At 42.7% G+C, this 115,343-nt stretch carries 98 protein-coding genes and 1 other RNA gene (2 of these 99 running past the window's edge); 59 read left to right on the forward strand and 40 right to left on the reverse strand.

What is annotated here, in order from left to right:
• Positions 1-947: the 5' end (the start) of an ATP-dependent zinc metalloprotease FtsH gene (ftsH, locus tag HYN49_RS12775; RefSeq protein ID WP_108904476.1), read on the reverse strand. Its footprint begins 973 nt before the window's first position; only the first 947 of its 1,920 coding nucleotides appear in the window; the start codon lies at positions 945-947; its stop codon lies off the left edge, out of view.
• An 18-nt stretch (positions 948-965) separates the two neighbouring features.
• On the reverse strand, positions 966-1,337 hold the full coding sequence (gene rsfS, locus HYN49_RS12780; RefSeq protein ID WP_108904477.1) for a ribosome silencing factor: 372 nt from the start codon (positions 1,335-1,337) through the stop codon (positions 966-968).
• 93 nt (positions 1,338-1,430) lie between these two features.
• Between rsfS and HYN49_RS12785 the strand changes: the two genes are divergently transcribed.
• Positions 1,431-2,150 (forward strand): biotin--[acetyl-CoA-carboxylase] ligase, encoded by a 720-nt coding sequence (locus HYN49_RS12785; protein WP_108904478.1) that lies wholly within the window; start codon positions 1,431-1,433, stop codon positions 2,148-2,150.
• A gap of 153 nt (positions 2,151-2,303) precedes the next feature.
• Here HYN49_RS12785 and HYN49_RS12790 read toward each other — a convergent pair whose 3' ends face one another.
• Entirely contained in the window at positions 2,304-2,696 is a 393-nt protein-coding gene (locus tag HYN49_RS12790; protein ID WP_108904479.1) for an orotate phosphoribosyltransferase, read from the reverse strand.
• Positions 2,697-2,750: 54 nt separating this feature from the next.
• On the reverse strand, positions 2,751-3,398 hold the full coding sequence (gene pyrE / locus HYN49_RS12795; protein ID WP_108904480.1) for an orotate phosphoribosyltransferase: 648 nt from the start codon (positions 3,396-3,398) through the stop codon (positions 2,751-2,753).
• Between the two features lie 7 nt (positions 3,399-3,405).
• On the opposite strand from pyrE, the gene HYN49_RS12800 reads away from it, so the two are divergent.
• Complete coding sequence (locus tag HYN49_RS12800; RefSeq protein WP_108904481.1) at positions 3,406-4,014, forward strand: NUDIX hydrolase; 609 nt, start codon at positions 3,406-3,408, stop codon at positions 4,012-4,014.
• A gap of 61 nt (positions 4,015-4,075) precedes the next feature.
• Here HYN49_RS12800 and coaD read toward each other — a convergent pair whose 3' ends face one another.
• From coaD to HYN49_RS12815, 3 genes are all read right to left on the reverse strand, one after another.
• Complete coding sequence (gene coaD / locus HYN49_RS12805) at positions 4,076-4,549, reverse strand: pantetheine-phosphate adenylyltransferase (protein ID WP_108904482.1); 474 nt, start codon at positions 4,547-4,549, stop codon at positions 4,076-4,078.
• 43 nt (positions 4,550-4,592) lie between these two features.
• The gene (locus tag HYN49_RS12810) at positions 4,593-5,285 is read right to left on the reverse strand and encodes a DUF421 domain-containing protein (protein WP_108904483.1); all 693 of its coding nucleotides are present in this window, start codon (positions 5,283-5,285) and stop codon (positions 4,593-4,595) included.
• A 102-nt stretch (positions 5,286-5,387) separates the two neighbouring features.
• Positions 5,388-6,374 (reverse strand): D-alanine--D-alanine ligase, encoded by a 987-nt coding sequence (locus tag HYN49_RS12815; protein ID WP_108904484.1) that lies wholly within the window; start codon positions 6,372-6,374, stop codon positions 5,388-5,390.
• 94 nt (positions 6,375-6,468) lie between these two features.
• On the opposite strand from HYN49_RS12815, the gene HYN49_RS12820 reads away from it, so the two are divergent.
• The 4 genes from HYN49_RS12820 (at position 6,469) to HYN49_RS12835 (ending at position 9,862) form a co-directional block, all read left to right on the forward strand.
• Positions 6,469-7,071 carry a PASTA domain-containing protein gene (locus tag HYN49_RS12820; RefSeq protein WP_108904485.1) on the forward strand — a complete coding sequence of 201 codons (603 nt, stop codon included), beginning with the start codon at positions 6,469-6,471 and terminating at the stop codon, positions 7,069-7,071.
• Positions 7,071-8,117 carry an RluA family pseudouridine synthase gene (locus HYN49_RS12825; protein WP_108904486.1) on the forward strand — a complete coding sequence of 349 codons (1,047 nt, stop codon included), beginning with the start codon at positions 7,071-7,073 and terminating at the stop codon, positions 8,115-8,117. The genes HYN49_RS12820 and HYN49_RS12825 overlap by 1 nt, the downstream gene beginning before the upstream one ends.
• A 232-nt stretch (positions 8,118-8,349) precedes the next feature.
• A complete protein-coding gene (locus HYN49_RS12830) occupies positions 8,350-8,835 on the forward strand; it encodes a low affinity iron permease family protein (RefSeq protein ID WP_108904487.1) in 486 nt (161 codons plus the stop codon).
• Between the two features lie 52 nt (positions 8,836-8,887).
• The gene (locus tag HYN49_RS12835; protein WP_108904488.1) at positions 8,888-9,862 is read left to right on the forward strand and encodes an SDR family NAD(P)-dependent oxidoreductase; all 975 of its coding nucleotides are present in this window, start codon (positions 8,888-8,890) and stop codon (positions 9,860-9,862) included.
• Here HYN49_RS12835 and HYN49_RS12840 read toward each other — a convergent pair whose 3' ends face one another.
• From HYN49_RS12840 to HYN49_RS12850, 3 genes are all read right to left on the reverse strand, one after another.
• Positions 9,863-10,846, reverse strand: coding sequence for a Gfo/Idh/MocA family protein (locus tag HYN49_RS12840; RefSeq protein ID WP_108904489.1), 984 nt, complete (start codon positions 10,844-10,846; stop codon positions 9,863-9,865).
• Positions 10,847-11,189: 343 nt separating this feature from the next.
• On the reverse strand, positions 11,190-11,375 hold the full coding sequence (locus HYN49_RS12845; protein WP_108904490.1) for an RNA-binding protein: 186 nt from the start codon (positions 11,373-11,375) through the stop codon (positions 11,190-11,192).
• Between the two features lie 96 nt (positions 11,376-11,471).
• Entirely contained in the window at positions 11,472-12,713 is a 1,242-nt protein-coding gene (locus HYN49_RS12850) for a porin (protein ID WP_108904491.1), read from the reverse strand.
• Between the two features lie 328 nt (positions 12,714-13,041).
• On the opposite strand from HYN49_RS12850, the gene prmA reads away from it, so the two are divergent.
• Both prmA and HYN49_RS12865 read left to right on the forward strand, forming a co-directional pair.
• On the forward strand, positions 13,042-13,875 hold the full coding sequence (prmA, locus tag HYN49_RS12860) for a 50S ribosomal protein L11 methyltransferase (RefSeq protein ID WP_108904493.1): 834 nt from the start codon (positions 13,042-13,044) through the stop codon (positions 13,873-13,875).
• Position 13,876: 1 nt separating this feature from the next.
• Positions 13,877-14,152: an ATP-dependent Clp protease adaptor ClpS gene (locus HYN49_RS12865; RefSeq protein ID WP_108904494.1), complete on the forward strand. Its 276-nt coding sequence runs from the start codon at positions 13,877-13,879 to the stop codon at positions 14,150-14,152.
• A 51-nt stretch (positions 14,153-14,203) separates the two neighbouring features.
• On the opposite strand, the gene HYN49_RS12870 is transcribed toward HYN49_RS12865, so the two are convergent.
• Positions 14,204-14,623 carry a lipocalin-like domain-containing protein gene (locus HYN49_RS12870; RefSeq protein WP_219928749.1) on the reverse strand — a complete coding sequence of 140 codons (420 nt, stop codon included), beginning with the start codon at positions 14,621-14,623 and terminating at the stop codon, positions 14,204-14,206.
• A 407-nt stretch (positions 14,624-15,030) separates the two neighbouring features.
• On the opposite strand from HYN49_RS12870, the gene HYN49_RS12875 reads away from it, so the two are divergent.
• From HYN49_RS12875 to HYN49_RS12910, 8 genes are all read left to right on the forward strand, one after another.
• A complete protein-coding gene (locus tag HYN49_RS12875; protein ID WP_146185103.1) occupies positions 15,031-17,871 on the forward strand; it encodes a T9SS type A sorting domain-containing protein in 2,841 nt (946 codons plus the stop codon).
• Between the two features lie 246 nt (positions 17,872-18,117).
• A complete protein-coding gene (locus tag HYN49_RS12880) occupies positions 18,118-20,805 on the forward strand; it encodes a helix-turn-helix and ligand-binding sensor domain-containing protein (RefSeq protein WP_108905077.1) in 2,688 nt (895 codons plus the stop codon).
• A 328-nt stretch (positions 20,806-21,133) separates the two neighbouring features.
• Entirely contained in the window at positions 21,134-24,199 is a 3,066-nt protein-coding gene (locus HYN49_RS12885) for a SusC/RagA family TonB-linked outer membrane protein (RefSeq protein WP_108904497.1), read from the forward strand.
• 10 nt (positions 24,200-24,209) lie between these two features.
• Positions 24,210-25,673 (forward strand): RagB/SusD family nutrient uptake outer membrane protein, encoded by a 1,464-nt coding sequence (locus HYN49_RS12890; protein WP_108905078.1) that lies wholly within the window; start codon positions 24,210-24,212, stop codon positions 25,671-25,673.
• 12 nt (positions 25,674-25,685) lie between these two features.
• Positions 25,686-27,242 carry a PKD domain-containing protein gene (locus HYN49_RS12895; RefSeq protein WP_108904498.1) on the forward strand — a complete coding sequence of 519 codons (1,557 nt, stop codon included), beginning with the start codon at positions 25,686-25,688 and terminating at the stop codon, positions 27,240-27,242.
• Between the two features lie 8 nt (positions 27,243-27,250).
• Positions 27,251-28,879 (forward strand): family 16 glycosylhydrolase, encoded by a 1,629-nt coding sequence (locus tag HYN49_RS12900; protein WP_108905079.1) that lies wholly within the window; start codon positions 27,251-27,253, stop codon positions 28,877-28,879.
• 66 nt (positions 28,880-28,945) lie between these two features.
• Entirely contained in the window at positions 28,946-31,243 is a 2,298-nt protein-coding gene (gene bglX / locus HYN49_RS12905) for a beta-glucosidase BglX (RefSeq protein ID WP_108904499.1), read from the forward strand.
• 5 nt (positions 31,244-31,248) lie between these two features.
• Entirely contained in the window at positions 31,249-32,004 is a 756-nt protein-coding gene (locus HYN49_RS12910) for a glycoside hydrolase family 16 protein (RefSeq protein WP_108904500.1), read from the forward strand.
• A 69-nt stretch (positions 32,005-32,073) separates the two neighbouring features.
• Here HYN49_RS12910 and HYN49_RS12915 read toward each other — a convergent pair whose 3' ends face one another.
• The 3 genes from HYN49_RS12915 to HYN49_RS12925 form a co-directional block, all read right to left on the reverse strand.
• Positions 32,074-32,487: a lipocalin-like domain-containing protein gene (locus HYN49_RS12915; RefSeq protein ID WP_108904501.1), complete on the reverse strand. Its 414-nt coding sequence runs from the start codon at positions 32,485-32,487 to the stop codon at positions 32,074-32,076.
• Positions 32,488-32,572: 85 nt separating this feature from the next.
• On the reverse strand, positions 32,573-32,986 hold the full coding sequence (locus tag HYN49_RS12920) for a DUF6691 family protein (RefSeq protein ID WP_108904502.1): 414 nt from the start codon (positions 32,984-32,986) through the stop codon (positions 32,573-32,575).
• Between the two features lie 3 nt (positions 32,987-32,989).
• Positions 32,990-33,547: a YeeE/YedE family protein gene (locus HYN49_RS12925; protein ID WP_108904503.1), complete on the reverse strand. Its 558-nt coding sequence runs from the start codon at positions 33,545-33,547 to the stop codon at positions 32,990-32,992.
• Between the two features lie 210 nt (positions 33,548-33,757).
• Here HYN49_RS12925 and HYN49_RS12930 point away from each other — a divergent pair, with 210 nt between their 5' ends.
• The 6 genes from HYN49_RS12930 (at position 33,758) to HYN49_RS12955 (ending at position 45,051) form a co-directional block, all read left to right on the forward strand.
• On the forward strand, positions 33,758-34,243 hold the full coding sequence (locus HYN49_RS12930; protein ID WP_108904504.1) for a DUF4199 domain-containing protein: 486 nt from the start codon (positions 33,758-33,760) through the stop codon (positions 34,241-34,243).
• A 6-nt stretch (positions 34,244-34,249) separates the two neighbouring features.
• Positions 34,250-34,711, forward strand: a complete 462-nt coding sequence (locus HYN49_RS12935) for a 2-dehydro-3-deoxyphosphooctonate aldolase (protein WP_108904505.1) — start codon at positions 34,250-34,252, stop codon at positions 34,709-34,711.
• A gap of 137 nt (positions 34,712-34,848) precedes the next feature.
• Positions 34,849-35,667, forward strand: a complete 819-nt coding sequence (gene kdsA / locus HYN49_RS12940; protein WP_108904506.1) for a 3-deoxy-8-phosphooctulonate synthase — start codon at positions 34,849-34,851, stop codon at positions 35,665-35,667.
• A 45-nt stretch (positions 35,668-35,712) separates the two neighbouring features.
• Positions 35,713-36,585 carry a hypothetical protein gene (locus tag HYN49_RS12945; protein WP_245892191.1) on the forward strand — a complete coding sequence of 291 codons (873 nt, stop codon included), beginning with the start codon at positions 35,713-35,715 and terminating at the stop codon, positions 36,583-36,585.
• Between the two features lie 455 nt (positions 36,586-37,040).
• On the forward strand, positions 37,041-40,628 hold the full coding sequence (locus HYN49_RS12950) for a T9SS-dependent choice-of-anchor J family protein (protein WP_181368963.1): 3,588 nt from the start codon (positions 37,041-37,043) through the stop codon (positions 40,626-40,628).
• Between the two features lie 82 nt (positions 40,629-40,710).
• Positions 40,711-45,051, forward strand: a complete 4,341-nt coding sequence (locus tag HYN49_RS12955; protein WP_108904508.1) for a M43 family zinc metalloprotease — start codon at positions 40,711-40,713, stop codon at positions 45,049-45,051.
• Between the two features lie 200 nt (positions 45,052-45,251).
• Here HYN49_RS12955 and HYN49_RS12960 read toward each other — a convergent pair whose 3' ends face one another.
• From HYN49_RS12960 to HYN49_RS13020, 13 genes are all read right to left on the reverse strand, one after another.
• The gene (locus HYN49_RS12960; protein WP_108904509.1) at positions 45,252-46,622 is read right to left on the reverse strand and encodes a M28 family peptidase; all 1,371 of its coding nucleotides are present in this window, start codon (positions 46,620-46,622) and stop codon (positions 45,252-45,254) included.
• 94 nt (positions 46,623-46,716) lie between these two features.
• A complete protein-coding gene (locus tag HYN49_RS12965) occupies positions 46,717-48,387 on the reverse strand; it encodes an MFS transporter (RefSeq protein ID WP_108904510.1) in 1,671 nt (556 codons plus the stop codon).
• Positions 48,388-48,599: 212 nt separating this feature from the next.
• Positions 48,600-50,489 (reverse strand): family 43 glycosylhydrolase, encoded by a 1,890-nt coding sequence (locus HYN49_RS12970; RefSeq protein ID WP_245892193.1) that lies wholly within the window; start codon positions 50,487-50,489, stop codon positions 48,600-48,602.
• 14 nt (positions 50,490-50,503) lie between these two features.
• On the reverse strand, positions 50,504-52,597 hold the full coding sequence (locus tag HYN49_RS12975) for a glycoside hydrolase family 97 protein (RefSeq protein ID WP_108904511.1): 2,094 nt from the start codon (positions 52,595-52,597) through the stop codon (positions 50,504-50,506).
• A 106-nt stretch (positions 52,598-52,703) separates the two neighbouring features.
• On the reverse strand, positions 52,704-54,950 hold the full coding sequence (bglX, locus tag HYN49_RS12980) for a beta-glucosidase BglX (RefSeq protein WP_108904512.1): 2,247 nt from the start codon (positions 54,948-54,950) through the stop codon (positions 52,704-52,706).
• A gap of 43 nt (positions 54,951-54,993) precedes the next feature.
• Complete coding sequence (locus HYN49_RS12985) at positions 54,994-56,391, reverse strand: glucoamylase family protein (protein ID WP_108904513.1); 1,398 nt, start codon at positions 56,389-56,391, stop codon at positions 54,994-54,996.
• 9 nt (positions 56,392-56,400) lie between these two features.
• Positions 56,401-57,798 (reverse strand): glucoamylase family protein, encoded by a 1,398-nt coding sequence (locus HYN49_RS12990; RefSeq protein ID WP_245892194.1) that lies wholly within the window; start codon positions 57,796-57,798, stop codon positions 56,401-56,403.
• A 69-nt stretch (positions 57,799-57,867) separates the two neighbouring features.
• The gene (locus HYN49_RS12995; protein WP_181368964.1) at positions 57,868-58,740 is read right to left on the reverse strand and encodes a LamG domain-containing protein; all 873 of its coding nucleotides are present in this window, start codon (positions 58,738-58,740) and stop codon (positions 57,868-57,870) included.
• 42 nt (positions 58,741-58,782) lie between these two features.
• Positions 58,783-60,261 (reverse strand): RagB/SusD family nutrient uptake outer membrane protein, encoded by a 1,479-nt coding sequence (locus HYN49_RS13000; protein ID WP_108905082.1) that lies wholly within the window; start codon positions 60,259-60,261, stop codon positions 58,783-58,785.
• A 13-nt stretch (positions 60,262-60,274) separates the two neighbouring features.
• Positions 60,275-63,280 (reverse strand): SusC/RagA family TonB-linked outer membrane protein, encoded by a 3,006-nt coding sequence (locus HYN49_RS13005; protein ID WP_108904515.1) that lies wholly within the window; start codon positions 63,278-63,280, stop codon positions 60,275-60,277.
• Positions 63,281-63,517: 237 nt separating this feature from the next.
• A complete protein-coding gene (locus tag HYN49_RS13010) occupies positions 63,518-66,253 on the reverse strand; it encodes a helix-turn-helix and ligand-binding sensor domain-containing protein (RefSeq protein ID WP_108905083.1) in 2,736 nt (911 codons plus the stop codon).
• Positions 66,254-66,360: 107 nt separating this feature from the next.
• Positions 66,361-67,749, reverse strand: a complete 1,389-nt coding sequence (locus HYN49_RS13015; RefSeq protein WP_146185104.1) for a peptide-N-glycosidase F-related protein — start codon at positions 67,747-67,749, stop codon at positions 66,361-66,363.
• A 73-nt stretch (positions 67,750-67,822) separates the two neighbouring features.
• Entirely contained in the window at positions 67,823-69,046 is a 1,224-nt protein-coding gene (locus HYN49_RS13020) for an NAD(P)-dependent oxidoreductase (protein WP_108904517.1), read from the reverse strand.
• Positions 69,047-69,345: 299 nt separating this feature from the next.
• Between HYN49_RS13020 and HYN49_RS13030 the strand changes: the two genes are divergently transcribed.
• The 7 genes from HYN49_RS13030 (at position 69,346) to HYN49_RS13060 (ending at position 78,302) form a co-directional block, all read left to right on the forward strand.
• The gene (locus HYN49_RS13030; protein WP_245892196.1) at positions 69,346-70,527 is read left to right on the forward strand and encodes a serine hydrolase domain-containing protein; all 1,182 of its coding nucleotides are present in this window, start codon (positions 69,346-69,348) and stop codon (positions 70,525-70,527) included.
• A 215-nt stretch (positions 70,528-70,742) separates the two neighbouring features.
• Positions 70,743-71,142: a transfer-messenger RNA gene (gene ssrA / locus HYN49_RS13035) on the forward strand.
• Positions 71,143-71,838: 696 nt separating this feature from the next.
• Positions 71,839-75,486, forward strand: coding sequence for a PAS domain S-box protein (locus tag HYN49_RS13040; protein ID WP_108904520.1), 3,648 nt, complete (start codon positions 71,839-71,841; stop codon positions 75,484-75,486).
• Positions 75,470-75,880: a response regulator gene (locus tag HYN49_RS13045; protein WP_108904521.1), complete on the forward strand. Its 411-nt coding sequence runs from the start codon at positions 75,470-75,472 to the stop codon at positions 75,878-75,880. Before HYN49_RS13040 ends, HYN49_RS13045 begins: the two co-directional genes overlap by 17 nt.
• 93 nt (positions 75,881-75,973) lie before the next feature.
• On the forward strand, positions 75,974-76,729 hold the full coding sequence (locus HYN49_RS13050; RefSeq protein WP_108904522.1) for a LytR/AlgR family response regulator transcription factor: 756 nt from the start codon (positions 75,974-75,976) through the stop codon (positions 76,727-76,729).
• Between the two features lie 42 nt (positions 76,730-76,771).
• Complete coding sequence (locus tag HYN49_RS13055) at positions 76,772-77,176, forward strand: response regulator (protein ID WP_108904523.1); 405 nt, start codon at positions 76,772-76,774, stop codon at positions 77,174-77,176.
• Between the two features lie 262 nt (positions 77,177-77,438).
• A complete protein-coding gene (locus HYN49_RS13060) occupies positions 77,439-78,302 on the forward strand; it encodes a hypothetical protein (protein WP_108904524.1) in 864 nt (287 codons plus the stop codon).
• Positions 78,303-78,509: 207 nt separating this feature from the next.
• Here HYN49_RS13060 and HYN49_RS13065 read toward each other — a convergent pair whose 3' ends face one another.
• Positions 78,510-79,865 carry a PAS domain S-box protein gene (locus tag HYN49_RS13065; RefSeq protein ID WP_108904525.1) on the reverse strand — a complete coding sequence of 452 codons (1,356 nt, stop codon included), beginning with the start codon at positions 79,863-79,865 and terminating at the stop codon, positions 78,510-78,512.
• Positions 79,866-80,416: 551 nt separating this feature from the next.
• Here HYN49_RS13065 and HYN49_RS13070 point away from each other — a divergent pair.
• The 4 genes from HYN49_RS13070 to HYN49_RS13085 all read left to right on the forward strand — a co-directional run bounded on the left by HYN49_RS13070 (position 80,417) and on the right by HYN49_RS13085 (position 82,761).
• The gene (locus HYN49_RS13070) at positions 80,417-80,920 is read left to right on the forward strand and encodes a hypothetical protein (RefSeq protein ID WP_108904526.1); all 504 of its coding nucleotides are present in this window, start codon (positions 80,417-80,419) and stop codon (positions 80,918-80,920) included.
• Between the two features lie 13 nt (positions 80,921-80,933).
• The gene (locus HYN49_RS13075; RefSeq protein WP_108904527.1) at positions 80,934-81,506 is read left to right on the forward strand and encodes a Crp/Fnr family transcriptional regulator; all 573 of its coding nucleotides are present in this window, start codon (positions 80,934-80,936) and stop codon (positions 81,504-81,506) included.
• A 64-nt stretch (positions 81,507-81,570) separates the two neighbouring features.
• Positions 81,571-81,924 carry a DUF4260 domain-containing protein gene (locus tag HYN49_RS13080; protein ID WP_108904528.1) on the forward strand — a complete coding sequence of 118 codons (354 nt, stop codon included), beginning with the start codon at positions 81,571-81,573 and terminating at the stop codon, positions 81,922-81,924.
• A gap of 126 nt (positions 81,925-82,050) precedes the next feature.
• Complete coding sequence (locus HYN49_RS13085) at positions 82,051-82,761, forward strand: SDR family NAD(P)-dependent oxidoreductase (RefSeq protein ID WP_108904529.1); 711 nt, start codon at positions 82,051-82,053, stop codon at positions 82,759-82,761.
• 7 nt (positions 82,762-82,768) lie between these two features.
• Here HYN49_RS13085 and HYN49_RS13090 read toward each other — a convergent pair whose 3' ends face one another.
• The 3 genes from HYN49_RS13090 to HYN49_RS13100 form a co-directional block, all read right to left on the reverse strand.
• Positions 82,769-83,665 (reverse strand): MerR family transcriptional regulator, encoded by an 897-nt coding sequence (locus HYN49_RS13090; RefSeq protein ID WP_108904530.1) that lies wholly within the window; start codon positions 83,663-83,665, stop codon positions 82,769-82,771.
• A 93-nt stretch (positions 83,666-83,758) separates the two neighbouring features.
• Positions 83,759-84,226: an SDR family NAD(P)-dependent oxidoreductase gene (locus HYN49_RS13095; protein WP_219928750.1), complete on the reverse strand. Its 468-nt coding sequence runs from the start codon at positions 84,224-84,226 to the stop codon at positions 83,759-83,761.
• 204 nt (positions 84,227-84,430) lie between these two features.
• Entirely contained in the window at positions 84,431-85,528 is a 1,098-nt protein-coding gene (locus HYN49_RS13100; protein WP_108904531.1) for an FAD-binding domain-containing protein, read from the reverse strand.
• A gap of 116 nt (positions 85,529-85,644) precedes the next feature.
• Between HYN49_RS13100 and HYN49_RS13105 the strand changes: the two genes are divergently transcribed.
• From HYN49_RS13105 to HYN49_RS13125, 5 genes are all read left to right on the forward strand, one after another.
• On the forward strand, positions 85,645-86,214 hold the full coding sequence (locus HYN49_RS13105) for a Crp/Fnr family transcriptional regulator (protein ID WP_108904532.1): 570 nt from the start codon (positions 85,645-85,647) through the stop codon (positions 86,212-86,214).
• Positions 86,215-86,290: 76 nt separating this feature from the next.
• Complete coding sequence (locus HYN49_RS13110; protein ID WP_108904533.1) at positions 86,291-86,644, forward strand: YciI family protein; 354 nt, start codon at positions 86,291-86,293, stop codon at positions 86,642-86,644.
• 10 nt (positions 86,645-86,654) lie between these two features.
• Complete coding sequence (locus tag HYN49_RS13115; protein ID WP_108904534.1) at positions 86,655-87,071, forward strand: hypothetical protein; 417 nt, start codon at positions 86,655-86,657, stop codon at positions 87,069-87,071.
• A gap of 18 nt (positions 87,072-87,089) precedes the next feature.
• Complete coding sequence (locus HYN49_RS13120; protein ID WP_108904535.1) at positions 87,090-87,476, forward strand: VOC family protein; 387 nt, start codon at positions 87,090-87,092, stop codon at positions 87,474-87,476.
• Between the two features lie 247 nt (positions 87,477-87,723).
• A complete protein-coding gene (locus HYN49_RS13125; RefSeq protein WP_108904536.1) occupies positions 87,724-88,341 on the forward strand; it encodes a chromophore lyase CpcT/CpeT in 618 nt (205 codons plus the stop codon).
• Between the two features lie 56 nt (positions 88,342-88,397).
• Here HYN49_RS13125 and HYN49_RS13130 read toward each other — a convergent pair whose 3' ends face one another.
• Together HYN49_RS13130 and folE are read right to left on the reverse strand one after the other, a co-directional pair.
• Positions 88,398-89,822, reverse strand: coding sequence for an SDR family oxidoreductase (locus tag HYN49_RS13130; RefSeq protein ID WP_108904537.1), 1,425 nt, complete (start codon positions 89,820-89,822; stop codon positions 88,398-88,400).
• Positions 89,823-89,828: 6 nt separating this feature from the next.
• Positions 89,829-90,428, reverse strand: coding sequence for a GTP cyclohydrolase I FolE (gene folE, locus HYN49_RS13135; protein ID WP_108904538.1), 600 nt, complete (start codon positions 90,426-90,428; stop codon positions 89,829-89,831).
• Positions 90,429-90,506: 78 nt separating this feature from the next.
• Between folE and HYN49_RS13140 the strand changes: the two genes are divergently transcribed.
• The 15 genes from HYN49_RS13140 (at position 90,507) to HYN49_RS13210 (ending at position 102,519) form a co-directional block, all read left to right on the forward strand.
• Positions 90,507-90,797, forward strand: a complete 291-nt coding sequence (locus HYN49_RS13140; protein WP_108904539.1) for a TIGR03643 family protein — start codon at positions 90,507-90,509, stop codon at positions 90,795-90,797.
• A gap of 60 nt (positions 90,798-90,857) precedes the next feature.
• Positions 90,858-92,063, forward strand: a complete 1,206-nt coding sequence (locus HYN49_RS13145) for a helix-turn-helix domain-containing protein (RefSeq protein WP_108904540.1) — start codon at positions 90,858-90,860, stop codon at positions 92,061-92,063.
• A 92-nt stretch (positions 92,064-92,155) separates the two neighbouring features.
• Positions 92,156-92,695 (forward strand): GIN domain-containing protein, encoded by a 540-nt coding sequence (locus HYN49_RS13150; RefSeq protein WP_146185105.1) that lies wholly within the window; start codon positions 92,156-92,158, stop codon positions 92,693-92,695.
• Between the two features lie 148 nt (positions 92,696-92,843).
• Entirely contained in the window at positions 92,844-93,350 is a 507-nt protein-coding gene (locus tag HYN49_RS13155) for a DoxX family protein (protein WP_108904542.1), read from the forward strand.
• Entirely contained in the window at positions 93,334-93,699 is a 366-nt protein-coding gene (locus HYN49_RS13160; RefSeq protein WP_108904543.1) for a hypothetical protein, read from the forward strand. Before HYN49_RS13155 ends, HYN49_RS13160 begins: the two co-directional genes overlap by 17 nt.
• 109 nt (positions 93,700-93,808) lie before the next feature.
• On the forward strand, positions 93,809-93,973 hold the full coding sequence (locus HYN49_RS13165; protein ID WP_108904544.1) for a DUF2256 domain-containing protein: 165 nt from the start codon (positions 93,809-93,811) through the stop codon (positions 93,971-93,973).
• A complete protein-coding gene (locus HYN49_RS13170) occupies positions 93,957-95,492 on the forward strand; it encodes a cryptochrome/photolyase family protein (protein WP_108904545.1) in 1,536 nt (511 codons plus the stop codon). The genes HYN49_RS13165 and HYN49_RS13170 overlap by 17 nt, the downstream gene beginning before the upstream one ends.
• Before the next feature lie 451 nt (positions 95,493-95,943).
• Positions 95,944-96,297 (forward strand): Arm DNA-binding domain-containing protein, encoded by a 354-nt coding sequence (locus tag HYN49_RS13175; RefSeq protein WP_108904546.1) that lies wholly within the window; start codon positions 95,944-95,946, stop codon positions 96,295-96,297.
• Positions 96,298-96,546: 249 nt separating this feature from the next.
• The gene (locus HYN49_RS13180; RefSeq protein WP_146185106.1) at positions 96,547-96,873 is read left to right on the forward strand and encodes a hypothetical protein; all 327 of its coding nucleotides are present in this window, start codon (positions 96,547-96,549) and stop codon (positions 96,871-96,873) included.
• Positions 96,874-97,096: 223 nt separating this feature from the next.
• The gene (locus HYN49_RS13185) at positions 97,097-97,570 is read left to right on the forward strand and encodes a hypothetical protein (RefSeq protein ID WP_108904548.1); all 474 of its coding nucleotides are present in this window, start codon (positions 97,097-97,099) and stop codon (positions 97,568-97,570) included.
• Positions 97,571-97,738: 168 nt separating this feature from the next.
• On the forward strand, positions 97,739-98,857 hold the full coding sequence (locus HYN49_RS13190) for a vWA domain-containing protein (RefSeq protein ID WP_108904549.1): 1,119 nt from the start codon (positions 97,739-97,741) through the stop codon (positions 98,855-98,857).
• Between the two features lie 110 nt (positions 98,858-98,967).
• Positions 98,968-100,431, forward strand: coding sequence for an AAA family ATPase (locus HYN49_RS13195; RefSeq protein WP_108904550.1), 1,464 nt, complete (start codon positions 98,968-98,970; stop codon positions 100,429-100,431).
• Between the two features lie 50 nt (positions 100,432-100,481).
• The gene (locus HYN49_RS13200) at positions 100,482-101,462 is read left to right on the forward strand and encodes a hypothetical protein (protein WP_108904551.1); all 981 of its coding nucleotides are present in this window, start codon (positions 100,482-100,484) and stop codon (positions 101,460-101,462) included.
• 228 nt (positions 101,463-101,690) lie between these two features.
• Positions 101,691-102,155, forward strand: a complete 465-nt coding sequence (locus tag HYN49_RS13205) for an STM3941 family protein (protein ID WP_108904552.1) — start codon at positions 101,691-101,693, stop codon at positions 102,153-102,155.
• Positions 102,156-102,174: 19 nt separating this feature from the next.
• A complete protein-coding gene (locus HYN49_RS13210) occupies positions 102,175-102,519 on the forward strand; it encodes a hypothetical protein (protein WP_146185107.1) in 345 nt (114 codons plus the stop codon).
• A gap of 60 nt (positions 102,520-102,579) precedes the next feature.
• On the opposite strand, the gene HYN49_RS13215 is transcribed toward HYN49_RS13210, so the two are convergent.
• Positions 102,580-102,954, reverse strand: coding sequence for a winged helix-turn-helix transcriptional regulator (locus tag HYN49_RS13215; protein WP_108904554.1), 375 nt, complete (start codon positions 102,952-102,954; stop codon positions 102,580-102,582).
• A gap of 124 nt (positions 102,955-103,078) precedes the next feature.
• On the opposite strand from HYN49_RS13215, the gene HYN49_RS13220 reads away from it, so the two are divergent.
• Both HYN49_RS13220 and HYN49_RS13225 read left to right on the forward strand, forming a co-directional pair.
• A complete protein-coding gene (locus tag HYN49_RS13220) occupies positions 103,079-103,873 on the forward strand; it encodes an SDR family oxidoreductase (protein WP_108904555.1) in 795 nt (264 codons plus the stop codon).
• Between the two features lie 19 nt (positions 103,874-103,892).
• Entirely contained in the window at positions 103,893-104,216 is a 324-nt protein-coding gene (locus HYN49_RS13225; RefSeq protein WP_108904556.1) for a nuclear transport factor 2 family protein, read from the forward strand.
• A gap of 612 nt (positions 104,217-104,828) precedes the next feature.
• Here HYN49_RS13225 and HYN49_RS13230 read toward each other — a convergent pair.
• Both HYN49_RS13230 and HYN49_RS13235 read right to left on the reverse strand, forming a co-directional pair.
• A complete protein-coding gene (locus HYN49_RS13230; RefSeq protein ID WP_108904557.1) occupies positions 104,829-105,653 on the reverse strand; it encodes an ion transporter in 825 nt (274 codons plus the stop codon).
• 194 nt (positions 105,654-105,847) lie between these two features.
• A complete protein-coding gene (locus tag HYN49_RS13235; protein ID WP_108904558.1) occupies positions 105,848-106,309 on the reverse strand; it encodes a response regulator in 462 nt (153 codons plus the stop codon).
• 525 nt (positions 106,310-106,834) lie between these two features.
• Here HYN49_RS13235 and arr point away from each other — a divergent pair.
• Positions 106,835-107,269, forward strand: a complete 435-nt coding sequence (gene arr / locus HYN49_RS13240; protein ID WP_108904559.1) for an NAD(+)--rifampin ADP-ribosyltransferase — start codon at positions 106,835-106,837, stop codon at positions 107,267-107,269.
• Between the two features lie 25 nt (positions 107,270-107,294).
• Here the strand turns inward: arr and HYN49_RS13245 are convergent, their stop codons facing one another.
• The 3 genes from HYN49_RS13245 to HYN49_RS13255 form a co-directional block, all read right to left on the reverse strand.
• Complete coding sequence (locus tag HYN49_RS13245) at positions 107,295-109,043, reverse strand: choice-of-anchor tandem repeat GloVer-containing protein (RefSeq protein ID WP_108904560.1); 1,749 nt, start codon at positions 109,041-109,043, stop codon at positions 107,295-107,297.
• A gap of 107 nt (positions 109,044-109,150) precedes the next feature.
• Positions 109,151-110,122 (reverse strand): T9SS type A sorting domain-containing protein, encoded by a 972-nt coding sequence (locus HYN49_RS13250; RefSeq protein WP_108904561.1) that lies wholly within the window; start codon positions 110,120-110,122, stop codon positions 109,151-109,153.
• A 283-nt stretch (positions 110,123-110,405) separates the two neighbouring features.
• Positions 110,406-111,059: a response regulator gene (locus tag HYN49_RS13255; RefSeq protein WP_108904562.1), complete on the reverse strand. Its 654-nt coding sequence runs from the start codon at positions 111,057-111,059 to the stop codon at positions 110,406-110,408.
• 557 nt (positions 111,060-111,616) lie between these two features.
• Here HYN49_RS13255 and HYN49_RS13260 point away from each other — a divergent pair.
• The 3 genes from HYN49_RS13260 to HYN49_RS13270 all read left to right on the forward strand — a co-directional run bounded on the left by HYN49_RS13260 (position 111,617) and on the right by HYN49_RS13270 (position 115,024).
• Complete coding sequence (locus HYN49_RS13260; protein ID WP_146185108.1) at positions 111,617-112,207, forward strand: hypothetical protein; 591 nt, start codon at positions 111,617-111,619, stop codon at positions 112,205-112,207.
• Positions 112,208-112,313: 106 nt separating this feature from the next.
• A complete protein-coding gene (locus tag HYN49_RS13265) occupies positions 112,314-114,365 on the forward strand; it encodes a tetratricopeptide repeat-containing sensor histidine kinase (RefSeq protein ID WP_146185109.1) in 2,052 nt (683 codons plus the stop codon).
• Between the two features lie 5 nt (positions 114,366-114,370).
• The gene (locus tag HYN49_RS13270) at positions 114,371-115,024 is read left to right on the forward strand and encodes a response regulator (RefSeq protein WP_108904565.1); all 654 of its coding nucleotides are present in this window, start codon (positions 114,371-114,373) and stop codon (positions 115,022-115,024) included.
• Positions 115,025-115,067: 43 nt separating this feature from the next.
• On the opposite strand, the gene HYN49_RS13275 is transcribed toward HYN49_RS13270, so the two are convergent.
• On the reverse strand, positions 115,068-115,343 hold the 3' portion of the coding sequence (locus HYN49_RS13275; RefSeq protein ID WP_108904566.1) for a response regulator transcription factor. 408 nt of this gene lie beyond the right edge of the window; only the last 276 of its 684 coding nucleotides appear in the window; the start codon falls outside the window, past its right edge; its stop codon occupies positions 115,068-115,070.

The raw sequence follows: 115,343 nt of genomic DNA on the forward strand, positions 1-115,343 counted from the left end.
TGGTTCAATGTGTTTTCCCTCTCGTCGTTTCCGCCTGACATATTATTTTTGCCACGGGCACGACCCACAGCGTCAATTTCGTCAATGAAAATTATCGCTGGTGACTTTTCTTTGGCTTGCTTGAAAAGATCACGAACCCGGGAGGCTCCTACCCCAACGAACATTTCCACAAAATCAGAACCTGACAGCGAGAAGAATGGCACTTTCGCTTCTCCGGCAACGGCTTTGGCCAATAACGTTTTTCCGGTTCCGGGAGGCCCGACCAGCAGGGCACCTTTCGGTATTTTTCCTCCAAGGTTGGTATATTTTTCAGGGTTTTTAAGGAATTCCACGATTTCCTGGATTTCTTCCTTCGCGCCTTCAAGTCCGGCTACATCCTTGAAAGTGATTTTTATATCGTTCTTTTCGTCAAAAAGCTTCGCTTTGGACTTGCCAATATTGAAAATCTGCCCGCCTCCACCGGCACCTGTGCTTGACATCCGGCGCATCATGAAAATCCCGAATACGATCAGCAGGATAATCGGAATGATGGTGATAATGTCTATCCAGTTGGTTTTCGGAGCAAAATTAAATTCCGGCAGTTTTCCCGATGCCTTTGCCTGCTCAAGTTTTTTCTGGAATAATTCGTCATTCCCGATTTCATCCAGGAACAGATGCGGCCCTTTATTTGGGTTCCCGAAAACATCTTTGGCCACCTTCGCAAAATATTTGTCCTTGAGCGCGGTGTCATTCAGGTAAATATCTGCCTGGGTTTTATTCACTACCACTTTAGCAATCAATCCTTTGTCAAGGAATTCATTAAAAGAGGAAGACGTTATTTTAGAAGGGTCTTTTATAGCGTTGTCGCCCGTAACATAAATAAACAAGATTACGGCAATGACAGACAGATAGATCCACATAGGATTGAACCTGACCTTTTTGGGACTTGGGATATTGTCTTTTGACATGGATGATGATTGATTTTTTTAATATTTATTCTGGATGGTAGTGATTTTGGCATCACCCCAAAGGCTTTCAATATTGTAGTATTCCCGGATGGGTTTCTGGAAAACATGCACTACGATATTCACATAATCCATCAGCACCCATTCAGCATTTTCAGCGCCTTCCACGTGCCATGGCTTGTCCTTAAGTTCTTTGGAGACTGTTTTTTGTACAGAATTCACGATCGCGTTTACCTGTGTATTCGAATTTCCATTACAGATGACGAAATAATCAGTGGCTGAATTATCTATTTCCCTCAGGTCAAGAATGTCGATATCATTTCCCTTAACCTCTTCAATTCCTTTTATAATGAGTGCCAGCAGCGCATCGTTATTTACAGTCTTTTTTGCCATTTAATATTTTTATAAGTTTGCAAAGTTACCATTTTTTGTATTTACTTTTGAACCTTAACAGAAGATTAAAATATCACTCCTGAATTGCGTCCGATGCATCTTATCAAACTCAGTGCCATAGATTCGACCAATGATTACCTCAAGCAGCTGAACGCCCAAAATGAAGCGGAAAGTTTTACCGTTGTCACCGCAGAAATACAAACGGCAGGCCGGGGTCAAATGGGTTCCAAATGGCTTACCGAACCTGGTAAAAACCTAATTACAAGTATTTTGATTAAAGATGTCTTGACCAGTCCGGACCAGATATTCTTACTCAATGCCGCCGTTGCGGTGAGTATTACCCAAGCGTTAAAAAAATTTGGCATACCTGGTTTATCCATCAAATGGCCAAACGACATATTGTCAGCCAATAAAAAAATCAGTGGCATATTGATTGAAAACAGCTTTAGGAATGATGGCAGGATTGATTCGGTAATCGGGATTGGGCTCAATGTCAACCAAAGCGATTTTAGTGATTTACCGAGAGCTTCCTCATTACTTAATATTATCGGAACCGAATTAAATAAAGAGCAAATCCTTTTTGCTATCGTTGAAGAAATGAAGCGTAGTACCGTGAATGGTTTGTCAATGGAAATGTGGCATACTTATAACAACTTCATTTTCAGGCTGCATATTCCTACAGCATTTGAAGCGGACGGACAACAGTTCATGGGAATTATCAAAGGCGTTGGAACCGATGGAAAACTCGAGGTAACGCTGGAAGACGATTCGGTAAGACGATTTGGGATAAAGGAAATTGAGATGCTTTATTAGGAAGTCGGGAAAATTAGAAAAGTCCGGAAGTCCGGAAGATGACCTGCAAAACATAAAAAAGCTGCCATGATATTTAGCAGCTTTTTTTCTTTCGTCTTCCGGACTTGCGGACTTTTCTGTCTTTCTGACTTTTCCGTCTTTCTGACCTTCAGACTATAACTTATGCATATTTGCCGCCAACGTCTCAATAAACTTGCTGATCGGGCCTTTCACCATCATCGCCATCATCGCGTTGAATTCGCCTTCGAAGAAAAGCTGCACTTCGGAAGCATTATCTGAAAGCGAATAAATCGCGGCAGTCAGCGTAAACGGCAGTTTATCGCTTGCCGCTCCAAGCACCACTTTGGAAGTCGGGATTTTATCTTTCATCCTGAGTTTTATTTCAGGCATCCCTTTCAGTCCGAAGATAAAGGAATCAGCATCCAAAACCTCAAATTTTGCAATGGTATCAGGCATCAGTGTTTCATAATTACTGACTTGCGACAGTGCTTCAAACAGGTATTGTGCTGATTTTTCTACGGTAACTTTCTGGCTTTCGAGATTCATTTTTTTGGTTTAAGGGTTCAAGGTGCAGGTTGGAGGGTTTAGAATAATGGTCAATTATACTTCTATTCCCCAGGTTGAGGGGCTGATGCGCCATTCGATTAAAGTTTGTTCTTCTTCTTCGGTAATGTATTTTTTGGCTACGGCCAAAGGCAGCAGGCTTTCATAATTGCTTAAAGTATATAAATCAACATTGGCCGTCTTGAAGTTTTTATTGGCGATGGCAAAACCATAGCTGAAAATGGCAGCCATGCCTTTTACATTCGCACCGGCTTCCTTCAATGCCTCGACCGCCATCAGGCTGCTGTTTCCGGTGCTGATCAGGTCTTCGATTACGACGACATTCTGGCCTTTTTGCAAAAACCCTTCGATCTGGTTGAGCCTGCCGTGCTTTTTTGGTTCAGGCCGAACGTAAACGAACGGCAGCGCCAAAGCTTCGGCAACCAGCAATCCAATACCTATAGCGCCAGTAGCGACACCGGCAATGACATCGGGCTTACCGAACTGTTTTTCGATATTTTTAGCAAACTCTTCCTTAAGGTAATTCCGTATCGGAGGAAAAGACAGCGTAATGCGGTTGTCACAGTAAATTGGCGATTTCCATCCTGAAGCCCATGTAAAAGGATTTCCTGGATTCAATTTAATTGCATTTATTTGTAAAAGCAATTCTGCAGTTTTACTGGCTGTATCTTTATTAAAAATCATATTACAAATGTATAAAGTTTTTGTAAACGACAAACCGCTTTTCCTCACAAATGAAATCGTAAAAGAGACGGATTTCCAGTTGTTTTTACTTGAAAGTGCTGATATAAAGAAGGTTATTACCAAAATTTTCCAGAATAAAATTCAAAAGGCTTATTTATACCATCCCGACGAAAAGGAAATCCTGAAAACGCTGAAAACGAAGATGCCCGTACAGAAAGCGGGCGGCGGAATCGTGTATAACAAAAAAAATGAAGTCCTTTTTATTTTCCGGAATGGCAAATGGGATTTACCGAAAGGCGGCATCGAAAAAGGCGAGGAAATCGAGTACACCGCTTTACGCGAAGTAGAGGAAGAAACCGGCGTAAACAAACTCGTGATTACCGATAAACTACAGAAAACCTACCATATTTTCAAGCGCAACGGGCGTTATAAATTGAAAGTCACGCATTGGTTTGAAATGCGCAGCACCTACGAAGGGCCATTATTGCCGCAACTCGAGGAAGGCATTGAAAAAGTTGCCTGGCTGAATCCTGATCAAATCAGCGAGGCTTTAAAGAATTCGTATGAGAATATTAAACTGTTGTTTGAAGAGGAAAAAAGCTTACAGTCGCAGTAAGCAGTAAGAAAGAAGTTGGTTAAGTGTTACCGACTGAGACTGAGACTGAGACTGAGACCGACTACTGAGGCTGACCACCGCGACTCACTTTTACCGAATCCGGCACCAGCATGTCATACTGCCCACCATTCCTGATAACATCGCGCACGATACTCGAACTGATGTAAGAAGTATTGGCAGCCGTCAAAAGGAAAACGGTTTCTATCTTTGACAATCGCCTGTTGGTATGGGCAATGGCTTTCTCGAACTCAAAATCTGCAGGATTCCGGAGTCCGCGAAGGATGTAATGCGCTTTCATCTTTTTGCAGAAATCAATCGTCAACCCTTCATATGTCTCCACCCTTACCGAAGGTTCATTGGCAAAAGCCTCTTCGATGAAACGTTTCCTTTCTTCGAGTGAAAACATGTATTTCTTCTCGGCATTGACACCAATGGCTACGATAATTTCATCAAAAAGCGGAATGCTTCTTTTAATGATGTCAAAATGTCCCAGTGTAATGGGGTCAAAGGATCCGGGAAATATCGCTTTTTTCATCTATTTGAAATTGGTAATCCAAAAGTAGCACAAATAAGTAATATCAGGTAATGCGCAGGTTTTTTATTGCGGGCACCCATTCTGGTTTAGCGCAGACTTTACAATTGGACTTTCCCTGTTGCAATTCTTCCGTGTGCCCGCAGAATGTACAGGCATATATTCCGGGAGCAGGAATAATCTTCACCTTATCCGCAAAATAATGCGGCAGTATCGGCAGGCCGAATTTTACATGGTCATCTTCATAAAAAAACACGCTCACCTCGCCACTGGTTTCCAGATAGGCATGCTTCACCTGCCCCAGGTGTTCTATTGACTTCAGGCGTAATTCTGTAAAAAATTCGTCCTGTGCAAGGCTTTCCTTTTCAAACGAAGTGACCGAAAAGCGGCCTTCACTGATCAGGCATTCTGTTTTACCTTCGATAAATTCCTCGAACTTCCTGTTCTTGCCGGCCAGCCACGTAACCAAACGGTACAAAATGATGATAACGGTAAAGACGGTGATAGCAGGGATAAGCCCTACATCTTCATAAAACATAGGATCGCCTGCAGCAGAGCCCAATGCGATGATGATCACCGTTTCAAAAACGGATAATTGTTTTACGCCACGTTTGCCCGTCATCTTCAATGTGAGCAGCAAAACGATGAACATCGTGGCCGACCTGAAGATGACTTCATACAGGAATTCAGAAGGGAGTTCGTTAAACAGGACGCGTTCCCATTCAAAAATATCTTTCATATTTTTACAATTATTATCGCAAAGTGCGCAAAGTTCAATCGCAAAGGGCGCTACTGCTTTGCTAATCCTGCGAAAGCCTTAGCGTATTTTGCGGTTAAAACATTATTTCTTCCAAAGTGGCTTCCGTTTCAATGCCAATGCAATCTCGTTGTCCAGCAAATCCGAAAATGCGATGCCAGCATGTGCCGCCTGCTGCGGAAAAATGCTTTGCTGCGACAACCCGGGATTCGTATTCATTTCTATAAAATGCGGAATACCATCCATCACGATGAAGTCGGTTCTGGAAAAACCGCTCATTCCAAGTGCTTCATAGGCTTTTGCCGCAGTTTCGCGTACCCGCTTTTCGGTTTCCTGGTCGAGCCTGGCAGGTGTGATTTCCTCCGATTTCCCTTCATATTTGGCCTCGTAATCGAAAAAATCATTTTGCGACACGATTTCTGTGAGGCCTAAAACCGTCGTCCTTCCTTTGTAATTCAGTACGCCAACGGACACTTCGGTTCCTTTGAGGTACGATTCGATCAGTATATCGTGGTCTTCTGCGAAAGCGAATTCGAGCGCCTTGTCAAAATCGGCAACATCGTTTACTTTTGAAACCCCGAGGCTGCTGCCGGATTGGTTTGGCTTTACGAAAAACGGGATGCCCAGTTCGGCCACAATCTTTTCCACAGCGATCTCCTGCCCTTTTGAAAGATAAATTGATTTGGCCCTTGGGATATTGAATTTCGACAGTACCGACAAGGTATCACGTTTGTTGAACGTCAGGGCAGACTGGTAAAAACCGCAACCTGAATAAGGCAAATCCAGCAATTCCCAATAGGCCTGCATGTGGCCGTCTTCGCCCGGTGTACCGTGGATGGTGTTTACGGCAACGTCAAATTTGATGTGCCTGCCGTCTATTTCAACAGAAAAATCGGCTCTGTTGATGGGATATTTTTTATCAGCTGCAAGGGCATACCATCCGTCGCTGAGGATGTGCACTTCAAAAGCTTCATATTTTGATTTGTCCAGATTGCTGAGGATCAGCTTGCCGCTACGCAGCGAAATGACTGATTCATCTGAATATCCGCCCATGACTACGGCTACTTTCATCCGATATTGATTAATTGTTTCAACAAAAATATCATTAATTTTTCAATCCCTATCACTTGCAGTATTTTTATATCTTTGCCGAAACATTCAACAAATGAGCTTACGCAATTACCTTACCAGCAAAGTATTTTTCAGGCAACTGGCCCTGGCATTCCTGATTTTGCTGGTGATTGGCTTCCTGCTTCTACAGTGGATTTCATTTTCGACCAAACACGGACAGGAAATCACGGTGCCTAATCTCGCGAAAATGTCGATTGAGCAGGCTGAGGAAGTGCTTGACAATGCCGACCTGGATTATGAAGTGCTCGATACGGTCGACTTCAATCCGGATTACCCTAAATTCACCATCGTGAAGCAGGATCCGCTGGCAGGCGCGAAGGTAAAGGAAGACCGTAAGATTTATATCAAGATCAATTCGGGCGGATTCAATTCTGTTCGCGTGCCGAATCTGATTGAGCAAACTTTAAGGCAAGCCGTACCAACCTTGCAATCCATCGGGCTGCAGCAGGGCAAAATTACCTACAAGCCTTACCTGGGGAAAGATATGGTATTGGAAATGATGCAGAACGGCAAGGTACTGAAGCCTGGAGATAAGGTATTGAAATCGTCAAAGATCGATCTTGTCGTAGGTGACGGGAAAGTCGGTTTTGATGAAGAAAATGAAACGGAAACCGATACCACCAGCAGTAACAATTAATGAGTACTGATTTCACTCCCGAACTCGATCCTGAAGATGAACTCTTCGAACACCACCGGTTTGTAGTGGCCAAAGGACAGGCATTGCTGCGCATCGACAAATACCTGATGTCACAGATCGCAAACGCCACGCGCAATAAGATACAGCAGGCCGCGACGAATGGTGATATTTATGTGAATGACATTCCTGTAAAATCGAATTACCGTGTAAAACCCCTGGATGTCGTGACGATTATGCTCACGCACCCACCGTTTGAAAACCGTGTCGATCCAGAAAATATTCCGCTTGACATTGTTTATGAAGATGATGTTTTGCTGATCGTGAACAAGCCACCCGGACTTGTGGTACACCCTGGTCACGGGAATTATACCGGGACATTGGTCAACGCACTGGCTTACCATTTTGAAAACTTACCGCTGAACAGCAGCAACCGCCCGGGACTCGTGCATCGTATCGATAAGGATACTTCCGGACTTTTGGTCATCGCCAAAACGGAAGCGGCGCTGAGCCACCTGGCCAAGCAATTTGAGGCCAAGACTTCGGAACGTGAATATGTAGCGCTGGTATGGGGAAATGTAAAAGAAGACGCAGGCACTATTGAAGGCAATCTTGCGCGGCATTTGAAAGACCGAATGCAGATGGCTGTTTTTGCCGATCCTGAAATCGGGAAGCCCGCCATTACGCATTATAAAGTCATTGAGCGCTTCGGGTATGTGACTTTGGTTTCGTGCATCCTGGAGACCGGTAGGACACACCAGATCCGAGCGCATATGAAGTACATTGGGCATACACTGTTTAATGACGAGCGGTACGGTGGACACCAAATCCTCAAAGGGACCACTTTTACGAAGTATAAGCAATTCGTAGAAAACTGTTTCAAAGCCCTGCCAAGACAGGCATTACATGCAAAAACACTCGGTTTTGAACATCCGGTCAGCGGTGAAATGATGCGCTTTGATACCGAAATTCCAAACGACATGCAGGAAGCTATTGACAAGTGGCGGAATTACTCCAAATCGCATACGGTTGAGGAAGATGAGGAATAGACTGTAGGATTTTAAGACTGTAAGACTTTTAAGCCCTCAATCCTGAGAGATCAAATTAAGTGCATAAAGTTAATCCCGTCTTAAATCTTACCGTATTAAAATCCCATCTTATAATCCTACTGTCTTAAATCTTACAATCCTACAACCCAAACCACAAATCTTATAAAGCCAATGGCATCATGTCGATTATTTTTGTAAAGCTACAACAGGCTCATTTACAAAATCAATAGACATGAAAAATGCAACCATCATAAATTATAATAACACTTTCGAAAAATTTGCCTCGAAGGTATCAAGGATCACAGGCAGCACGGTAGCATTTTGCTGCGCATTCCTGGTAATTATTGCGTGGGCAGTTACCGGCCCTTTTTTTAATTTCTCGCAAACCTGGCAACTCATCATCAATACCGGGACTACCATCGTGACATTCCTGATGGTCTTCATCATACAGAAAGCCCAAAATAAAGATTCGCTCGCCATACAGCTCAAACTCAATGAACTGGTCGCTTCGCATAAATATGCCAGCAACCGCCTTGTCGATATTGAAGATATGACAGAAGAGGAAATGCGCGTGATCCAAAAATATTACGTACACCTAAGCAAACTCACCGAGCAGGACGAAAGCCTGCAATGCTCCCACTCTATTGAGGAAGCCGAAGAATTGCAGGACTTTAAGCAAAGCATCAGGGATTCCAGAAAGGAAGGTTTTGAAGTTTGATTGATCATTCCGTTTGCCAAGCCATAATTCTTAATCCATAATTCGTATTCACATGGAAAATAACAACCTGAAAGGAAAAACAGTAGTAATCACCGGAGGCAGTAGTGGTGTAGGACTTGCAGCTGCAGAGGCTTTTGCCATACGCGGCGCAAATATCGTAATTGTAGCCAGAGGCAAACAAGGTGTGATGGATGCTGTAGCAGCCTGCCGGGCGTTAGGGGCCGTTACCGTCGGTGTATGTGCAGATGTTTCCGTCGCTACTGATGTCGCCCGCGTTGCGGAAGAAGCTTTGACAATGAATAACCGGATCGACGTATGGATAAATAATGCCGGTGTAATGGCCAGCGGAAAGTTTGAAGAAATCCCGATGGACATCCATGAACAGGTTGTGAAGACCAATTTATTTGGTTACCTGCACGGCGCCTATGAGGCCATTAAAATCTTCAAGCGGCAGGATGCGGGCATCTTAATCAATAACGTTTCCATAGGCGGATTTATGCCTGCACCTTACAGTGCGGTGTATTCGGCTACGAAGCATGGGATCCGGGGCATGATGGCTTGCCTGCAGGGCGAAATTTCCAACCACCGACACATCCATGTATGCAATCTGTACCCGCAACTGCAGAATTCCACGGGCAACCTGCATTCGGCAAAATATTCCGGTTTTACAATAGATATTCCTCCCATTGCATCCGACCCCCGCAATACAGCCAAAAAGATGGTTGGCCTGGCGCTGCACCCGAAAAAAGACCAATTCCCCGATTTTACTTCGTTGGCTATTACAAACCTGTACCGCCTGTTCCCTAAACTCATTATCAACACGGCCTCAGCGGCATTACGCCTGAAAATGAGGTACAACCAGAATAATGAAGACGAACCGGGGAATGTATTGGTTCCTTCCCGTGACCCTCACAGGATTTATGGGAAACCCAAAATGCCATCCGCCAATAAAACAATGGGATTGGCTTTACTGGCCGGTTTGGGTATAGGATTGGCATTGACGGTAATCGGCAGGAGGACCGACTGATTATTTTCTTTCACTTACACTGCCTGATATCTGGTCCATAATCCAATTCACATGCGCAGCCATCCTGCCAGACGACGGATAATCCCTGATGCCAAACAAGTGGTCCCGCATTGCGGCGACATGAAACAGCTGTATGTTCTCAGGAGGGGCAATATGATATGATTGCGCTGCGCCTTCCTTTTCCATTACTATGGGCAAATGGTTCTCAAACATCGAGAAAGTGATTTTTGCATGGCTGCCATACAGCTCCACAATATCTTCGCGAAGGCTGCTTCCGAAATTCCAGTTGGCAGATCCCACTACTTTTGAATCGTGCAGCCAGCTGGCCGACAAAGCATCTTTGGCACTGTAAAGCCCCTGTTGGTTTATCCCGATGCCCTGCACTGCTTTCACTTGCCCGAAAAGAAACACGAATAAATCGAATCCGTGGCTTGCCAGGTCATCAAAATACCCGCCGGGTGCCACTTTCGCGTCGGTACGCCAATTGTATTTTCCGGACAAATCAGCCTGGTTCTGGACGCGGCTGAGTTGCCATCGCACGGACCGCATCTCCCCTATCTCCGCCAGCAATTCCTTTACCTTCAGGAATTTTTCGAGTGTACGCCTGTAATACGCTATAAAAAGCAGCAGGCCTTTGGCTTCAAATGCTTCACAGATGGTAACACATTCAATGTAATTTCGCGCCATCGGTTTTTCGATGCAGCAAATCTTTCCGGCAGCGGCTACTTTGAGTGCATAAAAAGCATGTGTATCGGGTGGAGTAGCGATGTATACCGCATCGACCTCCGGATCGGCAATCAGTAAATCGGCATCAGTATAAAACCGGGCGACCCCATGCCGTTTGGCATAATCTTCAGCCAATGCGGCATCGCGGCGCATGACGGCTACAAGCTCAAAGCCATCGGTTTTCTGGTATGCGGGACCGCTTTTAAGTTCGGTGACATTGCCGCAGCCAATAATGCCCCACCGGATTGTCTTGCCCATGTGATTTTCGTTTGGGAACTAAGATATGAAAATGATACCGTATGGGAAATAAAATGGATGCGGGAAACTATACAGGAGATATATTCAAAAAACACCTTACACAAAATAAAAAACCCGAAGCAAGCCCCGGATTTAGTCAGCGATTTTGATAGTAGTGATGATGATTGAAACTTTGACGCGTCAAAAGTAAACACTAAAAAGAATGGTGTCAATACCCACTAGGGGGTATTTTTTGCGTGTTTATTATCTCGTCGTTACCAAAAAAACATATAGCTTCACTTTATTGATGCATTTACTCATCCCTAAAAATACACCCGGTAATAACGTTACCTCATTTCCTACATTACTGTCTCACCACAATTACATTCTTTGCCAATGTTTTAAACCTTTCCCCGTTTTCCTGTACAACAGTAAGTGTCAGGTGTCCGGTTTTACTGATGTTTAAATCCCGGGCGGTACCGGATTTCCCTTTATGGGTTCCACCGACGACGTTGCAGCGGTCACCGTCTTGCAGTTCATTTTTATCCATACGGGATTGCTTTATGTTAATGCTTCACAAAAGTTGCGATAGCGTCCGGGAGTATTTCACAGTCTGTAAAACTGCTGCTGTGACTGAGATTGAAAATCAAATCCCCACTTCGATCTGGAATCGTACATACCAATTGTCAGCGGAAGTACCGTTGGCAAAATCCAGCTTCTCATATGTAAATTCCGATTGCAGCTTCAGCGCATGTTCCCAGATGTATTTGTTGATCCCGAAACTGAACTGATCTGTGTCTGGCGAATAGGCACTGATTTCGTCGGCGACTTTCTGCGTCGAGTAACGGCCTATAACTTCATATTTCGATGGAAAAACATAACTCAGCTGGTAATCCATCCCATAACCGGTAAACACAGCCTTGCTAAGCGTAGCATCGACCGGGTTTATGGTAACAGGATCGTCTGCGGTACGGTTCATATAGGTCATCATCGCGGCCCAACCATTGTATTTTGCAATCGCATCCAGCAACACCGAAGACATGTCGCGGGCCTCATACAGGAGATCTCCCGTCTGTCCTAAAGTCTTGCGTGCTTTCTGGTTCAGGTTGTAAGCCCCCGATACCATTAGTTTGGGTTTCGGCTCCCGTAAAATATCTCCTTCGAAATAATGCCCGTCTTTTTTGAAAGTCCCTAAAGGCAGCAATTCAATCTTCCCGGTATAGGATAAGCCGTTGTTGTCCTTGATGGCTGGCACGTTCGGGTTATTGGTAGCCCAGTTCCTGCCTTCACCCATGGTAATGGCTCCCTTGAAGTTATATGAGAATTTTTCCTTCGACTCGTTCAGGTTCGCAAAATGGAACCCGAAATCACGGTCTACCGCAAATTTGAAATTGTTAATGGACCGGTCTGTCAATTGTATCGCTCCGGAAGAATTCACGGTTTGCCGCGTCCCGGGAAGTTTCGTAACCCCAAACCCGAACTGCCAGTGGGTATTTGGCCTGTAATATAAAATCGCATCGCGGATGACATTCAGGTTTTCACCCGGCTTTTCAGAACCTACATCGCCTGCACCGAATGAAATCTGCAGCACATACAGGAATTTCGGGTTGCCTACGAAGCCGTCGAAACGCATCCTGAGGCGGCGTACCTGCCCTTCATAAAACGGGTCCTGCCCTTCATTGTCAAAATAGGTTACGCGGTTCTGTATCCTGAATCGGATGTTGAACTGGAAAATACTGTCGGGAGAGGTAATCCCGAGTCCTTTTCCGTAATTATAATACGGCAGTGAGGAGAGTTTCAGGTCGTTGTCCTTTTTATTGCGGATGATTTCCTGCGCATTCGAAGCTATGGAAAACAGCAGAATAAAAGTTAAGGTAATTTTCTTCATTGGTGGTGTTGTTTGTTGGTGGCAAAAATAGGAAAAAAGGTGCAGGAAGCAAGGTAATGGTTCAGGCTACAGGCTACAGCGCAAAAGTTCAGCACCGATATTGGTTAATCCAATCTCAAATTCAAAATTGAAGTTTTTCCAGCCGGTGCGGGCATACCGCGTGAGGGATGGGAGCGGCAGCCCGGAGCCTGCAAGGCGAGGACTAGAGCGGACAGCCCGACCCGAGGCACGAGGGGCACGCCCAAAATTATTTAAGCGCATCAATAATCCCTGACCCTTGTGCCCCGAACCCTGAAGCTTTTTATTACCTTTGCAAAAAAAATACCGCATGTCAAATATATATCTGGGATATCATTTTACGATTGAGCCGAAAGAATCCGGAGCTGAAATACTTGTTGCAGAACTGGGTGAAAAACCGTTTGAAAGTTTCGTTGAAACGGATTTCGGGGTGACGGCTTATGTACAGAAAAGCCTTTGGACAGCAGATATCCTTGATGATATTTATATCCTGGATTCGCCGGAATTTACGGTATCCTATAAGATTGAGGAAATCGAGCAGGTAAACTGGAACGAGGAATGGGAAAAGAATTTCGAGCCGATTGATGTAGATGGAAAATGCCACGTACGCGCGCCTTTCCACCCGAAAACCGACGCTGAATTTGACATTGTGATTGAACCTAAAATGAGTTTTGGAACCGGGCACCACGAAACCACGCACATGATGATACAGCACTTGCTCGAAATGGATGTAAAAGGGATGAAGACGCTTGATATGGGCTGCGGCACGGCAATACTTGCCATCCTGGCAGAGATGAAAGGTGCACAACCCATTGATGCGATCGATATAGACAACTGGTGTTACCTGAATTCTATCGAAAATGCAGAGAGGAACCATTGCACACACATCTCTGTGTATGAGGGCGATGCGGCTTTACTTACGGGAAAAAATTATGATTTGATCATTGCAAACATCAACCGGAACATTTTACTGAACGACATGCAGGCTTATGTGGATTGCCTGAACAAGGGCGGCCAATTGCTGCTAAGCGGGTTTTATGAAGAAGATATTCCTGCCATAGATGCATGCTGTACTGAAAAAGGGCTAACTTATGTGAAGAAATTCCAGCGCAACAACTGGGTTTCATTAAAATATTCCAATTGATATGGAAACGATTGAAAAGGTTTTAGAGCAAACCCTGACCGATGAGGCCGTAGGCAATAATAACGAAATCGTACTGTATAACGACGACGTGAATACTTTCGATCACGTTATCGAAACACTGATCCGGGTGTGCAGGCATACAGGCGAACAGGCGGAACAATGTGCGATATTAGTACACTATAAAGGCAAATGCACCGTGAAGACCGGCTCTTTTGAGGAATTGAAACCACAATGTACGCAATTGCTCGAAGCAGGCCTGAGTGCAGAAATCGTTTAAGCTGAACCATAAAGCATAAAAAAAAGCCCTTCATGTGAAGGGCTTATTTGTTTAACTCGCTTTGTTAAAGTAATACGTCACGGTAACCGGAGCGCCTCCTACTGTGGATGAGGCCGTAATCCTCAATTCGGAATTGCTTAATTTGGCAACCTGATATGTACCTTCGAATTCCCCACCCGTAATATTAAGTGCGTTGTTTGCCTGGGTCCAGGTTCCCTGTTCACCGGCATCCTCTGTACAGATGCTCTGCGCATTTTTGAAAAACACGATGTTTTTCAACGTCCCGCCTGTTACGAATTCAACGTAATCTTTATCACAGCCTACTTCATTGTCAGTATACGGCTGGGTGTCGGTGGCGCCTGCAACTGTTGAAACTGTCTTGCTGAGATTCCACTTGCCAACAATCGTTGGTGCTGGTCCTGAATCACTGTCGCTGCTGCAGCTGAAAGCCACGGACGCAATTATTGCCATGGCTAAGAATTTAAACTTTTTCATATTTGTAAATTTGTGTTACGTGGCTAATTTACACAATCAGTGTAAAGCAGTTGTTAAAATTGTAATAAAAATCTTTAGATTGTCTTATAAGATTCCAACCTCATTTCTCTAAAAGAATAAAGAGTTTTCATTTGTTTTAAAGTTACGCCATAAATACTAACGCATTAAGCAAAAAGTACCCTAACATTACCACAACATCAGTTCGAAGCGACGTCATTTTATACTTTATGAAAAATCGTTGCTTTTATAGAAAAACCTTGCTGTTTAAGGCATTTTATACTACAACGATATCGTAATAGGATGTATAGTTTTTATATAGCCTGCTTTTGAAGCACTACAACGTATTCGTAGTTACATTTGATTTAAACAAAAATCAACCATTTATGAAAAAAATTACAATATCACTTTGCCTGATGTTATATTCATTAGGCTATTCACAACAACCTGCTGCACCGGCAGATTCTCCTACATTACCACAATCGGATGTAATTTCGATGTTCAGCAACGCCTATTCGAACGTGCCGGTAGACACCTGGCAAACTTCCTGGTCAGCCGCAACGGTAGAAGATGTGCAGATTGCCGGAAATGATGTGAAAAAGTACACTGGACTGAGTTTCGTCGGGATTGAAACCGTCGCGAACCAGCTTGACATCACTTCAATGACCTATTTCAATATTGATGTTTGGTCTCCTGACTTTCCGCTGTTTAAGGTTAAACTTGTTGACTTCGGCGCGGACGCAGCTTTCGGTGGCGGTGACGACAGGGAACACGAAATTACGTTCAATGCGCCTGCACAAAGCCAGTGGGTTCATTTACACATTCCATTATCCGAATTTGAAAACCTGACGACAAGGCAGCACATTGCCCAACTGATCCTGGTTGGCGGCAGTGCGACAGTATTTGTCGATAATGTCTACTTCAGCAACGAGGTTACAATACCGGTCGTTACAGATCCTGTAACAGCTGCCCCGGACCCTACAACCCCTGCATCAGATGTGATGTCGTTGTTCAGTAATGTATATACTAATGTCGCTGTCGATACCTGGCGTACTTCATGGTCCGATGCTACATTGGCAGATGTTCAGGTGGCTGGAAACGATGTAAAGAAATACACCGGCCTCAACTTCGTCGGAATCGAAACTGTGGCACAACAGCTTGATATCACCGGCATGACGCATTTCAATGTAGACGTTTGGTCTCCAAACTTTACCGTTTTCAAAGTAAAACTGGTTGATTTTGGTGCGGATGCAGCTTTTGGCGGCGGTGACGATACTGAGCATGAGATTACCTTCAACAGTCCGGCGTTAAGTCAGTGGGTTACCTTACACATTCCTTTAACCGATTTCACGAACCTGATGGGAAGACAGCACATCGCCCAGCTGATCTTTGTCGGCGGCGGTGGAAAAGTATATGTTGACAATGTCTATTTCAGCAATGAAACCACCGTTCCTCCGGTAACGGATCCTTTAACTGCAGCACCAAACCCTGTTTTGCCCCAGACTGATGTAATGTCCTTATTCAGCAACGTTTACACCAACGTGCCTGTAGATACCTGGCATACAAGCTGGTCATCCGCAGCATTGGAAGACGTACAGGTTGCTGGAAATGACACTAAAAAATACACGTCACTTGTATTCGTAGGCGTTGAAACTGTCGCCCAGGAACTCGATATTACAGGCATGAGCCACTTCAATGTTGATGTGTGGTCGCCTGATTTTACAGTGTTTAAAGTGAAGCTGGTCGATTTCGGAAATGATGGTGCTTTCGGTGGCGGCGATGATACGGAGCATGAAATCACTTTTGACAATCCTTCACAGGGACAATGGGTGACACTGCACATTCCTTTAAGCGATTTCGCAAACCTGATGGGAAGGCAACACATCGCCCAGCTGATTTTTGCAAGTTCAAATGCCAAAGTATATGTAGACAATGTATATTTCAGCGATGAAGTTGTCACGCCTCCTGTGACTGATCCGCTGACTGCAGCTCCGGATCCTGTATTGCCACAAACCGATGTCATGTCACTGTTCAGCAATGTTTACACGGATGTGCCTGTTGACACCTGGCAAACTTCATGGTCGGCCGCGACTTTGGAAGATGTACAGATTGCTGGCAACGACACCAAGAAATATACCGGCTTAAGCTTTGTAGGGGTTGAAACTGTTGCAAACCAATTGAATATTACAGACATGACGGTTTTCAATGTTGATGTATGGTCCCCTGATTTTACGGTATTTAAAGTGAAACTGGTTGATTTCGGTGCGGATGCAGCATTCGGTGGCGGCGACGACAAGGAGCATGAAATCACCTTTAACGCACCGGCGCAAGGCCAATGGGTTTCACTACATATTCCGTTGACAGAATTCGAAAACCTGACGACCAGAGAACATATCGCACAGCTGATTTTTGCAAGCAGCGGCGCTAAAGTGTATGTAGACAATGTTTATTTCAGCAACGAACCCATTATCGTGATTCCAACCGATCCGATGGTAGCAGCTCCGGATCCGACCTTGCCTGAAGCACAGGTAATGTCAATGTTCAGCAACGCCTACACCAACGTAGCGGTAGATACCTGGCGCACGAGCTGGTCTGATGCAACATTAGCTGATGTACAGGTGGATGGCAATGACACCAAGAAATACACAGGACTGAACTTCGTTGGGGTTGAAACTGTAGCGCAGCAACTTGACATCACGGGAATGACACATTTCAACGTGGATGTATGGTCGCCTAATTTCTCGGTATTCAAAGTGAAGCTTGTCGATTTTGGTGCAGATGCTGCTTTCGGAGGCGGTGATGATACAGAACATGAAATCACGTTCAACGGACTTACATTAAGCGACTGGAACACCATCCAGATTCCGCTAAGCGATTTCACAAACCTGATGGGCAGGCAGCACATTGCACAACTGATCTTTGCAAGCAATGGTGCCAAAGTATATGTCGATAATGTGTATTTCAGCACAGATCAATTGGGCGTAGGTGAAAATGAGTCTGTAAAAATGACCATGTATCCTAATCCTGCAACGACTTCGGTACAATTGTCAGCACAGCAAAATATCGACAATGTAGTTATATTCAATGCTATCGGTCAAAAGGTCATCAGCCTTACCCCTGCTGCGATGAACATTTCAGTTGATGTAAGCCGACTGCATGCCGGAATTTATTTCGTAAATGCAACCAGCCAAGGAAAGACGGCATCACAAAAACTCATCATCAAATAAAAAATGACTTTAATATTAAAAAGCACGAACCTGGTTTCGTGCTTTTTTTTTACAACTGACTTCCATCTGCTGCAAAAGATTCTTTATTTTTATCGGCCTTAGCTAACTAACTATAAAATACAAATACGGTTGCTTAAAAAAATACTCCCCTTACTCCTTCTTGCCACAGCAATCCTGAACGCACAGGACCTGCCGCCTATTCTCAAATACAGCCCGTCGCTATATGAAGCGGGCAACCAGAACTGGATGATGGGCCAGGACAAAAATCACTACATCTATTCGGCCAATACTGAAGGCCTGATCGAATTTAACGGCACGGACTGGAAGTTATACCCCACCCCGAACGAAACCATTATGCGCTCGGTGAAAGTCATCGGTGATAAGGTTTATACAGGCTGTTACATGGAATTCGGGTTTTGGAAAAGGCAGAAGGATGGGAGGCTGAAGTACAGCTCCCTAAGTAAGGGAATCAAAAGCAAAATTTTGCCTGATGAGCAGTTCTGGAATATCCTGCAATACGACCAATGGATCATCTTCCAATCGCTGAACCGCATTTACATTTACGATTCCAAAAGCGGCAAATTTAATATCATCCATCCGAAAAGCCTGATCAATAAAGCATTCAAGACCGGCAATGCCATTTATTACCAGACTGTCGGCGAAGGGCTTTTCGAGATTGAGAATGGCAAAAGCATATTGGTTTCAAACAATCCTTTATTAATCACAAATAAAATTGTCGGACTGATTGCAGAAAATGACGGACTCATCATCCAGACGCAATTCAACGGATTCTACCGTTACAACAATGGTGCCATCACAAAATGGGTTACTGAAGCTGATGAAGCCCTTGCCCAAAGCAGCGTGTATTACACCCAACTCCTTTCCGATGGCGGCTTTGCGCTTGGCTGCGTATCGAATGGTGTTTTTATTTTATCCAAAGAAGGAAAAATCAGGTACCATCTTACACAAAGTAAAGGCCTTAGCAATAACACGGCTTTATCTTTGTTTGAAGACACCGACAAAAACCTCTGGATAGGGCTCGACAATGGCATCAATTGCGTCAACCTGCAGTCGCCGGTAAAGAGTTTTACTGACGATACCGGAATCCTGGGGACCGTATATGCTTCCATCCTGCATCATGACATGTTATATGTAGGCACCAACCAGGGATTGTTCTGCAGGGATTATTATTCGGCAGCACCGTTCCAGTTTGTTCCCGGCACAAAAGGCCAGGTTTGGTCGCTATTTGAGTACGGCGGCACACTGTTCTGTGGGCACGATACCGGTACATACATCCTCAATGGAAGCAATGCGCAGCACATTTTCAGTGGATCGGGGACGTGGAAATTTGAAACCGTTTCAAACAGGCCCGATTTGTTGCTCCAGGGGAATTACTATGGTATTTCAGTACTGCAGCGAACGGGCAGCGGCTGGTCATTCCGCAACAGGATTACCGGATTTGATTATTCTGCAAAATATTTTGAACTGGGCAGCAACCATGACATTTACATCAGCCACGAATACAAAGGCGTTTTCAGGATTACTGTCGATGATAATTTTGAAAGAGGTAGTGGATTGAAGGCTTACACTACGCCGCTGAAAGGAAAAAATGCAGGGCTTACAAAATTCAATGGCAATATTTATTACGCATATAAAGAAGGGGTATTCCGTTTGAATCCAAAAACCACTGCTTTTGAAAAAGACAAATTCTTAAGCAGTATTTTCGAAAAGGACGATTATACGTCCGGAAACCTGGTCGTGGACAATTCAAACAAGCTGTGGCTTTTCACTAAAAATTACATCAATTATTTTTCACCGGGGAAACTCAGCGCAGGTTTGAAACAGAATGTCATCCCGATCCCGGCATCGCTGACCAATTCAATGCTCGGTTATGAAAACATCAGCCGCATCAGTCCGTCGAATTACCTCATTGGCACCACCGACGGTTATTATACGCTCAACATAGATGATTTCGGCGTAAGCAATTATAACATCCTCATTACCGCCGTTACGACGAACGCGATGAACGCCGCTTCGCATTATGCTTCAATCCCGGATGCCGGCGAATTCAAATACAGCAACAACAACATTACTTTTACGTACACCATTCCCGAGTACAATAAATACATCAACGCCGAATACCAATACCTGCTTGATGGGATGCAGGATTCGTGGAGCCCTTTGTCTTCCAAATCCACAATCAGTTTCAAGAACCTGCCTGCAGGGAGTTATACGTTTAAGGTTCGTGCCAAAATCGGAAGCCTGTATTCTGAAAATATCGCTGCCTATCAGTTTACGATACTAAAACCCTGGTATGCCACGAACCTTGCAGTACTCATTTATATTATCTTATTACTGGTACTCGCGCATTTCATCAACAAATCCTATAAGAATTATTACCAAAAGCAAAAAGAAAAACTCATCGAGGAAAACAACCTTTTGCTGGAAATCAAGGAATTAGAAAACGAGCAGCAGCTGATGAAGATACGCAACGAGCAGCTTACCATGGATGTCGACAGTAAAAACCGGGAACTCGCCGCATCCACGATGAGTTTGATCCAGAAAAACGAATTGCTCACGCTGATCAAGGACGATTTAAAGAAAACCACCGATGACCCTAACAACAGGAATATCAAGTCGGTGATTACGACCATCAATAAAAATATCAACGAGGAAGATACCTGGAATGCCTTTAAGGAAGCCTTCAACAATGCGGATAAAGATTTCCTTAAAAAGATAAAAGCTGCGCATCCTTCATTAACACCGAATGACCTGAGGCTTTGCGCTTATTTAAGGCTAAACCTTTCCTCGAAGGAGATTGCTCCGCTACTGAACATTTCGGTACGCAGCGTTGAAATCAAGCGTTACCGACTACGTAAGAAAATGGACTTGTCGCACGAACAGGGATTGGTCGAATATATTTTAGCGATTTAATCTTATTCCAAACAGTACAGATAGGTACTTCAGCCACAAAACCCTGAATCATTTATCAGCGGTATTTTTTCAAACTCTACACAATCCAATTACTGTTAAAATTTCCTATACATCACCACAACAATAACGGTATAGCTGGCGTACTTATTGGTTTCAGAAGGAGCCATTACGTTGGAAACAATTTCTTAAAATCCTGTTAACACTGGTTCTTTTTGCCATTCTTCAAAAAAAACCGTTCTATTTTTTCATTGTATGTTTTTTGTTGTGGCTTATTTTAGTGAATTATCAATACACCCGACTAATTTTAGTCCAAACAAAAAATAGAAACATGAAGTCAACTTATGCATTAATGTATTTGCTGTTGTTCTCGGTTTTCGGCTTCGCTCAGAGCGTCGATATCGGGGGAACGGTAAAAGATGAAAAATCCGGCGTTCCGATGCCCGGAGTCAGCGTACAGGTAAAGAACAATTCTAAAGGTACTATGACAGACCTTGACGGAAATTACAGCCTGAACGACATTCCATCGGGAAGTATTATTGTCTTTTCTTATGTGGGATACCAAAATGTATCTTACACCATAACCGCAGACAATAAAAATCTTGACATTTCATTACCAGAGGACAGCAAATCCCTTGATGAAGTGATAGTGATTGGTTACGGAACCCAGCGTAAAAAGGAAGTTACCGGCGCAGTATCTGTAGTAAGCGCGAAGACACTAGAAACGCTAAAACCAATCGATGCAACACAAGCATTACAAGGTACCGCTTCCGGAGTAGTGGTAAATGGGACGGGCGGCTCGCCTGGTTCAAGCTATGCCATCAGAATCAGGGGTATCGCAACGAATGGCACAAATGGGCCACGCATTATTGTAGATGGTTACGATATAGGTACTGACATGAACCTGCTTAATCCAAACGACATCGAAACCATTACTGTACTGAAAGATGTCCAGGCTGCAGTATATGGCGTAATTGGTGCGAACGGGATTATCCTGGTCACAACCAAAAAAGGCAAAAAGAACACCGCTGCAAAATTCTCCTACAACGGTTATACCGGCTTTCAGGAAACCTCACGGAAACTTCCATTATTGAATGCTACAGAGTATGCATTACTGCTTAACGAAAGGTATGCGAACGGCGGCCAGCCACTGCCCTTTCCTGATGCATCCGGGTTAGGCAAGGGTACCGATTGGCAGAAAGAGATATTTGCTACCTCCGCGCCAATCATCAGCCACGATTTTTCAGTTAACGGAGGTTCTGAAAAAATCACTTATGCGGTAAGCGCTTCCGATTTGACACAGGAAGGTATCATCGGTGGAGAAAAATCGCACTATAAAAGAAACAGTGCGAGGATAGCACTTACAGCGGAATTAACAAGCAAACTGAAATTAGAGAGTAATTTTATTTATACGTACCTTGACAGGGATACTTTCAATGATTTCGGATTGGGATCTGTACTATTTAATGCCATCAATACACCATCCACACAGGCAATAAGAGATGCGAATGGCGATTTTACCCTCGTCCCGAATTCCCCTGGACTGGGAATCGAAATCATCAACCCAATGGCGCAGCTTGCCAATACTTATAATGATTATGATGGCAGGAAACTACAAGGGACTTTTGGCCTTGATTATACGATTTCCAAAGATCTTGTATTTACAGCAAGGATGGGCGCCAACAATTACAATAGCAAAGGAAAAACGTTTGCCAAGCAGGTCAATTATGGAGGAAAGGTGTTTGACATTACCCGCAGTAGTGTATCGCAAAACAGGACTAATGACAACAGCTATACTTTTGATGCGTACTTAACTTACAAAAGGTCTTTCGCAGAAAAGCATAATATCACAGGCACATTCGGTACCACAATTTATAAAGAATGGGGCAATGGCTTGTTTGCCACAGGTTATGACGTACCACAAAACTCCTGGCAGTTTGCTGATATTTCCCTTGCATTAGGCACCAGCGGCGGACGCGATGTAGGTTCTTATGAGTATAAGGACAAAAGATTGTCATACTTCGGAAGGGTGCAGTATGATTATATGGGAAAATACCTGGTATCTGCCATGGGAAGGCGTGATTCTTCCACACGTTTCGGACCTAATAACAGCGTAGCTTTTTTCCCGTCGATGACTGCAGGTTGGGTGATTTCAAAAGAATCATTCTTTGGTGAAAGCAAAATCATCGATTTCCTGAAGCTTAGGGGAAGTTTTGGTATTACCGGTAATGACCAGATCCGTCCGTATGGATATGTAGGCCAGCTGAATGGCGAGGCTACTTATGTTTTTGATGGTGTTCTGGTTAACGGAACTGCAATCGGTGCTTTATCAAATCCTGACATGAAGTGGGAAGAAGCTAAAAAACTGGACATCGGCTTTGATATGAATTTGTTGAATAATGATCTTGAAATCAATGCCGATTATTATCTGAACAGGACAGACAATCTATTGATACAAGATCTACCTGTGTCGGGAACTGCAGGCGCAGGAGGCCCTGGAGGTGCTTCTCCAACCATCAATGCCGGATCGGTTAGGAATGCTGGCGTGGAATTTATGCTTAATTATAACCATAAAGTGAGTGATAATTTTAAATTCGGCGCAAGCTATACACTCACCACCGTAAAAAATGAAGTGCTTAAAGTAAATAAGACCACGACCACATTCCTTCAGGGGGGTAGTTTTGGCGTGGGCCAGTCCTTGCTGCCATCCAGGATGGAAGAAGGAAAACCGCTTGGATATTTCTATGGTTACCAGACCGACGGCATATTTCAAAACCAAGCTGAAGTCAATGCACATCCCTCGCAGGCCGCACTTGGTGCCGAAGCACAGCCTGGAGACATCCGGTTTAAGGATTTGAACGGCGATGGGGTGATTAACCCGGAAGATCGTACCAACTTGGGCGATCCGATTCCTGACCTGATTATGGGTTTCAACCTCAACTTTACTTTTAAAGGGTTTGATTTCGCTGCCTACGCCTATGCATCATTAGGAAACGATATGGTAAGGAATTATGAAAGGACCCTCAGCGATGCAAACAGGCTCGATTATGTGCTCGACAGATGGACAGGTGAAGGCACAAGCAACAATGTCCCGCGCGTCACTACCGAAGCTACAGGCAACAATGTATTTTCTAATTATTTTGTAGAAGATGCCTCCTTCCTGAGGATTCAGAATGCACAGCTGGGATATACCATCAAACCGGAATTTACTGAAAAGGCGGGCATCACGAAATTGCGCCTTTATGTTGGTGTAAACAATATCTACACTTTCACAAAATACAAAGGTTTTGATCCGGGAGCAGTGAATCCTGATGGAAACCCGATTGGTAATGGTATCGATAACGGATTTTACCCACTTCCGAGAACGTATATGTTCGGTGTCAATCTTAATTTTTAATTTTAAAGAAATGAAAAAGCATATTATAATATTTACTTTAGCGGCCTTTGCATTCTTGAGTTGCGGAGACGACTATACCGTAGACAAACCACCCTACTCTATCGACTCAGAAAACTATTTTAATTCTGAAGATGATTACAACAGGGCGCTTATCGGTGCCTACGATCTGCTACAATCCACTTACCTCAATGCCATGCTTGGCGAAATCGCCTCGGACAACACGGCTTCAGGCGGGGAAAGCGCTACCGATGTCATCGGATTCCAGCAAATTGATGACATGACGCACACACCCGTAAACGCAAACCTCAAAAACCTTTGGGACTGGATGTTTGCCGGGGTAAACCGTTGCAATTACATCATCGAATTTAAGGATAAGACGGATTTTCCTAACAAAAACCAGGTGCTGGGCGAGACCTATTTCCTGCGCGCGTATTACAATTTCGAACTGGTAAAGTGGTTCGGGCCGATTCCGTTGAAAGATGCCAGGTTTACCACTACCGATATTACTTCGATCAAAAGGTCGGAAGTAAAAGACGTATACGCTTCGATCGAGTCTGACCTGCTTTTCGCTATCGACAACCTGAATCCTGTGGCTGCCCAAAAGGGAAGGGCTACGAAAGGTGCCGCACAGGCGCTTTTAGGCAAGGCTTACCTGTACCAGGATAAATTCACCGAAGCGGCTAATGTACTCGAGGCTTTGGTCGGTACCAATACTTATTCGTTGGTTACCGATTATAATTCCATCTTTGAAAATGCAGGAGAAAATGGACCTGAATCTGTTTTCGAAGTACAATATACTGACCTTGAAGGTGCCGGATTTGGCTGCCTGCAATGCAGCGAAGGAAATGTGGCAGTGGGTTTCAGCGGTATCCGTAATTATACCGGCCCGCTTTTTGATTCCGGGTTTAGTTTCAATGTACCAAGGCAGGAAGCCGTGAATGCTTTTGAAATCGGTGACAACCGTAAAAATGTGGCGATACTCGATATCGTGGCGTGGGCTGCTGCCAATAATGCCACTTATGGGACTGGTTATAAGCACACCGGATTTTTCAATCGCAAATATTTACCTAGAAAAGGTGACGCCAATATCGGGGACCAAAACCTGACCAACCCGAACAATTACCGTGCGATCCGTTACGCAGATGTATTGCTGATGGCCGCCGAAGCGTTCAACCGCAGCGGGCTCGATGATGCAAAGGCTCAGGAATACCTCAATAAGGTAAGAAGGCGTGCGTTTGGCGATACGAATCACGACATTACTGCTGTCGGACCGGCTTTGACTGACCTGATCTGGGCGGAAAGAAGGACCGAACTTATGGGCGAAGGACACCGTTTCTTTGACCTTGTAAGGACGAAAAAAGCTGCTTCTGAAATTGAAGGATTTACCATAAATAAAAACGAAGTATTTCCAATTCCAATTGAAGAAATGCAATTCTCAAATGGAAACTGGCAACAAAATCCAGGTTACAATTAATACCTTAAGACTATGAAAAATTTTAAATATCTTATCGGCTTATTTTTAGCAACGATAACCTTAAGTTGCTCTGGCGACAATGATTCCGGAACCGGCTTCCTGGATGACGTTACGGCCCCGACAAACATTTCTGCCTTATTCACCATTTCCCATGATAACAGCGGAAAAGTGACCATCCGCCCTAATGGTGAAGGGGTTTCGGCTTATGAAATTTATTTCGGTGATGGTACTGCAGAGCCTGACACTGTCGCTCCGGGGCAGGATACTCAGCATATCTTTGCTGAAGGGCATTACACTGTAAAAATCGTCGCAATGACCGTAAACGGCAAAACCACAGAATACACCCAGGAACTCGACGTGACGTTCGTAGCTCCTGAAAACCTGCAGATGACCGCAACAGCTACCGTAGGCAATGCCTATCAGTTGAATGTGGGTGCTTCCGCAGCTTTCGAGACGTATTTTGAAGTGCGTTTTGGCGATGACCCGAATGAGGTGCCTGTACAGTTTAATGAAGGCCAGACGATTTCACATACCTATGCAGCTGTCGGCACTTACACTATTACGGTGACGGCTTTCAGCGGCGGTGCAGCCACGTCGCAGGTCACGCAGGATGTTACGGTATTTGACCCGCTTTTATTGCCTGTTAACTTCGAATCACCAACATTGAATTATGCTTTCGGTGACTTTGGCGGCGCAGTTTCTGCGGTAGTCGACAACCCATCGATTTCAGGAATCAATACCAGTGCACGCGTCGGAAGACTCACAAAAAATCCAGGTGCTGAAGTTTGGGCAGGAGTCACTTTGCCTCTAGACCAGCCGATTGATTTTACATCGATGACGAAAATCTCGATCAAGACCTACTCCCCTGCTCCGGGCAAAATCGTAAAACTGAAACTGGAAAACCTGAGCAATGCCAATATCAACATTGAAAAGGATATGACTACGACCGTGGCCAATGGCTGGGAAACATTAACCTATGATTTTGCAGGTGTCAACAGTGCCAACAATTACCAAAGGCTGGTTATTTTCTACGATTTCGGCAACAATGGCACCGGAAGCACTTTCTATTTTGATGACATTATGCAAACAACGGGCGCAGCGCAGATCGTACTTCCGCTGACATTCCAGAATTTGGCTTTGACCTACACCTTCACCGGTTTTGGCGGTGCGAATACTACGGTTGAAAACAACCCGAGCGCCACAGGCATCAATACCAGTACCAGGGTAGCGAAACTGGTGAAGAACAATGGTTCCGAAGTATGGGCCGGTTCGTTCATCAACCTGCAACAACCGATTGATTTCTCAAGCCTGCACAAGATTAAGATGAAAGTCTGGTCTCCGCAATCGGGAATCATCGTAAAACTGAAGCTCGAGAATTTTGCCAACGCAAATATCAATACCGAACTCGATGCCACGACCACCACATCAAACGGCTGGGAGGAACTCACTTATGATTTCACCGGAATCAACAATGCCAACGCTTATCAAAGGGTCGTTGTATTCTTCGGATTCGGCGCTGCCGGCACCGGTGCAAGCTATTATTTTGACGACATACAACTTTCAAATTAAATATGAAAATGAAAAACTTATTCAGAAAAACAGCAGTCCTCCTCGCAGCCATCTGTGCTTTTACAGCCTGTGAGGATGACCATAGCTTTGGCGACATCAATACGCCTTCAAACCTGCAGGTTAATACTGAAATTGTAGGACAATCAGCCGACAATCCTAATGGCGACGGCAGTGGCTTCGTCAATTTTACCGCTACCGCAGAAAACGCCATCAGCTACAAATACATTTTCAGCGATGGCACTGCGCAGAATTCCCCAAGCGGGATCTTCCAGAAAAGGTTCACCATAAACGGAGTAAATACTTATTCCGTAACGGTTTTGGCCAGCGGAAAAGGCGGCGTAACCACGAGCACTACACTCGAAATCACAGTAAAAAGTGACTTTAAAGATGATGAAGCGGTACAATTCCTGACCGGCGGAAGTTCGAAAAAATGGTATTGGGCAGCTTCTGAAGTCGGGCACCTTGGCGTAGGCCCAAATAATGACGACATCACTAAAAATTATTATGGGGATTACTATCAGGCGCAGCCATTCGAGAAAGCCGGATCACCGGACAGCGCTTGTCTATACGACAATGAATTGACGTTCTCACTCGACAACGGCATCCTGAAATATGAACTTGACAATGGGGGACGGACTTTCTTCAATGCGGCCTTCCTGAGCGTTGGCGGCGGTGCGGGCAGCTCCGACTTATGCCTTGATTATAACGCAGGCGGAGTGAAAACCGTCAGCTTATCACCTTCCAATTCCCTGGTGGCAGCGAATCTTAAAAGGGGTACACAAATGACCTTCTCTGATGGTGGTTTCATGGGCTATTACATACAGCAAAGCACTTACGAGATTATGTCGATCACTGAAAACCGTATGGTGGTCCGGGCGGTAATGGGCGGCAATGAGGCACTGGCATGGTACCACACTTTTTCTACGCAGCCTCCTACACAACCGGGTGACGACAATTTCGACAACCTCGTTTTTGAAGATAATTTTGATGTAAACGGCGCACCGGATGCTTCCAAATGGTCATACGACCTCGGTGCCGGCGGATGGGGAAATAATGAAGTACAGTCCTATACGAACAGTGCAGACAATGTGATTGTTGCTGACGGTAACCTGAAAATCACTGCGAAAAAAGAGGGTTCCAATTACACTTCCGCAAGGTTGAAATCAGAAAACAAATTTGAGTTCAAATATGGGAAAATCGAGTTCCGTGCCAAATTGCCAATCGGCGGCGGGACCTGGCCTGCACTGTGGGCATTGGGCCAAAATTATGCAACGAACTCCTGGCCTGCCTGCGGCGAAATCGATGTGATGGAACATGTGGGCAACAACCAGAACGTGATTCACGGAACTTTGCATTATCCCGGAGCTTCCGGTGGAAATGCAAATACCAACAGTACGAATGTTCCGAATGTTTCCACAGAATTCCACGTGTATTCGGTGATCTGGAGCGCGACTTCAATCAAGTTTTATGTCGACGGGAATGTGTACCATTCCTATGCCAATGTCGCAGGTTCGCCTTTCAACGCTGATTTCTTCCTGATTATGAACGTGGCGATGGGCGGAAATTTCGGTGGCACGATTGATCCCGCATTTACGCAATCCACTATGGAAGTCGATTACGTAAGGGTTTACCAATAATATTTTAAATTTTAGCAGAAGGCCGGTACATGCCGGCCTTCATTTTGCTTACCAACAAACTACAAAATGAGAAGAAGGATTTTATTTCTTTCGCTGGCAATTGCCTTAGCCCTGATATGGAGTTGCAGTACAAAAAAAACGGGCATGCAGCACCAGGCCTCTGCCAAAACGGACATTGACCGTAAAGCGGATTCGGTTTTAAGACTGATGACTTTGGAAGAAAAAATCGGGCAGATGAACCAATACAACGGCTTTTGGGAAGTCACAGGGCCTGCACCAAAAGACGGTGCTGCCGCCATCAAATACGAACATCTTAAAAAAGGCTGGGTGGGTTCGATGCTGAATGTTTTAGGCACAAAAGACGTTCGCGCACTGCAGAAAATTGCCGTAGAGGAAACACGCCTGCATATCCCTGTGATTTTTGGTTATGATGTGATCCATGGTTACCAGACCTTAAGTCCAATACCGTTAGCCGAATCCGCAAGCTGGGATTTGGAAGCCATCCAGAAATCGGCTGCCATTGCCGCTGAGGAAGCCGCTTCAGTAGGTGTAAACTGGACTTTCGCGCCGATGGTCGACATTACCCGCGATGCACGCTGGGGCCGCGTCATGGAAGGTGCCGGCGAAGATCCGTACCTGGGAAGCAAAATCGCCTATGCCAGGGTAAAAGGCTTCCAGGGGAATGATTTTAAAAACGCCAAAACCATTGTAGCCTGTACCAAACATTTTGCAGCCTATGGTTTTGCTGAAGCCGGCCGCGATTACAATACGGTCGATATGGGAAATGAGACGCTCTACAACGTAGTTTTCCCACCCTTTAAGGCCACTGTCGATGCTGGCGTATACACTTTCATGAATTCTTTTAACGAAATCAACGGAATCCCTTCCACGGGAAGCGCATTTTTGCAACGGGATGTCCTTAAAGGCGATTGGGGGTTTAATGGTTTTGTGGTGTCAGACTGGGGTTCCATGGGCGAAATGATTGCGCATGGCCAGGCCAAAGACGGTAAGGAAGCCGCTGAAATTGCTGCCAACGGCGGTTCAGATATGGATATGGAATCTTCCGTTTATGTAGAACATCTTGCTGCATTGGTTCGCGAAGGAAAGGTAAAGGAAAGTTACATTGACGATTCGGCCAGGAGGATCTTAAAAGTAAAATTCGAATTGGGATTATTTGATGATCCTTATAAATATTGCAACGAGGCCAACGAAAAAGCTACAGTCGGGAAAAAGGAATTCCACGATGGTGTTTTGGATATGGCAAAAAAATCAATTGTCCTGCTCAAGAACCAAAACGATTTGCTTCCGCTAAAGAAATCCGGCCAAAAAATCGCGCTGATAGGCGCTTTGGCAAATGATAAAAGCAGTCCTTTGGGAAGCTGGCGCGCTGCTGCAAAAGACGGTTCGGCAGTATCTGTACTGGAAGGCATGCAAAAATATACCGGCAACCAGCTTGTGTTTGAAAAGGGGGTAGATGTAGCTGTAGGAACACCCGTTTTTGGATCTGAAACCAAAATTAACGTGACAGATAAAAGCGGATTGGATAAAGCGGTGGCTGCAGCAAAAGATGCTGATGTTGTCGTGATGGTCCTAGGCGAAATCGGTTTCCAGACCGGGGAAGGCCGCAGCCGTGTGGATTTGGAGCTTCCCGGAATGCAGCAGGAATTGCTGGAAGCGGTTTACAAAGCCAACAAAAATATCGTATTGGTTGTCAACAGCGGCCGTCCATTAATCTTAAATTGGGCGGATGCCAATGTGCCCGCGATTGTGGAAGCCTGGCAATTGGGCACCGAAAGCGGCAACGCCATCGCACAGGTTTTGTACGGCGATTACAATCCGAGTGGCAAACTCCCGATGTCATTCCCCAGAAATGTCGGGCAATTGCCCATCTACTACAACCATAAAAACACAGGAAGGCCAAATGGCGGTGGGGAAAGCGTATTCTGGTCGCATTACGGCGATGAGAAAAATACGCCTTTATATCCGTTCGGATATGGCCTGAGCTATTCCAGATTTGAATATTCGAATATCCGTTTAAGCAGTAATACTTTTTCCGGAAATGAGGAAATCAAGGTTTCTGTCGATGTAAAAAATACCGGAAAAGCAGACGGAAAGGAAGTCGTACAAATGTACCTTCGCGATCTTTTTGGCAGCGCTACAAGGCCGGTAAGGGAATTGAAAGGGTTTGAAATGGTGCCGTTGAAGTCTGGCGAAACCAAAACCATTACTTTCAAAATTGACAAAAAACACATCCAATACTATACACCGAAACAGCGTTGGGAAGCAGAGCCGGGTGATTTCAAAGTGTTCATCGGTGGCAATTCGGACGCCCCGCTTAGCGCGGATTTTAAATATGTAAATTAGCCTTTATGAAAAAATTACTAATCCTGTTGCTGGCCGTAAATTGTGGATTTGCACAGCAAAGCAAACGAAAATTAGTCTGGCAGGAAAATTTCAACGGCAAAGCCTTAAATGAAAAAGACTGGAATTTTGAACTTGGCGACGGTTGCCCAAACTGCGGATGGGGCAATAACGAAAGGCAATTGTATACAAAAGAAAACCACAAAATCATTGACGGCAAGCTTGTGATTATGGCCAAAAAGGAAGGAGATAAATATTCCTCTACGCGTATTACGACGCAAGGCAAGCGGCAGTTTAAGTATGGCCGTATTGAAGCCCGTGCTAAAATCCCTGTCGGGCAGGGAATCTGGCCTGCGTTCTGGATGCTCGGCGAAAATATAAGTACAGTGGGCTGGCCACAATGCGGTGAGATTGACATCCTCGAATACATTGGTCGTGAACCGGATATGGTATACACCACTTTACATACCAAGGACACGCACGGCGATCATGCCAGTTCCAAAAAGACAAAAATTGAAACGGTTGAGGAAGGATTCCATGTATATGCAACCGAATGGGATGCCGATAAAATTACGTTTTACGTAGATGACCAATTGGTCTACACCTACCAGCCTGAAAATAAAACGGACGGAAACTGGCCTTTTAACCAGCCGTTTTACATCATCATCAACTGCGCCATAGGAGGTAATTTCGGTGGGCCTGCGGTAGATGACACTATTTTTCCACAGGAATATATCATCGACTATGTAAAAGTGTATCAATAAAGTTAAAGTTAGTTCCAATGAAAAAGGCGCCGTAAAACAGCGCCTTTTTTTAATACTAACCGATTGGTCTTAGTTTTTGGTAAACACAGTTACGTTAGTGAAAGTCTGACCCTCAAAAGTTTCAGTGTTGTAAACTTTCAATGAAGATCCTGACAACTGCTTCACTTCATAAGTTGTAGCCTCACCATCCATAGTTACAACAACAGTGTTACCGCTTTTAGTGTAAGTTCCGTTTGTAACTGTTGCAGCACAAGCATCATCGTAGAACGTATCAGTAATTGTTCCGTCAGCTTTGAACTCTACATTGTCTTTAGTACAACCAGTAGCGTGTGTGTAATCGCTTAAAACTTCCTGGCCCTGAGCAGCCAAACCTTCTTTAGAAAAATTCCATTTTCCTACGATAGAAGCCTCATCGTCGTCGCTGCTGCAACCTACAAAAGCCATACTCAATACCAATACTGCAATCTTTAAAACGTTTTTCATTTTTTTAAAATTTTGATTAATTTGTTTTATGTGGGGCAATAATAGTAATTTTTTTTAATCCATTAAGTTTTTTTTAACTATAATTTTAATGTGGCAATTTGTCTTTCATGATGCCGTAGAGGAAAGTTCCTGATAATGCGCCGATTAAGATTACAATCACAGGAAAAAATCCAGCACCAATCAGGATGAAAATCGGGCCCGGGCAGGAACCCACCAGCGCCCATCCCAGGCCGAACAGCACTCCGCCGATCCAATACCGGGCCGAACCCTTCTCTTTATCCTGTATAACAATGGGTTCCCCTTTGATATCTTTGGCATTTTTCCTTTTGATCCATTGCACTCCAATGAGTCCGGTTGCCACAGCCACCCCGATGATCCCGTACATGTGGAACGACTGGAATTGAAACATTTCGTAAATGCGGTACCATGAAACCGCTTCTGATTTTGTGAGCACTATCCCGAAAACAAATCCGGTGATGATATATTTTAAAGCCTTCATACGTTAGAAGATTAAAGGGTACAACAGCCAGGTCATGATCAGTCCGCCAACAAAAAAACCAATCACGGCTTTCAAAGAAGGCAACTGAAGGTTGCTCAGCCCCTGAATCGCGTGACCGGACGTACAGCCACCGGCATATCTTGAGCCAAACCCGATAAGCAAACCGCCAATCAGGAGTATCGCAAGCATTTGCGGAGATTGAAAGGCTTCATTCCCGAACATATTGTCAGGGGCCAGTTTGCCGTTCGGGGCTTCAAAACCCAGTGTATGCAATTGTTCGATGGTTTTTGGATTGATGGCTACATTCGATGGATCGGACATATAATGTACCGCTACGAATCCGCCGATCATCGCACCGAATACAACAGCCAGGTTCCAGCGCTGTGATTTCCAGTCGAAATTAAAAAAGTCGACGTATTTACCGGCGCCTGCAATGGTGCAAAGCGAACGCAGGTTAGAGGACATACCGAAAGTCTTCCCGAAGAAAATCAGCACCAACATGACCATCCCGATAAGGAAACCCGAAATATACCAGGGCCAGGTTTGGTTAATTAGTTCCATTTTAATGAATTTTGGCAAATGTAGGGAAAAGTTTTCAGTCGCAGTCACCGTCGGCAGTCCCCGCGAACGGGAAACGGCACGGCTTTAGCCCGGATGGAAGCGGCATCCTTTTTCTTTTTTCTTTAAAAAGAAAAAGATATAGCAGACAGCCGGAACAGCTCCTGAAAATTAAAATTATTCTGCTTATTTTTGAAACCGAAATTACATTACATGAAAAAATTTGCAATCGAAATCAAGTGGGCCATCAGGTATATTTTTATTTATATCGCCTGGATTTTCCTTGAAAAATATACCGGGGCGTATGATACCAATATTGAGAATTACATTTGGTATTCTCTGGGGTTCTATGTGCTTGCCTTCCTGATCTATTTAATGGCCGTAAGGGAGAAAAAAACCGATTATTTCGCGAACAGCATGGATTGGAAGCAGGGCAGCATTTCCGGGATTTACATGACATTGTTCATTGCGATCTTGATGCCATTTGCACAAATAGTGATCCAGAAATCGATTGCCCCGGAATTTTTCCCGAACATGATCAAACGCGCCATGGCTTCAAAAAATGCCAATCCACAGGCGATTAAAGATTATTTCAGTTTCCCGGATTACATAACCCAGACGATTTTCCTGACACTTTCCGTCGGGATGATATACGCCACCGCGGCTTCACGCGTTGTTAGGAATAAACACCAAAAATAGAAAGCCATGAGAATAAGCAACGGAATAATATTGGCTTTGGCCACAGCAACAGTGATTTCCTGCGTCAGTACCAAAAGCACCATCAGGAATATTGACAATAATGCGCCAGACATGGTGCTGCTGAAAGACAATACTTTTGAAATTAAGGAATACAGCAATGATCCGAAATATGGTTATGATAAGGACTACCCTATAAACGTATTTTATCTCGACATCAAAAACGACACCATCAATGCGGAGCGCTACCTTAATGCGCTTGCCGGACCGAACGGCGAAAAGCTGCGCTTCAGAAAACTTGAGGATTGCTGCCCCTACCCTACCAAGCGCAACGAAATTGGCGGCGTAGGGATGCTGCAGGTCTATGAAGCCGACTGGGACGGGCCGCACAAACCGGCAAAACTTTATATCAATATTTATGATAAAGGTGAAGTGAAAGTGCCTGTGGGGTTGACATTGAGGAGAAAGTAGCAGCTTTGCGTCTGAGTTGCTGAGTTGCTGAGAGGCTAAGAAACTCAGCAGCTCAGTACCTCAGTAACTTGTTTTCCCAATGTTCATCAAAAATTCATAATTCATCATTATCTTTGCACCTCAAAAAAGCAACACAGATGGATTTAAACAATATCCCTAAAATCAAACATTTAGACAGTGGTAATTTCTTTCTTTTAGCGGGCCCATGCGCTATCGAAGGAGAAGAAATGGCGATGCGCATTGCCGAGCGCCTTATTACCATTACAGATAATCTACAGATTCCTTACGTTTTCAAAGGTTCTTTCAAAAAGGCAAATCGTTCCCGGATTGACAGTTTCTGCGGTATTGGGGATGAAAAGGCATTGAAGATATTGCGTAAGGTATCGGAAACTTTTGATGTCCCGACAGTAACCGACATCCATACGAATGAAGATGCTGCCATGGCTGCAGAATATGTGGATGTATTGCAGATTCCTGCGTTCCTGGTACGCCAGACGGATCTTGTTGTGGCTGCGGCAAACACCGGAAAAACAGTAAACCTCAAGAAAGGGCAATTTATGAGTCCGGAGAGCATGAAGCATGCGGTACAGAAGGTCTTGGACTGCCATAATGAAAACGTAATGGTGACCGACCGCGGAACGATGTTCGGGTACCAGGACATGATTGTCGATTACCGTGGTATCCCGACGATGCAGCAATATGCGACGACCGTACTGGACGTAACACATTCCTTACAACAGCCAAACCAGACGGCGGGTGTGACCGGCGGACGCCCCGACATGATTGAAACCGTGGCCAAAGCGGGAATCGCCGTAGGCGTTGACGGGATTTTTATCGAAACGCATTTTGACCCGGCAAATGCCAAAAGCGATGGGGCAAACATGCTCCACCTGGATTATTTCGAGCCACTGATGCAGAAGCTTGTGGCCATCCGCAAAACCGTGAATTCATTTTAATTCTTATTATTTCCCACTACAATGCTTAAAAATGTTTTTGCCTTTATGGCAGCGATGATGGTTTCCCAATACACTTTTGCGCAGGAAAACAGTCTCCCAAAAAAAGGTATTCCTGATAAGGTTGACAGTCGTTTTTCCAATGATAAATATACGGCCCACAACAAAGGGAAATTTTTCGTTTCCTGGGGTGGCAACCGTGAGAGCTTCAGCCGTTCCGATGTGAGGTTTTGGGGCGATGGTTATGATTTTACCGTGTATGACATGGAAGCGCACGACAAACCTAAGGGCTATCACCTTGATTATTTAAACCCGGGACGCATGACGATTCCGCAGACCAATTTCAGGATGGGGTATTTCATTAATGACCATTACAGCATTTCGATCGGTTGGGATCACATGAAATATGTGATGACACAAAACCAGATGGCGAATGTGACCGGCCATATCAATTTACCTGCTTCGGAGGAAGGGTCGGTATTTAATGGGACTTATGATAATACTGATACAGAAATGAGCGAAGACTTCCTGCAATATGAGCATACGGACGGGCTCAATTATGTTAATACCGAATTTTCCCGTACCGATGACATTTCATCGTTGCTGACCATCGCGAATACGGATAAGATCCAGGTTAATGTAACCGAAGGTGTCGGTGCGGGATTCCTTTTCCCGAAGACCAATACAAAGTTACTGGGCCGCGACAGGCATGATGATTTTCATATCTCAGGGTATGGCGTATCATTAAAGACTGGATTGAATATCACGTTCTTCAAGCATTTTTACATCCAGGGTGAGATTAAGGGCGGTTATATCGACATGCAGGACATCCGTACGACCAAAAGTGACAGCGACCATGCTTCGCAGCATTTCTTTTTCCTGCAGCGCATTATTGCGGTCGGTGGGATTTTCAGGGTGTAAGTGAAATTACCGTTTGCAGTTGCAGTCTTCAGTCAGACAATCACATATAAAACCAGCTGGTATTTCGGGCTGGTTTTTTTATGCCCTGGCCTGGCGTCTTTAGGAGAAATTACCTGAAATGGACCTGGGACCGCACCAGCGATCGAAGCAGGGTGCCGCGCACCGCGTAGAGCGCGGCCCGCAGGGGGCGCCAAAAAAATTAGTCAAAACCGCTTTTGTTACAAAAATTATACTCTGCATATTTTTTTGTGATTTATACATATCACAGCGTATTTGTTAAGCAAAATGGCAAGAATACATCTTATCTTAGCAAAACATTAACAACATCTAACAATTTATTTATGAAAAAAATTACGCTATTGCTCTTTCTGCTTCTGAGTGCAGTGACGGGGTTTTCGCAGTGTATACGCACTTACAAGTACCCTTCCCAGACTGTAATTTCGAATAATCTGGGAATGCCCCAGACTATATCGGATTCGAATTGGACAGTTGATGATTATGCACAAGTTTCCAACATTGCTGTTGGAAGCGATTATGTTTTTACCTGCTCGATTGGCGCTACTGAAAATTACATTACGGTGACGGACCTGTCGGACAATATTATCGCTTCGGGCGAATCACCATTGACGGTCAATGCTATTGCTGCTGACGAGGTGAAGCTCCATTATTCTGACGATGCTGCGTGTGCGGGAAGTCAGGGAGGGCACACCACAACGCTGCAAATCATCCTGACCTGCCCGGTTCCATTGAATGTGATGGTGACCAATATTTTGATGACCAGTGCCGATTTCATCTGGGAAGCCGGTGGCGCAGAAACTGCATGGGAAGTCCTGGTGCTGCCTGAAGGTTCGCCAAGCCCGGGGCCTTCAACTTCCGGAACACCCGTAACGACGATGTCTTACACTGCAACGGCATTGACACAGGCTACGGATTATGTGTTTTATGTGCGGGCGAACTGCGGTTCTGAATTCAGCCCGTGGACCCTGGCAACCGATTTCACCACCGCGTGTAATGGAATCAGTGCGTTTAATGAAAGTTTTGACGGCGTTTCGACTCCTGATTTGCCAACGTGCTGGAATACCATTATCAGAGGGGCTGAGTTGTCGGAATATGCGCAGATCGGTACTGAAAATTTTGAGCCGGTCCATTCGGGCCCAAATGCAGTCCGATTGGACAATTCAGATTCTTCAGGTGATTATGACCTGATTCTGGTTTCGCCCAACCTATCAAACCTTGGCGCCGGGACACACCGTATAAAATTTTATGCCAGTGGATTTGCCAACCTCCAGGTAGGAACCCTTGATAATTTCTCGGATTCGGCAGTATTTACACCGCTTGAAGAAGTTTCGATAACCGAGGATGCAACACAATACACGGTTGACTTTTCAGGTTATACAGGTACTGATACCTATATTGGCTTCAGGATGAATTCGACTGATATTTACACCAGTATTTTTATTGATGACATCCTTTGGGAACAAAACCCAACCTGCCCGGATGTTACCGAAATTACAATACCTGCAATTGGCACCGCAACAGCTACCGTAAGCTGGGTTGCCGGCGGTAGTGAAACGGCATGGCAGATTGCTGTAGGCCCTACATCGGTTAGTGACCCGAATACGCTTACACCACTGGCTTCCGCAGATGTGAGCAAGGACATCACAGGATTAACAGACAATACGGATTACAAAGTATGGGTACGCTCTATGTGTGCCGGTGGTACCGATGCCGGTGCATGGATCGGGCCTGTTACCTTTACGACAGCCTGTTTGCCGATTGCCAATTTCTATGAAAATTTTGACAGCGTAAACACGCCTGAATTGCCGGGATGCTGGACAGCCATCCTGAGAGGGCCGACGATTTCGGATTATGCAACCATCAATACGGTAGATTTTGATCCGATCCATTCTGCTCCGAATTCGGTGGAAATGTACAATTCAAGTTCTGAAACTGCAGGAGCTGATGACATCATATTGGTATCTCCAAACCTTTCTACTCTCGGAAGCGGTACACACCGTATGAAATTTTACGCCAAAAATCCCGGAAGCCTGCAGGTAGGTACTATGGATATGAATTCCAATGACGGCATGTTCAGCATCATGGAAGAGATAACCACTACGTCGCAGACGGCACAATACACTGTTGATTTCAGCTCCTATAGCGGCAGTGATACTTATGTAGCCATCCGTTTGAACAATTCAGATATGTATACTTCGATCGAGCTTGACGATATCAAATGGGAAGTCAATCCAAGTTGTCCTGACGTAACTGATGTAACTGTCCCTGCTACTACCATTGATGGCGCTACCGTAAACTGGATTGCCAACGGTGGGGAAGCGTCGTGGAATATTGCCGTAGGTCCTGCATCAACTACCGATCCGGACACGCTGACTTTCGTAACCTCAACTTCAGAAACCAAAGACATCACAGGTTTGACAGACAATACTGATTACAAAGTATGGGTAAGGTCGGTATGCGCCGGTAATGACAATGGCGCCTGGATCGGGCCGGTTTCATTTACGACCGCTTGTATTGCTACGGCCAATTTCTCTGAAAACTTTGATTCAACCAATACAGGCGACCTTCCGGGCTGCTGGACAGCGATCCTGAGAGGGCCGTCGATTTCAGAATATGCCAATGTTGGCGTAGTGGATTGGACAGAAGTACATTCAAATCCGAATTCGGTACAACTTAACAACGACAATTCGGACACTACCGGTGACAATGACGTGATATTGGTTTCTCCTAACCTTTCAACGCTTTCATTGGGTACATACCGTTTGAAATTCTATGCGAAATATACCGGGAATTTACAGATCGGTACGATGGATTCCAATACGGATTCCGGTGTTTTCAACCTTGTTGAAGAGATTAGCACTGTGGATGCTGTTACGGAATATAAAATTGATTTTTCTACCTACACAGGGTCTGACACCTATGTCGCCATACGTTTGAATTCAGGGCCTTACACGTCAATCTTCCTGGACAACATCGTTTGGGAAATTTCCCCGACCTGTCCTGATGTTACTGAAGTCATGGTAAATGGAGTAACCACATCCACAGCAGACGTATCCTGGGTATCTAACGGAACGGAATCACAGTGGCAGACTGCTTACACATTAGCTACTGTAAACGATCCTACGACCGCCACACCTGCTTCTTCCTCAAACCAATATGCTACCATTTCAGGACTTACACCTGCTACGCAATACAATGTGTGGGTACGTTCGGTTTGTGCCGGCGGTACAGATTTAGGGGCCTGGATCGGGCCTGTACAATTCAGCACACTTTGTGAGCCTGTCGGATTGCCTTTCGTTGAAGATTTTGAAAGCGCTACAGCACCAGGGCTGCCTATTTGCGGAAACGTTGTAAACTTAGGCGCAGGTAATGAATGGTATGTAGGAGACGGTGAAAATCAGGCTGTGGATGCAGGTTTTACCTCCAAAACACTGACATACATGTATGATTTCGATAACGGTGCCAATACATGGTATTTTACCGGCGGCATGATGTTGCAGGCAGGAGTTGATTATAATATTTCTTACAGATACGGTGACAATGATGTTGATACTTTCACTGAAGACCTAAAAGTGATGGCAGGAACATCGCCTTCAGCAGATGACATGTCTATTGATATTGCGAACTACAGTGCTATCAATTCCGGTGCTGCGATTCAGGAACTCATCACTTTCACTGTGCCTGCAGATGGCGTTTATTATTTTGGATTCAATGCGTATTCATCTGCCAATCAATACTTTATTTATGTAGATGATATCCATGTTGATATTGCATTGTCAACCCCTGGCATCGAAAATGACAAATTCAGCTATTATCCAAACCCTGTCAAAAACGTGTTGACATTAACCAATACGAAAAACATCACTTCCGTAGAAGTGTACAACATGATCGGGCAAAGACTGATTGTCAAGAACGACAACAGTACGACTTCGAAAGTGGACATGTCTGCCTTGCCAAACGGCAGCTATGTAGTCAAAATGACTGCAGACGGCATGACCAAAACCGTGAAGGTACTCAAACAATAAGTTTTAGATTTTAGATTGAAGAAGCCCCCGGTTTTAGGACTGGGGGCTTTTTTTACCCAGAAACCAATTAAAACATTTAAATATGAAGAAATATCTTCTTTTATTACTGTTGCTCACAGCATCGTTTATGTATGCACAGAGAGAAAAACAACCCTATTGCATCACTGATGTAATTATGGAAAAATCCATTAAGGAACATCCTGAAATAAAAGAAAGGATTGCTGCAATGAACCGCAAAGTTGCTGAATCAGACAAAAGAGCCTTAATGCGTTCCGGTTCTGAAATGATAACAATACCGGTAGTAGTTTACATTTTGCATGCCGGCGTTAATAATCCTGAAAATATTTCTGATCCCCAAGTGCAAAGTCAAATGTCTGCACTGAATATGTACTTTAATCCATATGGCATTCAATTCTGCCTGGCTACCCGCGGTAATAATACGGCCAGCATCCCGCTGAAAAATACCTCAACAGATGTACAGAACACCCCAGGAATTATTCATGTGCTGGCACCCACACTGATTGATCATGACTATACCCCGGCAAATGCGAAAGCACTTATGAACACTGCACATCCATCAATATCCGAAGACAAATATCTGCGGATCTGGGTCGTCAGAAATATTACCGTGGAAGGCGTGCAGGGGACGGTAGGCGGTTATTCGATGTTCCCAGGTAATGAATTCCAGGGTGCTGTGATGGATTATAACTTTTTTGGGAATATCAGTACCTGTTCCGGATGCGATTTGAGAGCCAATTACGACCAGGGCAAAATCCTTGTCCATGAGGTTGGACATTACCTGGGGCTTCAGCATACTTTCTTCGAAAGCTGCTCCGGAATGAATGCGACAACCTGCAGCTATGAAGGCGATTTTGTATGCGACACACCACCGGTACAGTCCCCCAACTGGGGATGTGTTGTGGGTACTAATTCCTGTAATGAGTCGCCCGATTTACCCGATAATATCCACAATTATATGGATTATGGCAACAGTGCGTGCCTGTATGAATTTACGCCCGGGCAGGTCACCCGTATGAAATCCATACTCGTAAATTACAGGTCAACCCTATTTTCCAATGACAACCTGATTGCCACAGGTACCTGTGGTTTTGAAGGATTAATATCGGCAACCTTTACAGCTGATAAATATGCCATCTGCCATAACAATGCCATACAGTTTAGCGGAATTTATCAGGACGATGTTTCGTATTCATGGGACTTTGGCGATGGCAATACCGGTTCAGGGCAGAATATCTCACATACCTATACGACTGGTTCGACCACACCCTATACCGTTACACTAACAGTAACCGATAATACAAAAACCGACACCTTTAGCGATATAGTATGGGTAACGCAATGTGCTCAATTACAAAAGCCAGATGCTTATTGGTATCTTGGCTATAGCCATGGATTAAATTTCGCATCAGGTGTTCCTTCATACGATACTGGCTTTCCCGTAAATCATCCGGAAGTTTACAATGCAAGCTCACAATCCAGCACAACAGGCAGCCTCTTGTTTTATTGTAATGAAAATACTGTATGGGACAGCAATCATGCATTGGTTTCAAATGGACTTTTCCCGAATGCCTATTATTCCACTACGAATTTAATTATCCCTAAGCCAGGTAATTCTTCAAAATATTACATTTTTACACTTGGTGGAAACACAAGTACAGGAGAATTGGATGGATTGAGGAGAAATACAATTAATGCTAACGGAAGCAATATCTCCGCCGGTACGCTCAGGGAAGCCATAACCATCCCTATAGGACAGTCATATGATATCGCAACAGATGGAGCCATTAGAGGGGCGATAGGCCTTACAGCAATTGAAAAATGCGACGGATATTGGATATTGGCATTGCTTAAGAAATCAAATAGTTATTATATCACTGTTTATTCCTTAAGCAACGCAGCTACGAATGACATGACCTACATAGGTGCAGAAGCGCTTCCTGTAGGTAACTCCTATCCGGGGGAATTGAAGTTTTCACCAAACGGCAACAAACTATTGTATTTTTCATCAGGAGCGACCAATAGTTTATATAAAATGTTTCTCTATGATTTTGACAAAAACAGCGGTGCATTGTCCAATCGTTTCGAAATCATAGCCGAGCAACCGTCAGTTTCGGTAGGCCCTGTTTCAGGCGTTTCGTTCAGCACTGATTCCAAATTACTATATATAATTAACAATTCGGCAGATAGTATTGTGCAATATAATCTCAATGATATGGGTATGAATACTTCCAGACGTACTGTAGGGAAATTTTCACCTCTAATTGATGCTAAGGACATGCAGCTTGGTCCGGATGGCAAGATATATGTATCACGGACTAGTACACAGGAGCTTTATACGATCCACCGCCCTAATGCTTTAGCAACATCCGATAATACGAATGCCTGCTATTTTTCCTATCATGGGCCTAATACTACTCCTGTTGGCTCCAACTCCAACCGGCACCTACCAAACCCTCTTGATGCCAGGGCTGCGTCTGTTTATGATCCTACAGAAAAAATAAGCGTATATGCCACGCCTGGTGATTGTAACCGTTACAAATTTTTCCCGAATATTTGCGCTACCGGCTTCAAATGGGAGTTCAAAAATGTAACAACAAACCAGGTGGTATACAGCCCTATTGTAAATACACCGACTTACAGTTTCAGTATAACTGGAAATTATGTTATTACCTTAAAGGACAGTAATGATCAGCCTATCGCAAGTACCAACCTGGCTATAAGCGCCCTGTCTCAGCCAATAGTGTTGGGAAGTACCACGACCTGCACAGCTGACCCAAACAGCATGACCAATAATTCCATACATCTTCAGCCCGGCGAAACGGCAGCGTGGAGCATCACTTCCGGGGCAGGTACATTTCAAAGTTCTCCAAACAATGCAGAGGTTTCCATACATTGGACTACGTTGCCTGCAACTTTATCAGTAACGATAACAAACTCCAATGGCTGCACTGCAACCAATACAAAAAATATCACATCGTCCTGTGTGACTGTTGGAGCGAACAACACAGTATATGCCACTGCGTTGCAAACTGATGGAAAAATAGTTTTTGGCGGTGATTTTACGGCCTATAGCGGAACCACTACAAACAGGCTTGGAAGGCTTAAATCAGACATGACTTATGACTCCGCTTTCAATTCAGGAAGCGGCCCTAATAATAGTGTAAAGACACTCGCAATGCAAGCTGACGGAAAAATTGTTATCGGTGGAAATTTTACATCTTACAACGGAATTTCAAAAAATGGGGTTGCCCGTATTAATCCCAACGGCTCTCTTGAAACAGCCTTTACTGCCAATCTAAACAGTGGCGGATATATAAATGCCATAGCCATTCAGACTGATGGGAAGATTATTATTGGAGGTAAATTCACCAGTTGTAATGGTACGGCAAGAATTAATATTGTAAGACTAAATACAAACGGTACCGTCGATACTAGTTTTTCTTCGGGTTTTAATAACATCTCGGGGCAAGAGGTAAATTGCATTGCAATCCAGCCTAACGGCCGAATTGTAGTTGGTGGATCATTTGTTGGTTATAGTGGAAACAATAATGTTAAAAGAATTGTTAGGTTGACTACAAATGGTGCATTGGATAGTTCATTCGTACTCACTGATTTGTTCTTTACAGGTTCGGGCTCTCCGGACCCTTCACCGGTTGTAAATGCATTGAAAGTACTTTCAAATGGAAAAATAATGTTGACAGGAACTTTCACAACGTACAATCAGAGGAACTGCTTTTTAAGAATAATGTCCGATGGAACAATTGATCCGCAATGGGGTGAAGGTATTCCTATAATCAGTTCATCATTTGGTACAGGTATCAAATGTTTTGGAATACAGAATGATAAAGCTATTATTGGAGGGGGATTTCAGAAAATTACTAGCATTTATCATAGAAGAAGGATTGCTCGCCTTGACGTTACAACTGAACCGGTACTGGATACATCATTTAATCCAGGCGAAGGATTCGGTCCAATGGATGAGTCACTTGCATCCGTAATTTATTCGATCACACTACAACCCGACGGAAAAATCATCTGTGCAGGAAAATTCACGGATTATAATGGCATTGTAGTCAATAATATTACCCGCATCGATAATGTAAACAGCGGATCGATAAACAGGCCTGCTCCCCAAGAGCCTGAAACTGAAATCGACTTCACCAACATTGACAAAGATTCTTTTGATTATTATCCAAATCCTGTTGAAAATGTCCTAACATTAACCAATACGAAAAACATCACTTCCGTAGAAGTGTACAACATGATCGGGCAAAGATTGATCGTCAAGAATGACAACAGTACGACTTCGAAAGTGGACATGTCTGCCTTGCCAAACGGCAGCTATGTAGTCAAAATGACTGCTGACGGCATGACCAAAACCGTAAAGGTACTCAAACAATAAGTTTTAGATTTTAGATTGAAGAAGCCCCCGGTTTTAGGACTGGGGGCTTTTTTTATTTTACAATTTCTAAATATTTTTTGGGCGTGTCCCTGCGGGTCGGGCTGTCCGCTATAGTCCTCGCCTTGCAGGCTCCGGGCTGCCGCTTCCATCCCTCACGCGGTCACCCGTAACATTCAACTTCCGGGTTCCAAATCAGGAATCTAATCAATCCCGTACTGGTCCATCAGATACATTAAAGAAGCCATGGCGGCCGCACCCAATTCCAATTCGCGTTTATTCACCGCCTCAAAAGTATCATTAGCCGCATGGTGATAATCAAAATAACGCTGGGTATCTGGCTTCAGGCCCACTTTTACAATCCTGTCTGACTTCAGTGGCTCGACATCCGAACCGCTATGGCCCTTCATGAACAAATGCAATTGGTAAGGCTCGAATAATGGCTTCCATCCCTGGATTTTTGCCAGGCTGGTATCATCGGCATCAATGGTAAATCCGCGTGGCGTAAACCCACCCGAATCGCTCTCCAGGGCAAAAATGTGGTTCTCCTTATTCGCCTGCGCCTGCTCGTTGTATTTGTTGCCACCTCTTACGCCATTCTCCTCGTTCATGAACAATACCGCACGGATCGTATTCTTGGGTTTATAATTCAAAATCTTAAACAACCGCAGCACTTCCATACTCTGCACTACGCCTGCACCATCGTCCTGTGCGCCGGTACCCAGATCCCAGGAATCAAGATGCCCGCCCACGACCATGATTTTTTCCGGATGCTCAGTGCCCTTGATCTCCCCGATGACATTGTATGACAATACATCCTCATATTTTTTGCAGGATTGCTTCAGGAAGAATTTCAAATGGGGATTCACTTTAAGCGATTTGCTCAATAGTTCCGCGCCCTTGGTACTGATCGCAGCGCCGGGGATGTACTGCGTTTTAGGAATGTCGCCGTAGCGTGTGGCACCCGTATGGGGGAAATCATCAAGCCTCAGGCTCAGCGAGCGCACGATTACACCAATGGCACCATATTTTGACGCTTCCCTCGGACCGGAACCGCGTTGGTCCCCGGCACCCCGATACGCTTCCATGGGTTCAATCAGTGCGTTTTCCATCGGGCGGTTGAAGAACACGATTTTTCCCTTGATCTTTTCTGTGCCCAGTGTTTCAAGTTCTTTGATGCTGTGCACTTCAATAACTTCTGCCAGGATGCCTTTTTCCGGCGTGGCTACAGACATGCCCAGCGCACAAACCGGCACGCTGATCTTTTTTTTACTGATTTCGATGTAAGCCGTTTCCTTTGCACCGCGTTCCCAATGCGGCACCATCACTTCCTGCAGGTAGACACGGTCCAGTCCGAGTTTCTGCAATTCTGATTGGGTATAGTCAACAGCCTTCTGCGCGTTGGCCGAACCCGTCAGCCTTCCTCCTATTGTATTGGTCAGGTGATCGAGCCAGGAATAGCATTCGGAATTCGTCAGGGCCTGTTGGTAAATATCTTTAAGTTGTTGCTCATCGGTACTCTGGCAAAAACCGAAACAGCTGTATAAGCCAAGCAAAATAAATCGTTTTTTCATAAATCAAATTTTGAAATAAAAGTAAGTATTTCCCAAATAAAAAAGCCGGTAAAGCATGAACTTACCGGCTTTCAAAGTTTAAAAACTAAAATTATTAATGTCCGCCTTCAGCCTCAATAGCTTCGACATCGATGTTTTGTTTTTTCAGAATACCCTTAACCACAAATCCGTAAAACGCGAGATATGCAAAACAAATTACGGGAATAAAGTAAGATTCATGGATGCCGATGATATCGGCGATCTTACCCTGCAATGGAGGAATAATTCCACCTCCAAGAATCATCATCACTAAAAATGCTGAACCCTGCGATGTGTACTTACCCAATCCAGTAATTGCCAAGGCGAAAATTGCAGGCCACATAATACTACAGAATAAACCTCCGCTCATGAAAGCATAAATAGCAATATCGCCAGTTGTCACTAGTCCGATTACCATCGCTATCATTCCCATTAATCCAAAAATCATTAATGTTCTTGCCGGTTTATCTTGTCCTAAGAAAAAACCTAAAATCTGAAAAGCAACAACGCCCGCATAGGCATACAGCGGCGTGATGTCCTGCCCAGAAACCTTATTTACAAATAATACTACGCCAAAAGCTATGTATGGCACTACAATCAAAAGAATTTTTCGTAGCGAATTTGATGGATTAAATACCGAGATTGCACCTGCCCAGCGGCCAATCATGAGACTTCCCCAATACATTGAAATGTATGGCGCCAACGCAGATCCGGTAATATTTCCGAAAACATCTGTTTTTAACAATTCCCCCAAATTACTCTGAATCGTAACTTCAACGCCTACATAAGTGAAAATGCCGAGCATTCCTAAAACCAATTGTGGATATTTCATAGCGCCCCAGCCCTCAGGGTTTCGTTTAGCAGCCATATTGGCAAACAATAATCCAAAAACAATAACCAGAAGTGACACAACTGTAAGTCCAAGTCCTAAGAAATCCTGCTCTTTTTGTTCTCCCATAAATCTCGCGATATAGTCTGGATCTTCATATCTTGAAAATATGTATGCAAAAATAGCTACCAGAATTACAGTGATGGCAATCAATGTACGTGACGCTTTAGTTGCGGGCTCAAAAGTATCATCGCTTTTTCCGGCAGGAAGTTTTTTAGAAAAAAAGAACAACAATGCCGCCAATAAAAACAGGCCTCCTACACATACGTACAGGATTTCCATTTTATCAAGCGAATCGGCTTTTTTCGCAAAATCTTCGAGATTAGCACCTGCAATAACCCCGAATAAAGCTATTGAAACTACAATTGGACCAATCGTTGTACCAAACGAATTTATACCTCCGGCCAAATTCAGCCTGTTTGAAGCCGTATGTGCAGAGCCTAATGATGCCGCGAAAGGTTGTGCTGAAGTTTGCTGAAGTGAAAATCCTAATGCTACAACAAACAACGCTCCTAAAATCAATGCGTAATTTCCTTGTGTGACTGCAAAAATCATAAAAGCTGCCCCGAATGTACTGAGTAATAACCCATTAATAATTCCTTTTTTAAATCCCCAGGAATTTAAAATATCTCTTTTCAACGTACTGCTGACCAGAAAAAGAAATAATGCCCCAATATAATAGGCACCATAAAATGCAAAATCGATTAATTGGCTTTGAAACTGGTCAAGCCCAAACTTGATTTTGCAAAAGGGAATAAAAACACCATTGGAAGCCCCAATGAATCCCCAAAAGAAAAATACCGTAATCAGCGTATAAAGTGCTGAATTATTGGATTTTGTTTGCTCTGAAGTTGTCATGTAAAATTTGGTTTTGGTTAAATATGAAAATCGGATTAATAGATTTATTGTGAATTTTTAGAAAAGTAAACAATAAAATTTACGATATATTGAAAATTCAAAGCTTAAATATCATTTATATAATATTAACCCACAACACAACCAACAGTAAGTTATTAACGAAATCGATTTCAGGACGCAAAATTTATGATTATTACATCGTTTGCGTAAACTTATGGTGCCAACTTTACTTCGGTTTGTGGCCCGATGCCGTTGTTATTGAAAGCCTCAATTTTGAAATAATACGCTTCGGAACGGTCTGCCCCGCTGAAATAATATTCGGTTTTGTTGTATACCATAATAGACCCGTACATCTTATCAGGAGACTTCCCAAAATAGATCACATAACCGTCCGCCGATGGTTCCTGCTGCCATTTCATCCAGATGCTGCGGCGCTCGCCTTTCTTTTTGGCTTCGGCGCGGAGCGGCACAAAATTCTGTACTGCACCCGGCGCTTTTCCATTTCCTTTCCCAAACACACGGAATCCTGAAACGGCAAATTTTCCTGTCGGCATACCAAGATTTTCCAACTTCAGGTAACGGCCGGTGCCCGGTGTTGAAAGCTCGATATAATCATGTGGTACGTCCTTGGTATTTTTGCTTTTGTCAACCAAAACTTTCCAGTTCTTATTGTCATCCGAAACATAAACAATGTACTGATGCCCTTTTGTAGTTTCAGGCTTACCCATAATATCCACGTCCTGATCTGCGTAATTGATCTGGATGGCATTGATGGTGCTTTTTTCTCCTAAATCAGAAATGATGTATTCTCCTTTTTTATCTGATTTTGCCGACCAATACGTTTTTAAATCCTCGTCTACGGCAAGGTTAGGCTGGAAACCGCCCAGCGTAGAGGAAACTTGTACCGGCTTATTGTAATTGAGCAGCATCCATCCGGAAAAACTCCCGGAAAGATGGTTTTTCTTTTCAGTTGGAAGAAACGTCGGATAATCACCATATGCGGTATTCGAATATAAAATGCCGTCTTTGTCAAAACCTGCAGGCCAGATGCCGATCCTTCGTTCAAAATTGTTTTTGGTGCAGATGGCAATGGTAGACACATGCCAGTAATCGTTATTCACATCCTGGTATGTACCGCCATGTCCTGCGCCGCGTGCAAATCCGCCCGGTTTATATGAAAACGGATTGAAAGACTGGTATTCAAACGGGCCTAAAGGGCCATCGCCTACATAAACCCCGTCTCCGTAACCGCTGAATTCCGTGCCCGGACCGCCATATTGCAGGTAATATTTACCATTGTGTTTGTTCATATACGCCCCTTCCATAAACGGTTGCAGGAACACATTGTCGTTATATTCCCCGAATCGTTCCCAGCCATGCTCGTCGTCATTGAGTGAAATCAGGTCAGACACTTCGCCTTCAGGCTGGAAAGTTTTCCGGTTCAGTTTTACGCCATGTAAAGGATACACGTTGCTTGATCCGTAATATTCATACACCTCGTCTTTTTCCTTGTCCCAAAAAATATAGGGATCCCATGCGGCTGCCTGTGATTTGTGTACCAATTCCTTCCAGTCGTCCACAGATGGATTGGTGCTCATCCAGATCGGAAATTCCTTTCCCTGCGTAGAGCCAACGACAATCAGCGTGTCGTTTACAAATGATACTGATGGCGCGCACAATTCATCATACACTTTGTGCTCAGGACGCAGGAATCTGCGCGGAATAAATTTCCAGTCGAGCATGTCCTTACTGTGCCAGTAACCCCATTGATTCGTGGAGAACAGGTAATATTCGCCTTTGAAGAAAGTGATGACCGGATCTGCGGTGGCGCGGTGTTTTCCCTGTGTCACGAAGTTCGGGATCGGGCAATAACCGTAATCGATGTTGATGGGATTGCAGTACGTTTTCTGCTGCGCCCATGATGCCTCAGATGTTATCATCAGGAGGACAATCGCCATAGCCCTGATAGCAATAGAAGGAAACGGCAAAGGGTTTCCCGATTTTTTCTTAGTAAAAAAGAGCGACCGCAGGAGCTCCTTTTTTACTTTAGAAAAAACGGAAAGCCGGCCGGAGCCTGTAATGGATAGCAGGATAAAGCTCATAATAAATTTGATTCTTATTTTACCGGTTCAAAACTGATGGCTGTGCCGCCGCCCGGAGCCAATGCAAGGGCGATTTTTGACTTTGACGTCACTTCGGCGGTGCGGATTTTATAGGATTTCGGGTTTTTCTTCCAGTCGGCATCTTTGCCGTCTTCGTAAATCGTCGCTTTGAATTTCTGTCCTTTTGGAAGGAAATCCAATACGATTTCGGATTTGCGGGCATTTTCATCCGTGATGGCACCGAGGAACCATCTACCCGATTTTTTGTCTTTACGTACAACGGTTATATAATCGCCCGGTTCTGCTTCAAGGTATTTCGAAGTTTCCCAATCCATCGCAACGTCTTTAATGAATTGGAATGCATCAGGATATTTCTCATAATTTTCAGGCAGGTCGGCGGCCATTTGCAACGGCGAATACATCGTGACGTAAAGCGCGAGTTGTTTCGCTAAAGTGGTGTGGACCTGTTCTGTTTTTTTAGGATCGTAAACATTCATCTTGATTTCGAAAATCCCCGGCGTATAATCCATCGGGCCGCCTAAAAGTCGGGTGAACGGCAACAACGTTTCATGCATCGGTGGGTTCCCCGTGCTCCAGGCGTTGAATTCGTTTCCGCGTGCGGCTTCGGCAGCGATGTAATTCGGGTAAGTACGGCTGTAACCCGTTGGCCGTGAAGATTCATGCGAATTGATCATGAGTTTGTAATCTGCGGCACGGCGTGCGACAAAATTGAAATGGTTGACCATCGTTTGCCCGTCATGGAACTCGCCCCGTGGGATGATCCTTCCCACATATCCTGATTTTACCGCCGGATACCCGAATTTCTTCATGTTGTCGAAAGCGCGGTCCAGTCTTCTTTCATAATTGGCCACAGAGCCTGAAGTTTCATGGTGCATGATCATTTTCACGCCTTTGGATTTGGCATAATCGGTCACTTCCTTGATATTAAAATCCGGATAAGGTGTCACAAAATCAAACACTTCCTCTTTCCAGTTGCCGAACCAGTCTTCCCAGCCCACGTTCCAGCCTTCAACGAGCACGCCGTCAAATCCGTTTTTGGCAGCAAAATCAATATATCGCTTAGTATTTTCGGTCGTAGCGCCGTGTTTTCCGGTTGGAATCAAATCCTGTGACGCGGCGTTTTGTGCATTTTGCGAACCGGCAAAATCCCAGGTGGACTTCCCGACGTGCATTTCCCACCATATCCCGACGTATTTCATGGGTTTGATCCATGAAGTATCATCGATTTTTGATGGGTCATTCAGGTTCAGGATCATTTTGGAAGACACGATATCCCGGGCATCATCGCTTATCATGATGGTTCGCCACGGAGAAACACAGGGTGTTTGCAGGTATGCTTTGTCGCCGATGGCATTTGGAACCAATTGTGAGTTTAATTTAAACGTTTTGGTGTCGACATTCAGATGCATCACCGGATAATTGACAACTGCCGCTTCGAAGATATTGAGGTACAATTTATCCTGTGACTTCATCATCAATGGCGATTGCACTACGTACCTTCCGCCGATGGTTTTCAAGGCAATTCCGTTATTCAGGTTCAGTTTATCGTTGTCAATTTCAGATAATTTTGTTTCATTGTACACATATTCCTGGCTGTCGTAATCCCCTGGAATCCAGAAAACCTTGTGGTCACCGGTAAGGTTGAACTGCGTAATTTCATCGGAAATGATGAAATAGTTTAAATCTTTCTGCTGCGGAAAATCATAACGGAATGCAACGCCTTCATTAAAAATCCGGAAGATGATGCTGAGTTTGCGGCCTGAAGTTTGCGACAGCGCCACTGTCATTTGGTTGTAATGGTTTACGATAGACGATTCTTCCCCTAAAACAGGTTTCCAGGATTCGTTAAAAGCGTCATTCTTAACGCTTTCAATAGTAAAACCAGACGCAAGGTCATTTCCTTCTTTTAATTTTACGCCTAATAAACTATGCAATACGACAGGCTTATTTTTATAATTGACAGTATATTCGGGTTTACCGTCAGCCAGTTTGAAATCCAGCGAGATATTTCCGGATGGTGATGTAACGTGCTGCGCAAACAGCGTTCCGGTGATAAGGACCAGAATTAAAGGGAAGATTTTTTTCATAAGTTTTTTCGTTTGACGATAAAAGTAAAGAATTAAATTCCTTTGTTTAAAAAAACCCTCCCGCTTTTCTGCCGAAGGGCTTTCAAAACAAAAACATGAAACTCAATTATTTAACTAACTCAAATTTTCCATTTAAAGAGGCATCAGAATTGCCACCGACGAAAACCTCGAAATCTCCGGCTTCGGCAGTATTTTGCATATTGATATTATAAAATTTCAGGTCATCGGAAGAAATCTCGAAAGTGACCGTTTTCATTTCTCCTTTTTTAAGGCTGATTTTTTCAAAGCCTTTCAATTCGCGTACCGGGCGTGTAACGGAGCCTACTACGTCTTTTACATAAAGTTGTACTACTTCGTCACCATCATAATTCCCTGTGTTTTTTACATCGACTGAGATTTTTACTTTTTGTCCGAAACCGATTTTTTCTGACGATAATTTCATGTTGCTGTAATCGAATTTAGTATAGCTTAAACCATAACCAAAAGCATATAATGGACTGTTGTCAACATCAGTATATCTTGATTTGTATTTCTGCTCAGGATCTGACAGTCCGAGGTAAGGACGGCCTGTGTTTTTATGGTTGTAGTAAATCGGCACCTGGCCGACGTTTCTTGGGAAAGAGATGGGCAATTTCCCGTTTGGATTGTTATCTCCGAATAATGTCTGTGCAATCGCATCACCGCCGCGCGTGCCGGACCACCAGGTTTCGAGGATGGCATCCATGTTTTCATCTTCCCAGGAAAGCGTTAACGGACGCCCGTTCATCAATACCAGAACTACCGGTTTTCCTAGTTTTTTCAACTCGGCCAGAAACTCTTTTTGCAATCCGGGAAGGTCGATGTTGGTTTGTGAGCCTGCTTCACCCGTTTGGTTTTCGCGCTCACCCATCACGGCTACAATGACATCGGCGTTTTTGGCGTTATTTAATGCAGCCTGCATCATATCACGTTTCGTTCCGGTGATCTCCACGCCGTTGTCAAAAGTCACTTTGCCACTGTTTCCTAAAACATTCATGACACCTTCTTTTACGCTGACGGCGCGTCCGTCCCTTTCACCAAGCGCCGCCCAGGAACCGATGATGTTGAATTCATCTGAAACCAAAGGCCCCACGAACGCAATTTTCTGGTCTTTCTTCAGTGGCAGCACATTGTTTTTATTTTTCAGCAACACCAATGATTTTTTGGCGACATCTAAAGCCGCATCGAGAAATTCAGGCTTATAGGTGTTTTCCTTCTCCCTTTTCTCGTCGAAATAACGGTATGGATCTTCGAACAAACCCAAATCATATTTTACGTCTAAAACGCGTTTACATGCATCATTAATCACTTCGATGGATACTTTTCCTTCATCATAGGATTTTTTGAGTGTGTTCATAAAAGTAGCGCCCACCATATCCATGTCCATCCCGGCATTCAATGCCAATTGAGCGGCATCCTGGTCATCTTTGGCAAAACCGTGCGCAATCATTTCATTGACACCGGTGTAATCGGAAACGACCATGCCATCAAACTTCCATTCGCCTTTCAGGACATCGCGGAGCAGGTGTTTGTTCGCCGTCGAGGGTACTCCCGAAATTTCATTAAACGAAGCCATAAACGTCTTCACCCCTGCGTCAACTGCTGCCTGAAACGGCGGAAGGTACGTATCGCGAAGCACGCGTTCAGACATGTCAGTTGTGTTGTAATCGCGTCCGGCCTCTGCAGCGCCGTAAGCGGCGAAATGTTTGGCACAGGCCAAAATCGTGTTGTTTTTAGAAAGGTCATCACCCTGAAAACCGCGTACATTCGCTACAGCCAGTTTGCTTCCCAAAAACACATCTTCACCAGATCCTTCAGAAACACGGCCCCAGCGCGGATCGCGTGCGATATCGACCATCGGTGCAAAAGTCCATTGGATTCCACCTGCAGAAGCTTCAATGGCCGCAATACGGGCCGCTTTTTCAACTGCTGACGGGTCGAAAGAAGAGGCCATCCCGAGGTTGATAGGGAAAATGGTTTTGTAACCGTGGATTACATCGTGTCCGAAAAGCAATGGGATTTTGAGCCTTGAATTTTCAACCGCAATTTTCTGGATCATGCGGTTGTTGGCTGCTCCGGTGGCATTCAGTACAGATCCGACTTTTCCCTGCTGTATCCTTGTGATATAATTATCGCCAGATTTTGGGCCGGTCACGGTGCCGTCAGAAGTGAACTGCACCAATTGATATATTTTTTCATCGACGGTCATTTTTGACATCAGGTCGGCGACAAATTCCGCTTTCGGCTTAATCTTCTGCGTCTTATCCTCTTTCTTTTTTTGTCCGTAACCCGATGCCAGCGTGAGCATGGATAATAGTAATAATCCTTTTTTCATTTTGTCTGTTTATGTTTTTGCCTTACGGCTGAATTGGTTCTTATTAAAAATCGTATTTTCCGGAATGGAAACCCAGACGGAGCAATCCCTGTTTCACTTCAGGGGCATTCATAAATAATTTCCATAATAATCCGGAACGGTAATTTTCGATCATGGCCACCATAGGTCCCTGGTCGATGGCTAAATATTGTTTTGCTGAGGCTTTGGCTTCACAGCTATGGGCATCGTAAAATCCTGCAACACCCCACAATTCAGCATTGTAGTTTTCGTAAAAATTGCGCATTGCCGCGAGCGATTCCTGCGGAGTATAAACAATCGAACTGATGGCGGCTGTGGGAGAAACCACTCCGAAATCATTATTGGGCATATGGGCATTGTAGCCAATGCGTTTTTTCGAATCATAACCGATCGTACCTTCTTCATTAACCGAGTAGGAAGCCGTCAATCCCCAGTAATCCTTGCCGTAGCATTTGAAGTTCTTCGGGTTTTTAACACAATATTCGTAGTCAATTTTTACCTGGTTTACATTCAAATCCCAATAATTGGCGTACTTGTCAGACAAATCGTGAGGGTCGAGGCCAACATAAGTATAGTGCGTCCAGAATAATGGCCCTCCGAACTCGGCCGCACCATTATGCTTCAGGATCAGCGGCAGGCCATATTTTTTATCTTGCGAAACGATATTGCCTCCCCTTGCCCAGCAGTTGTGGTAAACCGATGGATTTATGGGATGTGTCGGGGACGCAGCAGCCAGCACATACGTTACCAGCGTTTCGTTGTAACCCTCAAGAGGGAAATTCATCTGCCATGCATAATCGGGAGACCAGTGCCAATACAGTTTTTGCCCGTTATTGGTGTACCAATTGTAATCCACACCTTTCCAAAGAACGTCATATTTTTGCGCCAGCTTTTTTTCTTCGGCAGTACCATTTTTGAAATATTCCCTGACGCAGAGGATGCCTTCGCAGAGAAATGATGTTTCAACAAGGTCGCCACCGTTGTCCTTCTTCCCAAACGGAATCACTTTTCCCGTATTCCCGTTGAGCCAATGCGGCCAGGCACCGTGAAACCTGTCTGCGGAAGCGAGGAAATCAGCAATTTTGTCAAGTCTTTCGAGTGCCTGCCCTTTTTCAATATATTTTTGATTAAGCGCTGCGATGATTGACATCAACCCAAATCCTGACCCGCCGACGGCAATGATATGTGCATCGTTTTCAGGGTAATTCCCGTCCGGGAAAAACCTTTCGCGCGCCATGCCGGAATTGGGTTCTGCATAATCCCAGAAATACCTGAACGTTTGTTTTTCTACCAGATCAACCAGTTGTTCATCTGTAAGTTTTTGAACCGATTCGTTTTTTGATTGTGCCGGCGCTCTCTTTTCATCAGACTTACATCCGATGGTGAAAACGAGCAGGCAGATTGAAATGATGATTTTCCTCATGAACAAAATTTAAAATCCGTATTTGCCTGAATGGAACCCAAGGCTGATTAATCCTTGTTTGATTTCCGGTGCATTCATGAATAAATTCCATAGAAGCCCTGACCTGTAATTCTCAATCATTACCGCCTGTGGCCCCTGATCGATGGCGAGATACCTTCTGGCATTCCAATTGTATTGTATGCTGTGTGCATCATAAAATCCGGCTACACCCCACGACTGGGTTTTATAATTTTCATATAGATTGTGCATTACTTTCAATGACTCCTGGGGCAGGTAGACTAGGGAACTTACTGCTGCCGTTGGAGAAATTACGCCTTTGTCGTTACTAGGCATGTGTGCGTCATATCCTACACTGCCATCATTATTGCGGGAATAGGATGCAGTCAATCCCCAATAATTCGGGCCATAACCCGCATGTCCATTAGGATTGTCGACACAATACAGGTACTGCGACCGATTGTGGTTGTAATTGACATCCCAATAATTTGCATATGCATCATTCAATTGGTTCGGATCTAAACCGAGGTAAGAATAATGCGACCAGAATAATGGCCCGCCCGTAGCTTCTGCACCGTTATGCTTAAAAATAAGTGGTAATCCGTAATAGGCTGCCCCCGATAAAATCCCGCCACCTCTCGCCCATCCATTGTGATACGGTGAGGCCGTTATCGGATGCGTGGGTGAAGCAGCTGCCATCACATAGGTAATAAGGCATTCGTTGTACCCTTCGAGCGGGAAATTCATTTCCCATTGATATTCCGGTGACCAGTGCCAATACAATACATCCTGGTTGTTCCTGTACCAATCCCAATCGACACCCTTCCAAAGCGCGTCATATTTTTGGGACAAAGCCAGTTCATCGGCAGTTCCATTTTTGAAATATTCCCTGATGGCAATCATTCCTACGGTGAGGAAAGACGTTTCCACCAAATCACCACCGTTGTCTTTTGTCCCGAAAGGAATAACATGTCCGTTCGTCCCGTTGATCCAATGCGGCCAGGCTCCGTGAAACCTGTCTGCGGAAACGAGGAAATCCGCTATTTTATTCAACCGTGCAATTCCTTCTGCCCTGCTCACATAACCACGCTCAATTCCTGCGACGAGTGCCATCAATCCGAAGCCTGAGCCTCCGGTCGTTACGATATTCTGATCATTTGACGGATCATCAATATGGTAACGCTCGCGGGCCATTCCCGAATTGGTTTGTGCAAAATCCCAGAAATATTTGAAGGTCTGTTTTTCAACCAGGTCCAGCAGCGCTTCATCCGAAAGTGGCGTTTCGGGAACGGTTGGATTTTCAGGATTGGTAGGATTTTCAGGCCCTGAGGTAGATTTAGTGGGCTCCGAACTGCTGCAATCCATGAATAAAATAAGTGACAAAAATGGTATGATCTGGAAAAGTTTCATTCGCTTTTTAAAATAATGCCTGCCAAGTCAGAAAACTGTGACAGGCATTATGTATTAGGTTTTATTAAGTTATTTTTTTCCTGCGAAAAGATCCTGGACTTCGGTTTGGCTCAACGGAATGTTGTACAACCTGAATTGGTCTAAGCCGCCTTTCCAGTTTGAATACAGCCAATTTGGATCCTGGTCGGGTGGATTTTGCTTTTGAGGGCCATTCCCAATCCTGAAGCCTGTAATCTTGGAATCGTCAAGATTGATTGGTCCGTGTGTTCCCCAGGTCTTGGTGCCTCTATTCACACCGTCTATGTACATTGTGAATCCTGAAGTCGTTGCATCGTAAACGAAAGCAAAATGGTGCCACTGGTTGTCTAAAACGCCTTCAATAGAGTTCTCGTTTTCCCAGGTCATCCAGGTGTCGGCCATGTTTTTATCTATCATAACGAACTTGATTGCCGCTGCAGAGGCAGAAGCGCCGTATTGATCAAAAAGCAACATCATAGTACCACCTGACCAGTGTTGGTTTGAAGATGGAATACTGAAAATGTGTTCAGCTCCGGGATTGGCACCATTTTTAGTTTGCCCGTTGTGTTTTTCCCAGAAGGCTACGGTAAAACTTTCGGCAGTCGTTGCCCAGTCGTTTGGTTTGGGATAGCTGATCATTTTGTCGGTATCGCCTTGTGCTGCTTTTCCGCTGACGCCGTCAATTTGTGTGAAATTGTTTTCTGTCGGGAATTTGGCACGGGTCTCATCTACGGCCCTCATCAGCGGGTTTTCGCTTTCACGATCGAAAGTGACGAAGAACTTCAATGGGCCTCCGGCGGGATTTTCATCCTCAGGATATTCACCCATAGCAGGATGATCCATATTTTGCTGGCAGCCCGCCATAGACAAGACAGCAATGAGTGCGAGTCCTGTCTTTCCAAGGTTAAATTTAATTTTTTTCATATTCATATAATTTAATGTAAGTGATTGTTACTTACGGCATTATTAGTAATTAGGATTCTGCGCTATTATACCCTGGGATTCATCAATTACAGTTTGCGGAACAGGGTAAAATTTGTTCTTATCCTGGTAACCCAAACCGCCTAAAACCGACACGGCATCTCCCCAACGGACAAGGTCATAGAAACGCTCCCCTTCCATTGCCAGTTCTACACGTCTTTCGTGTTTGATAGCAGCTCTGACAGTTCCCTGATCTCCTGAAACCACATCGGGTAATACCCCTGCGTTATTTCCACGTGCTCTCGCACGGACCCGGTTAAGGTAGTCTGTTGCAACAGCCGTTTGTCCGCTTTCATTTGCCGCTTCAGCAGCCATGAGCAATACATCTGCAAAACGAATGATGCGGATATTTGACCAATGGTTCTTGTTTTCACCGAAATTCTCCCTTTCAGATTTCAATGTATAGGCTTTTTTATTCCAATATTGCTGTGCCAATGGTGGAACACCCGGAAGTACATTTCCATCGCCGTCATCCTGCCCTGAGTAAAGGATTGTAGCCGCTTTGCGTGGATCGCCTGGTTCAAAAGCATCAACAAGTGCCTGTGTAGGCACATTGAAACCCCATCCTAAATCCCAAGTACTGCTGCCGCGTACTCCTTGAGATTCCCAGTAATTGCTGGAGTAATTTTGTCCGGCAATCCTTGTAAACTGTACTTCAAAAATAGATTCTGCTGAATTATCGGCTTTTTGAAGAAACAATTCATCGAAATCCGGATAGAGGTCGTAACCGTAGGTCATTACAGTTTCAAATTGCGTTAGTGCCTGACTCCAGTTTTGCTGATACAGGTACAATTTCCCCAAAAGTGCCGTTGCAAAACCTTTTGTAGCACGACCTGGGTAAGCAGGCCATGAAACTGGTAAATGCTCAATGGAATATTGAAGGTCGGCAACAATCTGTGCATCAATGTCAGTGATAGATGACTTGACTTTATAAGAGTCAGATGGATTTACAACCCTGTTAAGCACGAGCGGAACCTCGCCGTAATCCCTCCTGAGTTCAAAATAGCATAGAGCCCTGAATACGCTAGCTTCAGCCTTGTTAGTCAATGTGCCTTCAGTAACGTCGCCTGATTCCTCAATATCTGCAATCAAATCATTGCAATCGAAGATTAGATTAAAATGACCTCCCCAATTGCTTGCGGCAAAACCTTCTACAGCAGAATATTGGTAAGCGTCAAAAATTGTTCCAAAGGCAGCGGCATCATCTGACGTGCTTCCTTTTGCAGCATCATCAGAGCGGATGCTCTGGAACCAATATCGGGTCCAATCCGCAATTCCGGCCTGTGTCCTGAATTTGGCATAAAGACCAAATGCCTGTGCATCGAATCCGCCAACGGTGACCTCACCCGGGACAGCCTGCCCTTCGGGTTTTTTATCTAAAAATTCGTCATCATTACACGACCCAAGAATCATGGTTCCTGCAATCGCAACGATAAATAATCTTTTAATGCTTTTATTTTTCATAATCATTTTTTTTTTAGAAAGTTACACTAAGCCCAAGTGAATAAATTGCGGGAACCGGATAACCGCCCGTGTCTACACCGAATCTTGTAGGACTACCCGGAGCTTCAGGCGAAAATCCTGAATTGTTAGCCCATGTAAAAGGATTTTGCGCATTGAGGTACAGTCTAAGATTTTGGATAGATATACTTTCGAGAAATTTCGTATCAAAAGAATATCCCAATTGGATGTTCCTTAATCTCATATAACTTCCGTCTTCAATCATGTAAGAGGAATTGTTGTTGACATTATATCCTGTAGCAGTATTAAGCCTAGGCTCCCAGTTGGATGTACCAGGGCCATTCCAGGCATTAAGCCTGTCAGACCTGAAGTTAAAAGGCGCAAATGTTGATCCGTTACCCCAGTCTCTCCAAATCTCATTTCCGTAAACTCCCTGGAAATCTGCAGAAAAACTGAAATTCTTGTAGTTTAAATTGAAAGAGAATCCATAAGTGAAATCAGGTGTTGGGTTGCCAATAATACCGCGGTCATCACCATCAATCACGCCGTCGTTGTTCCTATCCTTAAATTTAAGGTCACCCACATCATAACTTCCAAGGGCACTTGGAGGTGAAGCGAGGATATCAGCATAAGACTGGTACACGCCTTCGACTTCATAACCATAAAATGCACCGATTGGAGCACCTGCTTTTACAATTGATGAGCCGTTTTGGAAAATGGATCCGGAATCATAAGTTGAAATCACTTCGTTTTCAAAAGTTGTAATGTTTCCTGACACGGAATATTCAAAATCACCAACCTTATCTTTCCACGTTCCCATCAATTCAATTCCTTTGTTGCTTATTTCCCCCGCATTTACATATTTACGAGACGCTTGATTACCGCCGAAGAATACGAAATCCAACAAATCACTGGTCTTTTTGTCATAATAATTTGCTTCAAGGGACAAACGGTTTTTCAGCGTGGCCAATTCAAAACCAAATTCATAAGAAGTAACCACCTCCCAATTGAGTTCATCATTTGGAATGAATGCGCTTGTTAATCCTATTGCAGGATCATCACCGAATACCGCAGCTCCGGCCGTTCCTGCCACAAATCCCGGATATGCCGGATAAGGGATGCTGCTTACCTGATTTCCAAGTTGTCCTGCTGATCCTTTTATTTTTAGATAATTGAACGCCGAATTATCCATAAAAGATTCCTTTGAAATTTCCCATGCAGCTCCTACGGACCAGGCATTGAATTTCTTTGTAAGCTCTGAAGAAGCATCATTCCTGTAAGTAGCGTTCAATAGGTATTTCCCATCGTAATTATATAATACCCTTGCCAGATAAGACACTGTCGAGCGGCTGTCCTCGCTTGAATTGGAAACCCTCGATGCGATATCACCAAAAGGGGAAACATTAATATACCAGAAACGTGGGTCGTTCGGAATCTGGAAGCCATTCTTAACGTCGGCTAACACTGTACCGTCCATCGAACTGTATCTTGTTTCTGAACGTGTATAACCAAAAACCGAGGCAAATTCGTGCTTTCCAAAACTTTTGTCGTAAGTCAGCAACAGTTCCTGTTGCACATATTGAGCGTCACTTTTGAATTGATTGACTTTAGTTACTGTATTTCCTGAATATGGTGTCAGCTGGTTTGAATCAGCATCAAATACGTCAAAAACCGGCGTATATCCGCGACCTCTTGAAAAACCAAGATCGGCAAGGTAATTTCCTCTGATCTTCAGGTTGTCAATCAGCTTAAACTCAGCAAAAGCATTCCCTACGAAACGGGTATCACGATTAATCTGTGTCCCATTATTTACAACGTCAACACTTGCAAGTGGGTTACCAATCTGCGGACCGCCAATCTCCGAAGGCAACTGATTGTACACACCTTCCGCTACGTTAAAAGGTGTAACTATAGGTGTTGCATTTAATGCTGAGTTAAAGTCATGAAGTTGCGGCAATCTGGCATCATAACCATTCATACCAACACCTACTTTAAAACGATCGCTTACCTTTAACTCATCATTGATACTGAATGTAAATTTTTTAAACTCTTCGTTTTTAATCAATCCATCTTCCTGCGTATAACCTGCTCCAACGTATATCCTGTTTTTGTCTGTACCATTGGATACCGAAATGTTATACATTGTAATCATTGGGTTATTGGCTGAAATTTCATCCACCCAATTGGTATCACCCATGTAAAGGGCATAATCATAGGGTGTAAGCCCTTGATTGGCCCGTTGCTGATTGTAAAGTGTCCTGAACTGATCGCCATTCGTCATACTTGGCGCATCTTTAATATCTTTCACACCTGTTGAAGTGTTGAAATTTACGACCGTTTTACCTTCTTTCGCTTTTTTAGTGCTAATGATAATTACCCCATTTGCACCTCTTACCCCAAATACTGCCAACGATGAAGGATCTTTTAAAACTTCAATCGAATCGATGTCGTTAGGATTGACGAAACTCATATTATCGTTCCAGATTCCATCAATTACATAAAGTGGTTTTGTTTTAAACTTACTCACAGTACCACGAATCCTGATGTCGGGCTCCTGTCCCGGCTGTCCGGCATTGGTAATCTGTAAACCTGCTACTTTTCCCTGCAATGACGCCACGGGATTGGTATTCGGTTTGTCTGCCACATCGCTGCCTTTCACCTTTACAATTGATCCGGTAAGGTCCCGCTTGCTTGCAGTACCATAACCAATGACCACCACTTCAGAAAGGTCCGTGGTTGCAGGTTTCAGGGACACGGTCATTCCTGCTGAAGCAACAACTGTCTGTGACTGATAACCCATAAACGAAAATTGAAGCTGGTCACCCGGATTTGCTGCGACCGAGAAATTACCGTCCATGTCGGTAATGGTACCGGTTGTTGATGATACTAATGTAACACTCACACCCGGCATAGGCATCCCCATCTCATCTAACACTTTACCTGAAATGTTCTGGGCAGATGCCCAGGACGGTAAGCATAGTAGAGAAACGAATGCCATGAGGCTAAAAATAGAATTTCTCATGTATTAATTTGTTAAAGTTAGTAACGCCAAATTAAGCAATTACATCGTTTGAGTAAGTTAATGCGTGTTACTACACGACTACATCAAATTTTTAGAATACTTTAACAAATGAGTGTTTATAAGCGTTTTTATGGATAAAGAAAACGTTTTCGCGAATTAGATGATGTAGTGATGATGTAGTATAATAATGTAGAAGAAGTAGTGTACTGCAGCTTTATACTGTACCATAATCGCTTCTTAAATGGCAAGCATGAATTTATTAAGATTTTCCTCCTGATTTAAATTCAGCTTTTTACGAAGCCTGTACCTATGAAGCTCCACCCCGCGAAATGAGATGTTCATCATCGGTGCAATTTCTTTCGAAGAGAGATTCATTTTAAGATAAATGCACAACCGGATGTCTTTTGAAGTTAAGCTTGGGAATTTTTTTGTCAGGTTAATGATAAACTCATTATGGATCTGGTTCAGGTTGGTTTCAAAGGTTTCCCACTCGTGTTTGTTGACCGAATTGATTTTTACCACTTTCCTGATTTCATTCTTCAACTTAGAAATATCATCTTCTGATTCCAGTAAATGCTGGATGTTCTCAATCATTTCGCTCTGCTTTGCAATCGAAAGCGATTTACCCGCAACCTCGCTGGATTTCGTTTGGATCTCGAGTTCAAGGATATGCTTTTCATACTCCTGCACGTTGAGCTCGTTTTCGGCTTTGAGTTCTAACTCCAGTATTTTCTGCTCATGTTTGAGTTCTTCTTCCTTAAGCTGTAACTTCTGCATATAGCGAAATTTATTCCAGCGGTAATACAAAAAGAAACTACCCGATATGATCAATATGTAAATCAATATCATCCACCACGAAAAATACCACGGATTGTCCACATCAAACCTAAAATCTTTTACCTTAATGTAATCTTTCCCGTTGAAGAAATAAAAAGTGACCAATTGGTTGCCACTGTGCAAATTATTCAACACCAGATTCCCCTTTATGACCCGCTGAAAATCGCCTGAACCATTCAGCTTGTAAAACAAATCCTGCCTGTTATAGCCATAATTCCCGGGAATGACGTTGATCTCGACCGATTGATTGTATTTGATGTCAGTATTATCGTTGATAAGATTACCCTGATAGAACGCTTCAATACGCACCACATCTGCGCGGTGCTCCGATTGGCCAAGTTCGTATGATATGAATCCGTCGTCAAGGTTCAGCAGTATTTTGTTGCCTGTCTTGTATGCTTTAGAGCTTTCAAAAATGAGCTTCCCTTCATAATATTTTTCAGGAATCAATTCCCATACAAATTCATTATTCACCTGAGAAATCACATACAGCAGACCCGCATTTACGACAATGAAATTCTCATCATCAATCGGGATGATGTCCGAAATGTTCCGAAAAGACTTATTGAAGATATTGTCCCTAACCAACTTTTCAGAGATGGCATTGAACGTATACCAAACTTTATTGATAAGGAACAAAATCTCGTTCTTATAAGTAAAAATCTTGACCCCAAAATCATTCGTAAGCCCGTTTTGCTGCGAAATATTTCCAATCTCAATGGTATTGAAATTGTCGTCATACCTGATCCTGTAAAGGCTCCTGTAATTGTCGGCAGCCCAAAGTTCATTGGGTTTATTCTGCGCAACATTCCTGATAGGTTTGGTCAATTTTGACAGGAATTTTGATTTTGAGAAATCATTGGCATCCGTATAGTAAGCAATTCCTGCATAATTCGGCTGAAAATATACATGATCATAGTCGCTTTTATAAAAACTCCATCCACCATTGACATTATTTACCTTTTTAAGGTTCTTTCCGTCAAATATAAATGTACCGTCATTGTGTCCGATAATGTATCGGTTGTCGATTTTATAAATATCCCAAACCTGCCCCTGTGAGTTTGGTATGGACTGTAATTTTTTATCCCTGTAAATAAAAACGCTGTGGTTGGTGACAAAGAGATACCCGTCATCAATTGTCGAAATTCCATAAACAGAACCCAGAATCCCGAGATTGTCGGAAAATACATTAATCGCCGAGTTGATCTCGACATGCGCAATACCATTGTCAAGTCCAAGCCATATGTCATTTTCCTTATCCACTAAAATGGAAAGCACCGCATTATTCCTCAGCGTATTTTCGCGGTTGAAATTTTTATAGGAGTTGTCTTTTAAATCGACAATATATAAGCCCTGAAGCCCGGTACCCACGGCAAGTGTACTGTCGTTTACGAATTTGGCCGTTACGATCACTTGTTGCTTCAGCTTGTCGTTCAGCGGATTGTCCCAAGGCACCAATCGCTCATTTTCAGTGACATACACGCCATTTGTTTTCGTAAAGACGTAAATCCGCCCGTTGGATTTTTCGATGTGGTGGATGACATTATTGTCTACTTGGGACCAATGTGCCTTTTTGGTGAAATGCGTACCATCCATCACGTAAATCCCTTGTCGCACAGAAGCTACATAAATCTGATTATCAACAATGTAACAATATGAAATCTGAAAAGGAAATCTGATTTTCCGGATTCCGGCCTGGTCATAAATAAAAATTTCATTGAACGACTGGAAATAAATCCGTCCATTCAGCTTGAAGATTTTCCATATTTCCTCATTATCGGAACCGCTGAACAAATCTTTGCCTGTAAGTGAAAAATATTTCATTTTCCCCTGAATCCTTTTCCAATAACCAAACTCCTTATAAGAACCTGTATATATTTTATCCCCATCTATAAAAACCGAACGGATCACCGTTTTGTTAGGAAGCGTATATTTTTCCCATTTCACGCCGTTATAGCGCAGGAAATAATGGTTGTTCGCAAAATATATCGCGTTATCATTCCCCTGGGCTACGTTCCAGTTCTGGTTGTCTCCCCCATATTCGGTCTTGGTAAAATTTTCGACAAACGGAAGCAGTTCCTGAGCATGGGCTGCAGCAAAAACGAAGGAAAAGGCAATAATTAAAATCCGCTTCACGAACAATATGATTTTTTCAAATATAAATACATTTCCGATAGCAAACCTTACTTAACAACAAATTCCGGCTGGATAAGGGCCGGAATTGTTAGATAATATATTAAGGATTATTCTTTTATCAACCGCTTGACGGCAACCTTATCGTCAGCAAAACGGATCTGGACAATATATACGCCTGACTGCAGTGAAGACAGGTCAATTTGTCCTCCTGAATTTCCTTTAAGGATTTCCTGCCCAAGGACATTACATAGTTTGACATCCTTTACCTGGGCATCTGATTGGATCGTTACATAATCGTTTGCAGGATTCGGATAGAGGGTAAAACTCGCTTCATTGATATCCGATGTTGACAAAGGTGTTGTCATATTTCCCTGAAGGTACACTGAAACCGGTATGTATCCCTGCTGGCCGACGAATTGCGCCGACGGAACAGTAATCTTGAAAGAATGTGCACCGGCTGCTAAATTTCCAAGCGGTATCCTCCTGATCGGAATGACGTCCCCAGGGCACCAGTTGCTGAAAGACTGCCATTCGGCCGGTGTTAGGGGCGTGGGACCGTAAATTCCGTTAGACTGGGTATTGTACATCCTGAAAGGCTCGCATGTGGGGCTACCCGGTTGGTAAATTAAAACCAGATTGTTATCCCGGTAAATAAAATGGTTCCTCCTGTTGTATTCTTCGCCACCTGAATTTGAGCCATGGTTAGAAGTAATCAGATAAAAACTGGCGTTATTGACTGCAGCCGGAAGATTAAAGTTAATGGTCCTTACCGTTTGCCCTATTACATCCGTCGCACCTGCGGCATAATTGTTGAGATCTTTCTTAAAATTCAGCGGCAATAAATAATTGTATCCGCTTTCTCCAATAGCATCGGTATCAGATACAAATTCCAATGTCCCGAAAAACACATCATTGCGGCCGGAACAGCCCGCAATCTCATTTTGTGCCGCATAAGGCACACCGAAGATTTCCAATTCCACCCAGATATCATATACTGCAGTAATGGATGGATCATTAAAAATCTTATATATGTTGGATACGTTAAAAGTATATGGCACCTCATTAGGCGTAGCATTTTTATTCATAAATGGGGTAATGAAACGCCCTAATTCAATGCGTTGCACATCGTTAGGATTATAAGTAGCCGCTCCTTTTGGCACAAAAGCCAGGTTGACATTACCAATACGGTCGTAATTATCACAGGACGCCTTTACAGTCACATTCATCGTAACTGATGGGCCAAATGAAGCCAGTTCATCTTCTGTAAGCATTTTAGCATATAAATCATTCCTGTGACGGATGACACCAGGAGGTGGCGTTGGTGCTGAAACTGTTGCGGCATAACCGTCGAAGAAAAGGATTTCGTCGAATACGGTCAGGTTGTAAATGGTAAGTGCCTTTTTAGCTGGAAAATGATGTACGGGTGTAGTCGATGCCTTGCTGTCAAAAGTATTCAGGAAAAGGCAGGCCATTAAAAAAAGTAATGTTCTTTTCATCGTTTAGTGTATTTGGATTAGTAGCGCCTAAAGATACTAATTAAATCCAATTTCACTAAAATGAAAATCCCGGCTAAACCGGGATTTTTTCTAACTCATAACCATTTACATAATCCTGCAAATGTTTGAACCGTTCTGTAAGTTTTCCGTTTTCAGTGATTTTCGCACGCTGGAGTATGCCGTCCTTGTCACCGTTGAAAAAGGCAGGCACTACGTGTTCCATAAACATTTCACCGAATCCTTCACTCGCATCCTTCGGCAATTCGCATGGAAGGTTGTCTACCGCCATTACTACAATGGCTGCCGGATGGAAAATATCCACTTCCTCGTGCTTTGACGGAAGGTAACCATAAAGCGGATCGGCAATAGTCGAAGCCTTAATCGTTGATGCAATCGGGCCATCCACATCGCAGGAAATATCGGCAATGACTTTAATTTTATTATCATGTGCCATCAGCATGCTGCGCGTAAGTATTACCGGCGCGTCATTGGCATAAAAATGTCCTGCAATGAAAATATCGGAAACTTTTGTAAATCTTTCAAAATCAGACACATAAGCTTCCGGATTGCTGTAGAAATCTCCTTTACTTGCAGTACTCCCGTCAGCGCGCCTGTTGTAATCCAACACATCGATTTGCGTATAAACAGGCCCGGCGAAATTTTTGGTCAGGTAATCCTCTATGGAAACCTGCTTGATTTTCATTGCATCAAGGATTTCCTTTGCCCCGCTGCCTACTTTCCCATGGCCCGTAAGCACAATCTTGATAGGTGGCAACACCAAACGCTTCAGCCTTTGCACGAGGTCTTCCTTATGCGCCAATGTTTCGGCTTTAGGCAAGCTGAACAGTTCAAATTTAATCCCAAAAGCGCGCATGCCGTTATAAGCCCCTACAATCCCTGCATAACGCCCAAAACCGATAAGCCTCTTGAAATGCTTGTCGACAATAGTCTCGTGGTCGTATAAATCGATTTTTTTTTCTAGAATGGCCTGAAGCAGTTTGCGGTTGTGCGGCTGTTTTTTGATCGTGTGTGAAAAAAAGAAGTACTTTTTACCGGGAATCAACGCATCAACAGGCACTTCCTTTACACCGAAAAGCACATCACAATCACTCATGTCTGTGCTGATTTCCAGGCCAAGGTCTGCATATTGCTGGTCTTTAAAGATTCTGATATCAGAACTTTCGACTTTGATTTCAGCTTCCGGATGTTGGGTTTTAAGGCGTACTAATTCCTCAGGGGTAAAGACTACCCTTCTGTCAGGCGGGTTTTTTCTTTCTTTTATAATTCCGAATTTCATAGCGCAATTTTAAAAATCAAATCATTATGTTTGATTTTTTATTAATTTATTTTAGAATATTCTGGCAATTAACAAAACGATTATTCTTGCAGAATATTTTCACTCTCTTTCAATATTTTGTTACAAATATAACATTTAAAACGGGAGGCAAAATCATTTTGAAAAAAAAATTATCCTGCAATTTTTTGACATTTAAGGGGTTAAATTTAACTGCCGGAAATTATACTAAGTATTGCTTAAAATTCGCTGCAGAAATGCCTCATTCTTTTATATTTGCTATCATAACATATACGTAAAAAATGAATTGGTTGCGCGCTTCTGTCTTATTTTCAATGCTGGGTTTTAGCCTGTTTTTCTGCTCCTGCAGGGAAAAGGATCCTGCCGCAAACCTGGCCGATTCGTACCGGAAAGACAATCCTTTTGACACGCAGATGCCAAAAATAAGCGCTGCCTATAAAGAAGCGAAAAGGCAGAAAGTAGAAGCATTCTTTAATAAAACCTGGGGCAACCGCATGAACGGCAGTTTCCTGGTGGCCAAGAACGGGCAGATCATTTATGAAAATTACCAGGGGTATTCAAGCATCGAAAAAAAGCTTGATATCACGGCGACAACCCCGATACACATTGCTTCAATGACAAAAGTGCTGACTGCAGCGCTCGTCCTTCGGTTGATTGACGCAGGAAAGCTTGACCTTGGACAGGATGTCAGTACCATACTTACCCCGTTCCCTTATCCTGATATCACCATTCAGGATTTGCTCGACCACCGCAGCGGATTGCCTAATTATGCTTATTTCTGTGATGAGAAAGGCGTTTGGGACCATTCCAAAACACTGACAAACCAGGATGTACTGAATTTGATGAACGAACACCACTTCCCGCAGCAATTCCCGAGCGGGCGACGCTTTGCGTATTGCAATACGAATTATGCCATGCTCGCCCTGGTTATTGAGAAAATTACCGGGATGACCTATCCTGAAGCGATGAAAAAAATGTTGTTTGAACCGTTGAAAATGAGCAATACGTTCGTTTTTGATATGAAAGACAAAGACAATGTGAGCCAGACTTACAAAGGCAATATGCGCCTGCGGTTTGACCATCTTGACGGCACCTATGGCGATAAAAATGTGTATTCTACCCCGCGTGACCTGCTGAAATTTGACATGGCTACGTATTCCCCGAATTTCCTGAGCGCAGGCCTTGTGGAAAAAGTGTATAAAGGTTATAGTTACGAACACAAAGGCACCCGCAATTACGGCCTCGGGATCAGGATGTATGAATGGCCGACAGGACAGAAAATGTATTATCATAATGGCTGGTGGCATGGCAATACCTCATCTTACATTAAGCTGAAGAAGGATACAGTGACCATCATCGCAATTTCGAACAAATACAGCAAATCGACTTACCAGGCCTGGAAACTGGCTCCGGCATTTGGGGATTACCCGGTGAAGGTGGACAAGGCGGACGGCGAGGAATAGTAATCAGTTGGAAGCAGAAACGTGATGCGTGGTAACTGCCGCGTGAGGGATGGAAGAGGCAGCCCGGAGCCTGGAAGGCGAGGACTACAGCGGACAGCCCGACCCGCAGGGGCACGCCCAAAAACAGTAAACGATCGGCAGTCGTCAGATTCGATATAAATTCGTAATTCGTAATTCTTAATTCATAATTATCAACTATATTTGCGCTCCTTATTGGGGTCGACTGGTTTTGACAGCAGGTCGAATTGAACGATAAGCATGCCGAGAATGGGGACAATTTCTCGTTAATCCAAAAGTCCCAACACTTTTACACGGCGAAAATAACTACGCTTTAGCTGCTTAATCCGAATTATAGTACGATGAGCCACGTCTCTGCAAGGCAGGGAAGCTGGATTCTCCTTGAAAGCCCTGGTCTGTGGCGTTCTTTAAAGGGGAACCGTAAAAATAGACCTAGGGATGTTGAAGCTTCGGCGCCATCCTGACAACTAAGAAGCTAAGCATCAGTCGGCTGTTCCTGGCCACAGCTGATGACGAAAATCCAATCAGGAAATAAGCATGTAGAAAGTCCTTTGGTTGCCTGTTTGGACCCGGGTTCGATTCCCGGCGACTCCACCTGACGGGACAAGATGATATTTTTATCGTTTTGTCCCGTTTTTATTTGTTGTAACTTATTGTTATTCAATAAAATAAGAAGGAGTAAATCGTTGATTCTCGGAGTTCGACATTTGTTTTCTGAAAATTCAATTTTTTCGGGGAATATCGAACTCAGCAACCTTTGTTTTCTGATAACATCAGCATTTTGGTAGGTTGAGCGAATATTGCTTAATAAATCAATCCCGTTAGCTATCATCTTTTTTAATTCGGAATTATTAGTCACATTGACTTTTATCGACTTATTCAAATCGTCAAGTTCATTTTGATATTGCATTTTCTTTTTACCATACTCTTCGGCAGAAATCACGTCGTCAACCAATAAATCCTGAAGTTTGTCTAAACGATGGAAAGTAGCTGAATTTTAGATTTTATAGCCTTAACATCAATTTGTAAAATTCAATAGACTTCAAAACTTTCCCAGAAATTCAATTACATAAAGTACCGATAGCCATTTTACTTTTACGAAAATCAGGCAGCGCTCGTGCCTTTGCATTTATTTATACGATAAAATGTAGCCTAATACGTCATAATTTTTCGCATTAATCGTGTAATATCGTTATTCTGCCTATTTAAATTATATAATACACTAAATAAAATGTTAAAGAGTGTCGATTTGTTACCTTTGTCAATTTAAAATAATCGCTCTATATTATTTACATGCCAAATAATGTCATTTTTTTACCTGAAGGCTTACAAATCATCAATTTCAATTGGCAATATATATACCTAAATGACATTGCATTAGCCCATGCCGGAAAAGTCCGGAAAGAACTTATTGGGGTCACGATGATGTGCGCTTTCCCAGGAATAGAGACCTTGCCTTTTTTTTCAATGCTGAAAGAAAGTATGGCAACACGAGAAGCGATACGATTTGAAAATCAATTTGTTTATGAAAATGGTGTTTCATGTTGGTTCGACCTTCGGGTACAACCTTGTGATGAAGGCATCAGTATCTACTCTTTAGATATAACTGAAAGAAAAGAACAGGAAAACAAACTGAAAAAAGCCAATGAGTTGTACGCATTGCTTACACATATCAGTCAGAAAATAGTAACTGTTAAGGATGAAGATGAACTTTTCAGGGATTGCTGCAGCCTTGCATTGCGATTTGGCGATTTTAAAATGGCATGGATTGGCCTGTTCGATACCGACCTGAAGGTCCTGACAATGGTAGATCAAAGTGGCATCCCGGAGGAAGAACTGGCACTATTTCATGAAGCACTTAAAAAACCAAACGACCAACTTGCCTACATTGTGAAGTCAGGAAAATATTATATTTCAACCGATATTCAAAACGACACAGAGCTTCAGCCATGGCGACTATACGCCCGGAAACACTCCATCACCTCCTGTATTTTACTTCCGATAAGGAAGTCAGGGCAAATCATAGGGCTTTTCAGCCTTTACTCGGCAGAATCGCATTTGTCAGATGATGAAATCACATTACTTGAACAAATTACGACTGACATATCACAGGCGCTGGATATATTTGAACAGGTAAAAAAACAGCAGGAGACACAAAAATTATTATTGCAACACGAGCAGCAATTCAGGTATACACTGGACCACATGATCGAGGGAGCGCAAATTCATGATTTTGACTGGCGCTACACGTATGTCAATGATGCATTGGTTAAATACACTACTTATCAGAAAGAGGAATTGATAGGTTATACAATAATGGACAAATTTCCGGGCATAGAGCAGACACCGGTGTTTGCCACGTTGGAACGCTGTATGAGGGAACGTATTTCTGAGAAAATGGAAACCGAATTTATTTTTCCCGATGGTTCGACAGGCAATTTCGAATTAAGTATCCAACCCGTTCCGGAGGGCCTCTTTATCCTATCATGGGATACAGGGAAACAATTAAAGGCAAAAGAAAAACTTACAAAGGCCAACAGGCTGTATGCATTTACCAGCGCGATTAACCAGAATATCGTACAAATCAATAACGAGCAGGAACTGTTGGACAATATCTGTAGAAGCGCATACAATATTGGTGGATTTAAACTTGCCTGGATCAAACTGCTCGATGGTCAGTACATTAAAAGGGTAAGCACGGCCGGCACCGAGGAGGGTATGGCTTTTGCTGCCAGGTTCAGCCATCAGCACGTAGACGATCCGGTTCTTGCAGGTACTACCACTGAGATTGTCCTCCGTTCGGGGAAGTATACCATCATCAATGATGTCATGAACAATGATGAAATGGCATTCTGGAAACCTTACATGCGCGAATGCGGAGTGCAATCATCCATTGCGCTTCCAATTAAGAAGTTCGGTGTAACTGTTGGGGTATTTGGATTGCAATCGGGCGTTATAGATTTTTTTGATAAAGAAGAAACCGCCTTATTACTGGAAGTAGCCGATGACATATCTTTTGCGCTTGAAAATTTTGAAAAAGCCAGACTCCATAAGGCCACTGAGGAACTTCTTGAGAAAAATGAAAGACTATTCCGGGCCCTTATAGAAAAAAGTGTCGACATCAAAACGCTGACAACCTCCGACGGTCAGATTATTTATGGTAGTCCGTCGCTGACCAAAATTATGGGCTACGGCATCGGAGAGTTACTTCACACCTCATTGTTAGACCTTATACATCCGGACGATCTTCGGGCATTTACAGATCGCAGGAACCGAATCATTGGCACTGCGGGTGCAACTTTTAATTTTCAACACCGCAAAAAGCATAAGGATGGGCGTTGGCTTTGGTTTGAAGGAAGTGTCACCAATATGCTAAACGAACCGGGAATTGGGGCAATGGTATCTAATTTCAGGGATATAACAGATAAAAAGTTATTGGAGCAGCAGCAGGAGTTCGACCGAAACAACCTGAACGCCCTGATTAACAACACGAATGACTTATTGTGGAGCATTGACAGGGATTATAAGTTGATCACTTCTAACCTGCCATTCGATGAGTTCGTTAAGAAGCTTTCAGGCAAAGCAGTCAAAAAAGGAATTGATGTGCTTAAAAACAGCGGCAACCGGAAGCAGTCGTTGAGATTTCGTAAATTTTATGAACGTGCCTTTTCCGGAGAACAGTTTACCACTCTTGAGCACAATACCCACCCGGAAGAGTTCTGGTCCGAAATTTCTTTCTGTCCCATCCGAAAAGGAAATGAGATTATTGGTGCCGCCTGCCATTCCAGAAATATCACTGAACGGATCAAAGCCGAGCATTTATTACGCCAAAGCGATATATTCAACCGCGGTATATTGGATTCTTTAAGTGCCCATATCGCTGTCGTCAATGCGTCCGGCCAAATCATTACTGTGAACGATTCCTGGAGACGCTTTGCCATAGAAAATAGTGATTCCGGATTGAAAAGCACCAGTGAGGGAAAAAACTATTTTGAGACATTCCGCAATGCATCAGAAAATGGTGATATGGATGCAGCCAACGTGCTTAAGCAGATTAAGGAAGTGATAAAGGGAACGCTAACAGACTTTTACTATGAATACCCATGCCACTCCGAAACTGAAGAACGATGGTTTTCAATGCTTGTCCGTAAGTTTGAGAGCGATGAAACGCTCATCGTGATCTCACATCAGGATATCACAAACCGTAAACTTATTGAAAGCCAATTGCTCCTCAATAATGAATCGCTTCAAAAGACCAACAACGAGCTGGATCGATTCGTATACAGTGTATCGCATGACCTACGCTCGCCACTGACGTCCGTATTGGGACTTACCGGCCTGATTGAGGCAGAAAGTAAGGAAGAAGATACGTTGCTGCATATCGGCATGATCAAAAACAGTATTACAAGGCTGGATAATTTCATCCGGAATATCCTTAGCTATTCCAGGAACAACCGCACTGAAGTACGAAGCGAAGAGATTCGCGTCAGTGAAACGGTCAATGAAATCGTAACCATGCTTTCAGGAGCAAAGGAGGCGGACGGCATACGGCTCGAAATTGATATTGTTGAGGACTTTACGTTTTATTCCGACAGCCAGCGTTTTACTACCATCCTGGAGAACCTGATTTCCAATGCCATCAAATACCATAAAAAAGAAATCCCGGATAGGTTTATAAAAATATCCGGCACTGTTGACGAACAAACCCTTCAACTGCAAATTGAGGACAACGGCATCGGTATTGCGAAAATACATCATGCCAAAATATTTGACATGTTCTTCCGTCTGGCCAACACCGGCAATGGTTCCGGAATCGGATTGTATATAGTAAGGGAAAGCATAGAGAAAATGAACGGTAGCATTGCAATTGATTCCGCGGAAGGCAGGGGTACCAAATTTACAATAACATTAAAAAATCTAAGTCATGAAATCCACTCCTGATGTTCCGTGTAAAAGTGTTATGGTTGTCGATGACAGCGATATCGACCGTTATATTGCAAAAAAAATCCTCGCGCAGCACGATCCGTTTTGCCCTGAGGTAATGTCTTATGAAAATCCGCTGGAGGCCCTAAGTTATCTTGGTTTGAATCAGGAGAATATTGAAGCACTGCCAAAATTCATTTTCCTTGATATCTATATGCCGGAAATGTCCGGTTTCGAATTCATGGAAGCGTACAGCCATTTTTCAGGCACGCTGAAAAATCATTGTTCGGTGTACATCGTGTCATCGACGATCGATCCGCATGATTTGGTACGTGCTAAAAAAGATGCGAATGTCGTGGAATTGCACGTAAAGCCTATAAACAGCCAATTCCTGTCAAAGCTTGCCGGATAAAAGATTATACCGATAATAGCATTACTTTATTATCTTATATAATATCAGAAAAAATACTTTGCCTTTAATCGATTGACTAATAAAAAACATCGAATGAATTTAATGCCTATCAACTCGATTATTGTAAGTAAAGATTCGGAAAGTATTGCCATGCTCAGGAATTTTGAAAAAGAAAATGCGATAATCCTGCAGATTACGGGTGTGGCAGACGGTGCTGATGAAGGCGTTGCGCTTACGTACCTGAAAAGACCGGATCTGATATTCCTGGACGGGAAAGTCGATACAACCCTTTTTTTTAATCAATTAGGCAGGAAAGAATTTAATATCCCGAAAGTCATCGTAATTTCGACGGATTACTATGATGCCGTAAAAGCATTTACATATAATGCCGTTGATTTTATACTGAAACCCGCCGGGTTCAATGTGATAATGATGGCGATGTACAAAGTAATCAAGCGCATCGAAATGGAACGCTCCTTACAAAACCAGAATGTTGAAAAAGTTTCCCGAAGCAGTGACAGCGCCAAAGGATTTGTAGCAGTATCATCACTTGACAAAATTGAATTGCTTCAGATGTCGGATATCCTGTTCTGCAAGTCTGACGGAAGATATACTGTGTTTCATCTTTCAGACGGCAGGAAAGTCACATCGAGCCGCAATCTTGGAGAGTATAGTAAAATCCTTGATGATAATTTCTTCTTCAGGGTACACAATTCTTACATCGTGAATCTTTTACATGTGAAGCAGATTGTAAAGAAAGATGGCTATTTTTGCGAATTTGCAGCTGGTTTAACCGTTCCGGTTGCGACACGAAGACAGGAAGAATTCCAGAAATTCATGAAACTATAGCAATCCTCCCATCAACTGACATGAACTACAAAAGCGTATAAAATGAAAACACCGTTTAAGCAAATTATGATTATTGATGATAATCCAGTGGATTTGTACATTGGATCGCGTATGATCATAAACAACCTGTTCGCCGAAAAAGTAAATGAATGCTCTTCTGCATCAGAAGCATTGCAGTTCCTGCAAAACAATCAGGATGATCCGGAAAAGCTGCCACAGGTGATTTTCGTCGACATATACATGCCGGAGATGTCGGGTTTTGATTTTATGGATCAATATGCAATGCTGCCTCCATCGCTTAAAAACCATTGCAGGGTGTACATACTTTCCTCTTCAATTGATGACACCGATATTGTCCGTTCGCAGGTCGATCCCAATACCGGTGTATTCCTGGTAAAGCCCATTACCAAGGAATTCCTGGACAGGATTGCTGACGGGACTTACTAAGTTTCATCCGTTCTCCCGGCATGCGATTTACTTCTGTCCCTTTTTATTTATCCGGTCAATTTTACAATGAAATGAACACAGACCAGTTCATTTTTAATCTCAGCCCGACCACCTAAAAGTACTTATACCTTATTTCACGCAGTTATACTCCGTAACGCGCGAATATTACTTTTACCCTTCTTTATTGTGAATTAAGGCAGACATTTACCCTAACCAATACAACGAATTGGTGCAGATAATTCTCACTTTAACGCTCCATATCATGAAAAAAATTACAAAAAAAGGTAACGGCCTGCTGTGTGTTGCATTTGTACTGTCCGCTTTTCTGTCTTCTTCAATAGCCACAGCGGCACAATCGGGAATAAAAGTATCGAACTCGGTTCACACTGCGAACCGATATGCACCAACACTGACAACAGATTCATTGAACAGCGTAAACGTAACGGATACTACTGAGGTTGAAAAACATCGCATCTGGCTTACACTTGAGGCGGACAATTTGGTAACTACCATTTTGGTAGGTTACGTTCCCGGTGCGACTTTAGGGGTAGATGCCGGTTACGATTGCGTAAATTTCTGGAACCCTGACAGCGCATTTTATTCCTTGATTTACGGAGATGCATACCTCATCCAGGGCCGTCCTCTGCCATTCACAACTGATGACGTAGTGCCGTTGGGCTTCAAAGCGTTGCAGGCAGGGAATCTTATCATTTCTGTTATTGATGCGGATGGCATATTTTCCGAAGGCCAGGAAATACTCTTAAGAGACAAACTTAACGGTACGACGAGCAGCATTAACAATACCCCTTACAATTTCACCAGCGATAGCGGGACTTTTAATGACCGTTTTGAAATCGTATACACCAATGCCAATCTGGCAATCAGCACATTTGGTATTGCCAAAGATGTAAGAGTCTATGCTAAAGAAGGCAAAGTATTTGTACAAAGTCCTGAGAACATCGATACAGTCAGGATATTCGATCTTCAGGGAAGATTGCTTTCAGAACGCAGTGATGTAAATGGTCCTTATTATCAAACAGAAGAGTTAGAGGCTGGCAGACAACTTTTGATTGTTCAGGTTGCAGACAAACAAGGTCATACTATCGTAAAGAAAATCATGAATTGATTACCCATTTTATCCGATTGCCATCTGAATTTGGTGGGTAGTAATGCGAGTTGCAGCAGATGGAAGTTGCACGTCATTGCTACCCGATGGCGCGGGTTGTAAAACTTAATTTAAAAAAACTGCATGCCGTGCTCCGGTAGAGTTTGTACGATTGTTCCGATTACAATGTGCGTTGATTCAATGTCAGGGCAGTACACAGCGAGCCGTTCATCCCATTCCTTCAGGCCGGCAGCCGTAAGCAGATTCCACACCGTCAGTCATCCCCTCCGTTTCCAAGGCTTTGGCGCTTATTTTTCTGATAACGGCATCAAGTTGTTGGGAGGCATCACTGATCAGTCTTAAAATTTTTTTATTTTCAGGGTCTGTAATATCTTCAAAATTGAATAATGCCGTTAATCCCATAATACTGGAAAGTGGCGCCCTGACCTCATGCGATTGCGACCATGCTATTTCCCTGAATTTCGCATTCTGCCTTTCAATCCTTTTAAGGTAAAGGTGTTGCGTGGTGATATCTCTCGAAAAGCAGCTGATTCCTATGATTTCATCATTAATATCGCATATAGGGTTAAAGCTGATTTCTTCAAATATTTCCTTCCCGTCGTAAAGATCTTCAACGACTATTTTATACGCTTCCCCTTCGAAGGCCCTTTTAAAATAGTCCTGCCACCTTAAAAAGCGCTCCTGATTGAAATCCGCTTCGTTTACAGTACCATCCGTTTTACCGGTAATCCATGCCAGGCGCTTCCAGAAAGCATCGTTGGCACTGATGATATTATTCTGGCGGTCGACAGACCAAATAATATCGGTGGTGTTATTGATAATAGCACGCAGGCTGCGCTCGTCATTCGCAATTTTTTGCTGGATTTTCTTCTGCTCTGTGATGTCCACAAAATAAACCGCGATGCCGTCCTTGGTAGGATAAACGTTCATAGATCCCCAAACGCCAAGAGGGGCATACAATTCTTCAAAATGTACACTGATTCTATGTGTCATGGCTCTTTCATACTCTTCGTAGAATTTCCCTTCCCGGGAATGGGGAAAAGAATCCCACAGGTCTTTACCGATTACTTCTTCGCGCCTGCGGCCAAGTACCTTTTCTGCAGTTTTGTTGAAATAGGTAATTTCCCAATTTCTGTTGAGCGCATAAAAACCGTCCGTGATACTTTCGAGGATATCGTGAATCTCGGCACTCTTTTCGGCAACTGCCATCTCGGTGCGTACTTTCTGGTCAATGTCGACTGCCAGGACTGATTTTGCATTCCTGCCGTTGAACTTCGTGCTGTGCGCATAGATATGCACATAAAATATATCGCCGTTTTTTCGGCAATGCTGCCACATACCAAAATCAAAGTAACTGTCAGGGACATTGACATTGGCTTTTATAAAAAATTCGATTGTATGTGATGGCCGTATCTGTGTTACTTTCAGAGAAAGGAACTCTTCCCTGCTATAGCCATATTGATGAAGGGTCGCATCATTAACCGCTAAAAAGTCATAGGTGCGGTCGTCATAGATATACATTGGCGCCGGACTTTCATTAAAGAGCCGTCCGTAATTTTTCATTTTCTGTCAGTTAAGGAATGGGGCGATTCGCTGTCTACAAAATTATCGTTTTTCGAAGTAGCAATGGCCTTTTTAAGGATTTTATTCTCACGGTATTTTCGCTGTTGTAATACATGGCAAAAAAATATCAGAACACCCAACTGCCGTGAACATGCATTTATCCGGCAATAAACAGACCATATTGGGATGACCAGCAAATTGTGACTGCAGCATTTATACAAAAGCCAAGGCCAGCAACTTTAAATCCTCCACCGGAAAGTTCGGTAATTGTATATTAGACTCCACAATTCTTACTTAATGTAAAAAAAAGCCCATAACCCTTAGTATTTATGGGCTTTTTATGCTTTTTGTCTCATAAAAATACCTAGTATCTTCTTTTATCCATGATATATTCAACTAAAGACGTCCTAATGAAGAATATTGCCCGGGATTTCGGTTATATTAAATAACGATTGATAATGTAACATTAATTTAATGTTCGGATAATATGAAACCGGTAACTAAACTGATGAATCGTAAACTAATCATCAGAACAATTAAAAATTAGTATTATGGAAAATTTATGGAAAAACAATAAGGACGGTAGTTTCACTTTAATCCGAAACGGCAACGAGGCCGGGGTCTATAATGATTCTAATTCCGGAAAATCCTGTACGGCAATAATCACGCTCAAAAACAGTCAATATAAAATAAACAGGAAAGGATTCTGGAAAACGGATATCTTACTGTGTGATGAGGCTGGTAAAGAAGTACTTTGGGTAAAGTCTTTAAACTGGTATGGCCGATCGTATACATTAACGTTTGACAATGAAACTTTCACACTTAAAATAGGAAACAATCCACTGTCAGAATGGTCCCTTTATAAAAATGATATACTGCAGCTGACTTATAGCTTAAAAAGCTTGAATGGAAAATCAGGTTTGGAAATCCGGGAAGATTTCGATAATCCGGTTTGGTTTCACTATCTTTTATGGTACCTTATTAAACCGGTTATTGTTGAAAATACGGGATCGGACGATGAGCTGATGTTATTATTGGTAGCGGCGGCTTCTTAAGCAACTCTTACAGATGACTCTTGAACAAAGTATAAAGACGTATTTTGGTGTAATTCATGCTGAAGAACTTACACAGATCAGCGTATTATTTCAACCGGAAAAGGTAAAAAAAGGAGATTATCTGCTACATACAGGCAAAGTATGTGACAGACTGTGTTTTATCCAATCAGGTATGTTGCGAATTTTCGTAAGCAACGAAGATAAAGAAGTAACGCAATGGATTTCTACTCCGGGATATTTTGTTACTGATCTGTCAAGCCTTCTGTTTAAGCAACCCGCACGTTGGACAATACAAGCGCTTACAGATTGCACTTTATATACTATAGACAGGGTTGACTATGATCGAATCGGAGATATCATTCCCAAATGGCACCAACTTGAAAAATTATTTATTGCAAAATGCTTTACAATACTGGAGGATCGCATTTTCATTCATCTTTCTATGTCGGCTGAAGAGCGATACGATTTCTTTTTTTCGAATAATAAAGACCTCTTTAATCAGGTGCCGTTACAGTACCTTGCGTCAATGTTGGGAATGACTCCGGAAACATTAAGCCGCATCCGAAGGAAAAGACTCAAGTCTTGATTTATATCAAGTGCCCATAAAATTCGTCGCCATACATTTGAATTATAATTTTAATTCAAATGAAATGAAGAATTTATTGAAATCAGAGGAGCTTGGGCTATTTGGACTTTGTATTTTTTTGTTCAGCAGATTGCCTTTATCATGGTGGTGGTTTGTCGGATTATTATTTCTGCCTGATATAGGAATGTTGGGCTACCTTATTTCTCGAAAGGTTGGTGCATTTACATATAATTTTTTCCATCATCGCCTGTTAGCATCAGTTATTGCAGTAATAGCGATTGCAAATGGTAATATATACTGGCAGCTTACCGCAATAGTACTTTTTGCACACATTTCGTTTGACAGGATATGGGGGTATGGATTAAAATATAATGATAGCTTCAATAACACGCATCTGGGCAATATTGGCAAGTCATAAACATACGGATTTCAATTTCAATCAGATATTAATTTGTAATTCATAATGTCCGGTATGAAATTTAATAAATGTTCAACCCTGGAACAAAAACCGCTTTGCTAATTTTATGTAAATAAATTTAGAAAGATGAAAATTGCATTAATTACAGGTGTTACAAGAAGAGAAGGCTTAGGCTTCGAGACAGCAATGCAAATGGTGGATTTAGGCTACAATGTTATTATATCGGGACGCGATTTCACAAAAGTCCGTGTACTGGCCGGAGAATTAAACGCCAGCGGAATGGAATTGGATGTGACATCCGAAGAAAGCATTAAAGATGCCGCAAGTTATGTCCGGGAGAATTACGGAAAATTGGATGCATTAATCAACAACGCAGGTGGCTACTACGATGCCGGGGCTCAACCACTTGAAATTAATATCGAATTTGCAAAATCGGCTTTTGAAACAAATCTTTTTGGCGCACTGCGTGTGATCAAGGCATTTATGCCACTGCACGAGGAAAGTGGATCAGCAAGAATTGTGAATGTTTCCAGCGGTGCCGGTTCATTTTCAGATCCGATTTTCGGGTTGTCAAACAATCAAAGTATTGCGCCGGTTTACAGTATGACCAAATTAGCTTTAAATGGACTTACGGTAAAAATTGCAGGACAAATAAATCATTCCAAAATAAAAATAAACTCGGTCTGCCCCGGATTTGTTGCTACTTATCCAGGAACGGCAGAATGGGGTGCAAGACCTGTAAATGAAGGGGCTTCGGGGATAGTTTGGGCTGCAACATTGCCGGACGATGGGCCTACGGGAGGCTTTTTCAGGGATGGTAAGGTTTTACAATGGTAAATTAACTTTAAATTTCATGCAACGCGTCCTTTAAAGTATTAAAAAACTTAATCTGCGGATAAAACGGAGGCTCTTCATCGTGTACCATCGCCCCGACTACCCACAATTCACTTTGAGGGGTGAGTATATTGCTGTGAACTTCTGACACAAACTTCTTAAATGCATGTTTTGAAGGTGCTACGGTCGCGTAGGCTACATAAATAATTTCTTTAAATGCACTTTTAAAGCTTTCCAGGCTATTTATCGGAACACTCTCTCCCAAATAGATTGTCTTAAATCCCTGTGCAACGAGCTCATAATTAAGGTACAGTAACCCAAGTTCGTGAATTTCACCAACCGGAAGAAATAGAATATATACCTTATCACTTTTTGGCGCATTAGATAATAATGCATTCGTATTGTTCAATATTTTAAGCCTGATCAGATAACTGATGAAGTGCTCATGGGCAGGAGTGATTGTGCGTGTTTGCCATAAGACACCAATATCTTCTAAGAGCGGTATGAAATATTCGAAGAAAACCTGCCGGAATGACCGATGACTCAAAAGATGCTCATAAGTTTCCATGAACAAATGCTGATCAAACGTCATCATTGCCAATTTGAGACGATGGGATATGTGATTGCGATCATACTTTTCTGAATAGGACTGCCAAACCAACGAATCCATCTCATCGATACTCATCTTCGAAATCCGGGAAGGCTTAAAGCCATATTTCATAAGCAATACAACATTTAACAATTTTTGCAGGTTGGCAATGTCGTAAGCCCTTACATTTAAATCGCTTCGGATGGGTTCCAACAGGTTGTAGCGCCGTTCCCAAACCCTTATGGTGTGCGCTTTTATGCCGGAAAGGTTTTCCAAATCTCCTATTGCAAATACTGTTTTAATATTATTTCCATGCATATGTAATAAATATCAAATTGATAAGTAATGACCGATTTAAATATATAAACAAATACTAATTATGATTCCACACGTTCAGGAATTCCTGAGCATTTATTTTATTATGGTTCCTAAGCCTCCATTAAGCCCTATCACCTGCCCGGTCATCCATTTTGATTCTGCAAGTAAGAAAAGGGCCAAATCAGCAATGCCATCGGCAATGCCAATACGTTTCAAGGGATGACGCTCTGCGTTTGAAACCCTTTTGGCTTCGCTGTTGAGCAATGGTTCGGCAAGTGACGTATCTGTCAGTGACGGTGCAATGCAGTTTACCCTGATTTTTGGTGACAACTCCGCAGCCAGGGCGAGTGTTAACCCTTCAACCGCACCTTTCGACATCGACACACCTGTATGAAAAGGCATCCCCTTCCCTGCTGCTACAGAACTGAACAGCACAATCGCCGGATCATTGCCTTGTTGCAAATTACTCTTATAGGCTTTGATAACATTGAAAGCACCAATTGCATTGAGCCTAAGGGTCTTAACGTGCTGATTGGTTTTAAGATAATTGACCCGGGACAATATACCAATCCATCAATCGGCCCATTTATTTCAGGAAATGGATTATCGGACATGAAATCGTATTGGTAATGGGATATATTGCCATCCATTTGCCCGTTAAATCCGGTTCGGCTTAAGACAATTACTTCATTTCCCGCTGCAGCCAGCTTTTTGACAATCTCGAGGCCGACTCCTTTAGTACCGCCCGCTATTATATATTTTCTATTAGCCATATTGCGTAATTTTTTTTTCGCATTCGTTATAATATTTCGAAAAAGAGCTGTAAAAACCTGTAATTTCAGGGACAATCCAGTCACGGGAGTCAAACCGGACATTCCAGTGACGAAAAAGCGGATGTTCTTTAGCCACAAAATCGACATAAGGATATTTTTTGACCAAATCATTGAGCTCACCGCGATACAATTGAATGCCTTTTATACCTACAGCAATCGACAGTATAAATCTGACTAAATTCTCCCCTATCGGAAATTTTTTAAAATGACCTGGTTCCAGAACAAGTATCCTGTCAGCTTCAAAGTCTTCATGCCACAACGGATCCATGTTATAAAGTGTGTAAAGCAATACTGTGTTGTTTGTGATGACCGGGTCCATCGTTTCAGGAAAAATCGTTTCCAATTCAGGGATACAGATTTCGTGCAGCTTTTCCGGGATTTGAATCGTTTTTAATTCCTCATAAGGCATGTCAATAATAGTATCATGTTGAATTACATTGGTAAATAGGTTTATATTTTCCTGATTTGCATAATAGGCCTTACCCGTAATATTACCTGATACCCATTGCCAACTTCCAAAATTGCTGGCCACATCAGCGTCGAGTAGATGATAATAAAGCCATTGTCCGGGAATGCTAAAATGACATTGCCCGACAGAACAACACAAAGAAGCTACGTAAAGCCGCATGTGATTGTGCATACGACCTGTAAGGTAGAGATTGGAAATCGCTTCATCAACCGCTTCAATACCTGTCTTCCCATGCAATATGGCAAGCGGGATACCTTTTCGGGTAAATCCCTGGCAATCAATTTTAATTGCTTTTGTATGCAGTTCCTGATTATGTTGTTGTAAGCGTTGGAAGTAATCCCTCCATAGCAACTCCTGTATTAATTTTCTGCAGGATTGATAATCGTATCTTTCAAGCAACTGTTCGAAAACATATCTGGTTGATATAACGCCTCTCGAGATGTACGGTGACAATCCTGTTACAACCCCGTTTGTATAATTTCTGGTTTGAGAATAAAGTTCCGGATTGATGGCTTCAATCAGTTCAATAACCTTCCGCAAACCTGAATTGCCACTTGCCATACTTACATATCTTGTGTAAATTTACTAAATTGTCTAACCATTTTACAAAATGATTAGACAAAATTTAAAACTTGTTATACATTTGGCAAATATTTTTATAACTAATTTGCAGTTATATGATAGATACTTTACGTCAGCACATCATTAGCCGTTTGGGCAACGATATCGAAAACCTCGAAACGGTTTTGGAAACATTCAGGCATATTAAGGCTAAAAGGAATGAAGAGCTGCTAAGGCAGGGAGATGTATGCAGTGATGTTTATTTTGTGGCTTCCGGCTGCCTTCAGGTTTATACTTATGATAATGAAGGTAATGAAACAACCCGTGACATCATTATGGAAGATAACTGGTGTTCAGAATTATTAAGCTTTGGAAGTGGCAATCCCGCTACAGAAAATATAAGGGCAGTGGAGCATTCCGATTTATTTGCCATAGACAGACCGCATTTTCAGGCAATGATGCAAACCGTTCCTCAGTTCGATAAAGTCTATAAACAAATTCTTGAAGCGTCATATGCAAATTCAGTGTATCGCATCAACACATTTGTTGCACTCACATCACTCGAAAGGATAAAATGGCTTATGGAATACCGACCAATGCTAATGTCAAGGCTTTCCGGAAAGCTCATCGCATCTTATCTTGGGATTAATAAGGATGTTTTCAGCCGCTTGAAATCCAAATTATAATCATAGACTTTTGTCATCGTCCACAGAAATTTTATTGATGAATTTTGTTTAATCATTCACATTAAAATTTTTAAAAATGACCGAGTATTTATTATTATTTCGCAATGCCAGTGCTGAAAATGGCTATCTGGCAACAACCCAAAACATGGCGGAAGACATGCCCAGGTGGCAATCTTGGATTGGCAATATCGCCATGCAGGGTAAATTGGTACATACCGCTCCCATACAATATGAGGCTTCCGTAGTGAGCAACAATGGCATACATACCGGGCCTCATAAAGAAAATGACAACGTCCTGGTCTCCGGTTTTCTGATCTGCAAATCAGAGAATATGGAAGAGGTTCAGGAATGGAGTAAAACATGCCCTATTCTCAAATACCCGGAAAGTTCTGTTGAAATCCGCCCACTTATTCCATTTCCAACCAATTAAAATTACGGTTATGGACAAAATCTTAAACTCGGGAAGATATATCTTTCCATTATCTTTCCTATTGTATGTGGGTTTACATCTTGGAAAACCCGAAGCAGGTGCCGCATTTGTACCTGATTATATTCCGTTCCCTTACTTTTGGAATTACTTCACTTTAGTTTGCATACTGCTTTTTATCGTAAGCGCCGTAATTGGCAAATATGACAAACTTGCTTATGTTTTGATGGCATTGTATGTTATGCTGATGGCCTTTATTGTTCATCTTCCAAGAACCCTCGGTCATGAACTGGGAACAGCAAATATGATGGCCGGTTTGGAAAGGGAAAAAGAACTTGAAATGGTGAATTTTTTCAGGAACATCATGGTAACCGGCGCACTGCTGGCATTTGCAAAATACGTAGCCAAAGACAACAGGATAATTAACTAAACTTTAAAAAATTAATAAATGGAAAAATTAAGCGAAACAACGAATGCATTGAACTGGTTTGAAATCCCGGTTACAGATGTGCAAAGGGCAAAAAGCTTTTATGAAAAGTTATTTGAAATAAACATGCAACCCATTGAAATGATGGATATGGAAATGGTATTATTTCCCTCGAAGAACCCAAAATCTGGTGGCGCACTTGTTAAAAGTCCAAATCACAAACCGAGCACAGAAGGGTCAATTATTTATCTTAATGGAAACCCTGACCTGCAAATAGTGCTTGATCGTATAGAAACTGCCGGTGGAAAAGTAGCGATGCCCAAAACTAACATTAACCCAGACACGGGAAATATGGCGTTCTTTATTGATACAGAGGGCAATATGATTGGTTTGCACTCTGTGAAATAATATTATGACTTTCTTTTGATTATTTAGAATTAAGTCTATACTTTTATACTGTAATGAAAAACAATGGCCATAATATGATGATAACTGCCTGCCACACGATGTGTTGCATAGGAGATTCATTATATGAAATGGCAAAAAGATAAACTTTTTTTCTACATCGAAAATGTAAGCCTTTCATATTTGAAAGGCTTTTTTTGTTAGTACGCATTCAACAATTCATTATAATAACCACATAAATTAAATCAAAATGAAAAAAACCGTCCTCCTATTCGTCTTCTTTGCGTCACTTACTGCGAACGCACAAACTGGAAATTTTAAAAATAAAGCGTGGCTTGATGAACTGGTATCGATCATGCAGGGAACCTATTCTTCTGAAAAGCAAGCCGCTGTTGACACGAGTTACTTCAATATCTCATTGCGTATGGTCCCGATATGGAAAGATAAAGGTCATTATTTGTATGTGGAACAGGCGTTGAGCAAGCGACAGGATAAACCTTATCGCGTTAGAATATATAAAATTACGCAGCGTGGAGAAAATGAATTTGTAAGTGAAATTTACACTTTAAAAAATGAAAAAGACTGGATTGGAAAGTGGAATGACCCTGCAGCATTTCAAAAACTTACCGAAACTGAAATTGAATTAAAACCCGGGTGTGAAGTAATCTTAAAACGTATTGAGAAAAATAAATTTTCAGGCCAGACCGGAGACAAGACTTGCCCAAGTGAACTTCGCGGCGCCAGTTATGCCACTTCAAAAGTTACTGTATTACCAAATCAGATCATTTCATGGGATCAGGGATTTGACAAAGACGGCAAGCAGGTCTGGGGTGCTGAAAAAGCGGGGTATATTTTCGACAAGATATAATTGCCTAATACCCTATTCATAGCCAAATCGGTTACAAAAACTGATTTGGCTATTTTTTAAACATCTGCAATTTTTTTGATCATTCCTCCAAAAATAAAAAAATGAAAAGGCAGCATGCTGTACCAATATAGCCGCCCCCACAAACCCCGTGGCCTGAATGTCGCGACCTGATGCAGGACGTTATTTTCATCTATCGAAAACTCCAGCCACGCTTCACCCGGAAGCTTCATCTCAGCAAATAGCAATAGCCTTTTTCCTTTGCGGTCTGCTAAAAGTACCCTCCAGAAATCGAGTGAATCGCCTGCATGGATTTGCGTGGGGTGTGTCCGCCCGCGACGCAGTCCTACGCCACCGAAAGCTTTATCAAGATGACCGCGAACCTGCCACATCCAGTTACCGTAATACCATCCCTTCTCACCTCCTATGGAGAAGATATTATCCAGGGTCTTCTCAACATCAGCAACAGTAATTGATTTTTTATCTTTTACGCAGCCGAACACCGGCACCTGGATATATCCTTTTAAATCGTTATGTTTCCCGCTGCTGGACAGGCTGTCTTTCCAACTGGATATAACAAGGTTTTGCTCAATTTTGATAAAAGCAAGTTTAATCGCATCCACATAGGAAATTGGATGTATCCCCAGGATATGCTGCAAACGCTTGTCTTTCGCTACCACCTCCATTTTCATACTTTCAACCAGATTTGAAGCCAGTTTATATGACGTTGAAGTGACAAAATAAAGCCAGTATGAAGAAAGCTTTGGTGTCATTACAGGAACAGTGACGATCCAGAGCCTGATTTTCCGGGTTTTGGCGTAAAGCAAAAGCATTTCCCGATAGGTTAATATATTTGGACCAGCGACATCGAAAGAATCGTTATAGCATTCTTTATTAAGAAGTACGCCAATAAGATATTGCATTACATCACGGATAGCAATAGGCTGTGTTCTGGTCAATACCCATTTGGGCGTGATCATTACCGGAAGCTTCTCACAAAGGTCCCGGATGATTTCAAATGAAGAACTGCCGGAACCCACTATGATGCCGGCGCGCAACACCGTAAGCTTAAAATCTCCCTCATATAAAATGGCTTCAACATTACTGCGGGACTGCAGGTGTTTTGATAATACGGAGTCGTTTATAATCCCGCTAAGGAATACAACCTGGGTAATACCAATAACAGCGGCGTAGGCATTAAAATTCCTGGCTGAACGTGCTTCAAGATCATCAAAATTATCCATCGAAGCACTCATGGAATGTATCAGGTAATAGGCTGCATCAAATTTTGCGGGCAGGGTCTCAAAATCGGGTTCGTCGAGGAAATCATTTTCCCAAATACTGATTTTTGACAGCGTCACTTCATCAAGGCCCAGCCTGTCGGCATTACGGACACAACAAACAACTTCATGTCCGAGTTGCAGCAATTCCGGCAAAAGCCTTTTTCCTACATAACCATTGGCACCTGTGAGCAAAATCCGCATAACCTTCTAGTTCAATTTATTCGAAATTAAGCTAATGAATTCCTTCCGGGTCCTATCTTCCTCGAAAGCTCCATTGAAAGATGAAGTGGTCGTTACACTGTTTTGTTTCTGTATGCCCCGCATCTGCATGCACATGTGCTGGCATTCCATAACTACAGCGACACCATGAGGTTCCAGTGCAGTCTGGATACATTCTTTTATTTGATCCGTGAGCCGTTCCTGCACCTGAAACCTTCTCGCAAATGCTTCCACTATTCTTGGAATTTTGCTTAAGCCTACGATTTTGCCATTAGGAATGTAAGCAACGTGAACTTTACCGAAAAAAGGCAGCAGGTGATGCTCGCACATGGAGTACACCTCAATATTCTTAACAACCACCATTTGTTTATGATCTTCTTCGAAAAGGGCCGCCTTTAATATTTCCAGTGGATTTACATCATAACCCTGCGTGAGAAACTGGTAGGCTTTAGCTGCCCGTTCGGGTGTTTTTTGAAGCCCTTCCCTATTGATGTCTTCCCCTAAAATTTCAAGTACACTTTTTACATTTCCTGCTAATTCCTCCGTCGCTTTTTCATCGTATTGATCAACTTTTTTGTAACCGCTCATTTTTAAATTATTATTTTTGTTGAAGGTAAAACAAAATTATTAGAACAATTGTTAATTTTACAACTTACATTATAATTAATGAATACAATCGAAGCCAATTTTTCGGAAATACAAATTGACCGTATCATTGAAATGGCGTGGGAAGACCGAACACCTTTTGACGCCATAAAATATCAATTTGGTCTTAATGAAGCCGAAGTCAAAAAATTGATGAAGTCAAAATTGAAACTCAAAAGTTACATACTGTGGAGGCAACGGGTAGAAAACTGTTGCACAAAGCACACTTTGAAAAGACCTAACGGAATCGACAGATTTAAAAGCAGTGCACAAAGAAGCATATCACAAAACAAGATTTCTAAAAGACGGTAATTAGTGCGGATTCTCATTTCCGCCTATTGATTATATTTGATTGACTAAAAAAAAATACTCATGCTGTTTCAGTTTGGATTCTACAGTTCGCTACTATTAATCACATTTTCACAGGGAATACTATACAGTATTTTGCTTTTGCGAAAAGGTTCCAAATCAGGCGACAAATCCAACTATTGGTTAAGTGTATTCATCTTGGTTTGCAGTCTTTATATTGCGCCCTGGATGCTCGGATTTGCAGGCTGGTATGACAATCAGCCGTACCGCGATATACTTTTTTATGTGCCCTTTCAGCAATTGTATTTATTTGGTCCTTTAATTTATTTTTATACGCAAAGCCTGCTGAATCCAAATTTCCGGCTTACAAAAATGGCTTCATTGCATTTTCTGCCGGCTGTCATTTTTCTTTTATGGAATTTATGGATTTGGGTGTATGACTATTTTATTGTCAATTGTAATTATTTCTATGCTGACGGCACTGACAAGGATTTTGATGCCTGGTACCAGTATTCAGGGTTTGGCTCTATGGTATTGTACCTCGTGCTGAGCATCAGGTATTACAATATCTACAGGGTTTTAATTTTTCAGGTAACCAGTTTCGCCGAAAGCATACTTTTTGATTGGATAAAAAAATATCTTATCTCATTCCTGATATTGACATTGTTGCCCATCGCCTTTGATGTGCTGGCCTATTTTTTACCGGAAATAAGAACGTATGCAGGAAGTTGGTGGTACTTCCTTGCCTTCTCAGTGGTGATGTATTATATAGCGATAACAGCCTATGCCAATCCGGTCATTTCAAAAATACATTTCAGGCTGTCTCCATTTGATTCCGGACCGGTCGTATTGCTATCTGAAAGCAATGTCCGTGAATCGGAAAATATTATTGAAATTGAAGCGGATATAATTAAAAAGGAAATCACTCCTGACTTGAAAGAATGGATATTGAAGATGGAATTTCTGCTGAAAGAAGAGGAATTGTACAAGAATCCTGAGCTGACTTTATCAGATGTAGCCAAAAGGCTCTCTATAAATATTTCAATCACATCAAAAGTGGTTAATCAGGGATTCGGACTTAACTTCAATGACCTGATCAACCAATACCGGACCGAGGCTGTCGTGAAATGTCTTGAACAGGGCTTACATAAAAATACCACACTTCTCGGTATCGCATTCGATTGCGGCTTCAACTCAAAAGCCACTTTTAACAGGGCGTTTAAAAAACATACCGGAAAGTCTCCGAAGGATTATATTGCCGACTTATAAACTGAGAAATTTGTCTCAAATCATGATATGGGGCGATTGACAATTGTTGATGCTGCAATTTTGCATCATTAATAACGCTTATTCACATGATCATGAAAACAAAAATTACCGCAGCACTATGGAGTGTGTTGCTCTCCGTTGCAAGCTTTGCGCAGATTAACGGTTCAGGGAAAATCATTTCTAAAAATTATGATTTCAGGGACTTTGACAAAATCAACTTTAACGACCTGAATGGCAAAATCGATATTGAAGTTGGCAAGACTTGGTCTATACAAGTTGATATAGATGACAATCTCGAAAACCTGTTGGATGTGAGCAAAGACGAAAAAGAACATTTGCTCAAAATCAGTTTTTCAGGAAATCGCAACAACCAGCTTTACATTGAAAACACAAACATTAAAATCAAAATTACTATGCCTGAAGCTTCTGTCATTCGACAGGATGGTAATGCTGACATCAACATTCGCAATATTAAAGGTCGTTATTTTCGTATTGAAAATGTTTCCAATGGAAATGCAATTATATCGGGACAGGTAGACAAACTGGACGTGGTGCATACCGGAAATGGGAATATTGATGCTAAAAAACTGACGTCCAAAACAGCAATTGTAAACTCTGCCGGGAAATGGTGACGTTTCAGTTTGTGTGAGTGATCAAATAAGCGCGACAGGCTCAGGAAATGGAGATATTGTCAATATTGGAACTGCCGCTTTTCCAAAAAACGGGTATCGATCAGGGAACGGCAAATTCATTCACAGTAACACTAAAGGATAAATTAAAATGATCAGAATTTTATTCATACGGTTGACTAAACCCTTGCCGTTGCCTTATCTATGGCAACATATCTTATTGGCTATTCCCAGAATTGCCTGTGGCTATATGCTAACGTCAGACTTCGGCGCAGCCAAATTCGGAATGCCATGGTCCCCTGCTGAAAATAATCTCGGTTTATTTGAAACGGCATTTTGGTTTCCCAATGATGTTGCCGCGTTCGGAGGTATTTTTGCCACTTTCCCTGTGTTCTTTGCGTGGATGGGCGCGTTTAGTGAAGCTGTTGGAGGCCTTTTGTTGATTTTCGGCTTCCAAACCCGAATAGTGTCATTTTTGCTGATCTGCACGATGTACGTCGCAACATTTGTACAACATGGCGGCGAGGATCTCTGGAACAAGCTTCCCGGAATGGGATTCTTATGGGTAGTGCTGTTCACTGCCATCTTAGGTTCAGGAAAGATCGGCATCGATTATTTATTAACCTCCAAAACAATTGCAAATGAAAATCCTATTTAAAGTTACAATTGCTATAGTGTTTACAATTTTTATGTGCAGCTGCGTACAAAAAACTTACGATAAAACCGTACTGTATTGCCTTGATACAAGAGCAATCGATGATGTTCGCACCGTTGGTATAAGGGGCAATGACAAACCACTGAACTGGGAAAGTGATTTTCCGATGAAACTGGATACAAAAGACAACTTATACAAAGCTTATGTCACCACCAAAACGGGTTATCTGAATACTGAAATTAAATTTACGGTCAATGGTGAATTCGAATTAAAGGATGCCTCTAACAGAAAAGTCAGCCTCCATGAAAATGATACCGTGAAATATGTTGCGGTGTTCAACCAGCCAAAGTAAAGTATGCAATGCGTAGTTGCCGTAAACAAAACCAGCTGTTATTAATTTAGTAATTGTTGAAGGTCTGAATCATTTCTAATCGCCTAATTTTATACAAACGAAAGCACTTATGAAAGCGGTGAAAAAATCGGAACTTCCTTCAAAAATCTGCCTATGCTGCCAACGTCCGTTCTCATGGCGTAAGAAATGGGAAAAAGTCTGGGACGAAGTAAAGTATTGCAGTGACAGGTGCCGTAAATTAAAAAACACAAAAGAAGATGCCTCAAAAGCTTAGGCTGATACTCGGAGATCAATTGAATTATGAGCATTCCTGGTTCAGGTCTTTGGACGATTGCACAACCTACCTGATGATGGAAATTCGTTCTGAAACGGATTATACCACACATCATATTCAAAAAATTACAGCGTTTTTTTTCGCAATGAGAAACTTTGCAGATTGGTTGAAAACTGCCGGGCATAATGTGATTTACATTAAACTCGGTGATGCCGGAAATCAACAGACTTTTGAAGCCAATATCCTGAAAGTTATTGCAGAAAAAGAGATTTGCCACTTTGAATACCAGCTTCCTGACGAATATCGGATTGACATAGCGCTCAGAAATTTTTGCAAGTCCCTGGCCATAACTTCTGATTCCGCCGATACGGAACACTTTTATACTACCCGTGAAGAACTTGCTGACTTTTTCAAGGGGAAAACCCAATATGTAATGGAAACGTTCTACCGTGCGATGCGCAAAAAAAATAATATCCTGGTATTTGATAGTCAGCCTGTGGGTGGACAATGGAATTTCGACAGCGATAACAGGAAAAAGTTGCCTAAAGGCCATACTCCGCCAAAACCGTTGGTTTTTGATAAAGATGTTTCGGGTATAGTATCTGAAATACAGAAAAATGACATCTCCACGATGGGAACGGTAGACGCACATCATTTCATCTGGCCGACGACCAGGACGGAATCGCTTCAACTATTAAACTATTTTACAGAAAATTGTTTACCGCTGTTCGGGTCATTTCAGGACGCTATGGCTCCCGGAGAATGGTCGATTTACCATTCAAGGCTTTCTTTTTCAATGAATACGAAGATGATTTCTCCTTCTGAAGTTGTTGATGCCGCCATAACCGAATGGCAAAAACGACCTGATGAGATTGAACTCCACCAGTTAGAAGGTTTTGTAAGGCAGATACTGGGCTGGCGGGAGTACATGCGTGGCATCTACTGGATGAAAATGCCTGAATTTTCGCAACTGAATTACTTTAGCCATAGCAATAACTTACCGGAATGGTTCTGGACCGGCAAAACAAAAATGCATTGCCTTCGTGAAGCGATTACACAATCCCTCACTTATTCTTATGCCCACCATATACAACGCCTGATGATTACCGGGAATTTCGCACTACTTGCAGGGGTTGATCCGGATCAGGTTGACGACTGGTATCTGGGTATTTATATCGACGCCATAGAATGGGTTGAAATTACAAACACCAGAGGCATGAGCCAGTTTGCCGATGGTGGCATTATCGGGACGAAGCCCTATGTCAGTTCGGCGACATACATCGATAAAATGAGCCATTATTGTGGTACCTGTTTTTATGACAAGTCTAAAAGAACCGGCCCCGGCGCCTGTCCTTTCAACAGCCTGTATTGGAATTTTTATGACACCAATAAGGAAAAGCTTTCTAAAAACACAAGGGTAAGTATGGTTTATAAAATTTGGGATAAGATGAAACCACAGGAAAAAGTTGCTTTGATTGAGCAGGCCCAATACTATTTGAAAAATGTAAACTTATTATAAATGTTTCAAACATGGTTACGATTTTAACAAATGTAACTGCGTTGTTCCGCTTCATTTTAAACCAAGACTTAGTTATTGCCGTATTTTGATTTCCGGTACATTCATAAGAAAAAATAGAGGACTTTTTTAAGGCCTGCTTTATACTAATAATAACTCCAAATCGGCCACCCGAAAGTTCGATAATTGTATATTAAACTCCACAACCTTTACATCAAAGTAAAGTAAATGCCCGTAAATCTATGGATTTACGGGCATTTTTCATTTACAGCATATCGAAACGGACTAATAAATAACAATGTATTCGGGGTCAAATTCGGGGTCATTAAAATACCTCAAAAAATGACCCCGAATTCCTCGCGAGAGCTTGTACAGCAACGGGTTCAGAAAATGAACATCTTGTGGTTTTCTAAATCAGAATTTAAATTTAGTAACCACCAAAAGTCACCACACTATGGCAAACAAGATTTCAATTCTCTTTTACGTAAAGAGTGCAAAAGCATCTAAAAACGGCACAGTTCCAATTTACCTCAGAGTTACGATCGATGGAACGCGGATGGATTTTTCAACCGGAACGAACACCGAACCAGCAAAATGGTCATCCCAATCTGGCAGAATGAAAGGCAATTCAGTCGAAGCCTGTTCAATTAATACTCACCTTGAATCAATGAAAATCAAAGTGTACAGTATTGAAAGTGTTTTGCTTAAAACCGATAGAACAGTAACTCCTGAAATCTTCAAGAATAAATTTTTGGGAATTGAAGAACAGAAACGCACAATTATGCGAAAAGATACGGGAAAATTGTAAGACCTTCGTTCTAGATTTTCCTTGATCAAAAGCTGTCGATAACTGCGGTTTTACACACACGAACGCAGCGACTGCAGTAGGAATTGCTGCTCACTTTGTAAAATAAGCCGCCTTTTTCCATAACTTCGTTTCGTCCAGCCGAGAATACTCAGTTCCAAAAGCCGCAACTGACGTGACCCGAGCAAAGCGAACAGGCGCAGCAAGCCGCCGGACGTTGTGCGAAAGCTTTGAAGTACTAACAACACAAATATGGGCCATAAAAAAGTATGTTTAGATTGCCGTATTAGCTTAAATCGAGAATTTGATTCTGGATCAGATTTGAAATATCCATGCTCGGAATGTGGGAAGCCAATGTTACTTTTTCCACATAGATTCAAGCCGCCTAAAAAAGAAAATATCCAAGAATGGGAAGTAGTAAAATATCTAATTGAAAATGGCTTTAAATATCAGCATATCTATAAAAATGTAGAACTGAAAAATGGAGTAATGTGTTTTTCAGGATACGCAGATTATCCAACTAATATCAGAGACGCAAAAGAATTTGTGGAAAAATATATAGGACAAGCTCAAAAATAATTTAATTAAGCCTTCGCAAAACAGCGGTTTCACGCACACGAGCGCAGCGACTGCCGTAGAAATTGCTGCTTCTCTTGTAAAATGAACCGCCTTTTTCCATAATTTCGTCCTGTCCAGCCGAGAGTACTCAGTTCCAAATGCCCAGCTGAAACAAACCGAGCGCAGCGAACAGGCGCCGCAAGCCGCCGGACGTTATGTGATATTGCTGACCAACCTGAAAAAAATGACATTCAAACAAACAGATGTCCAAAAATTTGATTCGTCTGGGAACTTTATTTTAGCAGAAGAATACGTCCTTTCATATTTATATTCTGATGGCTGGACTGAACGTTTGCTAAGTATCGGCATTTTTATTGACATATATTATGCAAGCAAAATCGATTTGAACTATTATTTGAAATCAGAAAGATGTGAATCAGTAATTGAATCTGAAATTCCGCAAAAAATAAAAGATTTGATTATAAAATTAAGAGCTCAAGATATAGTTTTGAAGCAAAATTATGCAGATACTTTTATGGAAGATTCTAAAAGAGAACATTTTGTTATAAATCAAAATGGCAAATCACATAATTGTAGCATTGGAATTTTGACTAAGAAAATTGTAGCAGAAAACGAGTCGGAAAAATTACTTTTTCTATTACAAAAAGAATTAGAGAAATGGAGAGAAGAAATTTATTGCATTTGCAACATCAAATAACAGCGTTTTCACAGACCCAAGCGCAGATGCAAGATGAAGCAAGCAGCCCATTATCTGCCAGCAGCCGCTAATCCATTTATTTTTAGAATGAAATTATTCTCTTATTTACGAAAGAATTAACATTCGTTCGGTAAAGGTTCTTAAGTTTATAAGATAATTTTATTGGCTATGGAACAGCATACTAAAAAAGGATTTTTCTTCAAGCCGTTTGAAGCGCCACTGCTGTCGCCTTTCGACAAACTGTTTGGCATTTTTAAAGAGCTTATCCCCCATACTTCCGGTGATTTCGATGAGGCAATCGATTGGCTGCGGCAATTGGACGAGGAGTATAAACTTACTGACGCCGCATATACCATTGATGATTTTATTGAAGATTTAAAGAAAAAAGGATACATCCGCGAAGTGCTTAAAGACGATGGCACTTCAGGTACCGGTATTACTGCGAAGACGGAACGGGCGATCCGGCAACAGGCACTGGACCAGATTTTTGGCAACCTCAATAAATCCGGCAGGGGGAATCACAGCACGAAGTATTCCAGCAGCGGCGATGAACTGACCGGGGAGTTCAGGGCCTATGCCTTCGGGGATGCCTTAGACAGCATATCGGTAACCGAGAGCCTGCGCAACGCACAAATCAATAATGGCATGGATCAGTTTCAGCTCACTGAAAACGACCTGGTGGTCGAAGATGCGCAGTACAAAGCCCAGATGAGTACGATCCTGATGATCGACATCAGCCACAGTATGATCCTGTATGGCGAAGACCGGATTACCCCCGCCAAAAAAGTGGCCATGGCTTTGGCTGAGCTGATTACCACGCGCTACCCAAAAGACACCCTTGATATCCTGGTCTTTGGCAATGATGCGTGGCCGATTGCAATCAAAGATCTGCCGTACCTTAGAGTCGGGCCTTACCATACCAATACCGTAGCAGGTTTGCAATTGGCGATGGATATGCTGCGCAGGAAACGCAACACCAATAAGCAGATTTTTATGATTACTGATGGCAAACCCAGTTGTGTGCGCGAAAAAGACGGCACCTATTACATGAACAGCAATGGCCTCGACGAATACATCACAGAGCAATGCTACAATCAGGCGGCACAAGCCCGGAAGTTGCACATCCCGATTACCACTTTTATGATTGCCAGCGACCCGTACCTGCAGCAGTTTGTCAATAAGTTTACTGAAGCGAACCAGGGGAAGGCGTTCTACACCGGACTCAAAGGGCTCGGGGAAATGATCTTTGAGGATTATGAAACGAACCGGAAGAAGAAGATTAACTGATTATTGGAATATCACAATATCAAAAGAAAAATAAATATAAAAACTTAGCGAACCTTGCGTAAAAACTTAGCGCCCTTTGCGGTTCAATAAAAAAACCAGCGGTTAAAAAAATGAAAACAGAAAACGCCACCACACTCGGATCATTAAAACAATCAGGCTATACCTCCAAAAGCATCAAAGACGAACTGCGCGATAACCTTCGCCTCAGGATAAAATCAGGGCAGCCCGTATTTGAAGGCGTGTATGGTTTTGAAAATACGGTTATCCCTGAACTCGAGCGAGCCATCTTATCACGCCATAACATCAACTTATTGGGGCTAAGGGGTCAGGCGAAAACGAGACTGGCCCGTAAAATGATTGGATTGCTTGACGAATACATTCCCATAGTTGAAGGCTCTGAAATTAATGACGATCCTCTTGAACCCATTTCGCGCTTTGCCAAAGACCTCATCGCCGAAAAGGGTGATGCCACCCCCATTGCCTGGGTGCACCGCACTGACCGATTTTTTGAAAAACTGGCGACACCTGATGTCACGGTAGCCGATCTTATTGGGGACGTTGACCCCATTAAAGCTTCTAACCTGAAATTATCCTATGCTGATGACCGGGTGATTCATTTCGGTATGATTCCAAGAGCGAACCGTTGCATCTTTGTAATCAATGAATTGCCCGATCTGCAGGCGCGTATCCAGGTCGCGCTGTTTAATATCCTGCAGGAAGGCGATGTGCAGATCCGTGGATTTAAAATCAGGATGCCATTGGACATGCAATTTGTTTTCACTGCAAATCCTGAAGATTATACGAACCGCGGGAGCATTGTTACCCCTTTGAAAGACCGTATCGGTTCCCAAATCCTGACACATTATCCTGAAACGCTGGCGGTCGCCCGCAGCATTACGCAGCAGGAAGCCAGGCTCGATGCACAACAGGAAGGAGCCGTTTTGGTACCTGCCCTGGCTAAAGACTTATTGGAACAAATCAGTTTTGAAGCACGCGACAGCGAATATATTGATGCTAAAAGCGGCGTCAGTGCGCGTATGAGCATCACCGCCTATCAAAACCTGGTCAGTACCGCAGAACGCCGCGCGTTGCTGGCAGGAACCGACACCACAACGGTACGCCTGTCTGACTTTATGGGTATCATCCCGTCGATTACCGGAAAAGTGGAACTCGTGTACGAAGGCGAACAGGAAGGCGCTGCTGTAGTGGCGCAGCATCTGATAAGCGATGCTATCCATACGCTGTTCCCTGGTTATTTCCCTAAAATTGAAAAGCTCGAACGCGATGCCACTGCGAGTCCGTATGCTCCATTGCTGGAATGGTTTTTTACAGAAACGGGGTTCGAGCTACTCGACGATGCAACCGATGAAACCTACAAACAACAATTGGATGCCTTAGCGCCATTAGAAGCATTAGTTCAGAAATACCACCCAGACTGCCTGCCCGAAGAAAAGTATTTCTTCAAGGAATTTCTGCTCTGGGGGTTGGTGGAATATGATAAATTGAGCAAAGACAGGATTGCAGTGGGGTATCAGTTCAAGGATTTGTACAGTAATTATATTAATAAGCTATAAAACAATTTATAAGAAGCGGAAATGACCTTTCACACATAAATTCAGAATCAATGAGAAAGATACTATTGGTTATTTTTTATCTGACTATTAACTTCGCACAATCTCAAAATAAATTTGAATCATTCGTTATCAATGAAAAATTGGGTATCGTTGAAATTAGCACATTGTCTGAATATATAGCACCAACTTTCGACTCTTATAAAAAAATCAATATTAATAGTGACTTCATAACAATCAGACAAAATGACTCGTTAAGGATATTCGACAAGAAAAATGGAAATTGGAAAAAGTCAATTTATCTTAACTCCGATCTTTTAACCGCATACATAGACCAAAGAACGTATATACATATTATTGAAAATAATAAAAGTGTTTTATTAGATTCAGTTTTCAAGCCAGCAATTCATTTCCCAAAAGCATATTCACAAATTCAATATATAGAACGGAGCTTTTTCTATGCTCAAAATAATAATACTCTGGATATTTATAAACTCACCAAAAAAACATCCGTTTTAAAACATACTATAGACGCGAAATTTTATTCAACGGAAAAAAAACATAATGATGATGGCTCAACTACTGATTATATTATGTTTTATGGCGGTGATGCAACGTATCAATTTGATTTAGATTTTACTTTGATTAAAAAATTTGAGAAGAAAATAACTGAAGAATATGAGCTTAATTACTTACTAGACCCTTCCAATAAAATTTCGGTGTCGCCAGATGGTCCAAAAACTAAAGAAAAACATGTTGAATTTCTGGAAGAAAAAACTACAGACAAGATTATATATACTGTAATCGATAGTAGTTTTAAAATTGCCATGAATTTAGATTTTGTATTAAAGAAATTCGGGGAAAACGAATTTATTGTTTACAAGGTTTTTAGCACGGTCGATAAAGATGGCCGGAAGATAACGTCAATGGGAGCCAAAGACAGTTACAGATTTAAAATTCAGTTCAAAGAATTAAAAGCTTTGCTGCCAATTAAATACCAAAATGAAATTGGATTGGAAGTGCTACAAAAATAAAGAATTAAAATGCACTTCCTGCACCAGCGGTTTCACGCATAGGAGCGCCGAAGGAATTGCTGCTTTCGGTGTAAAATAAACCTCATTTTTTTATAACTTCGTTTTAGCTGCGCTCCGTTCGGCCTTCGGCTTCGGGTGTCCAGCCAGGTCCCGAAATTCCGGGGCAGTTGCAAATGCCACAACGTGTGAGCCTGGTGCAGCAAACTGCCGGACTTTATGTACCATATTATGAAAAACGAACGTCTGACATTACGACCAAAACTTGGAAAAACGATTCTATTGCTAATTGCAAGCCTGGCTTTTAGTATAGGCGGTTTTTTCATGATAAATGAAAAGTCAGGTTTAGGATGGTTTGGAATTGTATTTTTTGGGCTATGTTCCTTAGTATTTATTATACAAATGGTTCCAGGTTCAACAGAATTAACTTTGTCAGGCGAGGGTTTTGAAATGACAAGTTTGTTCCGTAAAAATTTGATAAAATGGAAAGATGTAAAGACATTCGAGGTTGGTAATATACTCCGAAATAAGACTGTTATGTTTGATTATGTTGATCAACATAATGAGTACAATACAGGTAAATCCGTAGCGAAAAGATTATCTGGGAGTCATGCCGCGCTTCCGACAACTTATGGACTTAAGGCCGATGAATTATTAGACATTATGAATACGTGGAAAAATAAATACGGTGCATAACAGCATTCTCTCCGAAAATATGAAAAAAGAAAAATTAAAAAAACTGCCTCATTTCATTTCAGGTGGTATGATATTGTTACACAGTGTAGAGCGGTTTGAAATGAACCATAATTCATACCTGATATTTCTTTTTGCAGGAATCGTATTCATGAGTGTTGCAGTGCTGCATAAAAAGATTTCCAAAAAATTTCCTTTGGTCGACATTACATTTTACGCACTGGAAGGTATTTTGTCATTTGTTATCGCCTTCGAGTATTGGGAGGCAGGAAAGACGGGTTTACCCATTCCCTACATCATTGCTGGACTCTTCCAAATGTTTGCGATTTATAAATTTGCTTTAAGGGCAAAAAAAAGTGTCATTTAAAAAATTCAAACTACAGCAAACGGCGTTTCAATAACCCCAAATAATGGTCAGACGAGCGCGTCAGTCAGGAACTGCCTCCCCACCCTGCCTCTTTAAAATAACCTCCCGTAAACGTTGCTCATACGAATCGCCCCAATTGCCAATAGCTGCAATAACAGGGATAAGTGTCTTCCCAAAATCCGTTAGGCTATATTCTACTTTAGGTGGCACAACCGCATAAATAACCTTGCTAATCAGTTCGTGGTCTTCCAGCTCCTTCAATTGAATGGTCAATACCCTTCTTGATGCATCCGGGATCTTACGCTGCAATTCGCTCGGGCGTTTATGCCCCTGCTCGATAAACCATAACAGGCGGATTTTCCATTTGCCATAAAGCACTTCACCAACCAGGTCAAGGCCGCAATTCAGGTTTAAGGGGATTTTTCTTTCATACATACTACAAAGTTAAATCAATGTTGCAATTCGCGCAATAGGGGAAAAATTTCTCCCTATGCAATTCGATATTCCCTTATTGCCAGGAATTTATATACTTCACAACTTTGTACAAAAATAATACACAATGGAACAAACATTTAATTTCAACAATGAGTTATCGGGCAAAATCGCCCTGGTAACAGGAGGTACAAAAGGAGCCGGAAGGGCAATTGCAGAAAGGCTGCTTCAGGCAGGCGCAACAGTGGTAATTACCGCACGCAACGCACCCGGGCATGAAAACAGCAACATGCATTTTATTCCCGCCGATCTCAGTAAGCCCGAAGGCACGCAAAATGTAATCAGTGAAGTGTTATCCACTTACGGCAGGCTTGACATCCTGGTAAACAACCTGGGTTCGTCAACAACGCCAGCTGGCGGCTGTAAAGCATTATCTGATGATGATTGGGAATCCACCCTACAGGCCAACCTGCTCGCTCCGGTTCGGCTTGATCGAGGATTTTTACCGCAGATGATAGACCGTAAAGACGGAGTCATCATCCACATCGCGTCCATTCAGGGCAAGCTCCCGCTGTACGATTCTACGCTGCCTTATGCCGCCGCCAAAGCAGCACTGAGAAATTACAGCAAAAGCTTATCGAATGAAGTGACTCCTAAAGGAGTCCGCGTCCTGACGGTGTCCCCGGGATGGATCAATACCACCGCATCAACAGAATGGCTGGCAGAGATTGCACGAAATGCCAACAGTACCATCGAGGAAGCAAAAAAAGGGGTCATGGATGCCTTGGGCGGAATACCGTACGGCAGGCCTGCCCAACCTGAAGAAGTAGCGGAATTAGTGGGATTCCTCGTCTCGCCAAGAGCCAATTACCTCTCCGGGACCGAGTATGTAATCGATGGCGGCACCGTACCAACAATCTAATAACCTTTAAAATAATATTATGGATTTACCGCAAGTAATAGCCGACCTGGTCAACGCACAGAACAGCTTCGACAGTGTCGCTTATGCCAATTGTTTCTCTGAAACCGCAGTCGTGTCCGATGAAGGCAAAACACATAGCGGACGCCGCGAAATCGAAAGATGGATCGCTGAGGCAAACGAAAGATACAAATCAGTGATGAAACCCCTCGAATATACCGGGAATGGTAGTTTAGCTATTCTATCCGCCGAGGTTTCCGGTACATTTCCGGGAAGCCCCCTGGTCCTAAAATTCCATTTTGAGATCGTAGACGGGAAAATCAAATCTTTAAGTGTGACAGACTAAAATCTAAAAAGAGCGCCTGAAAATCAGGCGCTCTTTCTTTAAATATGAATTATTAATTAAAGGATATGGAAAGAATAATCTCAGCATTATAAATTAATAGTGATCAAGTAAAAATAATGCGCTGCGAAAAATGTAGCTTACACAATCCTGCAATTTGATTATATAATTTTAAAAACCATTGGTAATAAATTGGCAGTAAAACAGTATACTTCAAATTACATAAAACATCCCCGTTATGCTATAAAGTAAAGTATTGTGACAATCCGAAATTTGTAAAAAAGTTTGACGATGAAAACAATTATACTTACTAAGGTTCTGCCCGCTGCGTTCAATGGCGTGCATTACATTTCCACACTTGTCAGGGTGTATTACAGCTAATAGTTAAGCGCAAAAACCGGCAATGAACAAATCATTATTGATGTGTCCGTCACAAATTAATTGGCCAGGGTATTTCCGGCACACATTTTATAGAATTTGTTTTGCTTTGTTTAGTGGCACGAAAGTGCCGTTTTTTTTGCATTACATAATTTAAAAATGAGAATGTATCACGGAAATATCACATGGCTCGTTTTATATGTATCGCCTATCCTGAATAGGTAAATCATAAATCGGCTAGCGCTCCAGCCCATGCCCACAATGATAACAAAACAGTGCATCATCCCTATGATGATCCGCGCTGCAATTGGGGCACACTTGTGTGTTAGTGTCAGCTTCCCCTTTCTTTGACATGAATTCGGCTGTTACCAGCCCTGTAGGTACAGCAATAATGCCGTATCCAAGGATCATAATGACCATTGAAACAAACTGTCCAAAAGGAGTTTGTGGCGTGATGTCGCCAAAGCCAACGGTAGTAAGCGTCACAATGGTCCAATATACCGCTACCGGAATGCTTGTAAAGCCACTTTCAGCCCCTTCAATAATGTACATTACCGTACCAAGGATAATGCACAATACAACCACACTGAAAAGGAAGACGATGATCTTCATCCTCGATTTCTTCAATGCATCTGTCAACTGGTTTGAAGCGCCCACAAACTGTCCCAACTTTAGTATCCGGAAAATACGAAGCAGCCTTACCGCGCGTATTGAAACAAGGAAATGCAGGCCGGGAAATATCAGGTCGATGTACGCAGGAAGTGTGGCAAGCAAGTCCAGGATGCCCTGTACGCTTAGGATGTATTTCAAAGGCCTTTTTACTGCAATAATCCTGCCCAGGTATTCCAAAGTGAAGAATATGGTAATTACCCATTCGGTGATTTCAAGTGCAGTACCATAACGCGCCTGTATGGATACCACGCTTTCGAGCATTACCGCAGCGATGCTTATCAGGATCAGGAAAATCAGGATCAGGTCAAAGAGCTTGCCGGCAAAAGTATCGGCTTCATAAATGATTTCGTGGAACCGCTTACGGGCGTTATTTGTAATATTTTCTTCCAAGGCCTAGGGTGTTTGGTCATTAAATTTACGAAAAAAACCAAGATAGCGCGTATTTATAATCCGTGCCTAATATTAAACCTACCCATGATGGCTTTTCCACGAACGCTGTAATAATCAATAAGGATTTAAATTGGGCAATGAGGCTCCATAGGGAAATAAACAATGTAACTGTTTTAATCTCTATGCAATGGGATTTACGATGTAGGCCGGTGCGATCTGGATTTTCCGTGACTGTCTATGAAAAAATTCTCTCGTGTGCCTAAAAAGTTTAACCAGTCAATATGAATGACATGATTTATAATTTCCCGCATATCTCCGTAGTTAGGAACTTTCTGTAAATATAGGTCAGCCTTCAGTTTAAAGCATGTATTTACGATAATGTCGCTATTGGAAGTAGATATCATTACAACCGGTAAATTTTTGAATTTAAAATCGCGCCTGATTTCCTGAAGCAATTCCGCACCGTTCATTTCAGGCATATTAATATCCGTAAATACAATAACTGAAGTGTGATCCAAAGAATGTAGTGCTTCTAGTAACGCACTCGCCTTATCGAAGGTTATGGTCTTCCCTCCTAACGAGGTAACAATTTCCTCAAAAATACTTCTGTCATCCGGGTCATCGTCCACGTATAGGATAAGCTTTGTTGTTTTCAAATTATTTTATTTTACTTCGGTTAAGCTGGATATCAAAGTTGATAAACCGGACTAAAATACGATTTTAAACGACACTGGTTATACTAAACTTTCTAATGAAAAATAATATGGCGCGGATTTATAATTCGTGCCCAGCAGATATAAAAAAACCGATGGTGCGGAATTGCATCCCTTGTCCGCGGTGCGTAACAAAGCATCACCACCATGTCTCAATGGTCCTGGCAAATGTCCTTAAAAATCCCTCGAAATGAACATCTTCACAAAACTATTCAAACAACAAATCGAAAACTACTGCAAATTTTACGACTATTTACAAAAAAGAATAATTCATGTTCGAAAGACTTTACAACTCATAGCGACTTGTTTCGGCGGCCGCAAGCTCTGTTCAACCACACAAGCCACAACGGACGGAGCGAAGCTAATTGCTGCATACTTTGTAAAATAAACCACCTTTTTCCATAATTTCGTTCCTGCTGATAGTACTATGGCGATCAATAAAAGCAACAAAACAAAATCGGGATTAAAATGAAAAATGCAGATGAAAAAAATCCGCATCTGGGAGCACCATTTACACAGACATACTTTCATGGAACAAAAGCGAACCTGAAAATTGGCGATTTTATAGGAACTGGCTTTACCTCAAATTATGAAAACAGGAAATTAAGGCACGTATACGTAACATCCACATTAAACACCGCGTCATTAGGTGCCGAGTTGGCTACAGGCGATGCTCCCCCACGGATATATGTAGTTGAACCCACCGGCGAAATAGAAGACGACCCAAACGTAACAGATAAAAAATTTCCCGGCAATCCCACAATGTCTTACCGTTCTGAACATCCATTTAAAGTAATCGGGGAAGTGATTCTTTGGCAAGGCCGCAGCTCCGGAGAGATAAAGGCCATCAGGGACGGACTCGAGAAATTGAGGCAACTGGGTAAAAATATCATCCTGGACTAAGCATTGAGTTGAAGACAGAATATCATCAATCCTTTACAAATCTCCCGTTCCAATCCCCAAAATTACTTTGGATCATTATGATATAAGTTCCCTTGATTAATGAACTGACATCAATGGATAGATTTGATGATGAAATCTTTTTTTGATTATCCATCAACACGGTTTGCCCAAGCAGATTAATAATCTTCATTTTATTTATGGTGACATCTATATTCTTTGGAAGCCCAATCATCAGGTCGCTTTCCGCAGGATTAGGATACATTGTAATATTATGCTTTAAGGTAGTCTGCTGGTTTACACCCAGGCAATTTACCGATAGGGCAATTGGCATTGTTAGTGTTGCGCCGCATTCATTGCTCATGAAACAGGTATAGTTACCTGCATCTCCCACAGTTACATTATTGAGGCTTAGGATGCCCGAATTTTGCCCTGCAACAGCAGCACCGTCTTTCATCCACTGATAGCTCGTGGCATTGGTGTTCTGGATATTATACGTAAAGTTTTCTCCCGCACAGGCGTCAAATGTATTCACCGAAATTTCCTGGTAAGAGGGTTTACGGCAGATTTCGATAAGGTTCGAATTATTGATTGCATTGGTCAGGTCTCCTGTAAGAATTGGAATCGAAATACTGTTCGTATCATCATTCCAGCGGAATAAAGCGGCGTTTGGCATCGTGCCCATAAATTGTCCATTACTCGTCTTTAATAAAGAACTGGGATATCTGACAATATTGCCACTGCCAGCACTGAAATATTGCTTAACCTGAATCGTACCGGTAGTTGTTGCATATTCATATAGTGTACCTCGAAAATAGGTAGGGTTAGTATTGGGATTGCCGGGAGCTCTGCCACCTTCCTGGCACACGCCATAAAGCATTCCATTACCTCCATTGATCAGGGAAGTTGGCGTTCCGCCAATGGTTAATCCGTCAAAATCAACTTTCTTCGTGTAAGTATTGGTGCTGATGTTATATTCAAATAACACACCCGCTGCATTATAAGGCTCACCAAATTGATAGGTGTGGATCCCGCCATAAAGCGTTAAACCATTAAGGATACCGGGACTGGATTCTACCAGGCCTGATGGATAATTTCCTTCAAGGGATGCATTGCAGTCCTGCTCATGCACCACACTGAGCGTATTGGTGGTCATGTCAAATTTTATAATACAGCCATTCCACAGCGGTGTCGTTCCATTGATACAAAATCCATAACCTGCCGTACTGTAGAGATTCCCGTCATTGGCTTTGATAAATTCCGAAGTAATGGTGAGTAAGTTCAACGGCAATCTGTTGTAGAAAGTAGTCGTTTCAGTAGCAATATCATATTGATACATGATGTTCTGCGTAGCGCCGTACAATTTGCCCTGAATTGGCTCTATGACCCCAATGTAGGGAGTTGCCGGGTTATAATTTACATCCCCAATTTGAAAGTCATGCACTACCCTGTATTTATCCAGTACCGGGTCATACTCAAATAAAACACCTGCGGTGGCAGCGGACCCCTCCACTACAGAATTACCGCCGCTGAGCGTAGTCCCATACAATTTACCATTGCTCGCCAGGAACAACTTTCCCTTCGGCCTGTATCCTTGGATGGAGTCAAACTCATGTATAATCACAGCATTTTCACCATTAATATCATATTTGGTGATATTCCCGAAATAACCCTGCCCATATTCCTCACCAGTATTCACGCCCCATAATTCTTTTTGGGCATGGCAGGTCAAGAACGGGAAGAGTAAAAATAATTTTAGCAGCGTAATTTTTCTCATATTGTAATTTTTTAAGTTTTCTGCATTACTAAGTTTGTTTATGAAAGATTTTATCTGCCTGAATTAAAATAACCCCTCCTAAGAGGGGCTAAATGTGCTGTGCATGCTTATTCTTTAACGATTTTCCCGTCCAATATCAATGTTCCGGCAGCGTCCAGAATTTTGTAAATATAAATCCCTTTAGGAAACTTATCAATAGCAACTGATGAAGAAAGTTCTTTACTGCCTTCCATTTGTTTTCCATTCGTATCAAAAAAAGTGATCTGATAGTCCTGTAGGTTATCACCTTCAAACTTTACGGTAGACCTTACTGGGTTGGAAACTAATTTTATAGCCTGCGTTGCATTTCTCATGGTAATTGGAGGCGCGCATACTTCATGTAGAAAGCAGGTACGTGCCTGCGCAGGCCCAAATCCTGGAATGCTTATGGCATTAGTGCAATTCGGACAGGAATAATACTTTGCCGATGTGGTGCCATTCGATATGATTACGCCAAATGCCACAATTCTGTTAGCGGGTCCTTGCGCGTTCCCGTCGCATTTTTCCCAGAACTGAGGAGCAAATCCATATTCACTAGACAATGAACCATTAGAATATCGCCAGAACCACTGGTACGTTAAGCCAGGAGCGTTCAATCCGGAGCCGTTGATGAAAAATTGGTTAAACGTCCCTGAAAAAGGATCCGGACCAACACCCACAACCGGGTCATATCCGAAACAGGTAAACTTTGGTAACATGGTACCCGGATTGACGCCAGTGCCGCTAAAAGTACATTCATTACATCCATTCTCATTAAAATATGTAAGATTGACCGTAAATGGACCGGCGGCCAGGACCTGGATACTCACGGTATTGGCTGTATCGGAGCCCGTGATTCTGACATTACCCACTGTAGTATTGTCGCTTGACAGCGGATTACCGTTAATGTCCCAGTCGTAGCACTCTGCACATTGTGCTACGGCGCTTGTGGTGTATGTCACCGTAGTTCCTACATTTACAGTAGAAAGCCCATTAATACACGATTGAGAATAGCCGATCATGCTGAAAAAACATAAGGCCGCAAAAGTTATTTTTTTCATAATAAATTGAATTTGTTTTGCCTACTATCGTATGGTTCCTGTTCGGCTAATTTCCCCCTTAATGCGTCCTGCAGTGACACTTGCGAAATTAGCGGTATAAAAAATGCCGGCACGCTTCAATTTTCACACCAATTGTTAATTTTTACTTGAAGCAGGGATGATTTGAAACACTTTTGGGAAATTTTAAATAAGGTATGCATTAGAAAAAAATTACATAACTGAAGGATTATAAAACAGGTTCGATAAAGGTGGCAGCGTAAAACGTTGCAGGCAAAATTAGACCTTAGATAAGTCCCGCCTCTCTTGCCTTCGCCACGATTTCTTCGTCACCGCCGCTATCGATCCCAAAGTAAATCCTGATCTGGGCTTTACGCCTGCTAATAGCACTTCTGGACAGACCCAGGGTTTTGGTAATCGATTTCATACTAATCCCCTGCCCAAGCATCGTGATGATTTGCTGGTCGCAGCGGTCCAGATATCCGTTTCGTGAATTCATTTCCTTCATTGCGGATTTCACAGTGTTACTGTAAAATATCTCCCCTTCGTAAATACGCGAAAATACGTCAATAAGCTGTTCAACAGTAAAGTCGCTTTTTACCAGTAGGCCTTCAGGATGATAATCTTTGATCATATTGAAAAGTGTAAAAGCTTCTGCATGAGTGGTCATTATGAGCAATTTGCTGTGGGGAAGATGGTTTCTCACCAATCTTGCAAGATCTTCCCCTGACATGATATTTTTTTCCTTGTACGGAGGCAGGCTCCTGTCAAGGAATATCATATCAAAATCCTCTGTTTCTGACTGCACGATAATTTCATATGCCGATTGACAATCGTATGCCTCCGTTACCATAAAGTCGAACTTAGGCTCGCTGCAGGATAAAATAGTTTTATAGGCATGGATCTGTGAAGGGTGGTCATCGATCATTAAAATTTTCATAGGTAAATTTTGGATAAGGTATTTGTGTGGGCCACCGCAGGAGCCTGATTACTATTTTTAAACCGGTAGCCCTGAAGGGTAATCGTAATACAAATTTCGCGATAACGATCCACACTATCATATGATGGATTGAGGAAGTGCTGAACCGACATTTTCATTCTTCATGCAAACACGGATTCAGCCACACCAGAATCTATCAATTGTTCAGACTCATAAATTTTGACGACTTACAATATTAAATAATTGCTTTTAAACAATGAGTATGATATCCCCACTTTTAAAGTAGTTTATCAATTACATAGCTTAAGCCTCTGAATAAATAATTCAAATCTAAAAAAGGCTTCTTTCAAAATCCTGTGGTTTATATATGAAAAAAGCTGATTAATAATGATGAGTCTTTAGATAGCTGTTTCTAAAAACGAATAATATCACATTGCTGCACGTTTCACAGTTCCTGTTTTCGTTTTTGTTTTTTATATTCGCAAACAACAACCGATTTATAATCCAACACCTCACGGTGACACGCAAACACCAAACACCTCTTCCCTACCGTAACAATGACTCCGAACACACTACTCTATTGCGGCGCGATAATCCTGATAGTTTATTTATTGGTCAAACAATTGCTGAAACAGTATAACGAAAGTAAGATTAACCGGCAAATCAATTCAAAACCTGTTTATTCACCGCCTGGTCCTGAAGAACAGGCAGCGCAGCGCGAAGCCTTGCAAAGGGCAATCAGGGATGAGCGCGACAACTATTATAACATTCTGTTCGCCGGCCAGGACTTCATCAATAAAAATACAACGGCTTTAGACCGGTTTATCATCAATGGTGAGATGAACCATAATGATCTATACAAACTGGCACAGTTAAACAGGATCAAAGTCGAAATGGGTAAAGGCTGGAATGAACTGGTATTACAATTAATGAGAGAGCTCGATCAGGCGGGTTGGAATCGCGAAGTGTCGTCAATAAAGGAGAAGTTTGGCGAACTGCGCTTTTATGCTTCAACGGACCACGAGGACATACTGGATAAATATACCGCTAAGTCCAAAACCATTTGTGAAATTTGCGGACGCCCCGGCAAATTTTTTACTGCAAACTCCTGGGATTATACAAGATGCGATGAGCACCGCCGGACATAATTTTTCTTCACACATGTGTTTTGCTGGGATTGCATTTAAAAGATGATATCGCTCACCATTCGATTAGCCAAAAATACTATCTTGCAAACCGCTAAAGCTACCCGTTGTGAAGTATTGTAAAATGGTATTGTTAGTGCTTTTTGCTGTTGTAATCAGCTGTAAGAAGCCATCTGTGCAGGGCGCCGTTTCACCGGCTCTCCGCGACAGTCTGGAACGCTTCCTTGCCGTCGCTTACGATGACAATCTGAAAAAAGAACTGCGTTTTACCAACAATATGCGGGCATTATCGATAGTTTCTAAAATGCCCAACGACTCCATGGCGCGCGTGTATTATTTCAAAATCGCGAACAGGTTCTGGAACATGGATGCCGAGCCATACTATGACAGCATCAACAGAATAATTTTGAAAAAGGCTCTCATGGCGCATGATGACCATGCCTTGGCAAAAGTCTATGATTACATGAGCGACAGCTTTAACCACAAGGGGATACAGGACAGCGCATACTATTATTTCTACAAATCGGAGCGAACATACACCCGTCTGAAAGACACCACCAATATGGCTATTGCGATCCTGGGCAAGGCGGTAAACCAATACAAGGCTTATGATTTCATCGGTACACAGAAAAACGTATACAAAGCAATTAGATTAATCGGCAACCCAAAAGAAGCACAGGATAAAGTCACATTGATTGCCGGTTACAACCTGTTAGGCTGCATCAACGACGACCTTTCCAATTACAATAGATCGATTGATTATTACAAACGTTGCGAGGCCATCGGTAAAACTTTAAAGGACACCGCAAGGTACCACTACCACGCTTTCTTTACAAATAATATTGGCTGCGCTTACCAGAATGCGGAAGACAATCCAAAAGCAAAGCCTTACTTCGCAGAGGCGCTGAAGGATTCATTGCTCTTCGTGGAAATGCCGGTCACGTATACACAGATATTGAACAACTACGCTTATGCGAAGTTAAGGACAGGTGATAAAGCAGGGCTGCCGGATCTTATGGAGAAAGCTGCACATCTGGCGGACAGCCTCAAATTATGGACCACATACAGCAGCGCCATGCTAAGCCTTTCAGAGTACCACCATGCCGGCGGGGACGTAATAAAGTCGCGCCATTTTGCAAAAGAGGCGTATACCGTTGCAAGGAACAATAAGGCGTTTCGGGAAATATTCGCATCTTTAAAACTATTGGCCAGGTTTGACCGGCCAAATGCCCACAACTATCTCAGCACTTTCATTCACATTAAAGACAGCCTGCAGCTGCTCGAGCGAAGGAACCCCGATAAATTTGCCAGAATCGAATATCAGGTAGACCAGTTTAAGCAAAAGGAACAACGCATCCTGGCCGACCGTGATAAGGCCAATCGTAAATTATCATTGCTGGTCGTGTTCATGGTGTTTCTGCTGCTCATTGCCGCAATATGCTATCTGGTGATCACACAACGGTCAAAAAACAGGTCGCTTCTGCATATACAGGAACAGCAACGGGCCAATGACGAGATTTATAAGCTTATGGCCGACCAGCAACAAAAGGTCGAGGAAGGCAAGCAATTGGAAAAGCGCCGCATATCCCATGAGTTGCATGACGGGGTAATGGGGCGCCTGTCAGCCATTCGCCTCAATCTATCCGTACTGACCAGGAAACCAGACGAAAACACGATCCCGGAATGCAGGACATACATCGATGAAATACAGGATGTGGAAAAGGAAATCAGGATTATAGCATACGACCTTGAAAAAAACCTTGTGTCAGGTACCGTAAACTTTGAAAAAGTGGTCAGGAACCTGTTCTCTGCCATTGAAGGCCATTCAGATGTTGTAATTTCGTTCGTGACTGACGGAAATATTGATTGGGAATCAATACACAATAATACTAAGATGGAAATTTACAGGATACTACAGGAAGCGTTAAATAATATTGACAAATCTTCGCAGGCAAAAACAGTTGAAGTCGGAATGCAAAAGCATGGCAATGAAGTAGTAATCAGCGTTAGCGATGATGGCTTAGGATTCGACAGCAAGTCTGTAAAACATGGTATCGGACTGAAAAGCATGGCATCCCGGGCAAAGGCCATAAACGGAAAGTTGGACGTTACTTCAAAACCGGGATCGGGCACCACGGTCAAACTTAACTTTAAAATTTAAGGTATATGAAAATCCTGATGATTGACGATCATCCCTCGCAACTCCATGCCTATAAGATGATATTGTCCTTAAATGAACAGAATCTTGCTATTGAAACCACAGAAGTTTATACTTGCGAGGCAGCTTATCCCTTAATTGTTAACGCCAGCCCCAATACGTTTTCATTTGTATTCCTTGACAGGAGCATGCCTGCCTATAAGGAAAAAAACATCAATTCCGGCGAGGATTTGGCAGCCATCATAAGATTATATCATCCGGGCACTAAGCTCGTGATGCTCACTTCACATGCAGAGTCATTCATTATCTATAACATCGTCAGGAACATTAACCCTGATGGACTTCTTGTCAAAAGTGATTTCGGTACCGATGAATTGCTTGATGCATTCACGGCAATACTAAACGGGAGCAGGTATCACAGCCAAACGGTAAGATCCTGCATGGACGAACTGCTTTTAAAAGAAGATTACCTCGATAGCTACGACAGGGAAATTGTGACGCTGTTAGGAGAAGGCGCGAAAATGAAAACCATGATGCAGCGGCTGAATTTGTCACGCAGTGCAATAGACAAACGTAAAGCCCAGATAAAAATCTACCTCGAAATTGAAAAAGGAGATGATGAAGCTATAGTACGCAAAGCCCGGGAAGCAGGATTAATTTAAAGGCACCGGGATGTCCGGATGATTCACGACTTTGAGTCTGAAACTATGAGCGTTTTAAAGGCAGGTCATCTATGTGGATATAATTGTTGCGCAGCGCATAGATCAAAACGCCGATAAAGTTTTTTGAACCTGTTTTCTCCATGATACTTTGGCGATGCGTTTCGATAGTGCTGTGTGCGACATTAAGTTTCCTCGCAATTTCAGTGCTGGTCATTTCATGCCCGATTAGCCTGATTACCTCAATCTCCCTTTTCGTAAATGTTGTTTCCCTGCCGGCAGGCTTTTGAGCCGCAATTTGTTCAGGATGATGATACCCCTT

This window comes from Flavobacterium pallidum (assembly GCF_003097535.1).
GTDB lineage: Bacteria > Bacteroidota > Bacteroidia > Flavobacteriales > Flavobacteriaceae > Flavobacterium > Flavobacterium pallidum.

Excerpts from the sequence above, each read along its gene's own strand:
- rsfS (WP_108904477.1), bottom strand. The coding sequence starts at position 1,337 with ATGGCAAAAAAGACTGTAAATAACGATGCGCTGCTGGCACTCATTATA.
- HYN49_RS12785 (WP_108904478.1), top strand. The coding sequence starts at position 1,431 with ATGCATCTTATCAAACTCAGTGCCATAGATTCGACCAATGATTACCTC.
- HYN49_RS12790 (WP_108904479.1), bottom strand. The coding sequence starts at position 2,696 with ATGAATCTCGAAAGCCAGAAAGTTACCGTAGAAAAATCAGCACAATAC.
- pyrE (WP_108904480.1), bottom strand. The coding sequence starts at position 3,398 with ATGATTTTTAATAAAGATACAGCCAGTAAAACTGCAGAATTGCTTTTA.
- HYN49_RS12800 (WP_108904481.1), top strand. The coding sequence starts at position 3,406 with ATGTATAAAGTTTTTGTAAACGACAAACCGCTTTTCCTCACAAATGAA.
- coaD (WP_108904482.1), bottom strand. The coding sequence starts at position 4,549 with ATGAAAAAAGCGATATTTCCCGGATCCTTTGACCCCATTACACTGGGA.
- HYN49_RS12810 (WP_108904483.1), bottom strand. The coding sequence starts at position 5,285 with ATGAAAGATATTTTTGAATGGGAACGCGTCCTGTTTAACGAACTCCCT.
- HYN49_RS12815 (WP_108904484.1), bottom strand. The coding sequence starts at position 6,374 with ATGAAAGTAGCCGTAGTCATGGGCGGATATTCAGATGAATCAGTCATT.
- HYN49_RS12820 (WP_108904485.1), top strand. The coding sequence starts at position 6,469 with ATGAGCTTACGCAATTACCTTACCAGCAAAGTATTTTTCAGGCAACTG.
- HYN49_RS12825 (WP_108904486.1), top strand. The coding sequence starts at position 7,071 with ATGAGTACTGATTTCACTCCCGAACTCGATCCTGAAGATGAACTCTTC.
- HYN49_RS12830 (WP_108904487.1), top strand. The coding sequence starts at position 8,350 with ATGAAAAATGCAACCATCATAAATTATAATAACACTTTCGAAAAATTT.
- HYN49_RS12835 (WP_108904488.1), top strand. The coding sequence starts at position 8,888 with ATGGAAAATAACAACCTGAAAGGAAAAACAGTAGTAATCACCGGAGGC.
- HYN49_RS12840 (WP_108904489.1), bottom strand. The coding sequence starts at position 10,846 with ATGGGCAAGACAATCCGGTGGGGCATTATTGGCTGCGGCAATGTCACC.
- HYN49_RS12845 (WP_108904490.1), bottom strand. The coding sequence starts at position 11,375 with ATGGATAAAAATGAACTGCAAGACGGTGACCGCTGCAACGTCGTCGGT.
- HYN49_RS12850 (WP_108904491.1), bottom strand. The coding sequence starts at position 12,713 with ATGAAGAAAATTACCTTAACTTTTATTCTGCTGTTTTCCATAGCTTCG.
- prmA (WP_108904493.1), top strand. The coding sequence starts at position 13,042 with ATGTCAAATATATATCTGGGATATCATTTTACGATTGAGCCGAAAGAA.
- HYN49_RS12865 (WP_108904494.1), top strand. The coding sequence starts at position 13,877 with ATGGAAACGATTGAAAAGGTTTTAGAGCAAACCCTGACCGATGAGGCC.
- HYN49_RS12870 (WP_219928749.1), bottom strand. The coding sequence starts at position 14,623 with ATGGCAATAATTGCGTCCGTGGCTTTCAGCTGCAGCAGCGACAGTGAT.
- HYN49_RS12875 (WP_146185103.1), top strand. The coding sequence starts at position 15,031 with ATGAAAAAAATTACAATATCACTTTGCCTGATGTTATATTCATTAGGC.
- HYN49_RS12880 (WP_108905077.1), top strand. The coding sequence starts at position 18,118 with ATGATGGGCCAGGACAAAAATCACTACATCTATTCGGCCAATACTGAA.
- HYN49_RS12885 (WP_108904497.1), top strand. The coding sequence starts at position 21,134 with ATGAAGTCAACTTATGCATTAATGTATTTGCTGTTGTTCTCGGTTTTC.
- HYN49_RS12890 (WP_108905078.1), top strand. The coding sequence starts at position 24,210 with ATGAAAAAGCATATTATAATATTTACTTTAGCGGCCTTTGCATTCTTG.
- HYN49_RS12895 (WP_108904498.1), top strand. The coding sequence starts at position 25,686 with ATGAAAAATTTTAAATATCTTATCGGCTTATTTTTAGCAACGATAACC.
- HYN49_RS12900 (WP_108905079.1), top strand. The coding sequence starts at position 27,251 with ATGAAAAACTTATTCAGAAAAACAGCAGTCCTCCTCGCAGCCATCTGT.
- bglX (WP_108904499.1), top strand. The coding sequence starts at position 28,946 with ATGAGAAGAAGGATTTTATTTCTTTCGCTGGCAATTGCCTTAGCCCTG.
- HYN49_RS12910 (WP_108904500.1), top strand. The coding sequence starts at position 31,249 with ATGAAAAAATTACTAATCCTGTTGCTGGCCGTAAATTGTGGATTTGCA.
- HYN49_RS12915 (WP_108904501.1), bottom strand. The coding sequence starts at position 32,487 with ATGAAAAACGTTTTAAAGATTGCAGTATTGGTATTGAGTATGGCTTTT.
- HYN49_RS12920 (WP_108904502.1), bottom strand. The coding sequence starts at position 32,986 with ATGAAGGCTTTAAAATATATCATCACCGGATTTGTTTTCGGGATAGTG.
- HYN49_RS12925 (WP_108904503.1), bottom strand. The coding sequence starts at position 33,547 with ATGGAACTAATTAACCAAACCTGGCCCTGGTATATTTCGGGTTTCCTT.
- HYN49_RS12930 (WP_108904504.1), top strand. The coding sequence starts at position 33,758 with ATGAAAAAATTTGCAATCGAAATCAAGTGGGCCATCAGGTATATTTTT.
- HYN49_RS12935 (WP_108904505.1), top strand. The coding sequence starts at position 34,250 with ATGAGAATAAGCAACGGAATAATATTGGCTTTGGCCACAGCAACAGTG.
- kdsA (WP_108904506.1), top strand. The coding sequence starts at position 34,849 with ATGGATTTAAACAATATCCCTAAAATCAAACATTTAGACAGTGGTAAT.
- HYN49_RS12945 (WP_245892191.1), top strand. The coding sequence starts at position 35,713 with ATGGCAGCGATGATGGTTTCCCAATACACTTTTGCGCAGGAAAACAGT.
- HYN49_RS12950 (WP_181368963.1), top strand. The coding sequence starts at position 37,041 with ATGCCCCAGACTATATCGGATTCGAATTGGACAGTTGATGATTATGCA.
- HYN49_RS12955 (WP_108904508.1), top strand. The coding sequence starts at position 40,711 with ATGAAGAAATATCTTCTTTTATTACTGTTGCTCACAGCATCGTTTATG.
- HYN49_RS12960 (WP_108904509.1), bottom strand. The coding sequence starts at position 46,622 with ATGAAAAAACGATTTATTTTGCTTGGCTTATACAGCTGTTTCGGTTTT.
- HYN49_RS12965 (WP_108904510.1), bottom strand. The coding sequence starts at position 48,387 with ATGACAACTTCAGAGCAAACAAAATCCAATAATTCAGCACTTTATACG.
- HYN49_RS12970 (WP_245892193.1), bottom strand. The coding sequence starts at position 50,489 with ATGAGCTTTATCCTGCTATCCATTACAGGCTCCGGCCGGCTTTCCGTT.
- HYN49_RS12975 (WP_108904511.1), bottom strand. The coding sequence starts at position 52,597 with ATGAAAAAAATCTTCCCTTTAATTCTGGTCCTTATCACCGGAACGCTG.
- bglX (WP_108904512.1), bottom strand. The coding sequence starts at position 54,950 with ATGAAAAAAGGATTATTACTATTATCCATGCTCACGCTGGCATCGGGT.
- HYN49_RS12985 (WP_108904513.1), bottom strand. The coding sequence starts at position 56,391 with ATGAGGAAAATCATCATTTCAATCTGCCTGCTCGTTTTCACCATCGGA.
- HYN49_RS12990 (WP_245892194.1), bottom strand. The coding sequence starts at position 57,798 with ATGAAACTTTTCCAGATCATACCATTTTTGTCACTTATTTTATTCATG.
- HYN49_RS12995 (WP_181368964.1), bottom strand. The coding sequence starts at position 58,740 with ATGAAAAAAATTAAATTTAACCTTGGAAAGACAGGACTCGCACTCATT.
- HYN49_RS13000 (WP_108905082.1), bottom strand. The coding sequence starts at position 60,261 with ATGAAAAATAAAAGCATTAAAAGATTATTTATCGTTGCGATTGCAGGA.
- HYN49_RS13005 (WP_108904515.1), bottom strand. The coding sequence starts at position 63,280 with ATGAGAAATTCTATTTTTAGCCTCATGGCATTCGTTTCTCTACTATGC.
- HYN49_RS13015 (WP_146185104.1), bottom strand. The coding sequence starts at position 67,749 with ATGAAAAGAACATTACTTTTTTTAATGGCCTGCCTTTTCCTGAATACT.
- HYN49_RS13020 (WP_108904517.1), bottom strand. The coding sequence starts at position 69,046 with ATGAAATTCGGAATTATAAAAGAAAGAAAAAACCCGCCTGACAGAAGG.
- HYN49_RS13030 (WP_245892196.1), top strand. The coding sequence starts at position 69,346 with ATGAATTGGTTGCGCGCTTCTGTCTTATTTTCAATGCTGGGTTTTAGC.
- HYN49_RS13040 (WP_108904520.1), top strand. The coding sequence starts at position 71,839 with ATGCCAAATAATGTCATTTTTTTACCTGAAGGCTTACAAATCATCAAT.
- HYN49_RS13045 (WP_108904521.1), top strand. The coding sequence starts at position 75,470 with ATGAAATCCACTCCTGATGTTCCGTGTAAAAGTGTTATGGTTGTCGAT.
- HYN49_RS13050 (WP_108904522.1), top strand. The coding sequence starts at position 75,974 with ATGAATTTAATGCCTATCAACTCGATTATTGTAAGTAAAGATTCGGAA.
- HYN49_RS13055 (WP_108904523.1), top strand. The coding sequence starts at position 76,772 with ATGAAAACACCGTTTAAGCAAATTATGATTATTGATGATAATCCAGTG.
- HYN49_RS13060 (WP_108904524.1), top strand. The coding sequence starts at position 77,439 with ATGAAAAAAATTACAAAAAAAGGTAACGGCCTGCTGTGTGTTGCATTT.
- HYN49_RS13065 (WP_108904525.1), bottom strand. The coding sequence starts at position 79,865 with ATGAAAAATTACGGACGGCTCTTTAATGAAAGTCCGGCGCCAATGTAT.
- HYN49_RS13070 (WP_108904526.1), top strand. The coding sequence starts at position 80,417 with ATGGAAAATTTATGGAAAAACAATAAGGACGGTAGTTTCACTTTAATC.
- HYN49_RS13075 (WP_108904527.1), top strand. The coding sequence starts at position 80,934 with ATGACTCTTGAACAAAGTATAAAGACGTATTTTGGTGTAATTCATGCT.
- HYN49_RS13080 (WP_108904528.1), top strand. The coding sequence starts at position 81,571 with ATGAAGAATTTATTGAAATCAGAGGAGCTTGGGCTATTTGGACTTTGT.
- HYN49_RS13085 (WP_108904529.1), top strand. The coding sequence starts at position 82,051 with ATGAAAATTGCATTAATTACAGGTGTTACAAGAAGAGAAGGCTTAGGC.
- HYN49_RS13090 (WP_108904530.1), bottom strand. The coding sequence starts at position 83,665 with ATGCATGGAAATAATATTAAAACAGTATTTGCAATAGGAGATTTGGAA.
- HYN49_RS13100 (WP_108904531.1), bottom strand. The coding sequence starts at position 85,528 with ATGGCAAGTGGCAATTCAGGTTTGCGGAAGGTTATTGAACTGATTGAA.
- HYN49_RS13105 (WP_108904532.1), top strand. The coding sequence starts at position 85,645 with ATGATAGATACTTTACGTCAGCACATCATTAGCCGTTTGGGCAACGAT.
- HYN49_RS13110 (WP_108904533.1), top strand. The coding sequence starts at position 86,291 with ATGACCGAGTATTTATTATTATTTCGCAATGCCAGTGCTGAAAATGGC.
- HYN49_RS13115 (WP_108904534.1), top strand. The coding sequence starts at position 86,655 with ATGGACAAAATCTTAAACTCGGGAAGATATATCTTTCCATTATCTTTC.
- HYN49_RS13120 (WP_108904535.1), top strand. The coding sequence starts at position 87,090 with ATGGAAAAATTAAGCGAAACAACGAATGCATTGAACTGGTTTGAAATC.
- HYN49_RS13125 (WP_108904536.1), top strand. The coding sequence starts at position 87,724 with ATGAAAAAAACCGTCCTCCTATTCGTCTTCTTTGCGTCACTTACTGCG.
- HYN49_RS13130 (WP_108904537.1), bottom strand. The coding sequence starts at position 89,822 with ATGCGGATTTTGCTCACAGGTGCCAATGGTTATGTAGGAAAAAGGCTT.
- folE (WP_108904538.1), bottom strand. The coding sequence starts at position 90,428 with ATGAGCGGTTACAAAAAAGTTGATCAATACGATGAAAAAGCGACGGAG.
- HYN49_RS13140 (WP_108904539.1), top strand. The coding sequence starts at position 90,507 with ATGAATACAATCGAAGCCAATTTTTCGGAAATACAAATTGACCGTATC.
- HYN49_RS13145 (WP_108904540.1), top strand. The coding sequence starts at position 90,858 with ATGCTGTTTCAGTTTGGATTCTACAGTTCGCTACTATTAATCACATTT.
- HYN49_RS13150 (WP_146185105.1), top strand. The coding sequence starts at position 92,156 with ATGAAAACAAAAATTACCGCAGCACTATGGAGTGTGTTGCTCTCCGTT.
- HYN49_RS13155 (WP_108904542.1), top strand. The coding sequence starts at position 92,844 with ATGATCAGAATTTTATTCATACGGTTGACTAAACCCTTGCCGTTGCCT.
- HYN49_RS13160 (WP_108904543.1), top strand. The coding sequence starts at position 93,334 with ATGAAAATCCTATTTAAAGTTACAATTGCTATAGTGTTTACAATTTTT.
- HYN49_RS13165 (WP_108904544.1), top strand. The coding sequence starts at position 93,809 with ATGAAAGCGGTGAAAAAATCGGAACTTCCTTCAAAAATCTGCCTATGC.
- HYN49_RS13170 (WP_108904545.1), top strand. The coding sequence starts at position 93,957 with ATGCCTCAAAAGCTTAGGCTGATACTCGGAGATCAATTGAATTATGAG.
- HYN49_RS13175 (WP_108904546.1), top strand. The coding sequence starts at position 95,944 with ATGGCAAACAAGATTTCAATTCTCTTTTACGTAAAGAGTGCAAAAGCA.
- HYN49_RS13180 (WP_146185106.1), top strand. The coding sequence starts at position 96,547 with ATGGGCCATAAAAAAGTATGTTTAGATTGCCGTATTAGCTTAAATCGA.
- HYN49_RS13185 (WP_108904548.1), top strand. The coding sequence starts at position 97,097 with ATGACATTCAAACAAACAGATGTCCAAAAATTTGATTCGTCTGGGAAC.
- HYN49_RS13190 (WP_108904549.1), top strand. The coding sequence starts at position 97,739 with ATGGAACAGCATACTAAAAAAGGATTTTTCTTCAAGCCGTTTGAAGCG.
- HYN49_RS13195 (WP_108904550.1), top strand. The coding sequence starts at position 98,968 with ATGAAAACAGAAAACGCCACCACACTCGGATCATTAAAACAATCAGGC.
- HYN49_RS13200 (WP_108904551.1), top strand. The coding sequence starts at position 100,482 with ATGAGAAAGATACTATTGGTTATTTTTTATCTGACTATTAACTTCGCA.
- HYN49_RS13205 (WP_108904552.1), top strand. The coding sequence starts at position 101,691 with ATGAAAAACGAACGTCTGACATTACGACCAAAACTTGGAAAAACGATT.
- HYN49_RS13210 (WP_146185107.1), top strand. The coding sequence starts at position 102,175 with ATGAAAAAAGAAAAATTAAAAAAACTGCCTCATTTCATTTCAGGTGGT.
- HYN49_RS13215 (WP_108904554.1), bottom strand. The coding sequence starts at position 102,954 with ATGTATGAAAGAAAAATCCCCTTAAACCTGAATTGCGGCCTTGACCTG.
- HYN49_RS13220 (WP_108904555.1), top strand. The coding sequence starts at position 103,079 with ATGGAACAAACATTTAATTTCAACAATGAGTTATCGGGCAAAATCGCC.
- HYN49_RS13225 (WP_108904556.1), top strand. The coding sequence starts at position 103,893 with ATGGATTTACCGCAAGTAATAGCCGACCTGGTCAACGCACAGAACAGC.
- arr (WP_108904559.1), top strand. The coding sequence starts at position 106,835 with ATGAAAAATGCAGATGAAAAAAATCCGCATCTGGGAGCACCATTTACA.
- HYN49_RS13245 (WP_108904560.1), bottom strand. The coding sequence starts at position 109,043 with ATGAGAAAAATTACGCTGCTAAAATTATTTTTACTCTTCCCGTTCTTG.
- HYN49_RS13250 (WP_108904561.1), bottom strand. The coding sequence starts at position 110,122 with ATGAAAAAAATAACTTTTGCGGCCTTATGTTTTTTCAGCATGATCGGC.
- HYN49_RS13255 (WP_108904562.1), bottom strand. The coding sequence starts at position 111,059 with ATGAAAATTTTAATGATCGATGACCACCCTTCACAGATCCATGCCTAT.
- HYN49_RS13260 (WP_146185108.1), top strand. The coding sequence starts at position 111,617 with ATGACTCCGAACACACTACTCTATTGCGGCGCGATAATCCTGATAGTT.
- HYN49_RS13270 (WP_108904565.1), top strand. The coding sequence starts at position 114,371 with ATGAAAATCCTGATGATTGACGATCATCCCTCGCAACTCCATGCCTAT.